The sequence below is a fragment of the Amycolatopsis stemonae genome (genome assembly GCF_054781455.1).
The window spans coordinates 332,272-447,614 of sequence record NZ_BAAGUJ010000007.1 but is presented as its reverse complement, the minus strand read 5'-3'; the positions used below and the strand labels follow the sequence as shown (position 1 = coordinate 447,614).

The 115,343-nt window shown below is 73.9% G+C and carries 61 protein-coding genes, 1 tRNA gene and 2 pseudogenes (1 of these 64 running past the window's edge); 34 read left to right on the top strand and 30 right to left on the bottom strand.

The annotated features are described in order from the left end of the window. The 7 genes and pseudogenes from ACYVLJ_RS27165 to ACYVLJ_RS27135 form a co-directional block, all read left to right on the top strand. Positions 1–128, top strand: partial view of a type I polyketide synthase gene (locus ACYVLJ_RS27165; RefSeq protein WP_460440811.1) — the final stretch only. Its footprint begins 14,161 nt before the window's first position; the window shows 128 of its 14,289 coding nt (coding positions 14,162–14,289); its start codon lies beyond the left edge, outside the window; the stop codon is at positions 126–128. Between the two features lie 125 nt (positions 129–253). Continuing rightward, positions 254–13,564: pseudogene (locus tag ACYVLJ_RS27160) on the top strand (type I polyketide synthase); the annotation flags it as partial. A gap of 39 nt (positions 13,565–13,603) precedes the next feature. After that, positions 13,604–37,780: a type I polyketide synthase gene (locus ACYVLJ_RS27155; RefSeq protein ID WP_460440810.1), complete on the top strand. Its 24,177-nt coding sequence runs from the start codon at positions 13,604–13,606 to the stop codon at positions 37,778–37,780. After that, on the top strand, positions 37,777–46,578 hold the full coding sequence (locus tag ACYVLJ_RS27150; protein ID WP_460440809.1) for a type I polyketide synthase: 8,802 nt from the start codon (positions 37,777–37,779) through the stop codon (positions 46,576–46,578). The genes ACYVLJ_RS27155 and ACYVLJ_RS27150 overlap by 4 nt, the downstream gene beginning before the upstream one ends. A gap of 25 nt (positions 46,579–46,603) precedes the next feature. Beyond that, a pseudogene (locus tag ACYVLJ_RS27145) lies at positions 46,604–56,890 on the top strand (type I polyketide synthase); the annotation flags it as partial. Further along, on the top strand, positions 56,883–57,641 hold the full coding sequence (locus ACYVLJ_RS27140) for a thioesterase II family protein (protein ID WP_460440808.1): 759 nt from the start codon (positions 56,883–56,885) through the stop codon (positions 57,639–57,641). The pseudogene ACYVLJ_RS27145 and the gene ACYVLJ_RS27140, both read left to right, overlap by 8 nt. Before the next feature lie 11 nt (positions 57,642–57,652). Continuing rightward, positions 57,653–58,909: an activator-dependent family glycosyltransferase gene (locus tag ACYVLJ_RS27135; protein ID WP_451984130.1), complete on the top strand. Its 1,257-nt coding sequence runs from the start codon at positions 57,653–57,655 to the stop codon at positions 58,907–58,909. 27 nt (positions 58,910–58,936) lie between these two features. Here ACYVLJ_RS27135 and ACYVLJ_RS27130 read toward each other — a convergent pair whose 3' ends face one another. Next, a complete protein-coding gene (locus ACYVLJ_RS27130) occupies positions 58,937–60,121 on the bottom strand; it encodes a PLP-dependent aminotransferase family protein (RefSeq protein WP_460440807.1) in 1,185 nt (394 codons plus the stop codon). 272 nt (positions 60,122–60,393) lie between these two features. On the opposite strand from ACYVLJ_RS27130, the gene ACYVLJ_RS27125 reads away from it, so the two are divergent. After that, positions 60,394–61,617 carry a glycosyltransferase gene (locus tag ACYVLJ_RS27125; protein ID WP_460440806.1) on the top strand — a complete coding sequence of 408 codons (1,224 nt, stop codon included), beginning with the start codon at positions 60,394–60,396 and terminating at the stop codon, positions 61,615–61,617. Beyond that, the gene (locus tag ACYVLJ_RS27120; RefSeq protein ID WP_451984124.1) at positions 61,614–62,672 is read left to right on the top strand and encodes a ketoacyl-ACP synthase III family protein; all 1,059 of its coding nucleotides are present in this window, start codon (positions 61,614–61,616) and stop codon (positions 62,670–62,672) included. The genes ACYVLJ_RS27125 and ACYVLJ_RS27120 overlap by 4 nt, the downstream gene beginning before the upstream one ends. 193 nt (positions 62,673–62,865) lie before the next feature. Here ACYVLJ_RS27120 and ACYVLJ_RS27115 read toward each other — a convergent pair whose 3' ends face one another. The 4 genes from ACYVLJ_RS27115 to ACYVLJ_RS27100 form a co-directional block, all read right to left on the bottom strand. Beyond that, positions 62,866–63,012 (bottom strand): hypothetical protein, encoded by a 147-nt coding sequence (locus ACYVLJ_RS27115; protein ID WP_451984122.1) that lies wholly within the window; start codon positions 63,010–63,012, stop codon positions 62,866–62,868. 262 nt (positions 63,013–63,274) lie between these two features. After that, entirely contained in the window at positions 63,275–63,967 is a 693-nt protein-coding gene (locus tag ACYVLJ_RS27110; RefSeq protein WP_451984120.1) for a helix-turn-helix transcriptional regulator, read from the bottom strand. Positions 63,968–64,342: 375 nt separating this feature from the next. Continuing rightward, entirely contained in the window at positions 64,343–65,449 is a 1,107-nt protein-coding gene (locus ACYVLJ_RS27105) for a cytochrome P450 (RefSeq protein ID WP_460440862.1), read from the bottom strand. Between the two features lie 96 nt (positions 65,450–65,545). After that, complete coding sequence (locus ACYVLJ_RS27100) at positions 65,546–66,757, bottom strand: glycosyltransferase (protein ID WP_460440805.1); 1,212 nt, start codon at positions 66,755–66,757, stop codon at positions 65,546–65,548. Between the two features lie 182 nt (positions 66,758–66,939). Between ACYVLJ_RS27100 and ACYVLJ_RS27095 the strand changes: the two genes are divergently transcribed. The 3 genes from ACYVLJ_RS27095 (at position 66,940) to ACYVLJ_RS27085 (ending at position 69,217) form a co-directional block, all read left to right on the top strand. Further along, entirely contained in the window at positions 66,940–67,965 is a 1,026-nt protein-coding gene (locus ACYVLJ_RS27095; protein ID WP_451984116.1) for an ATP-binding cassette domain-containing protein, read from the top strand. A 3-nt stretch (positions 67,966–67,968) separates the two neighbouring features. Next, on the top strand, positions 67,969–68,820 hold the full coding sequence (locus ACYVLJ_RS27090; protein ID WP_460440804.1) for an ABC transporter permease: 852 nt from the start codon (positions 67,969–67,971) through the stop codon (positions 68,818–68,820). Positions 68,821–68,956: 136 nt separating this feature from the next. Next, entirely contained in the window at positions 68,957–69,217 is a 261-nt protein-coding gene (locus ACYVLJ_RS27085; protein WP_460440861.1) for a helix-turn-helix domain-containing protein, read from the top strand. A gap of 33 nt (positions 69,218–69,250) precedes the next feature. Here ACYVLJ_RS27085 and ACYVLJ_RS27080 read toward each other — a convergent pair whose 3' ends face one another. After that, positions 69,251–70,477: a glycosyltransferase gene (locus ACYVLJ_RS27080; RefSeq protein ID WP_460440803.1), complete on the bottom strand. Its 1,227-nt coding sequence runs from the start codon at positions 70,475–70,477 to the stop codon at positions 69,251–69,253. 206 nt (positions 70,478–70,683) lie between these two features. On the opposite strand from ACYVLJ_RS27080, the gene ACYVLJ_RS27075 reads away from it, so the two are divergent. Further along, complete coding sequence (locus ACYVLJ_RS27075) at positions 70,684–72,165, top strand: ArnT family glycosyltransferase (RefSeq protein WP_460440802.1); 1,482 nt, start codon at positions 70,684–70,686, stop codon at positions 72,163–72,165. Positions 72,166–72,168: 3 nt separating this feature from the next. Here ACYVLJ_RS27075 and rfbB read toward each other — a convergent pair whose 3' ends face one another. The 4 genes from rfbB to ACYVLJ_RS27055 form a co-directional block, all read right to left on the bottom strand. Next, a complete protein-coding gene (rfbB, locus tag ACYVLJ_RS27070; RefSeq protein ID WP_451984108.1) occupies positions 72,169–73,140 on the bottom strand; it encodes a dTDP-glucose 4,6-dehydratase in 972 nt (323 codons plus the stop codon). Positions 73,141–73,157: 17 nt separating this feature from the next. Beyond that, positions 73,158–74,045, bottom strand: coding sequence for a glucose-1-phosphate thymidylyltransferase RfbA (gene rfbA / locus ACYVLJ_RS27065; protein WP_451984106.1), 888 nt, complete (start codon positions 74,043–74,045; stop codon positions 73,158–73,160). Positions 74,046–74,140: 95 nt separating this feature from the next. Then, on the bottom strand, positions 74,141–75,427 hold the full coding sequence (locus tag ACYVLJ_RS27060) for a sensor histidine kinase (RefSeq protein WP_451984104.1): 1,287 nt from the start codon (positions 75,425–75,427) through the stop codon (positions 74,141–74,143). 639 nt (positions 75,428–76,066) lie between these two features. Next, positions 76,067–76,393 (bottom strand): hypothetical protein, encoded by a 327-nt coding sequence (locus ACYVLJ_RS27055; RefSeq protein ID WP_460440801.1) that lies wholly within the window; start codon positions 76,391–76,393, stop codon positions 76,067–76,069. Positions 76,394–76,402: 9 nt separating this feature from the next. Here ACYVLJ_RS27055 and ACYVLJ_RS27050 point away from each other — a divergent pair, with 9 nt between their 5' ends. Genes ACYVLJ_RS27050 through ACYVLJ_RS27040 form a run of 3 tightly spaced genes read left to right on the top strand, consistent with a single transcriptional unit; the run spans position 76,403 to position 84,046 of the window. Further along, the gene (locus ACYVLJ_RS27050) at positions 76,403–78,634 is read left to right on the top strand and encodes a helix-turn-helix transcriptional regulator (RefSeq protein WP_460440800.1); all 2,232 of its coding nucleotides are present in this window, start codon (positions 76,403–76,405) and stop codon (positions 78,632–78,634) included. Further along, positions 78,618–81,284 (top strand): ATP-binding protein, encoded by a 2,667-nt coding sequence (locus ACYVLJ_RS27045; RefSeq protein ID WP_460440799.1) that lies wholly within the window; start codon positions 78,618–78,620, stop codon positions 81,282–81,284. Before ACYVLJ_RS27050 ends, ACYVLJ_RS27045 begins: the two co-directional genes overlap by 17 nt. Positions 81,285–81,286: 2 nt before the next feature. After that, on the top strand, positions 81,287–84,046 hold the full coding sequence (locus tag ACYVLJ_RS27040; RefSeq protein ID WP_460440798.1) for an ATP-binding protein: 2,760 nt from the start codon (positions 81,287–81,289) through the stop codon (positions 84,044–84,046). A 51-nt stretch (positions 84,047–84,097) separates the two neighbouring features. Here ACYVLJ_RS27040 and ACYVLJ_RS27035 read toward each other — a convergent pair whose 3' ends face one another. Continuing rightward, complete coding sequence (locus ACYVLJ_RS27035) at positions 84,098–84,772, bottom strand: response regulator (protein WP_451984095.1); 675 nt, start codon at positions 84,770–84,772, stop codon at positions 84,098–84,100. A 99-nt stretch (positions 84,773–84,871) separates the two neighbouring features. Between ACYVLJ_RS27035 and ACYVLJ_RS27030 the strand changes: the two genes are divergently transcribed. From ACYVLJ_RS27030 to ACYVLJ_RS27010, 5 genes are all read left to right on the top strand, one after another. Continuing rightward, positions 84,872–85,240 carry a DoxX family protein gene (locus ACYVLJ_RS27030; RefSeq protein WP_451984093.1) on the top strand — a complete coding sequence of 123 codons (369 nt, stop codon included), beginning with the start codon at positions 84,872–84,874 and terminating at the stop codon, positions 85,238–85,240. A 14-nt stretch (positions 85,241–85,254) separates the two neighbouring features. Then, on the top strand, positions 85,255–86,139 hold the full coding sequence (locus ACYVLJ_RS27025; RefSeq protein ID WP_451984091.1) for an RNA polymerase sigma-70 factor: 885 nt from the start codon (positions 85,255–85,257) through the stop codon (positions 86,137–86,139). Between the two features lie 116 nt (positions 86,140–86,255). Continuing rightward, a complete protein-coding gene (locus ACYVLJ_RS27020) occupies positions 86,256–86,723 on the top strand; it encodes a hypothetical protein (RefSeq protein ID WP_451984089.1) in 468 nt (155 codons plus the stop codon). A gap of 68 nt (positions 86,724–86,791) precedes the next feature. Beyond that, positions 86,792–89,086, top strand: a complete 2,295-nt coding sequence (locus tag ACYVLJ_RS27015) for an ATP-binding protein (RefSeq protein WP_460440797.1) — start codon at positions 86,792–86,794, stop codon at positions 89,084–89,086. 148 nt (positions 89,087–89,234) lie between these two features. Continuing rightward, a complete protein-coding gene (locus ACYVLJ_RS27010; protein WP_460440796.1) occupies positions 89,235–90,182 on the top strand; it encodes a cold-shock protein in 948 nt (315 codons plus the stop codon). 110 nt (positions 90,183–90,292) lie between these two features. On the opposite strand, the gene ACYVLJ_RS27005 is transcribed toward ACYVLJ_RS27010, so the two are convergent. The 7 genes from ACYVLJ_RS27005 to ACYVLJ_RS26975 all read right to left on the bottom strand — a co-directional run bounded on the left by ACYVLJ_RS27005 (position 90,293) and on the right by ACYVLJ_RS26975 (position 96,813). After that, positions 90,293–91,096 (bottom strand): hypothetical protein, encoded by an 804-nt coding sequence (locus ACYVLJ_RS27005; protein ID WP_451984083.1) that lies wholly within the window; start codon positions 91,094–91,096, stop codon positions 90,293–90,295. After that, on the bottom strand, positions 91,093–91,722 hold the full coding sequence (locus tag ACYVLJ_RS27000) for a hypothetical protein (protein WP_460440795.1): 630 nt from the start codon (positions 91,720–91,722) through the stop codon (positions 91,093–91,095). The genes ACYVLJ_RS27005 and ACYVLJ_RS27000 overlap by 4 nt, the downstream gene beginning before the upstream one ends. A gap of 48 nt (positions 91,723–91,770) precedes the next feature. Continuing rightward, on the bottom strand, positions 91,771–92,715 hold the full coding sequence (locus tag ACYVLJ_RS26995) for a hypothetical protein (protein ID WP_460440794.1): 945 nt from the start codon (positions 92,713–92,715) through the stop codon (positions 91,771–91,773). Positions 92,716–93,000: 285 nt separating this feature from the next. Beyond that, positions 93,001–93,579 carry a GTP-binding protein gene (locus ACYVLJ_RS26990; RefSeq protein WP_451984077.1) on the bottom strand — a complete coding sequence of 193 codons (579 nt, stop codon included), beginning with the start codon at positions 93,577–93,579 and terminating at the stop codon, positions 93,001–93,003. Further along, a complete protein-coding gene (locus ACYVLJ_RS26985; RefSeq protein ID WP_451984075.1) occupies positions 93,560–93,931 on the bottom strand; it encodes a DUF742 domain-containing protein in 372 nt (123 codons plus the stop codon). Before ACYVLJ_RS26985 ends, ACYVLJ_RS26990 begins: the two co-directional genes overlap by 20 nt. Beyond that, positions 93,928–94,353: a roadblock/LC7 domain-containing protein gene (locus ACYVLJ_RS26980; protein ID WP_451984073.1), complete on the bottom strand. Its 426-nt coding sequence runs from the start codon at positions 94,351–94,353 to the stop codon at positions 93,928–93,930. Before ACYVLJ_RS26980 ends, ACYVLJ_RS26985 begins: the two co-directional genes overlap by 4 nt. Positions 94,354–94,398: 45 nt before the next feature. After that, positions 94,399–96,813, bottom strand: coding sequence for a sensor histidine kinase (locus ACYVLJ_RS26975; RefSeq protein ID WP_451984071.1), 2,415 nt, complete (start codon positions 96,811–96,813; stop codon positions 94,399–94,401). A gap of 556 nt (positions 96,814–97,369) precedes the next feature. Between ACYVLJ_RS26975 and ACYVLJ_RS26970 the strand changes: the two genes are divergently transcribed. Genes ACYVLJ_RS26970 through ACYVLJ_RS26955 form a run of 4 tightly spaced genes read left to right on the top strand, consistent with a single transcriptional unit; the run spans position 97,370 to position 100,739 of the window. Beyond that, positions 97,370–98,764, top strand: a complete 1,395-nt coding sequence (locus tag ACYVLJ_RS26970) for a fatty acid desaturase (protein ID WP_460440793.1) — start codon at positions 97,370–97,372, stop codon at positions 98,762–98,764. After that, complete coding sequence (locus ACYVLJ_RS26965) at positions 98,764–98,955, top strand: ferredoxin (RefSeq protein ID WP_451984067.1); 192 nt, start codon at positions 98,764–98,766, stop codon at positions 98,953–98,955. The genes ACYVLJ_RS26970 and ACYVLJ_RS26965 overlap by 1 nt, the downstream gene beginning before the upstream one ends. A 1-nt stretch (position 98,956) precedes the next feature. Next, a complete protein-coding gene (locus ACYVLJ_RS26960) occupies positions 98,957–100,111 on the top strand; it encodes an NAD(P)/FAD-dependent oxidoreductase (RefSeq protein ID WP_460440792.1) in 1,155 nt (384 codons plus the stop codon). A 1-nt stretch (position 100,112) separates the two neighbouring features. Then, positions 100,113–100,739, top strand: coding sequence for a TetR/AcrR family transcriptional regulator (locus ACYVLJ_RS26955; protein WP_451984063.1), 627 nt, complete (start codon positions 100,113–100,115; stop codon positions 100,737–100,739). A gap of 3 nt (positions 100,740–100,742) precedes the next feature. Here ACYVLJ_RS26955 and ACYVLJ_RS26950 read toward each other — a convergent pair whose 3' ends face one another. From ACYVLJ_RS26950 to ACYVLJ_RS26935, 4 genes are read right to left on the bottom strand one after another with little or no spacing between them, the layout of a single operon-like run. Continuing rightward, positions 100,743–101,570: a haloalkane dehalogenase gene (locus ACYVLJ_RS26950; RefSeq protein WP_460440791.1), complete on the bottom strand. Its 828-nt coding sequence runs from the start codon at positions 101,568–101,570 to the stop codon at positions 100,743–100,745. After that, a complete protein-coding gene (locus ACYVLJ_RS26945) occupies positions 101,567–102,010 on the bottom strand; it encodes a MarR family winged helix-turn-helix transcriptional regulator (RefSeq protein ID WP_451984059.1) in 444 nt (147 codons plus the stop codon). The genes ACYVLJ_RS26950 and ACYVLJ_RS26945 overlap by 4 nt, the downstream gene beginning before the upstream one ends. A gap of 36 nt (positions 102,011–102,046) precedes the next feature. After that, complete coding sequence (locus tag ACYVLJ_RS26940) at positions 102,047–103,252, bottom strand: kynureninase (protein ID WP_460440860.1); 1,206 nt, start codon at positions 103,250–103,252, stop codon at positions 102,047–102,049. After that, entirely contained in the window at positions 103,249–103,620 is a 372-nt protein-coding gene (locus tag ACYVLJ_RS26935) for a DUF5997 family protein (RefSeq protein WP_451984057.1), read from the bottom strand. Before ACYVLJ_RS26935 ends, ACYVLJ_RS26940 begins: the two co-directional genes overlap by 4 nt. A 42-nt stretch (positions 103,621–103,662) precedes the next feature. On the opposite strand from ACYVLJ_RS26935, the gene ACYVLJ_RS26930 reads away from it, so the two are divergent. Continuing rightward, positions 103,663–104,370, top strand: a complete 708-nt coding sequence (locus tag ACYVLJ_RS26930; RefSeq protein WP_460440790.1) for a type 2 periplasmic-binding domain-containing protein — start codon at positions 103,663–103,665, stop codon at positions 104,368–104,370. A 1-nt stretch (position 104,371) separates the two neighbouring features. Here ACYVLJ_RS26930 and ACYVLJ_RS26925 read toward each other — a convergent pair whose 3' ends face one another. Next, a complete protein-coding gene (locus tag ACYVLJ_RS26925) occupies positions 104,372–104,653 on the bottom strand; it encodes an early set domain-containing protein (protein WP_460440789.1) in 282 nt (93 codons plus the stop codon). Between the two features lie 204 nt (positions 104,654–104,857). On the opposite strand from ACYVLJ_RS26925, the gene ACYVLJ_RS26920 reads away from it, so the two are divergent. After that, complete coding sequence (locus tag ACYVLJ_RS26920; RefSeq protein ID WP_451984051.1) at positions 104,858–105,373, top strand: hypothetical protein; 516 nt, start codon at positions 104,858–104,860, stop codon at positions 105,371–105,373. Positions 105,374–105,594: 221 nt separating this feature from the next. After that, complete coding sequence (locus tag ACYVLJ_RS26915; protein WP_451984049.1) at positions 105,595–105,828, top strand: hypothetical protein; 234 nt, start codon at positions 105,595–105,597, stop codon at positions 105,826–105,828. Here ACYVLJ_RS26915 and ACYVLJ_RS26910 read toward each other — a convergent pair. Continuing rightward, positions 105,754–106,749 (bottom strand): hypothetical protein, encoded by a 996-nt coding sequence (locus ACYVLJ_RS26910; RefSeq protein WP_460440788.1) that lies wholly within the window; start codon positions 106,747–106,749, stop codon positions 105,754–105,756. The genes ACYVLJ_RS26915 and ACYVLJ_RS26910 overlap by 75 nt on opposite strands. Positions 106,750–106,927: 178 nt before the next feature. On the opposite strand from ACYVLJ_RS26910, the gene ACYVLJ_RS26905 reads away from it, so the two are divergent. Together ACYVLJ_RS26905 and ACYVLJ_RS26900 are read left to right on the top strand one after the other, a co-directional pair. Next, complete coding sequence (locus ACYVLJ_RS26905; RefSeq protein WP_451984045.1) at positions 106,928–107,896, top strand: hypothetical protein; 969 nt, start codon at positions 106,928–106,930, stop codon at positions 107,894–107,896. Further along, positions 107,893–108,483, top strand: coding sequence for a dihydrofolate reductase family protein (locus tag ACYVLJ_RS26900; protein ID WP_460440787.1), 591 nt, complete (start codon positions 107,893–107,895; stop codon positions 108,481–108,483). Before ACYVLJ_RS26905 ends, ACYVLJ_RS26900 begins: the two co-directional genes overlap by 4 nt. A gap of 130 nt (positions 108,484–108,613) precedes the next feature. On the opposite strand, the gene ACYVLJ_RS26895 is transcribed toward ACYVLJ_RS26900, so the two are convergent. Then, positions 108,614–108,687: transfer RNA gene (locus tag ACYVLJ_RS26895), tRNA-Ile, on the bottom strand. Between the two features lie 185 nt (positions 108,688–108,872). Between ACYVLJ_RS26895 and ACYVLJ_RS26890 the strand changes: the two genes are divergently transcribed. Then, positions 108,873–109,151, top strand: a complete 279-nt coding sequence (locus ACYVLJ_RS26890; protein WP_460440786.1) for a hypothetical protein — start codon at positions 108,873–108,875, stop codon at positions 109,149–109,151. 42 nt (positions 109,152–109,193) lie between these two features. Here the strand turns inward: ACYVLJ_RS26890 and ACYVLJ_RS26885 are convergent, their stop codons facing one another. Beyond that, positions 109,194–109,715, bottom strand: a complete 522-nt coding sequence (locus ACYVLJ_RS26885; RefSeq protein WP_460440785.1) for a dihydrofolate reductase family protein — start codon at positions 109,713–109,715, stop codon at positions 109,194–109,196. Positions 109,716–109,776: 61 nt separating this feature from the next. After that, on the bottom strand, positions 109,777–110,754 hold the full coding sequence (locus tag ACYVLJ_RS26880) for a bile acid:sodium symporter family protein (RefSeq protein WP_451984037.1): 978 nt from the start codon (positions 110,752–110,754) through the stop codon (positions 109,777–109,779). A 96-nt stretch (positions 110,755–110,850) separates the two neighbouring features. Here ACYVLJ_RS26880 and ACYVLJ_RS26875 point away from each other — a divergent pair, with 96 nt between their 5' ends. Continuing rightward, positions 110,851–111,684 carry a LysR family transcriptional regulator gene (locus ACYVLJ_RS26875; protein WP_451984035.1) on the top strand — a complete coding sequence of 278 codons (834 nt, stop codon included), beginning with the start codon at positions 110,851–110,853 and terminating at the stop codon, positions 111,682–111,684. Here the strand turns inward: ACYVLJ_RS26875 and shbA are convergent, their stop codons facing one another. Further along, positions 111,685–112,281: an RNA polymerase sigma factor ShbA gene (gene shbA / locus ACYVLJ_RS26870; protein ID WP_451984166.1), complete on the bottom strand. Its 597-nt coding sequence runs from the start codon at positions 112,279–112,281 to the stop codon at positions 111,685–111,687. Between the two features lie 146 nt (positions 112,282–112,427). Beyond that, on the bottom strand, positions 112,428–112,913 hold the full coding sequence (locus ACYVLJ_RS26865; protein ID WP_460440784.1) for an RNA polymerase sigma factor: 486 nt from the start codon (positions 112,911–112,913) through the stop codon (positions 112,428–112,430). Positions 112,914–113,072: 159 nt separating this feature from the next. Between ACYVLJ_RS26865 and ACYVLJ_RS26860 the strand changes: the two genes are divergently transcribed. Beyond that, positions 113,073–113,705, top strand: coding sequence for an endonuclease (locus ACYVLJ_RS26860; RefSeq protein WP_460440783.1), 633 nt, complete (start codon positions 113,073–113,075; stop codon positions 113,703–113,705). 193 nt (positions 113,706–113,898) lie between these two features. Next, the gene (locus ACYVLJ_RS26855; RefSeq protein WP_451984029.1) at positions 113,899–114,162 is read left to right on the top strand and encodes a WhiB family transcriptional regulator; all 264 of its coding nucleotides are present in this window, start codon (positions 113,899–113,901) and stop codon (positions 114,160–114,162) included. A 202-nt stretch (positions 114,163–114,364) separates the two neighbouring features. Here the strand turns inward: ACYVLJ_RS26855 and ACYVLJ_RS26850 are convergent, their stop codons facing one another. Further along, positions 114,365–115,342, bottom strand: a complete 978-nt coding sequence (locus ACYVLJ_RS26850; protein WP_460440782.1) for a sigma-70 family RNA polymerase sigma factor family protein — start codon at positions 115,340–115,342, stop codon at positions 114,365–114,367. Between the last annotated feature and the right edge of the window lies 1 nt (position 115,343).

The following is a 115,343-nucleotide window of genomic DNA, read 5'->3' as shown; positions in this document are numbered from 1 at the left end:
TGCAGGACCTCCTGACGAGGGTGACGGGCGCGGCGGGCACCGGCGTGGCGACGGCGGTGGAGGAGAAGCTGGAGTCCGCCACGGACGACGAGATGTTCGCGCTGATCGACGACCTCGACCTCGACTGACCCGGCCGCGGAAGGAAGTCTAGGGGATTTGCGGCGCCGCTTGCGTTTCACTCGAGGCGACCACGCCGTGAACCTGGAGGTACCTGGTGGCAGTGTCTTCGGACAAGGACAAGGTCGTCGAAGCGCTCCGGGCGTCCTTGCGGGACAACAAGCGGCTACGGGAGCAGAACGACCGGCTCGCGGCGGCCTCCAGGGAACCGATCGCCATCGTCGCGATGGGCTGCCGCTTCCCCGGTGGCGTGCGGAACCCGGACGAGCTGTGGACCCTGCTGGCCGACGGCGTCGACGCCATCTCCGGCTTTCCCGCCGACCGGAACTGGGCCGCCGACGAGCTGGCCGGCAGCAACACCGCCGAGGGCGGGTTCCTGCGGCAGGCCGGCGACTTCGATCCCGGCTTCTTCGGCATCTCGCCCCGCGAAGCGCTCGCGATGGACCCGCAGCAGCGGATGCTGCTCGAGGTATCCTGGGAGACGTTCGAACGCGCCGGGCTCGACCCGCGGGGGCTGCGGGCCAGCGACACCGGCGTGTTCATCGGCTGCAGCAACCAGGCCTACGGTTCCAGCGACCTCGCCGGCCTGCCCGACGAGCTCCGCGGGCACCTGCTCACCGGCAACGCCGTGTCCGTCGCGTCCGGGCGGATCGCCTACACCTTCGGCCTCGAAGGCCCGACCGTCACCGTCGACACGGCCTGTTCGTCGTCGCTCGTCGCGCTGCACCTGGCCGTGCAGGCGCTGCGCGCGGGGGAGTGCTCGATGGCGCTCGCCGGCGGCGTCACCATCATGGCCACGCCCGCCGTGTTCCTCGAATTCACCAGTCAGGGCGGGGTTTCCGCGTCCGGGCGCTGCCAGTCGTTCGCCGACTCCGCCGACGGCACCGGCTGGGGCGAGGGCGCCGGCGTGCTGCTCGTCGAGCGGCTGTCCGACGCCCGCGAGAACGGCCACCCGGTGCTCGCCGTCCTGCGCGGCTCGGCGGTCAACTCCGACGGCGCGTCCAACGGTCTCACCGCGCCCAACGGCCTTTCGCAGCAACGGGTCATCCGCGCCGCACTGGCCAACGCCGGCCTCGAACCGTCCGAAGTGGACGCCGTCGAGGCGCACGGCACCGGCACCACGCTCGGCGACCCCATCGAAGCGCAGGCGCTGCTCGCGACGTACGGGCGCAACCGCGAGCGGCCGCTCCGGCTGGGCTCGATCAAGTCGAACATCGGGCACACCCAGGCCGCCGCCGGCGTGGCCGGGGTGATGAAGATGGTCCTGGCCCTGCGCGCCGGCGTGCTTCCCCGCACGCTGCACGTGACCGAGCCGTCGTCGCAGGTCGACTGGACGCGCGGCTCGGTCGAGCTGCTGACCGAGAACACGGCCTGGCCCGAGACCGGCGCACCCCGCCGCGCCGGGGTGTCGTCGTTCGGCGTCGGCGGCACGAACGCCCACGTCGTCCTCGAAGCCGCCGAGCCCGTGGCGGAGGAAACCGAGGCGCTCCACGGACCTTCGGTGTGGACGCTGTCCGCGCGGACGGCCGAGGCACTGCGTGAGCAGGCCGGCCGGCTGCGCGCGCACGTCGCGGGCGACGTCCGGCCGGGCGACGTCGGGCTCACGCTCGCCACCGCCCGCACCGACTGGGAACACCGCGCCGCGGTGGTCGGCGACCAGCTCCCGGACCTGGTCCGCGGGCTCGACGCGCTCGCCGGCGCGACGCCGTCCGCCGAGGTGGTCCGGGGCGTCGCCGCGGCGCCGGGCAAGACGGCGTTCGTCTTCCCCGGCCAAGGCGCGCAGTGGGCCGGCATGGCGACGGACCTCCTGGCGTCCTCGCCGGTGTTCGCGGCCCGGTTCGCCGAGTGCGAGGCAGCGCTCGAATCCTTTGTGGACTGGAGGCTGACCGACGTCCTGGCGGACGCGGAAGCCTTGGCGCGGGTCGACGTCGTGCAGCCGGCGTCCTGGGCGGTGATGGTCTCGCTCGCCGCGCTCTGGCAGTCGGCGGGTGTCCGGCCCGCCGCGGTCGTCGGGCACTCCCAGGGCGAGATCGCGGCCGCGGTCGTGGCGGGGGCGTTGTCCCTTGAGGACGGTGCGCGCGTCGTCGCGCTGCGGAGCCGTCTCATCGCGAAGGACCTGGCGGGCCAGGGCGGCATGGCCTCGGTCGCGCTGCCCCTCGCCGAAGCCACCGCCCGGCTGGACGACCGGATCAGCGTCGCGGCCGTCAACGGCCCGGCCTCGGTCGTGCTCTCCGGCGAACCCGGAGCCCTCGACGAGCTGATCGAAACCTGCGTGGCCGAAGGCATCCGCGCCCGCCGCATCCCGGTGGACTACGCCTCGCACTCCGCGCACGTCGAAGCCATCGAGGCCGAACTGCTGGCCGCGCTCGCGCCGATCACCGCGCGCGAGGCCGAGATCCCCGTCTACTCCTCGGTGACCGGCGACTGGGCCGGCGCCATGGACGCGGCCTACTGGTACCGGAACCTGCGCCGGACGGTGCTGTTCGACACCGCCGTGCGCGGCCTCGCCGACGCCGGGTACACCACGTTCGTCGAGGTGAGCGCCCACCCCGTGCTGGCCGCCGCCGTCCAGGAGACCCTGGAGGACACCGAGCCCGTGGTCGTCGGCTCGTTGCGGCGCGGCGAAGGCGGCCTGCCGCGCTTCCTGACGTCGCTGGCCGAGCTGTGGAGCCGCGGGGCCACCGTCGAATGGGCCGGGTTCTTCCCCGGCGCGCGGCTCGTCGACCTGCCGACCTACCCCTTCCAGCGCGAACGCTACTGGCTGACCGGTCCCGAAAAGTCCGGCTTCGCCGCCGATCCGGCCGACGACGCCTTCTGGTCCGCTGTGGACAGTGAAGACGCCGGCGCGCTCGCCGCATCCCTGGACCTGGACGCGACCGTGCTCGCCGGCGTCCTGCCCGCGCTCGCCCGGTGGCACCGGCGCCGCCGCGAGCAGTCCGTTGTGGACGGCTGGCGGTACCGGATCGCGTGGCGGCCCGCCACCCCGCCCGAGACGGACTTCGGCGGCCGCTGGCTGGTCGTCGCCCCCGCCGGGCACGTTCCGGCCGGGCTGGTCGACGGCCTCGCCGCCCACGGTGGCGAACCCGTGCTGCTGACCGTCGAGCCGGGTGCGGGCCGCGCGTGGCTCGCCGAGGTGCTGGCGGAGTCCGCCGAGGGTGTCGACGGTGTCCTCGCCGTCGCCGGCCTGCAGCTGAGCGTCGAACTGGTCCAGGCGCTCGGCGACGCCGGGGTGCCCGCGCCGCTGTGGCTGCTGACCCGCGGCGCGGTGTCCACCGGCCGGTCCGACCGGCTGACCGGCCCGGAACAGGCCCAGGTCTGGGGCCTGGGCCGCGTCGTGGGCCTGGAACACCCGGACCGCTGGGGCGGCCTGGTCGACCTGCCCGAAGACCTCGACGAGCGCGCCCTCACCCGCCTGTGCCGGGTGCTCGCCGGCGCGACGGACGAGGACCAGGTCGCGATCCGCGCGTCCGGTGTCCTGGTCCGCCGGCTGGTCCCGGCCCCGCTCGGCGCTCGTCCCGAGGCGGAGTGGCGGACCGGCGGGACCGCGCTGGTCACCGGCGGCACCGGCGCGCTCGGTGCGCACGTGGCCCGCTGGCTGGCCGGAGCCGGTGCCGGGCACCTGGTCCTGACCAGCCGGCGCGGGCCGGACGCGGAAGGTGCCGCGGAGCTGCGCGAAGAGCTGACGGCGCTCGGTGCCGAGGTGACCATCGCGGCCTGCGACGTCGCCGACCGCGACGCCTTGGCCGCGCTGCTGGCCGACGTCGGGCCGGTCCGCACGGTGGTGCACGCGGCCGGGGTGGGCCGGTCGGCGCCGCTCGCCGGGACCGACCTCGCCGAGGTCGCCGCGACCATGTGCGCGAAGGTCGCGGGGGCCGTGAACCTGGACGCGCTGCTCCCCGGCGACCTCGACGCGTTCGTGCTGTTCTCCTCCAACGCCGGTGTCTGGGGTGGCGGCGGCCAGGGCGCCTACGCCGCGGCCAACGCCTACCTGGACGCCCTCGCCCAGCACCGCCGCGACCGCGGCCTGACCGCGACGTCGGTGGCGTGGGGTGCCTGGGCCGGCGCGGGCATGACCGGCGACGACTCCGGGGAGCAACTGCGCCGCCGCGGTGTCCGGGCGATGGACCCCGCGCTCGCGCTCACCGTGCTCCGGCAGGCCTTGAGCGCGGACGAGACCTTCCTCGCCGTCGCGGACATGGACTGGGCGCGGTTCGCGCCCGCGTTCACCGCCGCCCGGCCGCGGCCCCTGCTCGACGAGCTGCCCGAGGTCCGCCAGGCCCTGGAAGAGACGCCTTCGGACGCCGAGTCTCCGTTCGTGCAAAGGCTTTCCGAGCTGGGCGAGGCCGCGCGGGCCGAAGCCCTGCTGGACCTGGTGCGCGCCGAGACGGCCGCCGTGCTCGGCTATCCCGGGCCGGGCTCGGTCGAGCCGGACCGGGCCTTCCGCGACCTGGGCGTCGACTCCCTGATCGCGCTGGAAGTGCGCAACCGGCTCGTCGCGGCGACCGGGCTCAAACTGCCCGCCGTCGTGCTGTTCGACCACCCGGACCCGCGGCGGCTCGCCGTGCTCCTCGGGCACCAGCTGCTCGACGCCGGCCCCGTGGCGGCCGATCGGCTGGTGTCCCGAGTGGACACCGGCGAGCCGATCGCCATCGTGTCGATGGCCTGCCGCCTGCCCGGCGACGTCCGGTCGCCGGAAGACCTGTGGGAACTCGTGTCGACGGGCGCCGAAGGCCTGTCCGCGTTCCCGGTGAACCGGGGCTGGGACCTCGACGGGGTGGGTGGCTTCGTCCACGACGCCGACGAGTTCGACGCGGGGTTCTTCGGGATCTCGCCGCGGGAAGCGGTGGCGATGGACCCGCAGCAACGGCTGCTGCTGGAGAGCGCGTGGGAGGTCTTCGAGCGCGCCGGCATCGACCCGCGTTCGCTGCGCGGCAGCGCGGCCGGGGTGTTCGTCGGCTGTGGCACGCAGGGGTACGCGACCGGCCACACCGAAGCGGCCGAAGAGGTCGAGGGGCACCTGCTGACCGGCAACGCCGGCGCCGTCGTGTCCGGCCGGGTGTCCTATGTGCTCGGTCTGGAAGGGCCCGCGGTCACCGTGGACACGGCCTGTTCGTCGTCCCTGGTCGCGTTGCACCTCGCCGCGCAGTCGGTCCGCTCCGGCGAGTCGTCGATGGCGCTGGCCGGCGGCGTGACCGTGATGGCGACGCCGGGCGCGTTCCAGGAGTTCGCCAAGCAGGGCGGGCTCGCATCGGACGGGCGCTGCAAGGCGTTCGCCGACGCCGCGGACGGCACCGGCTGGGGCGAGGGCGTCGCGCTGGTGCTGGTCGAGCGCCTGTCCGACGCCCAGCGGCTCGGGCACCCGGTGCTCGCGCTGCTGCGGGGATCGGCGATGAACCAGGACGGCGCGTCCAACGGCCTGAGTGCCCCGAACGGCCCGTCGCAGCAGCGCGTGATCCGCGCGGCGCTGGCGGACGCCGGGCTGACACCGTCCGATGTGGACGCCGTCGAAGCACACGGCACGGGCACCTCGCTCGGCGACCCGATCGAAGCCCAGGCCCTGCTGGAAACGTACGGCCGCGACCGTGCCGAGCCGCTGTGGCTGGGCTCGGTCAAGTCCAACGTGGGCCACACTCAGGCCGCGTCGGGGGCGGTGGGCGTGGTCAAGATGGTGCTGGCGATGCGCGGCGAGGTGTTGCCGAAGACGCTGCACGTCGACCGGCCGTCGGAGCGGGTCGACTGGACGGCGGGGGACGTCCGGCTGCTGACGGAGGCCCGGCCGTGGCCGCACGGCGACCGGCCGCGCCGCGCGGGGGTGTCGTCGTTCGGGGTCAGCGGCACGAACGCCCACGTCATCCTCGAAGAGCCACCGGCGGTTGCGGAAGTCCGCAATGCCCCCGAAACCGGGCTCGTGCCCCGGGTGCTGTCGGGCCGGACCGAGCAGGCCGTGCGCGACGCCGCACGCGGGCTGACCGGCATCGACGGTGAACCGCTGGACATCGCTTTCGCGCTCGCCGCGCGTTCGGCGTTCGAGTACCGGACCGTGCTGCTGGGTGACGACGTTCTCGGCCCCCGGCCGGCGGAGCCGGGCAAGACGGCGTTCCTGTTCTCCGGTCAGGGATCCCAGCGCGTCGGCATGGGTGCCGAGCTGTACGAACGGTTCCCGGTCTTCGCGGACGCGTTCGACGCGGTGTGCGCGCACCTGGACCTGGACCGCCCGCTGCGGGAGGTCGTGTTCGGCGACGCCGAGGCGCTCGACCGGACGGGGTACACGCAGCCCGCGCTGTTCGCGGTCGAGGTGGCCCTGTTCCGGCTGCTGGAGTCCTGGGGCGTCGAACCGGACCACGTCGCCGGGCACTCGATCGGCGAGCTGGCCGCCGCGCACGTCGCGGGCGTGCTGTCGCTCGAGGACGCCGGCCGGCTGGTGACGGCCCGCGCGGGCTTGATGCAGGCCCTGCCGGCGGGCGGCGCGATGCTGGCCGTGCAGGCCACCGAAGACGAGGTCGTCCCGCTCCTGGGTGCCGACGTGAGCCTGGCCGCGGTCAACGGGCCCGAGGCCGTGGTGGTGTCCGGCGCCGTCGACGCGGTCGAGCGGCACTTCGCCGGACTGGGCCGGAAGGTCCGGCGCCTGACGGTGTCGCACGCGTTCCACTCGGCGTCGATGGATCCGATGCTGGCCGAGTTCGCCCGCGTCGCCGGTTCGGTGTCCTTCACCGCGCCGACGATCCCGCTCGTGTCCACTGTGTCCGGTGCGGTGGCCGGGGCGGAGATCCTGACGCCGGAGTACTGGGTGCGTCAGGTCCGCGAGCCGGTCCGGTTCGCCGACGCGGCCACGACGTTGACCGGGCTCGGTGTCACCCGGGCGCTCGAACTCGGCCCGGACGGCGTGCTCTCGGCGCTGACCGGTTTCCCCGCGGTTCCGGTGCTGCGCAAGGAACGTCCGGAGTACGAGAGCCTGATCACCGCGCTGGCCGACGCGCACACGCGGGGTCACACCGTCGACTGGACCGCGGTCCTGCGCGCGGCCCACCCCCGGCACACCGCCCGGCCGGTCGCGCTGCCCACCTACCCGTTCCAGCGGACGCGGTACTGGCTGGAGACGCGGCCGGCGCCGGACGAGCGGTTCTGGACGGCCGTCGAGAACGGCGACCTCCCGGCGCTGAGGGCCTGGCGCGAGCGCCGGTCGTCGCCGGTGGACCAGTACGAGATCACCTGGCAGCCGGTCCCGGCACCCGCCGCCGTGCGCACCGGGCCGTGGCTCGCGGTGGTCCCGGCCGGCACCGGCTTCCCGGCGTTCGACGTGCTCGAAGTCGGCCCCGGCGACGATCGCGCGTCGCTCGCCGATCGCCTGCGCGGGCGTGAACTCGCCGGCGTCCTGTCCACTTTGGACGTCGAGGGTCAGTTAGCCCTGGTCCAGGCCCTCGGGGACGCCGGGATCGACGCACCGCTGTGGTGCGTCACCCGCGGCGCGGTCGCCGCGGCCGAGGGTGACGTGCCGGACCCGGCGCAGGCCATGGTCTGGGGCCTCGGGCGCACGGTCGCGCTGGAGCACCCGCACCGCTGGGGCGGTCTCGTCGACCTGCCCGCCGAACCGGACGAGACGGCGCTCGCGAGCCTCGGCGCGATCCTCGGCGGCGCGACCGGCGAGGACCAGCTGGCCGTGCGCGCGTCCGGCGTGCTGGCCCGGCGGCTGACCCGGTGCGCACCGGCCGTGGGCGAACCGTGGCAGCCGAGCGGCACCGTCCTGGTCACCGGCGGCACCGGCGCGCTGGGCCGGCACGTCGCCCGCTGGCTGGCCGGCGCCGGGGCCGAGCGCCTCGTCCTGCTCAGCCGCAGCGGCCCCGCCGCGCCGGGCGCCGACGAGCTCCGGGCCCTCGGGGTGCCGGTCGACGTCCTGGCCTGCGACGTCACCGACCGCGCCGCGCTCGCCGCGACCCTGGAGAGCGTCGGCGAGCTGACCGCCGTCGTGCACACCGCCGGGGTCCTGGCCGACGGTGTCCTCGAAGCCCTCACCCCGGAGAAGCTGGCGGAGGTCGTCGAGGCCAAGGCCGGCTCGGCGCGGCACCTCCACGAACTCACGGCCGGGCAACCGCTGGCGGCGTTCGTGCTGTTCTCCTCCTGCGCGGCCACTTTCGGCGCTGCCGGGCAGGGCAACTACGCGGCGGCCAACGCCTACCTCGACGCGCTCGCCGAACAACGCCGGGCACGGGGCCTGGTCGCGACGTCGGTCGCCTGGGGTCCGTGGGCCGAGGGCGGGATGGCCGCGGCGGCCGCCGCCGAGGAGCACGTCGGCCGCACCGGGCTCGTCCCGCTGCGCCCCGGCCGGGCGGTCGCCGCACTGCGGTCGGCCGTCGAGCGCGGCAGTGCCGCCGTCACGGTCGCCGACGTCGACTGGGCCCGGTTCGCCGCCGCGCTCACCGCGAGCCGCCCGAGCCCGTTCGTCGCCGACCTGCCGGAGGTGCGCCGGCTCGAGCCGGCCGCCACGGATTCGCTGCCGGCCCGGCTCGCCGGACTGTCCCCGACGGACGCCGACCGAGTGCTGCTCAAGGTCGTGCGCGAACAGGTCGCGTTCGCGCTCGGCCACCGGTCGGCCGACGACGTCGCGGCCGGGCGCACATTCAAGGAGCTCGGCTTCGACTCGCTGACCGCGGTCGAGCTGCGCAACCGCCTCGACACCGCGACCGGCCTGCGGCTCCCGGCCACCCTCGCGTTCGACTACCCGACCGCGACGGCGCTGGCGGCCCACCTGCGTGCCGAGTTGCTCGGCGACGCCGGGGCCGAACCGGCACCCGCCGCGCAGGAGAGCGACGAGCCGATCGCCATCGTCGGCATGAGCTGCCGGTTCCCCGGCGGGGTGCGGAACCCGGACGACCTGTGGGCGCTGCTCGCCGAGGGCCGTGACGCGGTCTCGGAGTTCCCCGCCGACCGCGGCTGGGACACCGAGGCGCTCTACGACCCGGACCCCGACCACGCCGGGACGACCTACGTCCGCGAAGGCGGGTTCCTGGCCGGTGCCGACAAGTTCGACGCCGAGTTCTTCGGGATCTCGCCGCGCGAGGCCCTGGCCATGGACCCGCAGCAGCGGCTGCTGCTCGAGGCGTCCTGGGAGGCCCTCGAGCGCGCGGGCATCGACCCGCGGTCGGTCCGCGGCACGCCGGTCGGCGTGTTCGCCGGCACCAACGGCCAGGACTACACCGCGGCGCTGCACTTCGGCGAGGAGAGCGTCGACGGCTACCTCGCCACCGGCAGTGCGGGCAGTGTCCTTTCCGGACGGATCTCCTACGAGCTCGGGCTGGAGGGCCCGGCCATGACGGTCGACACCGCGTGCTCGTCGTCGCTGGTCGCCCTGCACCTGGCCGCCCAGTCCCTGAGGGCCGGCGAGTGCTCGCTCGCGCTGGCCGGCGGCGTGACGGTCATGTCGACGCCGGGCCTGTTCGTCGAATTCAGCCGCCAGCGCGGCCTGGCCCCGGACGGCCGGTGCAAGGCCTTCTCCGACGACGCCGACGGCACCGGCTGGGGTGAGGGCGTGGGCGTCGTGCTCGTGGAGCGGCTCTCGGACGCGCGCCGCAACGGTCACCCGGTGCTGGCGGTCGTGCGGGGCAGCGCGGTGAACCAGGACGGCGCGTCCAACGGCCTGACCGCGCCGAACGGCCCGTCGCAGCAGCGGGTGATCCGGGCGGCGCTGGCCAACGCCGGGCTGGCACCGTCCGAGGTGGACGCCGTCGAGGCGCACGGCACCGGGACGACGCTCGGCGACCCGATCGAGGCGCAGGCCCTGCTGGCCACCTACGGCCGCGACCGCGAAGAACCGCTGTGGCTCGGCTCGATCAAGTCGAACCTCGGGCACACGCAGGCCGCGGCCGGGGTCGCCGGGGTGATCAAGATGGTGCTGGCGATCCGCACCGGCGTCCTGCCCGCCACCCTGCACGTCGGCGAGCCGTCGAAGCACGTCGACTGGAGCAGTGGCGCGGTGTCCCTGCTGACCGAGGCCCGCCCGTGGCCCGAGCGCGACGGTCCGCGCCGCGCCGGGATCTCGTCGTTCGGCGTCAGTGGCACGAACGCCCACATCATCGTCGAGCAGGTGCCCGAGCCGCCCGTCGAGTCCACTGTGGACGACACGATGGCGCCGTGGGTGCTCTCCGCCCGGTCGGAAGCGGCGCTCCGGGACAAGGTGGCCGCGCTCGCCGGCGCACCCGGCAGCGTCGCCGAGATCGCCTGGTCGCTGGTGACCACCCGGTCCACCTTCGAACACCGCGCGGTCGTCCTCGACGACCACCGCGAACCGGCCGGAGCGTCCCTGGTCACCGGCACCGCCGGGGCCGCGGGCGAGACGGTGTTCGTCTTCCCCGGTCAGGGCGCGCAGTGGGCGGGCATGGCCGTCGAACTCCTCGACGAGCCGGTCTTCGCGCAGCGGATCGCGGAATGCGCCGCGGCCCTCGAACCACACGTCGACTGGTCGCTGACCGACGTCCTGGCCGACGCGTCGGCCCTCGAACGCGTCGACGTCGTGCAGCCCGCGTCCTGGGCGGTCATGGTGTCGCTCGCGGCGCTCTGGCGGGCGCACGGAGTCGAGCCCGACGCCGTCGCCGGACACTCGCAGGGTGAGATCGCGGCCGCGGTCGTCGCGGGTGGACTGTCGCTTGAGGACGGTGCGAAGGTCGTCGCGCTGCGCAGCAAGGCGATCGCCGCCGGGCTCGCCGGGCGGGGCGGCATGGCCTCCATCGCCCTCGACGCCGGCCGCGTCGCGGACCTGCTGCCGGACGGGGTCGCGATCGCGGCCTACAACAGCCCGGCGTCGACGGTGGTCTGCGGCGACCCGGCCGCGCTCGACGAACTGATCGCCCGGTGCACCGGGCAGGACATCCGGGCCCGGCGCATCCCGGTCGACTACGCTTCGCATTCCGTCTACGTGGAGGGGATCCGCGACGAGCTGCTCGAGGCCCTGACCGGCTTGCGGCCCCGCACGGGCGAGGTCCCGTTCCACTCCGCGGTGACGGCCGAACCGGTCGACACCGCGACCCTCGACGCCGGGTACTGGTACCGCAACCTGCGCGAACCGGTCCGCTTCCTCGACACGACCCGGGCGCTCGTCGAGAGCGGGCACCGGTTCTTCGTCGAGGTCAGCGCGCACCCGGTGCTGCTCAGCGCGATCCAGGAGACCTTGGGCGACACGCCCGGCGTCGTCGTCGGGACGCTGCGACGCGGCGAAGGCGGCCCGCGCCGGTTCCTGACCTCGCTCGCCGAGCTGTGGACGCAGGGGCACGACGTCGACTGGGCGGCGGTCGTCCCGGAGCGGCGCACGATCGCCCTGCCGACCTACCCGTTCCAGCACCGGCGCCACTGGCCGAAGGCACCGGCCGCCGTGGCGACCACCGGCGACCCGGTCGACGACACCTTCTGGGCGGCGGTCGAGCGCGAAGACCTGGCGTCGATCGCCGACACCCTCGCCGTCGCGCCGGAACCCCTCGCGGACGTCCTGCCCGCGCTCGCCGGCTGGCGGCGCACCCGGCTCGAACGCTCCACAGTGGACGGCTGGCGGTACCGCATCACCTGGAAACCCCTGGACGCCGGGGCAAAGCCGCTGACCGGTACCTGGCTGGTCGTGACGCCGGAGGGTGGCGACCACCCGTGGCTCGACGCCGCCCGGCAGGCCGTCGGGACCGCGGTCCCGCTCGCCGTCGGCGACACCGACCGCGCCACGCTCGGCAAGCGGCTGGTCGACCTGGCCGCCCGGCCCGTCGACGGCGTGCTGTCCCTGCTCGCCCTGGACTCGACCGGCGACCCGGTGCTGCCCCGCGGCGTCGCGAACACCCTGCTGCTGACCCAGGCCCTCGGCGACGCCGGGATCACCGCCCCGCTCTGGCTCGCCACGGCGGGCGCGGTGACCACCGGCCGCGGCGACGCACTGGCCGACGCCGCGCAGGCCCAGATCTGGGGCCTCGGCCGGGTCATCGGCCTCGAGCACGCCGACCGCTGGGGCGGGCTCGTCGACCTGCCCGAGACGACGGACGAGCGCGACCGGCAACGGCTCGCCGGTGTCCTGGCCGCGGCGGGCGACGAGGACCAGGTCGCCGTCCGGGCGTCGGGCGTGCTCACCCGCCGCCTGGTGCCCGCGCCGCTCGGCGACGGCGCCCCGGCTCGCGACTGGCGGCCGTCCGGGACCGTGCTGATCACCGGCGGCACCGGGGCCCTCGGCGCCCACGTCGCCCGCTGGCTCGCCGGCCGCGGGGCGCAGCGCCTGGTGCTCACCAGCCGTCGAGGCGAAGCGGCGCCCGGCGCGGCCGAACTCCGCGCGGAGCTGGCCGCCCTCGGCGCCGAGGTGACGATCGCCGCCTGCGACGTCGCCGACCGTGCGGCACTGGCACGGTTGCTCGACGAACTGGCCGAAACGCCCGTCCGGGCCGTCTTCCACGCGGCCGGGATCGTCCGGGGCACGGCGGTGGACGACACCGAGCTGAGCGAGTTCGCCGAGGTCGTGTCCGCGAAGGTCGCGGGCGCCACGCACCTCGACGAGCTCCTCGGCGACCTCGACGCGTTCGTCCTGTTCTCCTCCAACGCCGGCGTCTGGGGCAGTGGCGGGCAAGGCGCGTACGCGGCGGGCAACGCGTTCCTCGACGCGCTCGCCCAGCGCCGTCGCGACCGCGGGCTCACCGCGACGTCGGTGGCCTGGGGTGCCTGGCGGGGCGCGGGCATGGCCGGCGACAACGACGCCGAGGAGCACCTGCGCCGCCGGGGCGTCGGCGCGATGCCCCCGGAGCGGGCGTTGCTCGCGCTGGGCCAGGCGATCGACCGCGACGAGACCGCGCTGACGGTCGCCGACGTCGACTGGGAGCGGTTCGTGCGGGGCTTCACCGCCGCGCGGCCGCGCCCGCTGCTCGACGACCTGCCCGCGGTCCGCCGGGCCCTGGCGGCCCAGGCGGCCGAGCCCGAGCCGGCCGCCGAGTCGTTCGCCGGCCGGCTGACCGGCCTGCCGCCCGTCGAGCAGGAGCGGGTGGTCCTCGACCACGTCCGCGACGCGATCGCCCGCGTGCTGGGGCACGCGGGCGCGGACGAGGTCGACGCGAACCGGCCGTTCAAGGAGATCGGCTTCGACTCCCTGACGGCGGTGGAGCTGCGCAACCGCCTGCGCGCGGCGACCGGGCTCAAGCTGCCCGCCACCCTCGTCTTCGACCACCCGACGCCGTCGGCACTGGCCGCGTTCCTGCTGTCCGCGCTGGTCGGCGAGGAGGTCTCGGTGCTGGGCGAGCTCGACCGGATCGAGGCGCTGGTTTCAGGGGTTTCCCCAGAGGATGACGCCTTCGGCCTGATCACCGGCCGACTTCGGACCATGCTGGACAAGCTGGGAGAAGCGCGGGCGTCCGACGGCCGGCCGCGGGCCGCCCGGCAGCTGGAAGGCGCGACGGACGACGAAATTTTCGACTTCATCCACCGGGAGCTCGGCAGGTCGTGACGGCCCGGCGCCGGTGGAGGACCGCAGGCGAGGGCGCTGGTGAACGAAGAGAAGCTCCGGGACTACCTGAAGTGGGTCACGACCGACCTCGCCGAGACCCGGCAACGCCTCCAGGACCTGGAGGCGGGGGAGCGGGAGCCGATCGCGATCGTCGCGATGGGCTGCCGGTTCCCGGGCGGCGTCACGTCCCCGGAAGAGCTTTGGGACCTGGTCACCGCGGGGACCGACGCGATGTCGGCGTTCCCCGGCGACCGCGGCTGGGACGTCACGGGCGGCGACTACGCGCGCACGGGCGGGTTCGTCGACACCGCCACGACGTTCGATCCGGCCTTCTTCGGGATCAGCCCGCGCGAGGCGCTGGCCACCGACCCCCAGCAGCGGCTCCTGCTCGAAGTGTCGTGGGAGGTCTTCGAACGCGCGGGCATCGACCCCGGCTCGCTGACCGGCACGTCCGCCGGCGTCTTCGTCGGCTCGACGCCGTCCGGGTACGGCGTCGGCAGCGAATCCGGCGAGGTCGCCGGGCACCTGCTCACCGGCAACGCGGGCAGCGTGCTTTCCGGGCGGCTCGCCTACAGCTACGGCCTGGAAGGCCCCGCGGTCACCGTCGACACGGCGTGCTCGTCCGCGCTGGTCGCCCTGCACCTCGCCGGCCAGGCCCTGCGCAGGCGGGAGTGCTCGCTCGCGCTGGCCGGCGGCGCGACGATCATGTCGACCCCGGCCGTCTTCCTCGAGTTCGCCCGCCAGGGCGGCCTGGCCGGCGACGGCCGCTGCAAGCCGTTCGCCGAGGCCGCCGACGGCACCGGCTGGGGCGAGGGTGTCGGCCTGCTGCTGCTCGAGCGCCTGTCCGACGCGCAGCGCCGCGGCCACCCGGTGCTCGCGGTGATCGAGGGCTCGGCGGTCAACTCCGACGGCGCGTCCAACGGCCTGACGGCGCCGAACGGCCCGTCCCAGCAACGGGTGATCCGCGCGGCTCTCGCCGCGGCCGGACTTTCATCGTCCGATGTGGACGTCGTCGAGGCGCACGGCACCGGCACCACGCTGGGCGACCCGATCGAGGCGCAGGCCCTGCTGGCCACCTACGGGCAGAACCGCCCGGCCGGGCGGCCGCTGCGCGTGGGCGCGCTGAAGTCCAACATCGGGCACACCCAGGCCGCGTCCGGCGCGGCCGGCGTCATCAAGATGGTGCTGGCCCTGCGCCACGGGCACCTGCCGCAGACCCTGCACCTCGACGCCCCGACGTCCCATGTGGACTGGTCGGCCGGCTCGGTCGAGCTGCTGGGCGAGGCGATGCCGTGGCCGGAGCGCGAAGCGCCCCGCCGCGCCGGGGTGTCGGCGTTCGGCGTCAGCGGCACCAACGCGCACGTCCTGCTGTCCGAGCCGCCCGTGGCCGAAGTGGCCGAAGTGGTCCCGGCGCCCGGCCCGTACCCGTTCCTGGTTTCCGCCCGAGGTGCGGCTGCCTTGCGCGCGCAGTCCGAGAGCGTCCGGACCGTCGCGGAGGAAGAAAACCTGGCGGACCTGGCCTGGTCGCTCGCCACCGGCCGGGCGGCGCTGGACGACCGCGCGGTCGTCCTCGCCGCCGACCGCGCCGAACTGCTGCGCGGTCTCGACGCCCTCGCGGCGGACGGCGTCGCGCCCGGCCTGGTGCGCGGGACGATCCAGCCGGGCAAGCTCGCGTTCCTGTTCACCGGCCAGGGTGCGCAGCGCCGCGGCATGGGTGCCGAACTGGCCGGGCGCTTCCCGGTCTTCGCCGCCGCCTTCGACGAGGTGTGCGCGGAGTTCGACCGGCACCTGGACCGTCCACTGCGGACGGTCATCGCCTCGGGCAAGCACCTCGACGAGACCGCGTACACCCAGCCCGCGCTGTTCGCGCTCGAGGTGGCGCTGTTCCGGCTGGCCGAGTCGTGGGGCTACCGGCCGGACTACCTGCTGGGCCACTCCATCGGCGAGCTCGTCGCCGCCCACCTGGCCGGGGTCCTGTCGCTGGCCGACGCGTGCACGCTGGTCGCCGCGCGGGGCCGGCTCATGCAGGCGCTGCCCGCCGGTGGTGCGATGGTGGCCGTCCAGGCGACCGAAGACGAGGTCGACGGGGTCTCGGTCGCGGCCGTCAACGGGCCGTCGTCGATCGTGCTCTCCGGTGACGAGGACGAAGTGCTGGCCGCCGCCGCGCGCTTCGCCGAGCTGGGCCGCAAGACCAAGCGCCTCGACGTCTCGCACGCGTTCCACTCCGCCCGCATGGACGGCATGCTCGCCGAGTTCCGCCAGGTCCTCGACGGCCTCACGTTCCACCCGCCGAAGATCGCGGTCGTCTCCAACGTCACCGGGGCGCTCGCCGACCGGCTCACCTCGCCGGACTACTGGGTCTCGCACGTCCGCGAGGCCGTGCGGTTCGCCGACGGGGTCGGCTGGCTGCGCGAGGCGGGCGTGACCGGCTTCCTCGAGCTGGGCCCCGACGGCGCGCTGGCCGCGCTCGCCCAGGACTGCCTGCCCGACGGCGCCGCCGTGGCCGCCCTCCTGCGCCGCGACCGGCCGGAAGGGCCGGCCGCGCTGACCGGCCTGGCCCGGATGCACGTCTCCGGCCACGGGCCCGACTGGGCGAAGGTGCTGACCGGCGGCCGCCGCGTCGACCTGCCGACGTACCGCTTCCAGCGGCAGCGCTACTGGCTGGAGCCCACGCTCCCCACCGGCACCGGGGACGACGCGTTCTGGTCCGCGGTGGACTCCGGCACTGTCGCCGAGGTGCTCGACCTGCCGGAGGACGCGGTCGGCGAACTGCTGCCCGCGCTCTCGGCCTACCGCGCCCGGCGCCAGGAGCAGTCCACTGTGGACTCCTGGCGGTACGGGATCGACTGGACGCCCGTCTCCCTGCCAGGCCCGGTCTCGGGAACCTGGCTGGCCGTCGTCCCGGCCGCGGACTTCGCGTCGCCGGTGCTGGACGGCCTGACGAGCCGCGGATTCGTGCCCGTCACCCCGGCCGAGCTGGCCGCGCACTCCGCTGTGGACGGTGTGCTTTCGCTGCTGGCCCTGGACGAAACCGCGTCCGTCACGACGACGCTGCTGCGCACGGTCGAGCTGGTGCGGGCCGCGACCGCCCCGGTCTGGGTCGCCACCCGTGGCGCCGTCTCCACCGGGTCGTCCGACCCGCTGCGAACCGTCGATCAAGCACCGCTGTGGGGGCTCGGCCGGGTGGCCGCGCTCGAGTACCCGCAGCGCTGGGGCGGTCTCGTCGACCTGCCCGAAGACCTTGGCGAACGCGCCCTCGACCGGCTGACGGCGGTACTGAACTCGGCCGAGGACCAGGTGGCTCTTCGGGCGTCGGGCGTGTTCGGCCGCCGGGTGAAGCGGACCACCGGACCGGCCGCCGAACCGTGGTCGCCGGCCGGGACCGTGCTGATCACCGGCGGCACCGGCGCGCTCGGCGCGGTCGTCGCGCGCAGCCTCGCCGAAGCCGGCGCCGAACACCTCGTGCTGACCAGCCGTCGCGGCCTCGACGCGCCCGGCGCCACGGCGCTGCGGGACGAACTGGCCGCGCTCGGCACCCGCGTCACCGTCACCGCCTGCGACGTCGGCGACCGCGACGCCGTGGCCGGGCTCCTCGAGTCGCTGCCCGGCCTCGACGCCGTGCTGCACACCGCCGGCGTCCTCGACGACGCCGTACTGGACGGGGTCACCGCCGGGCAGCTGGACACCGTGTTCCGGCCCAAGTTCGAGGCCGCCCGGCACCTCGACGAGCTGACCCGCGACCGCGACCTGTCCGCGTTCGTCCTGTTCTCCTCCTTCGCGGGCAGCCTCGGCGCGATCGGCCAGGCGGCCTACGCGGCCGCCAACGCCGGGCTCGACGCGCTCGCCGAACAGCGCCGCGCCGCCGGGCTGCCCGCCACGTCCGTGGCCTGGGGCCCGTGGGGCGGCAGCGGCATGGCGGCCGACGACCTGGTCGCCGACCGGATGCGCCGGGGTGGCGTGCCGCCGATGGCCCCGCGGCCGGCCGTCGCCGCACTGCGCCGCGCGATCGCCGGCGGCGAAGCCAACCCCCTCATCGCCGACGTCGACTGGGCGAAGTTCGTCCCCGGCTTCACGACCACGCGGACGAGCCCGCTGCTCGGCGAGCTGCCCGAGGCGCGCGACGCGATGCCGGCCACCGAGGAGCGGCCGCTGGCCGGGCGGCTGCCCGGACTGTCCACCGAGGACCAGCACGCGTTGCTGCTCGACGTCGTCCGCGCGCAGGCCGCGGCCGTGCTCGGCTACCCCGGGCCGGAGTCGGTCGACCCGGAGCGGGCGTTCAAGGACCTCGGCGTCGACTCGCTGACCGCCGTCGAACTGCGCAACGGCCTCGGCGCCGCGACCGGGCGCGCGCTGCCCGCGACGCTGGTGTTCGACTACCCGACGCCGGCCGCGGTCGCCACGTTCCTGCGGGAGGAGCTGGCCGGGTCCGTCGCGGCCCCGGTCGTCCCGCGCGCCGCTTCAGCCGTCGAAGACGAGCCGCTCGCCATCGTCTCGATGGCCTGCCGCCTGCCCGGCGGCGTGCGGTCGCCCGAGGACCTGTGGGAGCTGCTGGCCGGCGGCCGGGACGCGATCACGACGTTCCCCGAGGACCGCGGCTGGCCGCTGGCCGAGCTGTACCACCCGGATCGCGACCACGAGGGCACCAGCTACACGCGCCACGGCGGTTTCCTCGACGGCGTCACGGATTTCGACCCCGGCTTCTTCGGGATCTCACCGCGCGAAGCCCTGGCGATGGACCCGCAGCAGCGGCTGCTGCTGGAGACGGCGTGGGAGACGTTCGAGCGGGCGGGCATCGACCCGCAGTCGGTGCGCGGCGCGCAGGTCGGTGTCTACATCGGAACGAACGGGCAGGACTACGCGGCGCTGCTGCGCGAGGTCGGCGAGACCGGGGCCGACGGGCACACCGGCACCGGGAACGCCGGGTCGGTCGTCTCCGGCCGGATCTCGTACGTGCTCGGCCTGGAAGGGCCGGCCGTCACGGTCGACACCGCGTGCTCGTCGTCCCTGGTCGCGCTGCACTGGGCGGCGCAGTCGCTGCGCTCGGGCGAGTCGTCGATGGCGCTGGTCGGCGGCGTGACGGTGATGACGACGCCCGGCGCGTTCCTGGAGTTCAGCAAGCAGGGCGGGCTCGCCGAAGACGGCCGCTGCAAGGCGTTCGCGGACGGCGCCGACGGCACGGGCTGGGGTGAAGGCGTCGGCCTGATCCTCGTGGAGCGGCTGTCGGACGCGCGGCGCCACGGGCACCCGGTGCTCGCGGTGGTGCGCGGCTCGGCCGTGAACCAGGACGGCGCTTCGAACGGCCTGACCGCTCCGAACGGGCCGTCGCAGCAGCGGGTGATCCGGGCGGCGCTGGCGAACGCGGGTCTGGAACCGTCCGATGTGGACGCCGTCGAGGCGCACGGGACCGGCACGACGCTGGGCGATCCGATCGAGGCGCAGGCCTTGGCGGCGACCTACGGCCGGGACCGGGAAACGCCGTTGTGGCTCGGCTCGCTGAAGTCGAACATCGGGCACACGCAGGCCGCGGCGGGCGTCGCCGGGATCATCAAGATGGTGCTGTCCCTCCAAAACGGACTGCTGCCGAAGACCCTGCACGTCGACACGCCTTCGCGGCACGTCGACTGGGCGGGCGTCGCGGTGCTGACCGAGCCCCGGGACTGGCCGGAGGGGGAGCGGCCGCGGCGCGCGGGCGTGTCGTCGTTCGGCGTGAGCGGCACGAACGCCCACGTCATCCTCGAGGGCGTGCCTGCGGTCGACGCGCCGGCCACCGAGCGCGGCCTCGTGCCGTGGGTCCTGTCCGGCCGGTCCGAAGCCGCACTGCGGGACGCGGCGAGGAACCTGCTGGAGCTGGGCGAGACCGACGTCGCGGACGTGGCGGCCGGCCTGGCCGCGCGGACCGCGTTCGAGCACCGGGCCGTCGTGCTCGGCGACGGCTTCGCCGAGCTGGCGAGCGGCCTGAGCGCGCTGGCGTCCGGCGGCTCGGCCGCGAACCTGGTCCAGGGGACGCAGCTCGCCGGGAAGCCGGCGTTCCTGTTCTCGGGTCAGGGATCGCAGCGGGTCGGCATGGGGGCGGAGCTGTACGAGCGGTTCCCGGTGTTCGCGGACGCGTTCGACGCGGTGTGCGCGCACCTCGACGTGGACCGGGCGGTCTTCGCGGACGCCGTGGCGCTGGACCGGACGGGCACCACGCAGCCCGCGCTGTTCGCGCTCGAAGTCGCGCTGTTCCGCCTGCTGGAGGCGTGGGGTGTCAAGCCGGACTACGTTGCCGGGCATTCGATCGGTGAGCTGGCCGCCGCGCACGTCGCGGGGGTGTTTTCGCTCGAAGACGCGTGCACGCTGGTGGCCGCTCGCGCGAGCCTGATGCAGGCGCTGCCGGGCGGCGGTGCGATGCTGGCCGTGGAGGCGACCGAAGGCGAGGTCGCCGCCGTGCTGGGTGATGGCGTCGGCTTCGCGGCGATCAACGGTCCTCAAGCGACAGTCGTGTCGGGTGAAGCCGACGCGGTGGAAGCGGTCGAGCGGCACTTCGCCGGGCTGGGCCGGAAGGTCCGGCGCCTGACCGTGTCGCACGCGTTCCACTCGGCCCTGATGGACCCGATGCTGGACGCCTTCGCGGCGGTCGCCGACGGCCTGACCCTGAACCCGCCGAAGATCCCTCTGGTGTCCACTGTGTCCGGACGGCTCGCCGGGGACGAGATCCTGAACCCGGTGTACTGGGTGCGTCAGGTCCGCGAACCCGTGCGGTTCGCCGACGCCGTCGGCGCGCTGGCCGCGCTGGGCGTCACCGGGTGCGTCGAGCTCGGTCCGGACGGCGTGCTCGCCGCGCTGGCGCAGGAGACCCTGCCCGCGACGGCCACCCTGCGGAAGGGCCGGCCCGAGGAGTGGACACTGCTGGCGGCGCTGGCCCACCTGCACGTCGGCGGGCACACGCCGGACTGGAAGGCGGTGCTGCGGCCGGGGCGGTTCGTCGTGCTGCCCACCTACCCGTTCCAGCGCGAGCGGTACTGGCCGCGCGTCCCCGAGAGGACCACCGTGGCGCCCACGGTCGACGGCGAGTTCTGGTCGGCCGTCGAGAACGCGGACCTGCCCGCGCTCGCCGCGACCCTGGACGTCGCCGAGTCCGCGTTGGACGGCCTCGACCGCGCCCTTCCGCTGCTCGCGCGGTGGCACGGCGACCGCACCAACTTGTCTACTGTGGACAACTGGCGGTACGCGGTGAACTGGCGCCCGCTGACCGGCAAGACCGAGGCGAAGCCGGGCACCTGGCTGCTGGTGCTGCCGGAGGAGGGCGTCGAGCCGGGTCTCGTGGAGACGCTGACCGCGGGGCTCGACTGCGTGCCGGTCCGCTTGGCCGAGCTGGCCGAACAGCACGGTGACTTCGCGGGGGTGCTGTCGCTGCTCGCCTTCGACGAACGGCCCGCGCCGGACGACCCGGCGATTTCGATCGGGCTCGCCGAGACCCTGCGTCTCGCGCAGACGCCCACCGCGCCGCTGTGGTGCGTGACCTCGGGCGCGGTCTCGGCCGGCCGGGCCGACCCGGTCCGCAGCGCGACGCAGGCGGCGTTCTGGGGCTTCGGCCGCACCGCCGCCCTCGAACACGCGGAGCGCTGGGGCGGTCTCGTCGACCTGCCCGCCGTCCTCGACGACCGCGCGGTCGCCCGGCTGGCGGGCGTCCTGGCCGGGACCGAGGACCAGGTCGCCGTCCGCGACTCCGCCGTCTTCGCCGCGCGCCTCGAACGCGCTCCCGCGACCACGTCCGGCCCGTCGTGGCGGCCGCGCGGGACCGTGCTGGTCACCGGCGGCACCGGGGCCCTGGGCGCCGAGGTCGCCCGCTGGCTCGCCCGCACCGGCGCCGAGCACCTCGTCCTGGCCGGCCGCCGGGGCCTCGACGCCGCCGGGGCGCCGGACCTGCGTGACGAGCTGGCCGCGTTCGGCGTCACCGTGACCGTCGCCGCCTGCGACGTCACCGGCCGGGACGCCGTCGCGGAGCTGCTCGCGGGCCTCGACGGGCTGCTCGCCGTCGTGCACACCGCCGGGGTCGCGCAGGCCGCGCCGCTCGCCGGGCTCGGCGTGGCCGAGTTCGCCGGGTTCACCGCGGCCAAGCTCGCGGGGGCGGCGAACCTGCACGCCGTCCTCGGGGACCGCGAACTCGACGCGTTCGTGCTGTTCTCCTCCATCGCGGGTGTCTGGGGCAGCGGCGGCCAGAGCGCTTACGCCGCCGCGAACGCCTTCCTCGACGGGCTCGCTCACCAGCGCCGCGCGGCGGGGCTCGCCGCGACGTCGGTCGCCTGGGGTCCCTGGGCGGGCGGCGGCATGCTGGCCGACGAGGGCGCCGAGGACCACCTGCGCCGCCGCGGCCTCCGGCCGGTGCCGCCGGACCTGGCGATCACCGCGTTGCGCCGGGCCCTGGACGCGGGCGACACCGCGGTCACCGTGGCCGACGTCGACTGGGCCCGGTTCGCACCGGGCTTCACCGCCGTCCGGGCCAGCGCGCTGCTCGGCGACCTGCCGGAGGTCCGGGACGCCCTCGACGTCCCGGTCGACGCGGTCCGGCCCGAACTGTCCGCCGGTGACCTGCTCGACCTCGTCCAGCGGGAAGCCGCGGTGGCGCTCGGGCACCCCGGCCCGGGGTCCGTCGCGGTCGACCGGCCGTTCCGCGACCTGGGCTTCGACTCGCTGACGGCGGTCGAACTGCGCAACCGCCTGAGCGCGGCGACGGGTCTGAAGCTGCCGTCGACGCTCGTCTTCGACCACCCGTCGGTCACCGTCCTCGCCGGCTTCCTGGCCGGTGAGCTGTTCGGCACCGACTCCGCTCTCGTCGCTCCGAAACGCGCCGCGGAGGCCGACGAGCCGATCGCGATCGTCGGCATGAGCTGCCGCCTGCCCGGCGGGATCACCTCGCCGGAGGAGCTGTGGCAGCTGCTGGCCGACGGCGGTGACGCCATCTCGGCCTGGCCCGAGGACCGCGGCTGGGACGTCGAGGGCCTCTACGACCCGGACCCGGACGCCGAAGGCAAGAGCTACTCCCGAGACGGCGGCTTCCTGACCGGCGCCGGCGAGTTCGACGCCGCCTTCTTCGAGATGAGCCCGCGCGAGGCGCTGGCCACCGACCCGCAGCAGCGGCTGCTGCTCGAGGGCGCGTGGGAAGCCCTGGAACGCGCGGGGATCGACCCGCGGTCCCTGGCGGGCAGCCCCTCGGGGGTGTTCATCGGCGCGGGCGTCTCGGGCTACGCCGCAGGCCTGCGCGAAGCTCCCGAAGGGCTCGGCGGGCACCTGCTCACCGGCAACGCGGGCAGTGTCCTTTCCGGACGGATCGCCTACCACCTCGGCGTCGAGGGCCCGGCCGTCACGCTGGACACGGCGTGCTCGTCCTCGCTGGTCGCGCTGCACCTGGCCACCCGGTCCCTGCGCTCGGGGGAGTGCTCGCTGGCGCTGGCCGGCGGCGTCGCGGTGATGGCCAACCCCGGCGCGTTCGTCGAGTTCAGCCGCCAGCGCGGCCTCGCGCCGGACGGCCGCTGCAAGGCCTTCTCCGACGGCGCCGACGGCACCGGCTGGTCCGAAGGCGTCGGCATGCTCGTGCTGGAGCGGCTTTCCGACGCGCAACGCCTGGGGCACACCGTGCTCGCGGTGGTCCGCGGCTCCGCCGTGAACTCCGACGGCGCGTCCAACGGCCTCACCGCGCCCAACGGCCCGTCGCAGCAGCGGGTGATCCAGGCCGCGCTCGCCGACTCGGGTCTGACTCCGTCCGATGTGGACGCCGTCGAAGGGCACGGCACGGGCACGAAGCTGGGCGACCCGATCGAGGCGCAGGCCCTCCTGGCCACCTACGGCCGGGACCGCGAACGCCCGCTGTGGCTCGGCTCCCTGAAGTCCAACCTCGGGCACACCCAGGCCGCGGCCGGGGTCGCCGGGGTGATCAAGATGGTCCTGGCCGTCCGGAACGGACTGCTCCCGAAGACCCTGCACGCCGCGCGGCCCTCGTCCGAAGTGGACTGGACGACGGGCCGGGTCGCCCTGCTCACCGAGGCGACGCCGTGGGAGGCGAACGGGCACCCGCGCCGCGCCGGGGTGTCCGCGTTCGGGGTCAGCGGCACGAACGCGCACGTCATCCTCGAAGAGGCCCCGGCCGCCGAGCCGGAGCTGCCCCGGCCGCGGCACACCGGGCTCGTCCCGCTGGCGCTGTCCGGCCGGTCGGAGGCGGCGCTGCGGGCGCAGGCCGCGGGCCTGCTCGGCCACGTCGGCACCGACCCGGCCGACCTGGCCTGGTCGCTGGCCACCACCCGCTCGGCGTTCGAGCACCGCGCGGTCGTGCTGGCCGAGGACGACGCCGAGCTGCGGGCCGGGCTCACGGCGCTCGCCGAGGGCGTCAAGTCCGCCGGGGTGGTGCGCGGGACGGCCGCGCCCGGCCGCACGGCGTTCCTCTTCACCGGCCAGGGCGCGCAGCGGCCCGGCATGGGCCGGGAGCTCTACCGCGAGTTCCCGGTGTTCGCCGACGCCTTCGACGCGGTGTGCGCGCACCTCGACCTGCCGCTCCGCGACGTCGTGTTCGGCGACGGAGACCTTTTGGACCGGACCGAATACACCCAGCCCGCGCTGTTCGCGGTCGAAGTGGCCCTGTTCCGGTTGGTCGAAGACTGGGGCGTGCGCCCGGACTTCGTCGGCGGCCACTCCATCGGCGAGCTGGCGGCCGCGCACGTCGCGGGCGTGCTGTCCCTCGAGGACGCGTGCACGCTCGTCGCCGCCCGCGCGCGTCTGATGCAGGCCCTGCCCGAAGGCGGGGCGATGGTCACCGTCGCGGCCACCGAAGCCGAGGTCACGCCGCTGCTGACCGACGGCGTGTCGCTGGCCGCGGTCAACGGGCCGGCGTCGGTCGTGGTGTCGGGCGACGAGGAGGCCGTGCTGGCCGTCGCCGCGCGGTTCGAGAAGACCAGGCGCCTGCGGGTGAGCCACGCCTTCCACTCGGCGCGGATGGACGGCATGCTCGCCGGGTTCCGCGAAGTCGCGGCCGGGCTGACCTACCACGAACCGGCCGTGCCGGTGGTCTCCACCGTCACCGGCGAAGTGGCGACCGGCCTGGGCGACCCGGAGTACTGGGTCCGCCAGGTCCGCGCGACGGTCCGGTTCGCCGACGGCGTCCGCACGCTCGCCGGCCGCGGGGTGACCCGGTTCCTGGAGCTGGGCCCGGCCGGGGTGCTCTCGGCGATGGTCGCCGAGACCGCCGACGGCGAGCCGGTGGCCGTGCCGGCGTTGCGGGCCGGCCGTCCCGAAGCTCGCACGCTCCTGGCCGCGCTCGCCGCGCTGCAGGTCGACGGCGGGGGCGTGGAGTGGGCGCGGGTCCTGCGCGAAGGGGCGCGGGTCGACCTGCCCACCTACGCCTTCCAGCGCGAGCGGTTCTGGCTGGAGGTGCCGGACGTCGACGGCGATCCGGCGTCGCTCGGCCAGAGCGGCGCGGGACACGGCCTGCTGTCGGCGGCCGTCGACCTGGCCGGCGGAGACGGTGTCGTGCTCACCGGGCTGCTCTCGGCGGACGCGGTGCCGTGGCTGGCCGAACACCGCGTCGACGGCGAGATCCTGTTCCCCGGCGCGGGTTTCGTGGAGCTGGCGCTGCGCGCGGCCGACGAGGCCGGCTGCGACCAGGTCGAGGAGCTGGTCCTGGAAGCGCCGCTGGTGCTGCCCGAGCGCGGCGGGGTGCCGGTGCAGGTCCGCGTCGAGGCGCCGGACGGCGCCGGGCGCCGCGCCTTCGGCATCTACACCCGCGGCGACGGCTGGACCCGGCACGCGGGCGGCACCCTCGCCCTCGGACTGTCCAAAGCGGAAGCTCTGACGCAGTGGCCGCCCCCGGGCGCGCTGCCGGTCGACGACTTCTACGCGCGTCGCGCGGCAGCCGGGTTCGCCTACGGCCCGACGTTCCAGGGCCTGTGCGCCGCGTACCGCGCGGGCGACGACGTGTACGCCGAGGTCGCCCTGCCGACCGGGACGACGACCGGCGAGTGGGGCCTGCACCCGGCCCTGCTGGACGCGGCGCTGCACGCGCTGACCTTCGCCGACCTGCCGGACCTGCTGCCGTTCTCGTGGGCGGGCGTCAGCCTGCACGCGACGGGCGCGACCGAGCTGCGAGTCCGCCTGCACGTGACGGGCACCGCGGTTCAGCTGACGCTGGCCGACGCGACGGGCCAGGTCGTGGCCACGGCGGACGCCGTCGTCCTGCGGCCCGCCACCCGGCGCGCGGCCACCACGCACCACCGCGTCGAGTGGGTCGTGACTGGCAGCGCCGCCCCGGTCGCCCGGCAGGCCGCGGTGCTGGGGAGTCTGCCCGGCCTCGAAGAGCTGCCCGCCTACCGGGAGCCGGCCGAGCTGATCGCCGCCGGTGCGGTGCCCGAGGTCGTGTTCGCGTCCTGCCGGCCCGAGGACACCGACGACGTCACGTGGGCCGTCTGGGCTTCCGCGCAGCGGGCGCTGGCGCTGGTCACGGCCTGGCTGGCCGACCCGCGGTGCGCCGGCTCGCGGCTGGTGTTCGCGACCCGCGGCGCGGTCGCGGTGACCCCCGGCGAGGTGCCGGACGTCGTGGAGGCCGCCGTCTGGGGTGCCGTGGAACCGCTGCTGGCGCGGTACCCCGGCCGGTTCGCGCTCGTCGACGGGGCCGCCGTCGAGCCGGGCGTGGACCGTCTCGCGATCCGCGGTGACGTCGCCTACGAGCCGCGGACCACGGTGGTCACGCCGGACGCCTGGAAGCCCGGGGGGACCGTGCTGCTCACCGGCGCGTCCGGCGAGCTGGGGGCCGCCGTCGCGCGGCACCTTGCCGAAGAGCGGGGCGTCCGGCGGCTCGTCGTGCTCGGCGCGGCACCCGTGCCGGGAGCCGACGTCGTCGTCTGCGACCCCGCCGACCGGTACGAACTCGCCCGGGCGCTCCGGGACGTCCCGGACGTGACCGCGGCGGTCCACATCGGACTCGCCGAGGGCGCGGCGGATCTGCGCGACCGCGCCGACATCGCGTTCAACCTCGCCGAGCTGGGCATCGAGCTCGTCGTCCTGACTTCGGCGGGCGGCGAAGGCCTGGTCGCGGCGCAGACCGCCGTGCTCGAAGCCGTCGCGCACAGCGCGCTCGCTTGCCGCCCCGGCGAGACGTTCGCCCTGCTGGGGACCCGCGGAGCGCTGCGCGTCGCGGAAACCGCCCCGGCGAAGGAGCCGGTCAAGACCCGCCGGGTGGTCGCCCGGGTGGCCGACGCGGGCAACGCGCTGCACCAGAAGCTCGCCCGCCTGCCCGAGGCCGACCGGCACCGGGCCCTCCTCGAGATCGTCCGCACCGAGGCCGCGCTCGTGCTCGGCCACGCCGGGCCGGACGCGGTCGGCGCCGACCGCGCGTTCAAGGAACTGGGCGTCGACTCGCTGACCGCCGTCCAGCTGCGCAACGCGCTGAACACCGCGACCGGCCTGCGGCTGCCCGCGACCTCGGTCTTCGACCACCCGAACCCGGGCGCGCTGGCGAAAGCCCTGCACGCGGAGCTGTTCGGCGAGGAAGAAGAGAACACCGAGGTCGTCACGCGGGTCGACGAGCCGATCGCGATCGTCGGCATGGCGTGCCGCTACCCGGGCGGCATCGCCGACCCCGAAGACCTCTGGCGCCTGGTCGCCGCGGGTGGCGACGCGATCTCGCCGTTCCCCACCGACCGCGGCTGGGACCTCGAAGCGCTCTACGACACCGACCCGGACGCGCCCGGCACCTGCTACGCCCGCGAGGGCGGGTTCCTGCACGACGCAGGCGCGTTCGACCCCGGCTTCTTCGGGATCAGCCCGCGTGAGGCCGTCGCGATGGACCCGCAGCACCGCCTGCTGCTGGAAGTGTCGTGGGAGTCGATGGAACGCGCCGGGATGGACCCGGCGACGCTGCGCGGCAGCCGCACCGGCGTCTTCGCCGGCATCACCTACCAGGACTACGGCGGCCTGCTCGGCGCCGCGACCGACAGCTTCGAGGGCTTCCTCGGCACCGGCAACTCGCCGAGCGTGCTCTCCGGCCGGGTCGCCTACACCTTCGGCCTGGAAGGCCCCGCGGTTTCGATCGACACCGCCTGCTCGTCGTCACTGGTCGCGATCCACTGGGCGTGCCAGTCCCTGCGGGACGGCGACTGCACGCTCGCCCTCGCCGGCGGCGTGACGGTCATGTCGACGCCGGTCTCGCTGGTCGAGTTCAGCCGTCAGCGGGCGCTGGCCGCGGACGGGCGCAGCAAGCCGTTCTCGGCCGACGCCGACGGTGCCAGCTGGGCCGAGGGTGCCGGGATGCTGATGCTGGAACGGCTGTCCGACGCCGAACGCAACGGCCACCGCGTGCTCGCGGTGATCAAGGGCTCGGCGATCAACTCCGACGGCGCGTCGAACGGCCTCACCGCGCCGAACGGCCCGTCGCAGCAGCGGGTGATCCGGCGGGCACTGGCCAACGCGCACCTGGAACCGTCCGATGTGGACGTCGTCGAGGCGCACGGCACCGGCACGAAGCTCGGCGACCCGATCGAAGCGCAGGCCATCATCGCCACCTACGGGCGCGAGCGGCCCGCGGACCGGCCGGTGTACCTGGGGTCGTTCAAGTCGAACGTCGGGCACGCGCAGGCGGCCTCCGGCGTCGGCGGCGTGATCAAGATGGTCCAGGCGATCCGGCACGGCCTGCTGCCGAAGACCCTGCACGCCGAAGTCCCGTCGCCGCACGTCGACTGGGACGCGGGCGACGTCAGCCTGCTCACCGAGACCCGGCCGTGGCTCTCCGAAGGGCCGCGCCGCGCGGGCGTGTCGTCGTTCGGGATGAGCGGCACCAACGCACACCTGATCCTGGAGGAGTTCGCTTCGGACGCGGCGGAACGGCCGGAGCGCCCGGAGTCCGTCGTGCCGCTGCTGCTGTCCGCCCGGACCGCCGATGCCCTGCAGGGGCAGGCCGAACGGCTCGCCGAGGTCCTGTCCACCGAGGACGTGCACGATGTCGCGGCGTCGCTGGCCACCACGCGGTCCGCGTTCGAACACCGGGCCGTCGTCGTCGGCGCCGGCCGGGACGCGCTCCTGACCGGCCTGACCGAGCCCGCCGTGCGCGGGGTCGCCGGGACGCCCGGCAAGACCGTGTTCGTCTTCCCCGGCCAGGGCTCGCAGTGGGCCGGGATGGCCCTGGACCTCGCCGAAACCACGCCGGTGTTCGCCGAGCGGCTCGCCGAGTGCGGCGCCGCCCTCGCACCGTTCGTGGACTGGCGGCTGGCCGACGTCCTGGGTGACGCCGAGATGCTGCAGCGGGTCGACGTCGTGCAGCCGGCCTGCTGGGCCGTCATGGTGTCGCTGGCCGCGCTGTGGGAGTCCTACGGCGTCCGGCCGGACGCTGTCGTCGGGCACTCACAAGGGGAGATCGCCGCGGCCTGTGTCTCCGGTGGACTGTCCCTCGAGGACGGTGCTCGCGTCGTGGCGTTGCGGAGCAAAGTGATCCGGGCGTCGCTGGCGGGCCGGGGCGCGATGGCTTCCGTGGCTCTCCCGGCCGAGGACATCGAGCTGCCGCCGGGCGTTTCCGTGGCCGCGCTGAACGGCACCGCCGCGGTCACCGTCTCCGGCGACCCGGACCAGGTCGACGCGCTGGTGGCCCGCTACACGGCCGACGGCGTCCGGGCCCGCAAGGTCGCCGTGGACTACGCGTCGCACTCCGAGCACGTCGAGGCGATCGAAGCCGAACTCCTGGACGTACTGGCCCCGGTCGCCCCCCGTGAAGCGACGATCCCGTTCTACTCGACCGTCACCGGCGACTGGCTCGACACCACCGAGCTGACCGCCGCCTACTGGTACCGCAACCTGCGGCAGCGCGTGCTGTTCGCGCCCGCGACGGTGGCGCTCGGCGAGCAGGGGTACGGCGTGTTCGTCGAGTCCAGCGCGCACCCCGTGCTGGGCACCGCGATCGCCGGAACCCTCGAAGACACGGTCGTCACCGGATCGCTGCGCCGGGACGAGGGCGGGCTCGCCCGCTTCCTGACGTCGGCCGGCGAGCTGTGGGCGCGCGGGGTCGACGTGGACTTCGCGTTGACCGGATCCCCGGTGGACTTGCCGACTTATCCGTTCCAGCGGGCGCGGTACTGGCCGACGCTGCCCGGCCCGGGCGACGTCGCCGCGGCGTCGGACGCCGCCGACGCCGGGTTCTGGTCGGCCGTCGAACGCGACGACGCCGGTGAGCTGGCCCGCACCCTGGGGCTCGACGCACCCGCCGTCGAAGACCTGCTGCCCGCGCTGGCCGCCTACCGCAGGCAGCGCCGGGAAGAGTCCACGGTGGACAACTGGCGCTACCGCGTCGGCTGGCAGCCGGTCCCCGCCGGCGCCTCGCCGCGGCTCGGCGGCACCTGGCTCGTGGTCCGCCGTCCGGGCGACGAGACCCCCTTGCCGCTGGACCGCTTCGGCGCCGAGGTCGTCACCGTCGAGGCCGAGGCCGGCGTCGACCGGGACGTGCTGGCCGGGCGGATCGGCGATGTCGAACCGGCGGGGATCGTGTCCCTGCTGGGCACGGACGAGTCCTACCGCGGTCTCGTCGACACGCTCACCCTGATCCAGGCCCTCGGCGACCTCGAAGCTCCCTTGTGGACGTTCACCCGCGGCGCCGTCTCGACCGGCAAGGCCGACGCGCTCCGCAACCCGGCGCAGGCCCCCGTGTGGGGCCTCGGCCGCGTCGCCGCGCTCGAGCTCCCCGGTCGCTGGGGTGGCCTGCTCGACCTGCCGGCCGACCTCGACGACCGCGCGTTCGCCCGCGTCGTCGCCGCGATCACCGGAGCGGAAGACCAGGTCGCGGTCCGCGCGTCCGGTGTCTTCGCCCGCCGGCTCACGCGGTCGCCGCTCGGCTCGGCGACCCCGGACCACGCGTGGACGCCCGAAGGAACCGTGCTGGTCACCGGCGGTACCGGTGGCCTGGGCGCGAAGGTCGCCCGCTGGCTGGCCGGCCGCGGCGCCGAGCGGCTGGTGCTCACCAGCCGCCGCGGCGCGGACGCCCCGGGCGCGGCGGAACTGCGCGAAGAACTCGCCGGGCTCGGTGCCGAGGCGACCGTCGTGGCCTGCGACGTCGCCGACCGCGACGCCCTGGCCGCGGTCATCGCCGAGTACCCGCCGACCGCGGTCGTCCACGCCGCCGGGGTGCTCGACGACGGCGTCCTGTCCTCGCTCACCCCCGAGCGCCTGGCGAACGTGCTGAAGCCCAAGGCCCTGGCGGCGTTCCACCTGCACGAGCTGACCCGGGACCTGGACCTGTCGGCGTTCGTCTCCTTCGCCTCGACGGCCGGCGTCTGGGGCGGGCCCGGCCAGGGCAACTACGCCGCCGCCAACGCCTACCTCGACGCGCTCGCCGAGCACCGGCGCTCGCTCGGGCTGGCCGCGACGTCGATCTCCTGGGGCCCGTGGGCCGACACCGGGATGGCCGACGCGGCCGCCGTCGCCGAGCGGCAACGTCTCGGCGGCATCCACGCACTCGACCCGGAACTGGCGATCGCGGCACTGCAGCAGGCCCTCGACCACGGCGAGACCACGCTGACCGTGGCGGGCGTCGACTGGGCGCGGTACGTGCCGTCGTTCACCGCGGTCCGGCCGAGCCCGCTGCTGCGCGGCATCCCCGAGGCGCGGGCGGCGATGGAGTCGGCGCCGGAGGGGCCCGCGCTGAGCGAGCGCGACGTGCTCGAGTTCGTCCGCACCCAGGTCGCCGGGGTGCTCGGGTACGCCGGGCCGGGCGACGTCGAGCCGAACCGGGCGTTCACCGACCTCGGGTTCGACTCGCTGACCGCGGTCGACCTGCGCAACCGGCTCAGCGTCGCCACCGGGCTCAAGCTGCCCGCGACGCTGATCTTCGACTACCCGACGACGACGGCCCTGGTGGCGCACCTCAAGGGCGAGCTGGGCGAACCGGCCGACGCGCCGTCCACAGTGGACGTCACGCCGAAGGCCGTCGAGGACGACCCGATCGCCATCGTCTCGATGGCGTGCCGGTTCCCCGGCGGCGTGCGCTCGCCGGAGGACCTGTGGGCACTGCTGTCCGGTGGCGCGGACGCGATCACCGACTTCCCCGACGACCGCGGCTGGGACCTCGACGCGCTCTACGACCCGGACCCCGACCACCAGGGCACGTCCTACACCCGCCGCGGCGGGTTCCTCGACGGCGCCAGCCGGTTCGACGCCGCGTTCTTCGGCATCAACCCGCGCGAGGCCCTGGCCATGGATCCGCAGCAGCGCCTGCTGCTCGAAACCGCCTGGGAGGCCGTCGAACGCGCCGGGATCGATGCCGCGTCGCTGCGCGGCGGCCCGGTCGGCGTCTTCGCCGGTTCGAACGGCCAGGACTACACCCCGCTGCTCGCGCTCGGCGACGACGAGGGCGTCGAGGGCTACACCATGACCGGCAACGCGGGATCCGTGGTGTCCGGCCGGATCTCCTACGCGCTGGGCCTCGAAGGCCCGGCGGTCACGGTCGACACGGCCTGCTCGTCGTCGCTGGTCGCGGTGCACCTCGCGACGCGGGCACTGCGGGCGGGGGAGTGCTCGCTGGCACTGGCCGGCGGCGTGACGATCATGTCGACGCCGTCCGGGTTCATCCAGTTCAGCCGCCAGCGCGGCCTCGCGCTCGACGGCCGCTGCAAGGCGTTCTCCGACGACGCCGACGGCACCGGCTGGGGCGAGGGCGCCGGGATGGTGCTCCTCGAACGGCTGTCCGACGCGCGCCGCAACGGCCACCCCGTGCTCGCGCTGGTGCGCGGCAGTGCGGTCAACCAGGACGGCGCGTCGAACGGCCTGACCGCGCCGAACGGGCCGTCGCAGCAACGGGTCATCCGTGCCGCGCTGGCCGACGCGGGCCTGCGGCCGTCCGAAGTGGACGCCGTGGAAGCGCACGGCACCGGCACGGTGCTGGGCGACCCGATCGAGGCGCAAGCCGTCCTGGCCACCTACGGGCAGGGCCGCGAGCGGCCGCTGTGGCTCGGTTCGGTGAAGTCCAACATCGGGCACACGCAGGCCGCGGCCGGTGCCGCCGGGATCATGAAGATGGTCCTGTCGCTGCGCCACGGCCTGCTGCCGAAGACGTTGCACGCCGACGTGCCGTCGTCCCACGTGGACTGGAGCGCCGGCGACGTGCGGCTGCTGTCCGACGCCGTCGAGTGGGCGCCGAACGGGCACCCGCGCCGGGCCGGGATCTCGTCGTTCGGCGTGAGCGGCACCAATGCGCACGTGATCGTCGAGCAGGCTCCCGAAGCGGCCCCGGTGCCGGAACCGGCGTGGTCCGGGCCGGTGCCGTGGGTCCTTTCGGGACGGTCCGAAGCCGCGCTGCGGGCCCAGGCCGCGCAACTCGCCGACCACGTCGAGAGCGAGCGCCCGGCCGACGTCGGCTGGTCCCTCGCCACCGGCCGCTCGGCCTTCGAGCACCGCGCCGTGGTGATCGGCACCGAAACCGGCGAGCTGGTGCGGGGTCTGCGTGCCCTGGTCGACGGACCTCTCCCCGGCCCGGCCGGCGAGGGCCGGACCGGGTTCCTGTTCACCGGGCAGGGCGCGCAACGGCTCGGCATGGGCCGAGAGCTGTACGCCGAATACCCGGTGTACGCCGAGGCGTTCGACGCGGTGTGCGCGCACTTCGACACCGAGCTGGACCGGCCGCTGCGGGACGTCGTCTTCGGGGACGAAGACCTCCTGAACGAGACCGGCTACACCCAGCCCGCCCTGTTCGCGGTCGAGGTGGCGCTGGTCCGGCTGCTGGAGTCGTGGGGCGTGCGGCCGGACTACCTGGCCGGGCACTCCATCGGCGAACTGGCGGCCGCGCACGTCGCCGGCGTGTTCAACCTGGCGGACGCGTGCCGCCTGGTCGCCGCGCGCGGCCGGCTGATGCAGGAACTCCCGCGGGGTGGCGGCATGCTGGCCGTGTCGGCCACGGAGGACGAGGTCACCCCGCTGCTGACCGGCACCGTGAGCATCGCCGCGATCAACGGGCCGACGTCGATCGTGGTCTCCGGCGACGACCTCGACGCGATCGAGCAGCACTTCACGGCCCTGGGCCGCAAGACCAAGCGGCTCACGGTGTCCCACGCGTTCCACTCGCCGCTGATGGACCCGATGCTGGCCGCGTTCGCGAAGGTGGCCGAGCGGATCACCTACGCCGAGCCGAGCCTGCCGGTCGTGTCCACGGTGACCGGTGCGGTCACGCCGGTGACCACGCCGGAGTACTGGGCCGGCCAGGTGCGTGCAGCCGTGCGGTTCGCCGACGCCGTCACGACGCTGCACGGCCTGGGCGTCACCAGGTTCGTCGAGATCGGGCCGGACGCCGTCCTGGCGCCGATGGTCGAAACGGCGATCCCGGCGCTGCGCAAGGGCCGGGACGAGCGGACCACCCTCCTGGCCGCCGTCGGGGAGCTGCACGTCCACGGGCAGAGTCCTGATTGGACGGCCGTGTTCGCCGGGACGGGCGCGCGCCGGGTCGACCTGCCGACGTACGCGTTCCAGTACCAGCGGTTCTGGCCGCACCTGACCGGGCTGCCGGTCGGCGACGTCACCGCGGCCGGTCTCACGGCCGTCGACCACCCGCTCCTGGGGGCGGCGGTGTCCGTCGCCGGGGCCGGCGAACTGCTGTTCACCAGCCGGCTCGCGCTGTCGACGCACCCGTGGCTCGCTGGGCACGAGGTCATGGGTCAGGTGCTGCTGCCGGGCACGGCGTTCCTCGAGCTGGCCGTCCGGGCCGCGGACCAGGCCGGCTGCGCTCGCGTCGAGGAGCTGACGCTGGCCGCGCCGCTGGTGCTGCCCGCGCGCGGCGGCGTCCAGCTGCAGTGCTCAGTGGCCACGCCCGGCGAAGACGGGACGCGGGCCTTCACCGCGCACTCGCGGGTCGAAGGCGCCGACGACTGGGTCCTGCACGCGACCGGCGTGCTCGCCGTCGAAGCCGGAAGCCCCGGCGAACCGCTGACCGAGTGGCCGCCCGCGAAGGCGGAACCCCTTTCCGTGGAAGACTTCTACGACACCTACGCGGCCGGCGGCTTCGCCTACGGGGACGCCTTCCGCGGCCTCACCGCGGCCTGGCGTTCGGGCGACGACGTGTTCGCCGAGATCGCGCTGCCCGACTCGGCCCGGGACGACGCCCGCCGCTTCGGCCTGCACCCGGCGCTGCTCGACGCGGCCCTGCAGGCCCTGCTCTACCTGCCGTTGGAAGGGTCCGGGCAGAGCCGGCTCCCGTTCTCCTGGTCGGGTGTCACACTGCACGCGTCCGGCGCCGACGCCCTGCGCGTCAAGCTGAGCCAGGCCGGACCGGACGCCCTCGCGTTGACCATCGCCGACACCGCGGGCCACCCGGTCGCCACCGTGGGCTCGCTCGCGATGCGCCAGGTCTCGGCCGAGATGCTGACCGATGCCGGCCGGCTGCGCGACTCGCTGTTCCAGGTGGACTGGACGCCGCTGGGCGCCGGGTCCGAACCGGACACGAGTTCGTGGGCCGTGCTCGGCCCGGACCAGCACAAGCTCGGCGTCCAGCTCGGCACGTCGGGCCCGTTGAGGTCCTATGTGGACATGGACGCGCTCCTCGCCGAGGGCGGCACGCCACCCGAGGTGGTGTTCGCGCCGCTCGTGCCCGGGCGGACGGCGGACCTGCCGGGCTCGGTGCGGGCCGCGACCGGGCTGGTCCTGGCCACTGTGCAGCGCTGGCTCGCCGAGGACGCCCTGGAAGGCGCGAAACTCGTGTTCGTCACCTCCGGCGCCGTGGCCCACCGCGGCGAGGTGACGGACCTGGCCAACGCCGCGGTCTGGGGCCTGGTCCGCTCGGCCCAGGCCGAGAACCCGGACCGGTTCCTGCTGGTGGACGTCGACGGCACGGACGCTTCCTACGGCGCCGTTCCGGCCGCACTCGCCACCGGCGAGCCGCAACTGTCCCTTCGCGACGGTGAGCCGCACGCGGCCCGGCTGGTCCGCGCCGAAGCGGCCGGCGGCGTGCTCAGCGCGCCGGAGGACGGGCACTGGCGGCTCGGCATCGTGGACAAGGGCACGCTGGAAAACCTCACCCTGCTGCCGTGCCCGGAGGTCGCCGGCCCGCTGCCGGACGGGCACGTGCGGATCGCCGTGCGCGCGGCGGGCGTCAACTTCCGCGACGTCCTCACCGCGCTCGGCATGTACCCCGGCGAGGCCGGGCAGCTGGGCCTGGAAGGCGCGGGCGTCGTCACCGAAGTCGGCCCGGGCGTCACCGACCTGAAGGAAGGCGACCGGGTGCTCGGCATGTTCCCCGGCGCGTTCGGCCCGGTCGCGGTCGCCGACCAGCGGCTGGTCGCCCGGGTCCCGGACGGCTGGTCGTTCGCCGAGGCCGCGTCCGTGCCGATCGTCTTCCTCACCGCGTACTACGCGCTGGTCGACCTCGGCCGGGTGCAGCCGGGGGAGACCGTGCTGGTCCACGCGGCCGCCGGCGGCGTCGGCATGGCGGCGGTCCAACTGGCGAAGCACCTCGGCGCCGACGTGTTCGGCACCGCGGGCGCTGGCAAGTGGGCCGCGCTGCGCGAGCACGGCCTCGCCGACGACCGGATCGCCTCCTCGCGGACCTTGGACTTCGAGGACCGCTTCCGCGCGACCACCGGGGGCCGGGGTGTCGACGTCGTGCTCGACTCCCTGGCCGGGGAGTTCGTCGACGCCTCGCTGCGGCTGCTACCGCGTGGCGGGCGGTTCCTGGAGATGGGCAAGACCGACGTCCGGGTCCCCGCCGAGGTCGCGGAAAACCACCCGGGCGTCGCCTACCGGGCGTTCGACCTCATCGAAGCCGGGCCCGACCGGATCGCCGAACTGCTGCGCGAGGTCCTCGGCCTGCTCGGCCGGGGCGTGCTCCGGCCGATCCCGGTCACCGCGTGGGACGTCCACCGTGCCCCCGCGGCGTTCAAGCACCTCCAGCAGGCCAAGCACGTCGGCAAGGTCGTGCTGACCGTGCCCGCGCCGCTCGACCCCGAGGGCACGGTCCTGATCACCGGCGGCACCGGCGGCCTGGGCGGGTTGCTGGCCCGGCACCTGGTCACCGAGCACGGCGCTCGGCACCTGCTGCTCACCAGCCGGCGCGGCCTCGCCGCCGAGGGGGCGGCCGAACTGCGCGACGAGCTGACCGGGCTGGGCGCGACCGTCACCGTCGCGGCCTGCGACGCCGCCGACCGCGACGCCCTGGCCGCGTTGCTCGGCGGCATCCCCGCCGAGCACCCGCTGCGGGCGGTCATGCACACGGCCGGGGTGCTCGACGACGGCGTCGTCGGCTCGCTGGACGCGGCCCGCCTGGACAAGGTGCTGCGGCCGAAGGTCGACGCCGCGGTCCACCTCGACGAGCTGACCCGGCACGCCGACCTCACCGCGTTCGTGCTGTTCTCCGGTGCGGCCGGGCTGTTCGGCGGCGCGGGCCAGGCGAACTACGCGGCCGCAAACGCTTTCGTCGACGCCTTCGCCACCCACCGGCACGCCCTCGGGCTGCCCGCCGTGGCGCTGGCGTGGGGGCCGTGGTCGGCGTCGGCCGGCATGACCAGCGGCCTGACCGAGACGGATCTGAGCCGGATGGCCCGCGCCGGGCTGCTGCCGCTGTCGGCGGAGCTCGGCCTCGCCCTGCTCGACGCGGGCGTCGCGGCCGGCGAGGCGGCCGTGGTGCCGATGCGGGTCGACACGGCCGCGCTCGCGTCGTCGGGTGCGGTGGCCCCGCTGTTCCGGGGGCTCGTCACCGCCCCGGCGCGGCGCGCGGTCACGGCCGCCGCGAAGGCCGGGCCCGCGGGCCTGGCCGAGCGGCTCGCCGCGACGCCGGCCGCCGACCGCGCGGACCTGGTCGTCGAGGTGGTCACCAGGCAGGTCGCCGCCGTGCTCGGGCACGCGTCCACAGTGGACATCGACCCGGCGAAGGCGTTCACCGAACTGGGCTTCGACTCGCTCACCGCGGTCGAGCTGCGCAACCGGCTCGGCGCGGTCGCCGGGAAGCGGCTGCCCGCGACGCTCGTCTTCGACTACCCGACGGTGCTCGAGCTGGCGGGCTACCTGCTCGACGACATCGCCCCGGCGGCGCCGTCCGCCACCGGCCTGGTCGACGACCTGCGTGGTTCGCTCGCCTCCCTGCCCGAGGGCTACGAGGGCCGCGAGGAGATCACCGAACGGCTGCAGAGCCTGCTCGCCTGGTGGACCGGCACCGCGGAACCGCAGTGGGACGACGAAGTCGCGGCGGCCTCCGCCGACGAGCTGTTCGACCTGATCGACAAGGAGTTCGGGGCGTGACCGCCGACAACGAGAAGAAGCTGCTCGACTACCTCAAGAAGGTCACCAGCGACCTGCGGGCGGCGAACCAGCGGCTGCGCGAGGTCGAGGACCGGGACGCCGAACCGGTCGCGGTGATCGGCATGGGCTGCCGGTTCCCCGGCGGTGTCCGGACGCCCGAGCAGCTGTGGCAGCTCCTGGTCGACGGCGGCGACGGGATGGCCGGCTTCCCGGCCGACCGCGGCTGGCCCGCGGCGCTGTACTCCGGCGACGCCGGCCGGACGGGCACCAGCTACGTCCGGGAGGGCGGTTTCGTCTACGACGCGGCCGAGTTCGACCCGGGCTTCTTCGGGATGAGCCCCCGCGAGGCCCTCGCCATGGACCCGCAGCAGCGGCTGCTGCTCGAAACGGCGTGGGAGACGTTCGAGCGCGCCGGGATCGACCCGCTGTCCCTGCGCGGCACGCGCGGCGGCGTGTTCGTCGGCGGCACGTCGACCGGCTACGGCTCCGGCCTGACCGCGCTGCCCGAAGGCGTCGAAGGCCACCTGCTCACGGGCAACTCGACGGCGGTCATCTCCGGCCGCGTCGCCTACCAGCTCGGCCTCCGCGGCCCCGCGGTCACCGTGGACACCGCGTGCTCGTCTTCGCTGGTCGCGCTGCACTGGGCCGCCCAGGCCCTGCGCCGCGGCGAGTGTTCGCTGGCGCTGGTCGGCGGCGTCACCGTGATGTCGACCCCCGGCATGTTCCTCGAGTTCAGCCGCCAGCGCGGCCTCGCGCCGGACGGGCGGTGCAAGCCGTTCGCGGCCGCGGCCGACGGCACCGGCTGGTCCGAAGGCGTCGGCCTGGTCCTGGTCGAGAAGCTGTCCGACGCGCTGGCCAACGGCCACCCGGTGCTGGCCGTGGTCCGCGGCTCCGCGGTCAACTCCGACGGCGCGTCCAACGGTCTCACCGCGCCCAACGGACCGGCGCAGCAGCAGGTCATCCGGGCCGCGCTGGCCAGTGGCGGGCTCACCCCGTCCGAGGTGGACGCCGTGGAAGCGCACGGCACCGGCACCACGCTCGGCGACCCGATCGAGGCGCACGCGCTGCTGGCGACCTACGGCCAGGACCGCGAGCGGCCGCTGCGGCTCGGCTCGGTGAAGTCGAACATCGGCCACACCCAGGCCGCCGCGGGCGTCGCCGGGGTGATCAAGATGGTTCTCGCCCTGCGCAACGGGTTGCTGCCGCGCACGGTGCACGTCGACGCGCCGTCGCCGCACATCGACTGGGCGGCCGGGTCCGTCGAGCTGCTCACCGAGAACGTCGAGTGGCCCGCGGGCGGGACTCCCCGCCGGGCGGGCGTGTCGTCCTTCGGCATCAGCGGCACCAACGCGCACGTGATCCTGGAGAGCTACGACGAGCCCCCCGCCCCGGCGACCACCGTCGACGGTCCGGTCCCGCTGGCGCTCTCGGCGCGTTCACGCGAGGCCCTGCGGGAGCAGGCCGTCCGGCTGCGGGACCACCTGGCGACGGGCGCGTCGCTCGCGGACACGGCGTGGTCGCTCGTCACCGGGCGGTCCGCGTTCGAGCACCGCGCCGTCGTGCTGGCCGCCGACGCGGCCGGGGCGGCGACCGCGCTGGAAGCCCTCGCCGGCGGCGAGCCGTCACCGTCCCTTGTGGAGGGTGTGGCGGGCAAGTCCGGCAAGACGGCGTTCCTGTTCTCCGGCCAGGGTTCCCAGCGGATCGGCATGGGCGCGGGGCTGCGGGCGGCGTTCCCGGTGTTCGCCGAGGCCTTCGACGCGGTGTGCGCGGAATTCGACCTCCCCGTGGCCGAAGCGATCTCGGGAGACTCCCTGCACGACACGGGTTTCACGCAGCCCGCGCTGTTCGCCGTCGAGGTGGCGTTGTTCCGGCTGCTGGAGTCCTGGGGCGTGAAGCCGGACTTCCTCGCCGGGCATTCGATCGGCGAGCTGGCGGCCGCGCACGTCGCCGGGGTCCTCTCGCTGGCCGACGCCTGCACGCTGGTCGCCGCGCGGGCGCGGCTGATGGCGGCCCTCCCGGCCGGCGGCGCGATGGTCGCCGTCCAGGCCGGCGAAGCCGAAGTCAAGCCCCTGCTCGGCGAGCGCGTCGACCTGGCCGCCGTCAACGCGCCCGACTCGGTCGTGCTCTCCGGCGACGAAGACGCGGTGCTCGCGGCCGCGGCCGAACTGGGGTCCCGGGGGCGCAAGACCAAACGGCTCGCCGTGTCGCACGCCTTCCACTCGGTGCGGATGGAACCGATGCTGGCCGAGTTCCGCGAGGTCGTGTCCGGGCTGACGTTCTCGGCGCCGAAGATCCCGGTCGTGACCGGCGGGCCCGCCGACCTGACCGACCCGGAGTACTGGGTGCGGCACGTGCGTGAACCGGTCCGGTTCGCCGACCGGATGACGGCCCTGGAAGACCGGGGTGCCGCCCGGTTCGTCGAGGTGGGCCCGGACCGGACCCTGGCCGGGATGGCGGACGTGCCCGTCGTGGCGATGCTGCACGCGTCGCGCGACGAGCGGGAGTCGGTGCTGGCCGCGCTCGCCGAATTGCACGTCCGCGGCGGCGCGCCCGGCTGGACCGCGCTGCTCGACGGCGCCCACCGCGTCGACTTGCCGACGTACGCCTTCCAGCGGGAGCGGTTCTGGCTCACCGCACCGGAGTCGGCCGCCGTCGGCGACGTCGGCGCGGACGACTTCTGGTCGGCGGTCGACCGGCAGGACCTCGAGGCGCTGACCAGCACCCTGGACGTCCCGTCGGAGACACCGCTGAGCGACGTCCTGCCCGCGCTGGCGTCCTGGCGCCGCCGTCACCACGAAGAGTCCACTGTGGACAACTGGCGCTACCGGATCGGCTGGCGCCCGGTCACCGGCACGACCACCGCGCGGCTGTCCGGCCGCTGGCTCGTGGTCACCCGCGAAGCCGCTGACGACCTGGTGGCGGGACTGCGCGCCCGGGGCGCCGACGTGGAGGTGGCCGGCGCCGAGCTTCCCCCGGGGCTGACCGAGCCCGACGGGATCCTTTCCCTGCTGGCCGTGGACGAGACGCTCGCGCTCGTGCAGGCCCTCGGCAGGCACGGCTGGTCCGCGCCGCTGTGGTGCGCCACCCGGGGTGCGGTCTCCACCGGCCGGTCCGATCCCCTCGCGCACCCGGACCAGGCGCAGGTGTGGGGCCTGGGCCGGGCCGCCGCGGTGGAACACCCGCGCCGGTGGGGCGGTCTGATCGACTTGCCCGGGCACCTCGACGAACGGGCCCTCGACCGGCTGTGCGGCGTGCTCGCCGACGGCACCGAGGACGAGGTCGCCCTCCGGCCGTCCGGCGTCTTCGCCCGGCGGCTCGTGCGAGCGCCGCTGACCACCGAATGTCCCGGGTGGACAGTCCGCGGCACGGTGCTGATCACCGGCGGGACCGGGGCACTCGGCGGCCACCTGGCCCGCTGGGCCGTCGAGCGCGGCGCGTCGCGCGTGGTGCTGGCGAGCCGGCGCGGCCCGGGTGCGGCCGAGCCGGCCGCGCCCGAGATCACCGTCGTGGCCTGCGACTGCACCGACCGGGACGCGGTCACCGCGCTCGTGGACTCCCTGCCGGACCTGAGCGTCGTCATCCACGCCGCCGGGGTTCTCGACGACGGCGTCCTCGACGGCCTCACCCCCGAAAAGCTCGACCGCGTGCTGCGCGCCAAGGCGACCACCGCCCGGCACCTGCACGAGGCCACCGCCGGCCGTGAACTCTCGGCGTTCGTGCTGTTCTCGTCCTTGGCGGGCACGGTCGGCTCGGCCGGGCAGGGCAACTACGCGGCGGCGAACGCCTACCTCGACGCCCTGGCCGCGTACCGGCGGGCGCGCGGGCTCCCGGCGACGTCGCTCGCCTGGGGACCGTGGGCCGACGCCGGCATGGCCGCGGACGAAGCCGTCCGCGACCGGCTCCGCCGCGGCGGGCTCACGCCCCTCGACCCCGCCCTCGCCCTGGCCGCGCTCGACCGGGCCCTGGGCGCCGGCGACGTCGCGCTCGCGCTCGCCGACGTCGACTGGCCGGTCTACGGCCCGGCGCTCACCGCCGTCCGGCCGAGCCGGTTGCTCGACGAACTTCCCGAAGCGGCAGGCGAAGCGCCGCGGGTCGAGCTGTCCGGACTGTCCGAAGAGGACCTGCTGACGCTCGTGCGCCGTCAGGTCTCGGCCGTCCTCGGGTACGCCGAGGAGGTCGCCGCGGACAGGTCGTTCGCCGATCTCGGCTTCGATTCGCTGACCGCGGTCGAACTGCGCAACCGGCTCGGTCTGGCCACCGGCACCGAACTGCCCGCGACGCTGGTTTACGACTACCCGACCGCCGCCCACCTGGCCAAGCACCTCGCGGGCACGGCGAGCGAAGAGCCGGCCGTCGAGCGGGCCGCGATGTCCCCCGAGGACCCGATCGTCGTCGTGGGGATGGGCTGCCGGTTCCCCGGCGGCGTCCGGACCCCGGACGACCTGTGGGACCTGCTGATCTCGGGCGGGGACGCGGTTTCCGGCTTCCCCGCCGACCGGCACTGGGACCTCGCGGGCCTGGCGGCGGCCGGGGTCGTCGCGAGCGGCGGCGCGTTCGTCGAGGGGGTCACGGAGTTCGATCCGGGCTTCTTCGGCATCTCGCCGCGGGAAGCCCTGGCGATGGATCCGCAGCAGCGGCTCGTCCTCGAGACGGCGTGGGAGACGCTCGAACGCGCCGGCGTCGACCCGGGCCGGGGCGCGGACGTCGGCGTGTTCCTCGGCACCAACGGCCAGGACTACCCGGCGGTGCTCGCCGGTTCGGGCGAGGACTTCGGCGGGTTCGTCGGCACCGGGAACGCGGCTTCGGTCGTGTCGGGCCGGGTTTCGTACGTGCTGGGCCTCGGTGGCCCGGCGGTCACCGTGGACACGGCGTGCTCGGCTTCGCTGGTCGCCTTGCACCTGGCCGCCCAGTCGGTGCGCGCGGGCGAGTGCGCGATGGCGCTGGCCGGCGGCGTGACGGTGATGGCGACACCCGGCGCGTTCGTCGAGTTCTCACGCCAGGGCGGGCTCGCGGCGGACGGCCGCTGCAAGGCCTTCGCCGACGGCGCGGACGGCACGGGCTGGGGCGAAGGCGCCGGTGTCGTGCTGGTCGAGCGGCTCTCGGACGCGCGCCGGCTCGGGCACCCGGTGCTCGCGGTCCTGCGTGGCTCGGCGGTGAACCAGGACGGCGCGTCGAACGGCCTCACCGCTCCGAACGGACCGTCGCAGCAGCGCGTCATCCGGGCGGCACTGGCGAACGCCGGGCTGACACCGTCCGATGTGGACGCCGTCGAGGCGCACGGCACCGGGACCGCGCTGGGCGACCCGATCGAAGCGCAGGCTCTGCTGGCGACCTATGGCCGCGACCGCGAGCACCCGCTGTGGCTCGGCTCGCTGAAGTCCAACATCGGGCACACGCAGGCGGCCGCGGGCATCGCGGGCGTCATCAAGATGGTGCTGGCCCTCCAAAAGGGACTGCTGCCGAAGACATTGCACGTCGACACGCCGTCGCGGCACGTCAAGTGGGACGGCGTCGCGTTGCTGACCGAGACGACACCGTGGCCGGCGGGGGAGCGGCCGCGCCGCGCGGGTGTGTCGTCGTTCGGCTTCAGCGGCACCAATGCCCACGTCATCCTCGAACAGCCGCCCGTTGTCGAGGCCTCGGACGCTCCCGCCACGGACGTCGTCTGGCCGTTGTCGGGCCGGTCGGAAGCGGTGCTGCGCGAGCAGGCCCGGCGGCTCGCGGAGTTCGCCGGGACCTCGGACGTCACCCCGGCCGAGGTCGCCCGTTCGCTGGCCGCGCGGGCGGTGTTCGACCACCGCGCGGTCGTGACCGGTACCGACCTGGTCGCCGGACTGAACGCGGTCGCCGCGGGCACCAAACACGCGGGTGTGGTCGCCGGACAGGCGAACGACGGCAAGACCGCGCTGCTGTTCGCGGGGCAGGGCTCGCAGCGGGTCGGCATGGGGGCCGAACTGTACGAGCGGTTCCCGGTGTTCGCGGACGCGTTCGACGCGGTGTGCGCGCACCTCGACGTGGACCGGGCGGTCTTCGCGGACGCCGTGGCGCTGGACCGGACGGGGACCACGCAGCCCGCGCTGTTCGCGCTCGAAGTCGCGCTGTTCCGCTTGCTGGAGTCGTGGGGTGTCAAGCCGGACTACCTCGTCGGGCATTCGATCGGTGAGCTGGCCGCCGCGCACGTCGCCGGGGTGTTTTCGCTCGAAGACGCGTGCACGCTGGTGGCCGCCCGCGCGAGCCTGATGCAGGCGCTGCCGGGCGGCGGCGCGATGCTCGCCGTGCAGGCCGCCGAGCAGGACGTTCTCGAGGTCGCCGCGGGCCGGGCCGACCTGGCCGCGGTCAACGGACCCCTGGCCACCGTGCTCTCCGGCGACGCCGCCGCGCTCGCCGGGATCGCCGCGGAGCTGACCGAGCGCGGCGTGAAGTCTAGGGATTTGCGGGTCTCGCATGCGTTTCACTCGGCTCATATGGACGCGATGCTGGCGGAGTTCGCCGAGGTGGCGCGCGGGATCGGCTACGCCGGGCCGCGCATCCCCGTCGTGTCCACGGTGACCGGCGACGCCGACCTGACGGACCCGGAGTACTGGGTGCGGCAGGTGCGTGAGCCGGTGCGGTTCGCGCAGGCCGTCGAGACGCTGCGCGAGGCCGGGGTGACCCGGGCCGTCGAACTGGGGCCGGACGGGACGCTGACCGCGCTGGCCCCCGGACTGCGGGCGGTTCCGGCGTTGCGCAAGGACCGGCCGGAGACCACGACCGCGCTCTTGGCCTTGGCGAACCTGCACGTCAGCGGGCACCCGATCGACTGGGCACCGTGGTCGCCGGGCACCCGGCACGTCGCGCTGCCCACCTACCCCTTCGACCGCCAGGCCTTCTGGCCCGAACCCCTGGTCCCGGTGCCGCCGGCCGCCGACGCCTGGCAGTACCGCGTCTCGTGGCGACCGGTCGCGGACCGGCCCCGCGCGAGCCTGGCCGGCCGCTGGGCCGTGGTCGTACCCGCCGGGTACGACGACGCCCCGCTGGTCAAGGCCGTCCTCCCGGCCCTCGCCGACGCGGGTGCCGAGCCGGTGCGGGTCACCCTGGGGGAGACCAGCCGCGACGCGCTCGCCGCCGAACTGCTCGGCCTCGGCCCGGTCGACGGCGTCGTCTCGCTGCTGGGGCTGGCCGTCGAGGTCCGGGCGTCCGTGCCGCTCGGGCTGGCGCTGACCACCGTGCTGCTCCAGGCCCTCGGCGACGCCGGGGTCGGCGCGCCGCTGTGGTCGGTCACCACCGGAGCCGTCGCCGTCGGTGCCGAGACGCTCGAGCAGCCCTTCGCGGCCGGGATCTGGGGCCTCGGCCGCGTCGCGGCACTGGAGCACCCGGACCGCTGGGGCGGCCTGGCCGACCTGCCCGCCGAGCCCGGCGAAGCGGAGCTGACCCGGCTCGTCGCCGCGTTCACCGCCGGCGAGGACCAGCTCGCGATCCGGCCGGAGGGGGTCTTCGCGCGGCGGCTCGTCCACGCGCCGGGCGACGACGCCGAACCCTGGACGCCGACCGGGCCGGTGCTCGTCACCGGCGGCACGGGTGCGCTGGGCGCCGAGGTCGCCCGGTGGCTGGCCCGCACCGGCGCGCCGCACGTCGTGCTGGCCGGCCGGCGCGGACCCGCCGCGCCGGGAGCCGCCGAGCTGGAAGCCGAGCTCAGCGCGCTGGGCGCCAAGGTGACGCTGGTCGCCTGCGACCTCGCCGACCGCACGGCCGTCGCCGAGCTCCTGGACTCGGTGCCCGACCTCGACGCCGTCGTCCACGCCGCCGGGGTGCTGGACGACGGGGTGTTGGACGCCTTGACGCCGGGCCGCCTCACCACCGTCCTGCGGGCCAAAGTGGACTCCGCGTGGCACCTGCACGAACTGACGGCCGGCCGCGAGCTGTCCGCGTTCGTCCTGTTCTCGTCGCTGGCGGCCACGCTCGGCGCGGCCGGGCAGGGCAACTACGTCGCGGCCAACGCCGTGCTGGACGCGCTCGCCGAGCACCGGGCCGGGCTCGGCCTGCCCGCGACCTCGATCGCCTGGGGCCCGTGGGCCGGCGCGGGCATGGCCGCCGGTGCCTCGCGCGCCGGGCGCGGCGGGATCCGCCCGATGGCCCCGGAACGGGCCACCGCCGCCCTGCACCGCGCGCTCGGCGGCGGCGAGACCGTCGTCGCGGTCGCCGACATCGACTGGGAGCTGTTCGCGCCCGCGTTCACGGCGCTCCGGCCGGCACCGTTGCTCGACGACCTGCCCGAGGCGCGCCGGGTGCGCGCCGCCGCGGCGAAGCCGGAGCAGGACTTCCGGGCGAAGCTCGACACCCTGACCGGGCCCGAGCGGGACCGCGCGCTGCTCGATCTGGTGCGCGCCGAGGTCGCCGCCGTGCTCGAGTACGCCGGGCCGTCCACAGTGGACCCCGCGCTGGCGTTCAAGGAACTGGGCCTCGACTCGCTCACCGCGGTCGAGCTGCGCAACGGGCTCGCCGCCGTCACCGGGCTGGCCCTGCCCGCGACGCTCGGCTTCGACTACGCGAACCCGGCCGCGCTCGCCCAGTACCTCGGCCGGGAGCTCGGCCCGGCCGATCCGGCCGGGGCGGCCGAGGCCGAGCTGGACCGCATCGAGGCGGCCTTCGCGGTGCTGACGGCCGAGCAGCTCGCCGGCACTCGGATCACCGCCCGGCTGCAGGCGCTCCTGAGCCGGCTCGAGGCGCCCGCGTCCGGCACGGGCGCGCGGCAGAAGCTCGAGACGGCCAGTTCCAGCGAGATCTTCGACTTCATCGACAACGAGCTGGGCCTCGCGTGACGCGCGGAGGGGGTGCGAAGTGAACGAAGAGAAGCTGCTCGGCTACCTGCGCAAGGTCACCGCCGACCTGCACGAGACCCGCGAACGGCTGCGCGTGGCCGAATCGGCCGCGCCCGAGCCGGTCGCGATCGTGGCGATGGCTTGCCGGTTCCCGGGCGGCGTCGAGACGCCCGAAGACCTGTGGCGGGTCCTCGAAACGGGCACCGACACGATGACCGACTTCCCCGAAGACCGCGGCTGGGACGTCGACGCCGTCTACCACCCCGACCCGGCACACCCGGGCACGAGCTACGTCCGCCAGGGCGGGTTCGTCCGCGACGCCGGTGCGTTCGACGCGGCCTTCTTCGGCATCTCGCCGCGTGAGGCCCTGGCGATGGACCCGCAGCAGCGGCTGCTGCTGGAAACGTCGTGGGAAGCCCTCGAACGGGCCGGGATCGACCCGCTTTCCCTGCGCGGCGAGCCGGTCGGCGTGTTCGCCGGGACCAACGGCCAGGACTACCCCGGGTTGCTCAGCCTCGCGCCCGGCGTCGGCGACGGCTACGAAAGCACGGGCAACGCGGCGAGTGTCCTTTCCGGACGGATCTCCTACGCGCTCGGGCTGGAGGGCCCGGCCGTCACCGTCGACACCGCCTGCTCGTCCTCGCTGGTCGCCCTGCACTGGGCGGCGCACGCCCTGCGCGAGGGGGAGTGCGACCTCGCGCTCGCCGGCGGCGTCACGGTCATGACGACGCCCGGCGCGTTCATCGGCTTCAGCCGCCAGCAGGGGCTGGCCGCGGACGGCCGGTGCAAGGCGTTCGCCGACGGCGCCGACGGCACCGGCTGGGGCGAAGGCGCCGGTGTCGTGCTGCTGGAACGGCTGGCCGACGCCCGGCGCCACGGGCACCCGGTGCTCGCGATCGTCGCGGGCTCGGCGATCAACTCCGACGGCGCGTCGAACGGCCTCACCGCCCCGAACGGCCCTTCGCAGCAACGGGTCATCCGGGCCGCGCTCGCCGACGCCGGACTTTCTCCGTCCGATGTGGACGCCGTCGAGGCGCACGGCACCGGCACCTCGCTCGGCGACCCGATCGAAGCCCAGGCGCTCCTGGCCACCTACGGCGAGCACCGGCCGGCCGGACGGCCGCTGTGGCTCGGCTCGGTCAAGTCCAACCTCGGGCACACCCAGGCCGCCGCCGGGGTGGCCGGGGTGATCAAGATGGCCCTCGCGCTGCGCAACGGCGTCCTGCCCAAGACCCTGCACGTCGACCGGCCGTCGGCCAAGGTGGACTGGTCGGCCGGCGACGTCCGCGTGCTGACCGAGCCCGTCCCGTGGCCGGACGAAGGGCGCGTGCGCCACGCGGGGGTCTCGGCGTTCGGGGTCAGCGGCACCAACGCGCACGTGCTCCTGGCGGCACCTCCCGCCGAAGAGGCCGCGCCGGAACCGGCTTCGCCGGCCGTCGTGCCGTGGGTCCTTTCCGGACGGTCGGAGGCGGCTCTGCGCGCGCAGGCCGCGCGGCTGGTTCACGGTGATCCGGCCGCGATCGGGCTGGCGCTCGCGACGACCCGCTCGGCGTTCGAGCACCGCGCCGTCGTGGTCGGCGACGCGGCCGAGCTGGCCGACGGCGTCCGCGCACTCGCGAACGGCGGCGAAGCGCCCGGCCTCGTCCGCGGCGTGGTCACCGAGGGGCTGACCGCGTTCCTGTTCACCGGCCAGGGCGCGCAGCGGGCCGGCATGGGCCTCGGGCTGTACGAGCGTTTCCCGGCGTACGCCCAGGCTTTCGACGAGATCTGCGCGGAGTTCGACCGGCACCTCGACCGTCCACTGGCGACGGTCATCCGGTCCGGCGAGGACCTCGACGAGACGGCGTACACGCAGCCCGCGTTGTTCGCGGTCGAGGTCGCCCTGTTCCGGCTGCTGGAGTCCTGGGGCGTGACGCCCGACCACCTCGCCGGGCACTCGATCGGCGAACTGGCCGCCGCGCACGTCGCGGGCGTCTTCTCCCTCGCCGACGCCGCCGAGCTGGTCGCCGCTCGCGGGCGGTTGATGCAGGACCTCCCGCGCGGCGGGGCGATGGTCGCGATCCAGGCCACCGAGGACGAGGTGACGCCGCTGCTCTCCGACGCCGTCTCCCTGGCCGCGGTCAACGGCCCGGACTCGGTCGTCGTGTCCGGCGACGAAAAGGACGCGCGGGAGATCGAGCGGCACTTCGCCGCACTCGGCCGCCGGACCCGGCAGCTCACCGTGTCCCACGCCTTCCACTCCCCGCTGATGGACCCGATGCTCGACGCGTTCGCGCAGGTCGCGGCGCGGATCACCTACGCCCGGCCGCGGCTGCCGATCGTGTCGACGGTGACCGGGAAGCCCGGCACCGACGAACTGGCCACGCCGGGCCACTGGGTGCGCCAGGTCCGGGAGCCGGTCCGGTTCGCCACCGCCGTCGCCGCGCTCGCCGACCTCGGGACCGGCCGGTTCCTGGAGCTGGGCCCGCACGGCGTGCTCGCCGCGATGACCGAGGAGTGCCTGCCCGGCGCGGTGGTCTCCGCACTGCTGCGCAAGGACCGCGACGACGTCCGGACCGCACTGACCGCCGTCGCGAGCGGGTACGTCCACGGTGCCCGGGCCGACTGGGGCGGGGTGTTCGCCGGCACCGGCGTGCGGGCGTGCGAGCTGCCGACCTACGCCTTCCAGCGCGAGACGTACTGGCCCGAGCTGCCCCAGCCGGTGGGCGGTGCGACCCGGGACGCGCTGCTCAAGCTCGACTGGGTGCCGGTCCCGGCCGGGGAACCCGGGCCGGCGTCCTGGGCCGTGCTCGGCTCCGGGCACCGCGAGTTCGCCTCGGCCCTGCTCGGCGAGCTGGGCGCGCTCGCCTGCCACCCCGACCTCGACGCCCTCGCCGAAGCGGGCGCGCTGCCGGACGTCCTGGTCGCCCCGTTCGTCTCCCGCTCCGAGGCCGACACCCCGGGCGAAGCGGCGCGCCGCGCGCTGCGGCTCGTCCGCTTCTGGCTCGCCGACGAGCGGTTCGCCGGCCGCACCCTGGTGGTGCTGACCCGCGGTGCCGCGGTCGCCGAGGGCGTTTCGGACCTCGCGCAGGCCCCGGTGTGGGGGCTGCTGCGCTCGGCCGCGGCGGAGAACCCCGGCCGGTTCGTGCTCGCCGACGTCGACGACCCGGCCGCGGCGCGGCTGCTGCCCGCCGCCCTCGCCACCGGCGAACCCCAGTTCCTGCTGCGTGACGGCGAGATCCGCGCGGCGCGCCTGGCGAAACCCGCTCCGGCGCCGGGCCCTTCGGCGACCTTCGGCCCGGCCGGGACCGTGCTGGTCACCGGCGGCACCGGGACCCTCGGCGCGCAGGTCGCCCGCCACCTCGTGGCCCGGCACGGCGTGCGCCACCTGCTCCTGGCCGGCCGTCGCGGCCCGGACGCCGACGGTGCCGCCGAGCTGTGCGCGGAGCTGGCCGAGCTCGGCGCGGAACCGGTCGTCGCGGCCTGCGACGCCGCCGACCGCGACGCGCTGGCCGCACTGCTGGCGAGCATCCCCGCCGACCGGCCGCTGACCGGCGTCGTCCACGCGGCCGGCGTCCTCGACGACGGTGTCGTCTCCGCGCTGACCCCCGAGCGCCTGGACGTCGTGCTGCGGCCGAAGGTCGACGCCGTCACGAACCTGCACGAGCTGACCGCCGGGGCCGACCTGACCGCGTTCGTCGTGTTCTCCTCGATCTCCGGCACGCTCGGCCCGGCCGGGCAGGCGAACTACGCCGCGGCCAACGTCTGGCTCGACGCGCTCGCCCGCCACCGCCGCGACCACGGCCGGCCGGCGCTCGCGCTCGGCTGGGGACTGTGGGAACAGGCCAGCGGGATGACCGGGGCCCTCGCCGACCGCGATCGCCGCCGGATGGGCGCCACGGGCATGATCCCGCTGTCCACTGCGGAGGCTCTGCGGCTGTTCGACGCGGCCTGCCGCGCGGGAGAGCCCGCGGTGCTGCCGATCCGGTTCGACTTCGACGTGCTCCGCGCGGCCCCGGCCCTGCCGCCCGTGTTCGCCGGGCTCGTCCCACCGCGGCCCGCCGCCGCGCCGGTCGCCGAGCGGCCGGCCGACCCGCTCGACGTCGTCCGCACCGCCGTGGCCCTGGTCCTCGGTTACGCGAACGCGGCCGCCGTCGACCCGGACCGGGCGTTCAAGGACCTCGGCTTCGATTCGCTGACCGCCGTGGAACTGCGCAACCGGGTGGCCGCGGCGACCGGGCAGCGGTTGCCCGCCACGCTCATCTACGACTACGCGACACCGAAGGCCCTGGCCGCGCACCTGACCGGCGACGCGGGCCCGGCGTCGGTGCGCGTCGCGGCCCGGACCGACGACGAGCCGATCGCGATCGTCTCGATGGCCTGCCGGTTCCCCGGCGGCGTCCACAGCCCGGACGAACTGTGGGCGCTGCTCGCCGAAGGCCGCGACGCGATCGGTGGCTTCCCGGCTGATCGTGGCTGGGACCTCGACGCGCTCTACGACCCGGACCCGGACAGCGAAGGCACGTCCTACGCCCGCGAAGGCGGTTTCCTCGACGACGCCGCGCTGTTCGACCCCGCCTTCTTCGGGATCTCACCCCGCGAGGCCCTCGCCATGGACCCGCAGCAGCGGCTGCTGCTCGAGACGTCCTGGGAGGCGTTGGAACGCGCCGGGATCGACCCGGAGACGCTGCGCGGCGAGCCGGTCGGCGTGTTCGCCGGGACCAACGGCCAGGACTACTCCGCGCTGCTCGCGCTGTCGCCGAAGAGCGCGGAAGGCTATCTCGGCACCGGCAACGCCGCTTCCGTGCTCTCGGGCCGGATCTCCTACGCGCTCGGGTTCGAGGGCCCGGCGGTCACCGTGGACACCGCGTGTTCGTCCTCTTTGGTCGCGATGCACTGGGCGATCCAGTCCCTGCGCGCGGGGGAGTGCTCGCTCGTCCTCGCCGGCGGCGTCACGGTGCTTTCGACGCCTGGCTCGTTCGTCGAGTTCAGCCGGCAGCGCGGGCTGTCCCCCGACGGCCGCTGCCGCGCCTTCTCCGACGACGCCGACGGCACCGGCTGGGGCGAAGGCTCCGGGATGCTCGTCCTGGAACGGCTGTCCGACGCGCGCCGCCTCGGGCACCCGGTGCTCGCGATCGTGCGGGGTTCCGCGGTCAACCAGGACGGCGCGTCGAACGGCCTCACCGCCCCGAACGGCCCGTCCCAGCAGCGGGTGATCCGGGCGGCCCTGGCGAACGCGGGCCTCGAACCGTCCGATGTGGACGCCGTCGAGGCGCACGGGACCGGCACGACGCTGGGCGACCCGATCGAGGCCCAGGCGCTGATCGCCACCTACGGCCAGGACCGCGAGCGGCCCCTGTGGCTGGGCTCGATCAAGTCGAACGTGGGCCACACCCAGGCCGCGGCGGGCGTCGCCGGGGTCATGAAGATGGTGCTGGCCCTCCGGAACGGCCTGCTGCCCCGGACGCTCCACGCCGGTACTCCTTCGTCCCATGTGGACTGGTCCGAGGGGGCCGTGCGGCTGCTGTCCGAACCCGTGCCGTGGCCGGACGACCGGGTGCGCCGCGCCGGGGTCTCGTCGTTCGGCGTGAGCGGCACCAACGCCCACGTCATCATCGAGGCCGCCCCCGAAGCGCCGCTTTCCCGTGAAAGTGGCGGCGCGCTGACGGCTTGGACCGTGTCGGGGCACACGCCGGAAGCGTTGCGGGCGCAGGCGGAACGGCTGCTGAGCCACGCCGCGGACCGCGAGCCCGCCGAGATCGGCACGGCGCTGGCCGCCCGCACGGCGTTCGCCCACCGCGCGGTCGTGGTCGGCGAGGACCGCGAGGAACTGGTGCGCGGACTCGCCGCCGTGGCCGCCGATCAGCCCGCGCCCGGCGTCACCACCGGCTTGCGTGCCGAGGGCGCGACCGCATTCCTGTTCACCGGCCAGGGCGCGCAGCGGCTCGCCATGGGCGCCGGGCTGCGCCGCGAGTTCCCGGTGTTCGCCGACGCCTTCGCCGAGGTGTGCGCGGAGTTCGACAGTCACCTCGGCCGGCCGCTCCTCGAGGTCGTCGACACCGAACCCGGGCTGCTCGACCGGACCGAGTACACCCAGCCCGCGCTGTTCGCGGTCGAAGTGGCGCTGGCCCGGCTCCTGGACACCTGGGGCGTCCGCCCCGACCGGCTGGCCGGGCACTCCATCGGCGAACTGGCCGCCGCGCACGTCGCGGGCGTCTGGTCGCTGCCCGACGCCTGCACGGTCGTCGCCGCGCGGGGCCGGTTGATGCAGGCCCTGCCCGCCGGTGGTGCCATGCTCGCCGTCGAAGCCACCGAGGCCGAGGTCCTCCCGACCCTGCCGGCCGGGGTCGAGCTGGCCGCGGTCAACGGGCCCGCGTCCGTCGTGGTCTCCGGTCCCGAGGACGGCGTCCTCGAAGTCGAGCGGCACTGGACGGCCCGCAGGACCCGGCGGCTGCGCGTCTCGCACGCCTTCCACTCGCCGGGGATGGACGGAATGCTCGCGGAGTTCGGCCGCGTCCTGCACGGCGTCACCTTCGCCCCGCCGACGATCCCGGTCGTCTCGACGCTCACCGGCGAGCTCGCGACCGACCTGACCTCGCCGGAGTACTGGCTGCGCCAGGCCCGCGGCACGGTCCGGTTCGCCGACGCCGTCACCACCCTCGCCGGGATGGGCGTGACCCGGTTCGCCGAGCTGGGCCCGGACGGCGTGCTCACCGCGATGGCCGCGACCTGCCTCGACGGCGACGCGCTCGTCACCGCCCTGATGCGGAAGGACCGCGACGAGCCACGAGAGCTGCTGACCGCACTCGCGAACCTGCACGTGCGTGGATCCACAGTGGACTGGCGCGCGGTCCTCGGCGGCACCGGCGACCCGGCAGCCCTGCCGACCTACGCTTTCCAGCACGAGCGGTTCTGGCCCGAGTACTCCCTGGCGGCCGCGGGTGACGTCACGATGGCGGGCCTCGACCGCCCGGACCACCCGCTGCTGGGCGCGTCGGTGACGGTGGCCGGGACCGGCGCCGTCGTGTGCACCGGCCGGATCTCGCCGCGCACCCACCCCTGGCTCGCCGACCACGTCGTGGCGGGCCGCACGCTGTTCCCCGGCACGGGGTTCGTCGAGCTGGTCCTGCGCGCGGGGGAGCACGTCGGCGCGGGCGGCATCGAGGAGCTGGTCATCGAGACCCCGCTGCCGCTGCCCCGCGAAGGCGTCCACCTGCAGGTCGCCGTCGGTGCGCCGGACGAGCGGGGCACGTACCCGGTGACTGTCCACTCGCGACTCGATGCGGACGAACTCTGGACGCGGCACGCCAGCGGCCGCCTGACCGCCGGTGCCGCGGTCCCCGAAGACGTGCCGGAATGGCCGCCCGCCGGCGCCGAACCCCTGGCCCTCGACGGCCTCTACGACGGCGGCCCGGAGACCGGGTTCGGCTACGGCCCGGCGTTCCAGGGCCTGCGTGCCGCCTGGCGGCTCGGCGACGAAGTGCACGCCGAGGTGGCGCTGCGCCCCGGGGAGCACGCCGACGCGGCCCGGTTCGGCCTGCACCCGGCGCTGCTGGACGCGTCGCTGCACGTGCTCGGCACCGCCGCCGAATGGGCGGGCCGGAACTACCTGCCGTTCTCCTGGAGCGGGGTGACGCTGCACGCGAGCGGCGCCACCGCGGTCCGGGTCACGGTGACCCCGAACGGCCACGACACGGTGCGGGTGCGCCTCGCCGACCCGGCCGGACGCCCGGTGGCGTCGGTCGACGCGCTGGTACTGCGCCCCCTCACCGCGGAGGCGGCGCGGCCCGTCCGCAAGGCGCACGACTCGCTGTTCCGGCTCGACTGGCAGCCGGTCACGCCGTGGCCGGTCGAGGCCGGACCCCGGCGGTGGGCCGTCGTCGGGGAAGACGAGCTCAAGGTCGGGCCGGTGCTCGACGCGGCGGGCGTCACCCTGGAGTCCTATGTGGACCTCGACGCGCTCGGCGGCGCGGTCGGCCTCGGCATGGCCGTGCCCGAAGCGGTACTGGCCGTGTGCACGGCGGGTTCCGGTCCGGACGCCGCCCGGGCGGCCGCCCACGACGCGCTGGCCCTGCTGCACGCCTGGCTCGCCGACGAGCGGTTCGCCGCGACGCACCTGGTCGTGCTGACCCGTGGCGCGGTGGCCGCCGCACCCGGCGACGAGGTCACCGACCTGGCCTGCGCGCCGGTCTGGGGCCTGGTCCGCTCGGCCCAGTCGGAGAACCCCGGCCGGGTCGTCCTGGTCGACGTCGACGACCACGAAGAGTCCGCCGCCGCGCTGCTCGCCGCCGCCGGGACCGACGAGCCGCAGCTCGCCGTCCGGGAAGGTGCCCTGCTCGCCGCCCGGCTGACCCGTGCCACGACGGCGTCCGCCACGGGGAAGCGGCCGTTCGGGCCCGACGGCACCGTGCTGATCACCGGCGGCACCGGCGGCCTGGGCGGGTTGCTGGCCCGGCACCTGGTCACCGAGCACGGCGTGCGGCGGCTCGTCCTGGCCAGCCGGTCCGCGGCCGGGGCGACCGGGCTGCGGGACGAGCTGACCGCCCTCGGCGCCGACGTCCGGCTCGCCGCGTGCGACACCGCGGACCGGGCCGCGCTCGCCGAGCTGCTGGCCGGCGTCCCCGACCTCGCCGCCGTCGTGCACGCGGCGGGCGTCCTCGACGACGGCGTCCTCTCTTCGCTCACCCCGGACCGGCTCGACACCGTGCTGCGGCCCAAGGTCGACGCCGCCTGGCACCTGCACGAGCTGACCGCCGGCCGGAACCTCTCGGCGTTCGTGCTCTTCTCCTCGGTGTCGGCCACCTTCGGCGCGCCGGGGCAGGGCAACTACGCCGCGGCGAACGCCTTCCTCGACGCGCTCGCCGCCCACCGGGCCGCCCGCGGCCTGCCCGCCCAGGCGCTGGCCTGGGGGCTGTGGGACACCGGGATGAGCGCGTCGCTGGACTCCGCCGACCGGAAGCGGATGTCGCGCGGCGGCGTCCGGGCGCTGCCGGTCGAGCAGGGGCTGGCCCTGTTCGACGCCGCCACCGCCCTCGCCGAGCCCGCGCTGGTCCCGGCGAAGCTGGACCTCACCGGCGTCGGCGACCAGGTTGCGTCCGTCCTCAAGGGACTGGTCCGGGTACCGGCCAGGCGGGCTTCGACGGCCGCCGAAGCCGGGTCCGGTGTGGACGCCGTGCGCCGGGCGCTGGCCGGGAAGTCCGGGCCGGAGCAGGAATCGGTGCTGCTGGAGCTCGTCCGGTCGACCGCGGCGGCGGTGCTGGGCCACACCGGTCCCGACGCCGTGCGCCCGGACGTCGGCTTCCTCGTCGCCGGGTTCGACTCGCTGACCGCGGTCGAGCTGCGCAACGCCCTCGGCGCGAGCACCGGCCTGCGGCTGCCGCCGACGCTCGTCTTCGACTTCCCGGCACCGGTCGATCTCGCCGCGCACCTGCGGGCGGAGCTGGCCGTCACCGAGGCGGTGCCGCAGAAGTCCACTGTGGACTCCGGCGAGACGCTGGGTGCGTTGTTCCGGACGGCTTGCGAACTGGGCAAGATGAAGGAGGGCTTCGAGCTGCTGCAGAACGCGGCCCTGCTGCGGCCCACCTTCGACTCGGCCGCCGACCTGGCCGAGCGGCCGGGTTCGGTGAAGCTGGCGGCGGGGGAGCACACGCCGAAGCTGATCTGCTTCAGCTCGTACGTCGCGCTGGCCGGGGTGCACCAGTACGCGCGGTTCGCTTCGCCGTTCCGCGGCGAGCGGGACGTGTACGCCCTGCCGACGCCCGGGTTCGTCAAGGGCGAGGCGCTGCCGACGTCCGTCCGCGCGGTCGCCGAAGTGCAGGCGGCCTCGGTGCTGGACGCCGCCGGCGGCGAGCCGTTCGTGCTGCTCGGGTCGTCCTCGGGCGGCATGCTCGCGCACGCCGCCGCCGAACTCCTCGAAGAGCAGGGCACGCCGCCGCTGGCCGTCGTGCTGCTCGACAGCTACCTGCCGCGCGAGGACTCGCCGCTGGAGCGGTTCCGCGACGAACTGCTGGGCGGCATGTTCGACCGCGAGGAGCTGTTCGCGCCGATGGACGTCGCCCGGCTGTCCGCGATGAGCTGGTACTTCCGGCTGATGGGCGGCTGGTCGCCCGCGAAGCTCTCCGCGCCCGTGCTGCTGGTCCGCTCGTCCGAGCCGCCGGTCGCCGACGGGTCGCTGGCCCCCGAGGAATGGCAGACGCACTGGGACACGGCCGACACCGTCGTCGACGTGCCCGGCAACCACTTCACCATGGTCGAGGACCACGCCGCCACCACCGCGGAGACGGTGTGCGGCTGGCTCGGCACCACGCTGAGGACGGAGCTCACGCATGACTGACGACCCGGAGCTGTGGCTGCGCCGCTACCACGAGGCGGAGAGCGGCGCCGTGCAGCTGTTCTGCCTGCCGCACGCGGGCGGCTCGGCCAGCTTCTACTTCCCGGTGTCCGCGGGGCTCGGCCGGTCGGTCGAGGTCTTCGCCGTGCAGTACCCCGGTCGGCAGGACCGGCGGCTGGAACCGGGGATCGACAGCCTGCCGGTGCTCGCGGACCGGCTCGCCGAGGTGCTGGCCGACCGGGCCCGGCGGCCGTTCGCGCTGTTCGGCCACAGCATGGGCGCGACGCTGTCGTTCGAGGTCGCCACCCGGCTGGAGCGGGCCGGGCTGGTGCCGCTGCACCTGTTCGCCTCCGGGCGGCGGGCGCCGTCCTGCCGCCGCGACGAGTCCGTGCACCTGCTCGACGACGACGGCGTCATCGCCGAGGTCCGCAAGCTCGGCGGCACGAACGCGGCCGTCCTCGGCGACGAGGAGATCCTGCGGATGGCGCTGCCGGCCATCCGCAACGACTACAAGGCCGCCGAGACCTACGTCCGGCAGCCCGGTCCGAAGCTGAGCACGCCGATCACCGTGCTCACCGGGGACGCTGACCCGAAGACCACGCTCGAGGAGGCGCGGGCCTGGCAGGAGCTCACCGACGGCGAGTTCGAGCTGCAGGTCTACCGCGGCGGGCACTTCTTCCTCGCCGACCACCAGCCCGAGGTCCTGCAGCTGATCTCCTCGCGGCTCGCGGGCCGGCTTTCCCCCCGGCACTGAAAGGCACCCCCGTGCGCGTGTTGTTCGTGACGCTGGACGAGAAGTCGCACCTGTACTGCATGGTCCCCACGGCCTGGGCGCTGGTCGCGGCCGGGCACGAGGTCCGCGTGGCGAGCTCGCCCGCGTTCACCGACGTCATCACCGGCACCGGGCTGACCGCCGTCCCGGTCGGCGTGGACAACACGATGCACGAGGGGATGAAGCAGAACCGCGACGCCCAGGAAGCCGAGATCGCGAACTGGAACGACACCGACCCGGCGTCGCACACCTGGGAGGCCCTCCACCAGCGCTACACCTTCACGGTGTGGGCGGGGTTCGCCATCTACAACGACGAGATGGTCGGCGACCTGGTCGCGCACGCGGTGTCGTGGCAGCCGGACCTGGTCGTCTGGGACGCGCTGACCTACGCCGGCGCGATCGCGGCGAAGGCCTGCGGCGCCGCGCACGTCCGGCAGCTGTGCTGGGCCGACGTCTGGTGCGCGATGCGGCGGACGTTCCTGGACGTGATGGCGCGGCAGCCCGTCGAGGAGCAGGAAGACCCGTTGTACGACTGGCTGGAGCTGACGGCCCGGCCGTACGGCGTCGAGTTCGACGAGGAGCTCGTCACGGGCCAGGCGACGATCGACCCGCTGCCGGAGTCCCTGGGCGCGCGGTCCGGCGTCCGGCGGCTACCGGTGCGGCACATACCGTACAACGGCCGGGCGGTGGTCTGGGACTGGCTGCGCGAGCCGCCGTCGCGGCCCCGGGTGTGCCTGACGCTCGGTTCGTCCAACACGGACGCGTTCGGCGGCGACTACGTCTCGATCCCGGAGATCCTGGCCGCACTGTCCTCTTTGGACATCGAAGTGGTGGCGGCCCTCGTGCCCGCGCAACGGAAGGCATTGGACGAGGTCCCGGAGAACGTCCGGGTCGTCGAGTCGGTGGCCCTGCACACGGTGCTCCCGAGCTGCGCGGCGATCGTCCACCACGGCGGCTTCGGCAGCTACGGCGCGGCCCTGGTGGCGGGCGTACCCCAGCTGACCGTGACCACCCCGATCGCCGACCACCTCCTGCGCGCCCGGCGCCTGGTCGAGGAGGGTGCGGGACTGTTGTTCACCCACGACGGCTTCACGGCCGAAGAGCTGCGGACCGCGGTGGCGCGGCTGGTCGGCGAGCCGGGGTTCCGGGCCGGCGCCGAACGCCTGCGCGAGCTGGCCACCGCCCTGCCGGCCCCGCACGAGCTGGTGGCGGACCTGGAAAAGCTCGTCGTGGGTGAGAAACAGGGTTAGCACGCTGTTTCTCGCCCACGACGGCGTTCAGGCCAGGCGGCGGCGGATCTCCGGAGCGTGCTCGACGGCGAACTTCACCAGGGCCGCGACCTCGCCCACCTGCTCGCTGGTCACCGACGGGCCCGTCGGCAGCGTCAGCACCCGCCGGGAGAAGGCGTCGGTGGCCGGCAGCGAGACCGGGCGCTCGGTCCGGTACGGCTCGCACTCGTGCACGCACGGCGAGAAGTAGCGCTGCGCCAGCACGTTGTCCGCGCGCAGCAGCTCGAGGATCGTGTCGCGCGCGAGGCCGCACTCCTCCTCGTCGACCTTGACGACGTTGTACTGGTAGCTGTTGCGGTTCTCTTCGTCGTAGCGGTGCATCTCCAGGCCCGGGATCCCGGCCAGCTCCGCGGCGTACTGCTCGTAGTGGGCGCGGTTGGCGGCGACCGTGGCCGGGAGCGCGTCGAGCGACGTCAGGCCCATGGCCGCGGACGCCTCGCTCATCTTGGCGTTGGTGCCGGCGAACTCCGTGACGTGCTCTTCGCCCCAGCCGAAGTTGTGGGTGTAGCGGGCGCGCTGGGCGAACTCGTCGTCGTTGGTGACGATGGCGCCGCCTTCGAAGGTGGTGACGACCTTGGCCGCGTGGAAGCTGAACATCTCGGCCTGGCCGAAGCCGCCGAGGGGCTGGGTGCCCGAGGTGCAGCCGATGCCGTGCGCGGCGTCGAAGAAGAGGGTGAGGTCGTGCAGCTCGGCGATCTTCTCCAGCTCCTGGACGGCCGCCGGCTGCCCCCACAGGTGCACGCCGATCAGCCCGGTCGTGCGGTCGGTGATCAACGACTCGACCTGCTCCGGGTCGATGCAGCCGGTGGCCGGGTCCAGGTCGCAGAAGACCGGCGTCAGACCGAGGTAGCGCATCGCGTGCGCGGTCGCGACGTAGGTCATCGACGGCATGATGACCTCGCCGCTGAGCCCGGCCGCCTGGGCCATCACCTCGAGGGCGAGCGTGCCGTTGCAGGTCGCGACGCAGTGCCGGGCACCGGTGTGCTCGGCGATCCGGGCCTCGAACTCCTTGACCAGCGGGCCGCCGCTGGTGAGCCGGCCGCTGTCGAGGGCCACCTCGAGCCGCTCGTAGAACCTGGCCCGGTCGCCGGTGCTCGGCTTGCCCACCACCAGGGTCTTCTCGAAGGCCATCGGGCCACCGAACAGGGCGAGGTCGTCAACGCTGGTCTTCATGAAGGTCCTTCCCCAGAGGTCGCACGTCGACCGGAACTATTTCCTTCGGCAACGCCGTTTTCGTTGCTTTCCAACGACTGTTGAGATCCCCTCGTTGCGGTCGTCTGCAGGATAGGGAGCACGTGCGCCGCGGGCCGGTCGCGCCGGAGAAATCTGTGGAAGCCCCTAGTCGTCGCCGCGGCGAAACGTTCCAACCCGGCTTTGGGGGAAATGGCCAGAACTTGCGTGGTAGCCGGTTCACCCGGCCCTCGCCGGTACCGGACGATGCCGTCGTGAGCAGGCACATCGCGGTCTTCAGCTTCCCCGCTTACGCACACGTCGCGCCGGTCCTCCCGATCGTCGCCGAGCTGGTGCGCCGCGGCCACCGGGTCACCTTCGCCGTGGTCGGCGAGTTCGCCGGGAAGGTCGCCGCGACCGGCGCCGAAGTGCTGCCCTACACCTCGACGTTCCCGTGGTCCACCGGACTGGGCGACCCCGCTTCCGACGGTTACGCGCTGCGCGCCATGCTGGCGTTCATGGGGGAGGGCCTGGCCCCGCTCGCGGCGGCCGCGCGCCGGTTCGCCGACGACCCGCCGGACCTGGTCGTGCACGACCTCGCGGCGTCCGAGACGGCGCGGCTGCTGGCGCGCAAGTGGGGCGTGCCCACGGTGCAGAGCTGCCCGGAGTTCGCCTCCAACGAGCACTTCCGGATGAACGCCGCCCAAGACGCCGCCGCGGCCCCCGGCGCGCCGCCGGACCTCACGGACCCCGACCTGCTGGCGTTCGTGGAACAGGCCAAGAACCTGCTCGCCGAACACGGCCTGTCCGATGTGGACATCGACGGCTTCGGCGGCGAATTCGGCTACAACCTCGTGTACATGCCGAAGGCGTTCCAGGTCCGCGGTGAAACCTTCGACGACCGCTTCGCGTTCATCGGACCCTGCTTCGACCGGACGGTCGCGCCGGGTGAGTGGACGCGGCCCGCGGACGGCCTGCCGGTCGTGCTGATCTCGCTGGGCACTTCGCGCAGCAAGGAACAGGTCGGCTTCTTCCGCAAGTGCGTGCGCGCCTTCACCGGGCAGCCGTGGCACGTCGTGCTGACGCTCGGCCGCTGGGTCGACCCGGCCGAGCTGGGGCCGCTGCCGGACAACGTCGAGGCGCACCCGTTCGTCGCGCACGCGGCGCTGCTGCCGCACGCGAAGGTCTTCGTCACCCACGGCGGGATGGGCAGCGCGATGGAAGGGCTGCACTACGGCGTCCCGATGGTGGTGACACCGTCGCAGACCGACCAGGTCGTGACCGCCGAGCGGATCGAAGAGCTGCGGCTGGGCCGCGTCGTGTCCCGGACCGGGGTCACCGAAGAGGAACTGCTGGACGCCGTCACGGAGACCGCGTCCGATCCCGTCGTGGCCGAGCGGGTCCGGTGGATGAGCGAGCAGGTCGCGCAGGCCGGCGGCGAACGCCGTGCGGCCGACGCCGTCGAGGCGTGGCTCGGAGCGAAAGTGGAGGCGCAGTGAAGCTCGAGGACGTCTACCTCAGCGGGATCGGGACCTACGTGCCGGAGACGACCGGCATCGGGTTCGCGGTCGAGCAGGGGTGGCTGACCGCCGAGGACGCCGAGACGACCGGGCTGACCGGCGCGGCCTGCGCGGGGGAGACCCCGGCCCCGGACATGGCGCTCTGGGCCGGGCAGCAGGCGGTGGCCCGCGCGGGCGTCGACCCGGAGTCGCTGGACGTGCTGCTCTACGCCGACAACTACCACTCGGGCCCGGACGGCTGGTTCCCGCAGTTCTGGGTCCAGCGCCACCTCGTAGGCGGGGACCTGCTCGCCGCGCAGTTGCGCCAGGGCTGCAACGGCATGTTCGGCGCCCTGGAACTGGCCTCGACGTACCTGATGGCGCGGGGCGGCGGGACCGCGATGACGGTCGCGTCGGACAACTCGACGTCCCCGCTGGTCAACCGCTGGCGCTGCCTGCGCCCGGACTTCGTCATCGGCGACGGCGCGACCGCGGTGGTGCTGAGCAGCACGCCGTCGTTCGCGCGGCTCAAGTCGGCCAGCTCGATCACCGTGCCCGAGCTGGAGGGCATGCACCGCGGCGACGAGCCGATGTTCCCGCCGGGCGCCACGATCGGCCGGTTCATGGACTTCGCCGAGCGCATCGACTTCTTCGGCTTCGAGAACCGCGACACGATGCTGCACAGCGGCCTCAACCTGCTCAAGACGCGCTCCGAGCTGATCGACCGCGTGCTGGCCGAGGCCGGGATCGGGCTCGACGGCGTCAGCCGCATCGCCTACAACCACGGCTCGCGCAAGTACGTCGAAGAGGGCCTGCTGGCGATGCTGGGCATCCCGCTGGAGAAGTCGAACTGGGACTTCGGCCGCGGCCTGGGTCACCTCGGCGCCAGCGACCAGGTGGCGTCGCTGGCGAACATGCTGGGCACCGGCCAGCTGGCCCCCGGCGACCACGTCCTGATGGTGGGCATCGCGCCGGGGGTGAGCGTCGCGGGTGCCGTGGTGGAGATCCTCGATGTCCCCGCCTGGGCCGGACCGGTGCTGCCCGGCTCCCGCTGACAAGCCGGGCCACCGAACCCCTGACCGACTACTCCGGGTGGGGTACGGGTCGGCGCAGAGTAGCTGCTCGACCGAGTAGGCGGAAACTTACCAACCGGTTGTGAGGCTGCCGTCAAAAGCCGGAAAACGCGAATCGGGTGGCCCGGGATCCTCTCCCGGGCCACCCGATCCGTTCGTTCGGCGGTGTTGCCGCTCAGCCGCCGCTGCCGCCGCCGTAGGCGCCGCCCAAAAGGCGGCTGCGGCGCTTGCGGTTCTTTTCGTCGTCGGCCTTGGCGTTGTCCGCCTTCGAGTCCGCCGGCTTCTTCTTGGAATCGTCTTCCTTTTTACCGAAAATGCCCACGTCCCTCATCCCTTCTTGATGCCGAACGGTGCCGGTTGCGGCATCGTGAAAATCGATCCCTGGCCCTCGCAGGATAGCGCAGAGTGCCTTCGGGTGCACCCGCCGCGACCGCGTATTCGACGGGTTTCCCCAGTCTTCCCGGCCGGGATTCCCGGTGCACGGGAAAGGGCTGGCGGGGCTCGTCCGGGTTGGGGCCGATGTCCGGTTCGCACCGGTGCCGGCCCCCGCTCGACGAGCCCAGCCGGCCCTCGGGGGAGTGCGGTCAGCGGATGTACTGCGGGGTCACCTTCGGCGGCCACTGGCCGATGCAGAGGATGCCCTGCGAGTACGCCTTGGAGACCAGCGCCGAGCGGTTCGGCGACTTGAACTGCCGCAGCATCGCGCCGACGTGGTACTCGATCCCCTGCCTGCTCAGGTACAGCTTCGAAGCGAGCTGCACGGTGGAGATGCCGGCGGCGACGCCTTCGAGCACCTTGGCGTCGAGCTCGCTGAGGAGCTTGTTCTTCTCGATCGCCGGCCGCGGGGTCTCCGCGGCGCGGTCCGGCTTGATCAGCACGACGATCGTGGTGACCTGGCCGGACTGGCTGCGGACGGCGATGCCGGTCAGGCCGCCCGAGAGCACCGGCTGGGCCGGCCGCACGCCCACCAGGCGCGCGCTGAAGCGGTCGCGCCGGCCTTCGTTCAGCCGCGCCAGCTGCTGGAGCGTGAACTGTTTGGCGCTCGGGTGCACGAAGTCCACAAAGCTCTGTCCAAAAACATCGGACGCGGTGCGGCCCAGCTGACGGAGAAAGTCGCCATTGGCTTCGGTCACCCGGAGATCGGGACCCAGGTTCGCGATGCAGACGTCGGACATGTCGAAGGAGGGGAGGTTCTGGTTCGGTCTTTCGGCGACGGCGGGCAGGCCTTGCTGCACCGGCATCGGCCGATCGACCACGGAATCGACACGCGTGTTCATCGAGATCTAACCCCCAGATTAGTTCTACGTGTTTGACGCAGCGTTGAACGTCGGCAACCCTTTTGCTCACCCACAAAAGGGCCCGCGGTACCCGGCCGGATGATCCTTCACACCACCCCAGCGGAAAACCCTCGAGCTCTTCCCCAGAACAGTCCTCGAGTCCATCCGTCCGGTCCCGCTTCGGCTCGTTTCGTTGGAAACAAACCAAATGACGTCTCGTACGCTAGCCAACGGGGTATGACCCGTCAATGCCGGCCGGGGGGTTGGGGGCTAACACTGTGGTCCGCCCGACCGCAGGTACGGCACCCCCGGCCCGACCTTCGGTAGGGCACCCCCACCGCGTCGGCGGGCGTTCACCCTCAGCTCAGGCGGGGGTCATCGAGCGGTGGTCGTCACGGGCAGCTGCTGGACCCCGAAGACGCCGCCGGCGTGGAACGGGACGTCCGCACCCGGAGCGACCCGCAGGTGCTCGAACCGCTCGAACAGCAGGTCCAGCGCGATTCGCCCCTCGAGGCGCGCCAGCGGCGCGCCCAGGCAGAAGTGGATGCCGTGCCCGAAGGCGGCGTGCGCGTTCGGCGTGCGGTCGAGGTCGAACCGGTCCGGGTCCCCGAACTCGCGCTCGTCGTAGTTCGCCGACACCACCCACGCCCAGACGATCGAGTCGGCCGGGATCACGGTCCCGGCCACCTCGACGTCGGCGGTGGTCACCCGGACCACCCGGGGGAACGGCGGCCGCAGCCGCAGCACCTCCTCCAGCAGCGGCTCCACCAGGGACCGGTCGGCCCGCACCCGCTCGTACACGCCGGGGGTGTCCTCGAGGCAGAGCAGCACGTTGCCGAGCAGCATGGTGGTGGTGACGTGCCCGGCGAGCAGCAGCAGCGCGGTGAAGTTCCCGACCTCCTCGTCGGTCAGCCGCTCACCGTCGATCGTGGCCTCGACGAGCCGGGTCAGCAGGTCGTCGCGGGGCCGGGCACGCCGGTCGAGGATCTGGGCGTTGAGGTACGCCTCCATCTCCTCGATCGCGACGGCCAGCTTTTCGCCCGTGCTGGGGTCGTCGACCTGCAGGGCCATCAGCGCCTCGGCCCAGCGCCGGAACAGCGCGCGGTCCCCGGCCGGGACGCCGAGCAGCTCGGCGATGACGATCACCGGCAGCGGGTAGGCCAGCACGTCGACCAGGTCGAACGCCTCGGCGTCCGGTTCGACTCCGGCCAGCAGCTCCCGGGTGACCTCGGTGATCCGCGGGGCGAGGTCGGCGACGACCTTCGGCGTGAACGCCTGGCTGACCAGCCGCCGCAGCTTGCGGTGCTCGGGCGGGTCGATGACCAGCAGGGTGCCCGGCGGCGCCTGGTCGCCCGGCGACGTCAGGCGCGTCGTGTCCGAAGAGAACAGCTGCGCGTCGGTGCTGACGCGGCGGACGTCGGCGGCGCGGAACACGTGCCACGCGCCGGCCTCGTCCTGCCAAACCGGCGTGTCCGTCCGCATCTTTTCCAGCCAGGCGAGGAGCGCCTCGCCGCCGTCCGGCGCGATTTCGGGGGCAGCGGTCGGCTCGGTGGTGTCCACGTCGGATTCACTCCCAGGTCAGGCGGTCAGTCGGGCCTCGACGCGGTCCGCGGCCGCCGCGGCGCCCCCGGCGTCGGTGATGTGCTCGCGCATCCGGGTCACGCGCTCGCGGGCGGCGGAGTCGGCGGCCAGGCCGGTGACGGCGGCGCGCAGCGACTCCGCGGTCACCGCCGCCGGGTCCACCCGGACGCCGAGGCCGAGCTCGGTCAGCCGGCCGGCGACGATTTCCTGCTCCAGCGTGCGGGGCACGACCACCGGCGGCACGCCCATGGCGAGCGCTTCCATGGTGCTGCCCATCCCCGCGTGCGAGACGAACCCGCTCGCCCGGCGCAGGACGTCGAGCTGCGGGACCCACGGGTGCAGCTCGAAGTTCGACGGCACCGGGCCGAGCTCCGACGGCCGCACGAGCCGCCCGATGGTCATGACGACGTGCCACGGCGAGCCGGCGAACGCTGCCAGGCACGACGCGAAGAACTCGCGCTGCCGGTGGTAGCCGAAGCTGCCCATGGCGATCAGCAGCACCGGCCGGTCGTCCGGCGGCGTCCAGCCACCGGCCCGGTTTCCGAGGCACGGCCCCACGAACGCGAAGCCGTCGTCGAAGGTGTCGCCGCCCGGCTGGAACTCCCGGGGCAGGAACACGAGCTTGGTGTCCTCCCGCGCTTCCGCGAACTCCGCGGCGGACGTGCCGGGCAGGTGCTCGGCGAGCGCGTCGCCGACCACCGACGCGGCCTTGGCCAGCGCGGGGTGGTCCGGGTCGGGCGCGGGGACCTTGCCCGCCATCGAGGCGTAGGGCGAAAAGTGTTCGTTCGCGACGAACGTCGAGCAGAGCAGGACGGCCGGGCGGTCCCACTTGCGCGCCAGCAGACGTCCCGTCGGATAGCCGAAAGCGTCGTACAGGAAGAGATCGGGCCGGTCGTTGTCGAAGGCGCCGAGCGCGGCCGTCAGCGGCGCGAAGCCCTCCAAGGCCTGGGCGAGCCCCGCCTCCGCGACGACGTCGCCGGTGATCTCCTCCGGGATCGCCACGGTGTCCCAGGACTTCGGCACGTGCGAGGCGTAGGGCAGCACGGTGGCACCGGTGCCGCGCACGGTTTCGGCGAACTGGTCGGCGACCACGTAGCTGACCCGGTGACCGCGGCGCACGAGCTCGGCCGCCACGGGCAGCGTCGGGTTGACGTGCCCGTGGGCCGGGTAGTTGAGGAAGGCGATGTGCCTTCCCGCCTGGGGAGACATGCTTCGAAAGCTAGTCACGCGCGGCGGCCAGTCAACCATGTCTAGGCGAACCCCTCGGGTCGCGCTTCGGTGCGGGAAAAGGGGAATCCCCGTGTGCTACCTGTAGCTGTGCCCGATTCGGCGAAGTGGAAGGACCCGGCCGTGACCCTCTTCGTGCGCCCGCTCCCCGGCGGGGCCGGATCGTGACCGGCACGCTGCCCGTGGTGCCGCCGGCCGCCACCCGCCCCGCGACCGCCGACGTGATGGTCGAGGCCGAGGGGATCACCAAGAACTTCGGCAAGGTCCGCGCGCTGGACGACGTCAGCCTCCAGGTGCCGCGCGGCACCGTGTGCGGGCTGCTGGGCCACAACGGTGCCGGCAAGACCACTTTGGTCAACGTGCTCACCACGCTGGTGACGCCGACCTCCGGCCGGGCGCGCGTCGCCGGGCTGGACGTCCAGCGCGACGCCGTCGAGCTGCGCAGCCGCATCGGGCTCACCGGCCAGTTCGCGTCGGTGGACGAGCAGCTTTCCGGCTTCCGCAACCTGATCCTCATCGCGCGCCTGCTCGGCGCGTCGAGCAAGGCGGCGAAGGAGCGCGCGGACGAGCTGCTGACCGCGTTCGGCCTGCGCGACGCGGCCGCCCGCCCGGCCAAGACGTACTCCGGCGGCATGCGGCGGCGCCTCGACCTGGCCGCCAGCCTCGTCGGCTACCCCGACGTGATCTTCCTCGACGAGCCGACGACGGGCCTCGACCCGGCCGCCCGGATCGCCATGTGGGAGATCGTCGAGCAGCTCGTGCGCGACGGCTCGACCGTGCTGCTCACCACCCAGATGCTCGACGAAGCCGACCGGCTCGCCGACAAGATCGTCGTGCTGGCGCACGGGAAGGTGATCGCCGCCGGCACCGCCGCGTCGCTCAAGGCGCAGGTCGGCAAGCGCACGGTCACCGTGACGCTGGCCGGCCAGGGCGACGCCGACCGGGCCGCGGAGGCGGTGCGCCGCGCCGGGCTGCTGCCGCGGGTGTCCGGAGTGGACGACCTGGCCGGGCTCGTGCTGACGGTGCCGGTCGAGAAGTCCACCGACCTCGCCCGCGTGGTCCGGGTGCTCGACGAGGCCGCGGTCGAGCCGGTCGAGCTCGCCCTGGTCGACCCGCGGCTCGACGACGTCTACCTCGCGCTGTCCGGCGGCTCCGGCCCCGACGGCCCCACCGGCACCGAGAGGCCCTGACCCATGAGCGCACCGACCGCACTGTCCTCTTCGGACCGGTCCACTGTGTCCCGTCCGCCCGGCGGCGGTGGCCCCTGGCGCGGCACCAGCGTGCCGATGCAGATCCTCATCCTGACCGGCCGCTCGCTGCGCGCGGTCGTGTCGTCGCGGGCGCTCGTGCTGCTGGGCCTGCTGCAGCCGCTCATCGTGCTGATCCTGTTCAGCCAGGTGTTCGCGAGCCTGGCGAGCACCAGCTCGTTCCCCGCCGGCGTGTCCTACATCGACTACCTGATGCCCGCGGTGCTGGTGATGGGCTCGCTGTCGGTGGCACTGCAGTCGGGCGTCGGCCTGCTCGACGACATGCGCAACGGCGTCGTGGCCCGGTTCCGCACCCTGCCGATCGCGTCGGCGTCGGTGCTGGTGGCCCGCAGCCTCGCCGACGTCGTCCGGCACGCGCTGCAGCTGGCGATCATGCTCGTGCTGGCCGCGACGCTGTTCGGCTTCTCGCCGGGCGGCGGGTTCGGCGGCGTGCTGCTGGCCTGGCTGATGTGCATCGCGGTGGGCTGGTCGCTGTCGTGGATGTTCATGGCGATCGGCGTCTGGATCACCAACGTCGAGGTCATGCAGGGCGTCACGTCCATGGTGATGTTCCCGCTGATGTTCGCGTCCTCGGCGTACGTCCCGCTGTCGTCGCTGCCCGCGTGGCTGCGCGCGGTGGCGACGGTCAACCCGCTGACCTACTCGGTGGACGCGTCCCGCAACCTGGCGCTGGGCAACCCGGTCGGCGTCGGGGGACTGGCGGCGATCGGCGCGGCCGGGCTGATCGGCCTGACGGGCGCGATCGTCGCCACGCGAGGCTTCCGCCGCTCCGCCTGAGCTGCGCCTGTCGTGAGTGGTCAGGGTGGTGGGAACCGCCTGTTGAGTCTCAGGACATCGCCGACAGTTGGTGTCTCAGGACCTCACGGACACTGACCGGCCTGTCGACAGGGTGACTCGTGCGCCAGTGGTGACCATGCCGTCGATGGGCAGAGCAGGGTTTTCGATGGATCCTGAGTTCGTCGCCGCGGTCGCCCCGGTCGCTCACGGCGAGAAGGTCAACGTGGCACGGTTCTGCCGCGAGCACGGCCTGTCCCGGGACACCTTCTACAAATACCTGACCCGGTTCCGGGCCGAGGGAGCGGACGGGTTCACCCGCCGCAGCACCGCCCCGCGCCACCACCCCAGCGCCCTGGGTCCGGGAAGTCCTGAGACAGATCTGCCCGTGAGGTCCTGAGACAGCACAGGCTGTGGGAACCGCCCCGGCCGCTCACGACAGCAAGGCTTCCAGGGTGTCGGCCGCGGCTTCGGCGCCGCCGGCCTGCTCGATCTCCTTGGCCATCACCGCGAGCCGGGCGGCCAGCGAGTCGTCCGCCGCCATCGACCGCACCGCTTCGAGGATCGCCTGGCCCGTCGCCTCGGTCACCGGGACGTGGCGGCCCAGGCCCAGCTCCGCGACGCGGTGGGCGTTGGCCAGGGTCTCGCCGCTGTGGGAGACGGCCACGATCGGGACCTCGTAGCGCAGCGCCTCCATCAGGCTGCCGATCCCGGCCTGGCAGACCAGCGCCGACGCGTGCCGCAGCACCGACGGGTGCGGCATCCAGTTGTGCGCCTCGACGTTGGGCGGCAGCTCGCCGAGCGCGGCCAGGTCGGCGCCGCGGCCCAGGGTCAGCACGACGTGCCACGGCTTGCCGCGGAAGGCGTCGATGCACCCGGTGAAGAACCCGAGGTCCTTGCTCATCGACGTGCCGAGCGAGATCAGCACCACCGGCAGGTCGTCGCCGGGCGGTGTCCAGTGGCCTTCGAGCGCCCGGCAGTCCACGGTCGGGCCGACGAAGTGGTACCGCTCGCCGAACGTCTCGCTCCCGTAGTGGAACGCCTTGGGGATGTACACCAGGCGCGGCTCGTCACCGGCGGGTGCCAGGCTCGTCATCGCCAGCTCCGGGTCCAGCCCGTGCCGCGTGAGCAACGCCGAGACACCGCCGCCGAACTCTTCGCCGAACCGGGCCAGGCGCGGGTCCTGCTGGTCGAAGCCGGTGGCGGCCGGGTGGTCGGCGGGCGGCTTGGGTGCGCCCGGCAGCTCGTCGTCGTCGTTCTCGACGAAGACCGGGCAGCTCTCCACCAGCGGGACGGCCCAGGCACGGCCGAGCACGCGGGCCGCGTTGCCGCTGATCGTGTCGTGGACGATGAGGTCCGGCCGGTCGCCGGCGAGCCTCTCCAGGGCCGGCTCGAGCGGGGCGAACCCCTCGCGCATGAGGTCGATGATCATCGTGACGGCGTCGTCGGCACTGTCGACCTTCGCGACCGCCGCGGGGAAGTCGGAGTGGTAGGGCGCGACGTCGGCGGGACTGTCGCGCAGGAGTCCGGCGAACCGCTCGGCGACGACGAACGTGACCCGGTGGCCCCGCCCGGCGAGCGCCTCGACCGGTCCGAGCATCGGGGTGATGTGCCCGAAGCCGGGAAAGCTGAAAAACACGACGTGCCGACCCTGCACCATGCCACGAGTATCGCGGGAAAGCCCAGCTCAGCGGTGGTTTTGCGGCGAAGTCTGGGGGTTCCCCTACCCTCACTTTCCGTACCGCAAACCTCACTTCAGAGTGACCTAGAAGGTTGCGGATTCCTCCGCGGAGATCGACTTTCGTTGCTCCGAATGGGGACTCCTGGCCGCTTCGCGCCCGGGGCCGGGCTCGGTCTACTGAAGGTATGACCCTTACCAGTGAGACCACCGACACCCGGCCGGGCCGCGGGACGCGCCCGGCGTTCGCGCGGACCCCGGTTCTCCTGATCGCGGGAGTCACGGGCGTCCTGCTGTTCGTCGCCAGCCGCAACTACGGGTTCTCGTTCGACGAGGCCTACTTCGTCGTGGCCGGCCGTGACCACCCGGCGTGGGGGTACTTCGACCAGCCGCCGCTGCTGCCGTTCCTCGCCGCGGGGCTGGACCACCTGTTCCCTGGTTCCCTGGTGGCGTTGCGGCTGCCCGCGACGCTCGCGGCGGTCGGCGGCATCGTGCTGACCGGGCTGATCACGCGGGAACTGGGCGGCCGCCGGGTCGCGCAAGCCGTGGCCGCGGCGGCGTACGCGATGTCGGGTGCCACCCTGATCGCGCACTACCTCGCCACCTACTCGATCGACCCGTTCTTCTGGTCGCTGATCGTGTGGCTGGTCGTGCGCTGGACCCGGGTCCGCGACGACCGGCTGCTGCTCGCCGCCGGGCTCGTCACGGCCGTTTCGCTGCAGACGAAGTTCCTGGTCCCGGCTTTGTGGGCGGCGATCGCCGCCGGCGCGCTGGTCTTCGGCCCGCGCGACCTCCTGCGCCGCCCGCTGCTGTGGCTGGGTGCGGTGATCGCGGTGCTGACCACCGTGCCGACGCTGCTGTGGCAGGCCGCCAACGGCTGGCCGTACACGAAGATGTCCGAGGTCGTCGCGGCCGAGTTCCCCGGCGTCGGCGCGTTCCTGCTCGAACTGCTTTCCGGGCCCGGCCTGGTGATCGGCGTGCCGCTCGCGCTGTTCGGCTTCGGCCGGCTGCTCTTCGCCCGCGACGTGCGGCTGTACCGCTTCCTCGGCGTCGCGTTCCTGCTGCTGATCGTGGCCTACCTGCTGACCTCCGGCCGGTCCTACTACGTCTACAGCCTCTTCGCGCTGCTGTTCGCGGCCGGTGCGGTGGGCCTGCAGGACGTCAAGTGGCCCACGCTCGCCAAGGCGTTCGGCTGGTTGCTGGTCGCCGCGTCGGTCGTTCAGGCGCTCGTCGCGCTGCCGATCTACCCGCGCTCGTGGGCCGAGCGCATCCCGGACGTGCCGCTGCTTCCCTTGACCGCGAAGGTCTTCGTGCAGTCCGACGGTCAGCTCGGCCGGCTGTCCGACGCCGTCGTCGAGGTCTACCGGTCGCTGCCGCCCGAGCAGCGCGCGCGGACGGCGATCCTGACCGACAGCTACGCGTTCGCCGCCGACCTCCAGCTCTTCGGCCGCGACCGCGGACTGTCCGAGGTGTACAGCGCGCACCGCGGGTACTACTACTTCGGGCACCCGGACGAGCGCTACGACAGCGTTCTGTTCGTCGGCGACCCGAGTCCGGCCGTGGCCGGGGCGTTCGCCCACCGGCAGGACGTGGTGCCGCAGCTGATGACCGTCTTCACCGGGCGGAACACGGCGTGGGACGCCCTGTGGCCGAAGCTGCGCACCCAGTAGCCCTCACCCCCGCAGCGGCTCCCACCAGTCGCGGTTGTTCTTGTACCAGTCGACGGTGTCGCGCAGGCCGGAGTCGATGTCGACCTGCGGGACGTAGCCGAGCTCGGTGGAGATCTTCGTGATGTCCACCGAGTAGCGGCGGTCGTGGCCCTTGCGGTCTTCGACCGGCCGGATCGCGGTGCGGTCGCGGCCGGTGATCTCGAGCAGCCGCTCGGTGAGCTCGAGGTTGGTGAGCTCGGTGCCGCCGCCGATGTTGTAGACCTCGCCCGCGCGGCCGCGCTCGGCGACGAGCTGGATGCCGCGGCAGTGGTCGTCGACGTGGAGCCAGTCGCGGACGTTGAGGCCGTCGCCGTAGAGCGGCACCTGGAGGCCGTCGGCCAGGTTGGTGACGAAGAGCGGGATGACCTTCTCGGGGTACTGGTAGGGCCCGTAGTTGTTGGAGCACCGCGTGATCGACGCGTTGAGCCCGTGGGTGATGAAGAACGCGCGGACCAGCAGGTCCGAAGCCGCCTTGGAGGCCGAGTACGGCGAATTGGGCGCGACCGGGTGGTCTTCGGGCCAGGAGCCCTCGTCGATGGAGCCGTAAACCTCGTCGGTGGACACGTGCACGAACTTGCCCACGCCGCCGTCGAGCGCGCCCTGCAGCAGGGTCTGGGTGCCGAGCACGTTGGTGCGCACGAACTCCGCCGCACCGGCGATCGAACGGTCCACATGGGACTCGGCCGCGAAGTGGACGACGAGGTCCTTGCCCGGCAGCTCCCGTTTGACGACGTCCGGGTCACAGATGTCTCCGGTGACCACGCGCAGGCGTTCGTCGCGGGCGACCGGCGCCAGGTTCGCGCGGTTGCCGGCGTAGGTGAACTTGTCGAGCACGACGAGCTCTTCGGGCTCGAAGCCGGGGTACCGGCCGGAAAGCACGTGGCGGACGTAGGCCGAGCCGATGAAGCCGGCACCGCCGGTGACCAGCATGCGCATGGGAACGTTCCTCCGGTTCAGACGGTCGCGAGCGGCCGCGCGCGGCGCGCGAAGTCCATGACGTACTTGCCATAGCCGGAGCTGCCGATCCGCTCGCCCAGCGCGTAGCACCGGTCGGCGTCGATGAAGCCCATGCGCAGCGCGATCTCTTCGAGGCAGGCGATCTGCACGCCCTGGCGCGCCTCCATCGTCTGCACGTACTGGCCGGCGTCGAGCAGCGACTTGTGCGTGCCGGTGTCCAGCCAGGCGAAGCCTCGGCCGAGGTCGACGCAGGTGGCGCGGCCGCGGTCGAGGTAGACGTTGTTGAGGTCGGAGATCTCCAGCTCGCCGCGCGCCGACGGCTTGAGTCCCTTGGCGATCTCGACGACGTCGTTGTCGTAGAAGTACAGGCCGGTCAGCGCCCGGTTCGACTTCGGGTGGGCCGGCTTCTCCTCGATGGAGATCAGGTTGCCGTCGGCGTCGACCTCGCCGATGCCGTGGCGGTGCGGGTCGGAGACCTCGTAGCCGAACAGGACGCAGCCCTTGAGGTCGTGGGTCGCGGCGCGCAGGACGTCCGAGAACCCCTGCCCGTGGAAGATGTTGTCGCCGAGGATGAGCGCCGAGTTGTCGTCGCCGACGTGCTCCTCGCCGATGATGAAGGCCTCCGCCAGGCCGTTCGGGTGGGCCTGTTCGGCGTAGTCCAGCCGCAGGCCGAGCTCGGACCCGTCGCCGAGGAGCCGCTTGAACGCGGGCAGGTCGTGCGGGGTCGAGATGAGCAGGATCTCGGTGATGCCGGCGAGCATCAGCACCGAGAGCGGGTAGTAGATCATCGGCTTGTTGTAGACCGGGACGAGCTGCTTGGAGACGCCGAGCGTGACCGGGTGCAGCCGGGAGCCGCTGCCGCCGGCCAGGATGATGCCTTTCATGGGGCCCCACGTTCTCGGTCGGGAAGGATGGCGTGGGCCCGACCCTAAGCGCGGGAGTAGTAGGAGAATCTCCAGTCCTGGTCCGGGGTTCCGGATCAGCGTGGTGCCTTCTGCCGGGTCTCGGTCGTCGGCACGTACGCGGGCAGGTCCGCGGCGATCCGGAACCCGCCGTCCGGCGTCGGCCCCGCCTGCAGGGTGCCGCCGACCAGCTCGACGCGGTGGTGCAGGCTCGACAGGCCGAGCCCGGACCCGCTGCCGGCCAGCACCGCGTCCGGTTTGCGCCGCGGCGGGGTGTTGACGACGTGGACGCCGACGCCGTCGGGCCGGTACCGCAGCGCGACGCGGATCTCCGCGCCCGCCGCGTGCTTGCGCGCGTTGGTCAGTGCTTCCTGGACGATCCGGTGGACCGTGCGCGCGATCGTCGGCGACATCTGGGAGCGTTCGCCCTCGACGTCCAGCTCCACCGGGATCCCGGCCGCGACCGATTCGGCGACGAGCGTGGCCGGGTCCGGCGGCGGTGGCGGCTCCTTCGAGCCGCCGGCCGAGCCGTGCCGCGGGCTCGGGCCCGCCATCCGCTCGGACAGGTCCGCCGTGCTCGTGTTCAGCACGCCGACCAGGTCGCGCAGTTCGTCGAGCGCCATCGCGCCGCGGGCGCGGATCTCCTCGGCGGCCTTGCGGACCTCGGGCTCGGTCGAGCTGATCCCGAGCGCGCCGGCGTGCAGGACCATCAGGCTGAGCCCGTGGGTGAGCACGTCGTGCATCTCCGCGGCGAGGCGGCGGCGTTCCTCGGCTCTGGCCTGCTCGGCCATCAGGTGCTGCTCGCGTTCGGCCCGCTCGGCGCGGTCGCGCAGCTCCTGCAGCAGTTGCTTGCGCGCGTCCAGGTACAGCACGACCGCCGCGGGGCCGATCGTGCTGAGCAGGCCGACCGGGGTGATGGTCCAGCTCGGCGCCCACGGCTCGCTGCCGACGATCGCGAGCGCACCGATGAGCGGGAACGCGACCCGCGGGCTCTCGAGGCGGACCAGGAAGATCACGATGACCGACGTGACGCGCGGCAGGATCAGCGGGCTGGCCGGGTCCACCGGCGAGAGCAGGCCGGGGGCGAGCCCGTCGGCCAGCACCGTCGCGAACGCCACGGCCAGCGCGATCCCGGCGACCGTCTTGGGGAACCGCCGCACCCCGAGCACCGAGACGTCGACCAGCAGCTGCAGGACGAGGTCGGCGCGCGGGCCCGCCCAGCCGGTCGTCGGCTGGCTGTTCACGCAGATCACCACGTCGAGCAGGCCGAAGATCACCGCCAGGCTGACCAGGGTGGCCAGTTCGTGCTTGGTCCCGAAGCGGGCCCTCAACGCGGCCCGAGTACCTGGAGTGACGTCCGACACGGGCTCCACGGTAGCTCCCGGGCCTGGTTCCCGGTGGCCGGTCGGGGGTTCCCGGCCAGGACTAGCGACGAAAGTTGCCCGCCGGTCTCCGCGCCGACAACTTTCGTTGGTCCGCCTTCACCCCGACGGGCTACCCGCAACAAGGCGCACCTCAAGTCTTGGTTAAATGTCCAGATTTCCGCCCGGGGGAATGCTACAAGTGTGTCACCCGTCCGGGTGGTGGGCGTCGCTGACAACTCCCGTCGTGCCTGGTACGGTCACCTGTTAGTGGAGGAAGTGACGCACATCGGGCACCGGCGGTAGTTGCCACGCCGGCGGTGCCGAAAGTGTTCGGACGGTCAGATCCTTCGGCGGCTCTGGGGGCTGCGCGAAAGGCTCGGTTTCGCCGGGCTTGCAGGAAAGGTCGATGGCGGCATGTCGGATTCCACTCCGCATCCGGTTCGCACCGGATATTCGGACGCGCTGTCCCGGTGGGCGGCGCTGGCCTGGACCGAGTCCGCGCAGGCCGTGCTGGTCGACGGGCCTCCCGGCGGCGGTGCGCAGGCCCTGCCCGCGGGCTTCGAGACGTCCCCGGTGGGGCGGACTGCGAATTTTCTTCGCCTTTCTGGCGGTACCGGCCCCGAACCTTCGGAGTTCGGCTCACTCGGCGCGCTCTTCGCGGGCCAGGCCGATCCGGCGGGCGCCATTCGGCGCACGCTGGAACTGCCGGCCGGCGACGGTTCCGCGTTGTACCGGAAATTCCGCACGCTGCGTTCTCTGGTGCTTTCCGGGCCATTCCGGAAAAAGAATCTCGTAATCGTCGTCGAAGAGGCGCAATGGTGCGATGAATCGTCGCTGCGGTTCTTCGACTTCCTGCTGCGGTGCGGGCGCGGAGAACGTTTTCTCCTCGTGCTGTGCCGCCGCCCCGGCGAGCCCGGCGGCGGTACCTGGGCGCTCGGGCAGATCGGCGCGCAGGACCGGTGCCACCGCTGGGAAGTGGCCGCGCCCAACCCGGTCGGTGCGCTCGCCGGCCTGTCCGCGCAAGCACGGACGGTGGCCACCGCGGTCGCGGTCCTCGACGGGGCGGACGTGACGCGGGTGGCGGCTTTGTGCGGGCTGCCCGCGCGGCCCGTCCGCGTCGCGCTCGACGGAATGCACCGGGCGAATCTGTTCGCCGGAAGCGTGCTCGATCGTGCGGTCCGATCCCGCCTGCTCGCGGAAACGCCGGCCGAAGAACTGGCTCACCTGCATTTGCGCGCGGCCCGCGTCCTCAACGACGACGCGCGGCCCGCCGCCGAAGTGGCCCCGCACCTCGGCGCCCTGCCGCGCCTGGACGAGCGCTGGATGCTCGACCTGGCACTGGAAGCGGCGGCGGCCGCGGAAAGCCGCGGCGACCCGGAGACCGCGGTGGCCCACCTGTCCCGGGCGGCGGCCGCCGAGCCGGAGCGCTTGGACGTCCGGCTGGCGCTGGCGGCGGCCCGCCTCACCCTGGACCCGGCCGCGGCCATGGCCGAACTGCGCACGGCCGCGGTCCACGCCCAGGACCCACGCGACCACTGCGCGGTGGCGGCGCTCTTCGCCCTCGCGGCCACCGCGGCCGACGGGCCTGCCGCGGGTGCCGAGCCTGCCGGGGCTTCTGTGGTCGCCGGGACCGCCGGGGCCACCTCGGGCACTCGGGCAACCGTGGGCACTCGGGCAACCGTGGGCACTCGGGCCGCCGGGGCTGCTGCGGGCGCCGAGCCTGCCGCACGCACTCGGGCCACCGCGGCCACCGCGGCCACCGCGACCACCGCGGCCACTCTGGCCACCGGGGCGACCTCGGCCGCCGGGGGCCGGGCCTCGCTCGGGGATCTCGTCGAGCAGCTGGCCGAGCGGCTCGGTGCCGGTTCGCCCGCCGTGCCGGTTGCTGCTCTTGCCGCCGCGGCCACCACCCGTGAGGCGGCTCGTGGGCTGCTGCGGGAACGGGCCGTCACCGCCACTCGGACCGCGACCGCCCGGCAGGCCGACGCGCGGGACCTCGCCGACCGGGCCGTCGGCCTCGCGCTGGCCGGCCGCGGGGCCGAAGTCGCCGCGGCCTGCGCGCGGGCCGTCGTGCGGCTGCCCTCCGCGGTCGCCTCCTGCGACGACCTGCTCGCCACCGCGCGGACTCTCCGGCTGGTCGACGACCAGCCCAACGCGCTGCGGGCGTTCGACCGCGCGGTCGCCGAAGCCGTGGTGCGCGGGGACCGGGCTGCGCTGGGCCGGGCGCTCGCCGCCCGCTACGGCGCGCTGCGTGAGAGCGGCGATCGCGACGGTGCACTCGCCGACGTGCGGGTCGCGGTGCTGGCGGGCACGGGACAGCGCCCGGGGCTGATGGTGCGGACCGCGCTGTCGACCGCGCTGCGGGACGACGGGCAACAGGCGGCCGCCGAAGAGACCTTGCGCGCGGTGCGCCCGGGCGAGCTGGCGGACGCCCCCGAGGACCGTCACCTCTGGCTCCTCTCGCTGGCGCGCCTGCGGGCCGCGCGGTCCGATGTGGACGGTGCGCTCGAGCTGCTGCTCGAATCCGGTCGCCGTCAGGAGGAAACCGGCATCGGCAACCCGGTGTTCGCGCCGTGGTGGTTCGTCGCCACCCTGCTGTGCGCCGGCTCCGGCCGTCCCGCGGACGCCGCCGGGTACGCCGCGCGCGGGCAGGAGCTCGCCGGGTGCTGGCCGACCGGGACCGCCCGCGGGCTGGCGCTCGTCGCCCGGGGCGTCGCGGCGTCGGGAACGCGGGCGGTGGAGCTGCTGGCCGAGGCGGGCCGGGTGCTGGCGACCTCGCCGTGGCGGGTCGAGTACGCCCGGGCGGAGTACCTGCTGGGCAAGGCGTTGACCCGCGTCGGCGACCGCAAGGCCGCGCGGCCGCACCTGCGCCAGGCCGCGATGCTCTCGGCCTGCTCGGGGTGGCGCTCGATCGGCGGGCTGGCCCGGGAACTGCTGGAAGAGTCCGGTGGCCGGTTGCGCAAGCCGCGGGCCGACGTGCTGACCCTGCGCGAGCGCGAGGTGGCCGAGCTGGTCGCCGGCGGCGCGAGCAACCGCGACGTCGCGGGCAGCCTGTTCGTCTCGCCGCGGACCGTCGAGCTGCACCTGACCAACGTCTACCGGAAACTGGCCGTGGAGAGCCGGACCGAGCTTGCCGCGGCGCTGCGGGGGAGCGCGCCGTCCTCGGGAACCGGGGCACCTAAGAGGACGCATGGGCTCGCGGGGTAATGACCAGGGACTGACCACGACGGCGCCGGGACGGCGGCTGGCCGAACGGGACGCGGAGACCGCGTTGCTCGCCGGGCTGCTCGACGGCGTCGCCACCGGACGGCCGGCGGTCGCCACCGTCACCGGCGCGCCCGGCTCGGGCCGCAGCGCCCTGCTGGCGTCCGTCGCGGCCGAAGCCCGGCGGGCGGGGCTGTGCGTGGCCCACGTGCCGTGCTGCCCGTCCGACGCGTCCCGGCCCTTCGCCGTGCTGCAGCAGATCTTCACCAGCCTCGGCGTCGCGCTCCCGCCGGCCGCGACCGGGCAGCGGGAGCCGGACGACCGCGCGTTCGGCGAGCTGACCCGTGACCTCTTCGCCGCGCTCGGCGGGCGGCCGGCGGTCCTCGTCGTCGACGACCTCCACTGGGCCGACCTCGTTTCGCGGGCCTGGCTGCGCACGCTTTCCGGGCCGCGGCCCGGAGTTCCGGTGCTGCTGGTGGTCAGCCAGGCGAGCGGGCTGGACACGTGGCGTCCACTGAGGACCGCGCACGGCATCCGGCTGCGCCCGCTCGGCGACGCGGCGGTGGCCGACGTCGTCCGCGAGCGGCTCGGCGCGGGCGCCGACGAACGGCTGATCGAGCACGCCGTGCGGGGCAGCGGCGGGAACCCGGCCGTGCTCGCCCAGGCCGTGCAACGGCTGCGCCTCGAGCCCGCCGCCGCGGCGGACCGGGCGGTACTGTTCACCCGGATCGCCGGCGAACGCCTGCTGCGCCTGATCGACGGCCTGCCCGCCGACCTCACCGTCGTGCTGCGCGCCGTTTCGGTGTGCCAGGACGACTTCGGCCCGGCGCTGCTGGCCGAGCTGGCCGGCTGCGGCCCGCAGCGGCTGGCCGGGGAGCTCGCCCGGCTGCGGGAGCTCGGCCTGGTCGCCGAAACCGGCCGGCTGTCCGAACAGGACATCGGACAGCGGGTGCTCGGCCGGATGGGCGAGGCCGAGCGCGACGCGTTCTTCGCGCGGGCGGCCAAGCTGGGCTACGACCACGGCGTCGCGAACGCGGCCGTCGCGGCGATCCTGCGCCGGACCCGCGCGGTCGGCGAGGCCTGGGTCGTGGAAGTGCTGCGCGCGGCCGCCCGGCTGGCCCAGGCCGCCGGGGACGACGAGCAGGGGACGGCGTTGCTCAAGCGGGCGCTGCAGGAGCCGCTCGCCCCGGCGCGCCGCGCGGCCGTGCTGATCGACCTCGGCGCGGGCGAGCTGCTGGTCGACTCCGACGCCGGGGACCGCCACCTCGCCCAGGTGCTGTCCGAACTGGACGGTCCGGACCTGGCCGGTCACCGCCTGCTGGCCGCGGACCTGCTCGTCGCGCGGGGCGGGCTGCCCGCGCGGACGCTGGTGGCCGCGTTCCGCCGCCCCGACGTCTCCCCGGCCGAGCGCGACGCCCTGCTCGGGCTGTACTGGCTGGCCGACGGCGACCCGCACGACCGGTCCGAGGTCGGCGGCTACGGCATGCCGCCGCTGCCCGAGCGGCCGACGGACCCGGCGCAGGCGGCCGTGGCCGCGCTCCTGCTCGCCCGGCGCGGCCGGCGGCCCGCCCGGGTGCGCGGGCTCGCGCGCGCCGCGCTGGCGCTGCCGGTGGCCGAGGTGAGCTCGCTGACCGTGCGGGCCGCGGCCGTGCGCGCGCTGTCCCTCACCGGGGACCTCGCGGAAGCCGACGCGCACGGCGCCGATGTGCTCGCGCACGCGCGTCGCCGGGGAACCCGCACCCTGGTCGCCCGCGCGCTGGCCGAGCGCGCCGAACGGCACCTCGCGGCGGGCCGGCTCGACGAGGCCGCGGCCGACCTGGCCGGTGCGCGCGAGCTGGTGCCGCCGCGGCACTGGCACTCGATGCTGTGCGCCCGGGTGGTCGCGACCGAGGCGCTGGTGCACCTCGAAGACGGGCGCGCCGACCTCGCCCGGGCGACGCTCGAGCGGGACCACGCCGAACCGGGGCCCGGGCTCGGCGGCGCGTTCCTGGTGTACGCCAAGGGAGCCGTGCTGCTCGCCGAGGGCCGGCCCGACGAGGCGCTGGCGCACCTGCGCGAGTGCGGCCGGCGGCTTTCCGCGCGGGGCTGGGAAAACCCGGAGCTGCTGCCGTGGCGGTCCGCCGTGGCGAAGTGCCTGGTCGCCCGCGGTGACCGGGAAGACGCCCGTCGCGCGCTGTCCGAAGAGCTCGCCGCGGCGAACGCGTGGGGGACGCGGGCCGCGGTCGGCGGCGCGCACCTGGCGGCCGCGCTGGCCCTCGGCCCGGCCGACCCCGACACCGTCACGCACCGGGAACAGGCGGTCTTGGTGTTGCGGGACAGCGAAAGCACCTTGCGCTACGCGACGGCCTTGGTGGAGGCCGGCGCCCTCGAGGAAGCGAACGCGCTGGCGGTCGAGCACCACTGGCGGTCCGTCCTCGGGCGGCTGCACGAGCTGACCGGCCGGCCCGTCGAAGGGGCGCACGGGCTTTCCGAGGCCCAGCGCCGGGTCGCGAAGCTGGCGGCCGGGGGCACGTCCAACGCCGGGATCGCGGAGACGCTCGCGGTGACCCGGCGGACGGTCGAGCTGCACCTGACCAACGTCTACCGCAAGCTGGGCATCGAAGGCCGCCGGCAGCTCGCCGAGGCCCTGGCTTCCGCCGAGCCGGAGGTCTAGCCGTGGCGCTGCCGGAACGCACGACCGAACTGGGCCAGCTCCGCGGCGCGATCGCGGCGGCCGGCGGCGGAACGGGCTCGGTGACGGTGGTCACCGGGCCGCTCGGCGTGGGGAAAACCGCACTGCTCAAGGAAGTCCTGCGGTTCGGCGAGACCGACCTGGCCGGGACCAGGCTGCTCACGGCGGCGGCGAGCCGGACCGAACAGGACTTCGACTTCGGCGTGGCCTGCCAGCTGCTCGAGCCGCTGGTCGCCGGGGCGGGCGAACGGGACGCGGAGCAGTGGTTCGCCGGGTCCGCGGCGGCGGCGCGGTGGCTGTTCCCGGGCGCGCCGGGCTGGCCGGGCTGGCCGTCGGGCGACCACGCCGAAGTGCTCACCGAACACGGCCTGCTCGGGCTGCTCACCCGGATCAGCGCCGACCGGCCGCTCGCCGTGCTGGTCGACGACCTGCAGGTCAGCGACCCGCAGTCGCTGGCGTGGCTGCGGCGGTGCGCACGCCAGATCCACGACCTGCCGTGCGCGCTCGTCGTCGCGGTCCGCGAGGGCGACACGGGATCCGACCGGCCCGCGATCCGCGAGCTGTGGGAGCTGGCGAAGACCCGGATCCGGCCGGGGAGGCTGACCGAAGCGGGGGTCGGGGCCGTGCTGCGCGCGGGCTACCATGGCCTCGCCGACCCGCGGTTCATCGCCGCCTGCTTCGCGGCCAGTGCCGGAAACCCGTTGTACCTCACCGAAGCCGTCCGGGACGACCACGCGCACCGCACCGGGCCGTCGGTGCTGAAGGAACGGCTCTCCGCCCAGCTCGCCGTGCTGCCGCCGCAGGTGAGCGACTGCGCCAAGGCGATCGCGGTGCTCGGCGAGCACGCCGAGCCGTGGCTCGTCGAGCACCTCACCGGCGCCGACTCGGTGGCCGTCGCGGAAGCCCTGCGGGTCCTGGGCCGGCTCGGCGTCCTCGCCGCGCCGGCCCCGCCGCGGTTCGCCGCGCCCGTGGTGCGGACCGCGATCGAGGCGTCGATGACTGCGCAGGAGGAGCAGCGGCTGCGGGTGCGCGCGGCGAACGTCTTCCACGAGGCCGGGTTCGCCGCCGAGACGGTCGCGGCCCAGCTGCTCGAGGTGCCCGCGCCGTCGCCGTCGCCGTGGATGGCCGAGGAACTGCGCGTGGCCGCCGACGCGGCGACGCGGCGCGGCGAGCCCGAGACGGCCGCCCGCTACCTGCGGCGCGCGTTGCTCGACCTGCCGCCCGACGGCCCGGAGCGGGGCTGGCGGCTGGTGGACCTGGCGCTCACCGAGGCCGCGTTCGACCTCCCCGCCGCGATCCGGCACCTGACGCAGGCGATCGGGCTGCTGCCGACGCCCCGCGAGCGGGCCGAGGCGGTCACGCTGCTGCCGCTCTCGGCGTTCGTCAGCCCGGAAGCCGCCGTCCTCGTCGGCCGGATCAGCCAGGCGGACGCCTGCGCGCAGGCCGGGCTCCGCCTGGAGGCCCGGATCCGGCTGACCCGCTGCGAAGACCCCGTGCTGCTCGCGAACGCCGTCGACCGCCTGCGCGAGCTGGGCCCGGAGCCGCCCGTCGGCACCCTCGCCGAACGCGAACTGCTGGCGGTGCTGCTCTACGCGGCCACGCTGAGCGCCGGTGTGCCCGCGACGACCGTGGCGGAGCTGACCGACCGGCTGCTGCGCTGCGCCCCCGCGTCGTCCTCGGAAATGGCGGGCACCGCGCCGCTGCTGATCCTCTGCGCGCTCGCCGCGGGCGCCGTCGGCCAGACGTCGTCCTGGCTGGAGAGCGCGGCCGGCGAGGCGAACCGGGGCGGACCGGTGCGGTCGGCGTCGCTGATCGGGGCGCGTGCGGCCGTGCTGGCCCAGACCGGCCAGCTCACCCGCGCCCGGTCGACGGCCTGGGAAGCCTGCGAGCTCCTCGGCGGGGACCTGGGGCAGGCGTCCGAGCCGCTGGTGATGAGCCTGACGTCGGTCGCGATGATCACCCGGGACGAGCGGCTGGCGACGAAGCTGGTCGAGCACCACGACGAACCGGCGCTGGCGCGGTCCGGCCTGCGCGTCCGGGCGGCGCTGCTGATGCTGCGCGGAGTGGTGGCGGCGGTCGAGGACCCCCGCGGCGCGCTGGCCCGGTTCCTCGACTGCGGCGCGGCCCTGCACCGCGCGGGCTGGCGGAACCCGGTGCTGTTCCCGTGGCGCACGTGGAGCGCGTGGCTGCAGGAGCGGCTCGGCGACCGCGTCTCGGCCCGCGAGCTGATCGACGACGAAGTCCGGTACGCGCGCCAGTGGGGCGCGTCGGTCGCTCTCGGCCGGGCGTTGCGGATCAAGGCGTCCCTGTGCACGGGCGCCGAAGCCGACCGCGTGGTGGCGGAGTCGATCGGGCTCTCGCAGGCGTCGGAGGACCGCCTGGAGCGGGTGCGCGCGCTGCTGGCGGAGGGCGCCCTGCTGCAGCGCGGCGGCGGCGAACCCGAGGCGGGGGACCGGTTCCGCGAGGCCTACCGCCTCGCCGAGGGCTGCGGCGCACCCTGGCTCACCGGCCGCACGTCGGACGAGACGACCGGACCGGCCGCCGGGCCATCGGTCGCCCTCAGCGAGGCGGAGGGCCGGGTGGTCGGCCTGGCCCTCAACGGCCTGACGAACGGCGAGATCGCGGCGGAGATCGGCGTGACCCGCCGGGCGGTCGAGAAGCACCTGACGAACTGCTACCGGAAGCTGGGCATTTCGGGCCGGGCGGAGCTGGCCGAGGTGTTCGGCGCCTGGGGCTTCGGGTAGGGGGTTCCGGGCAGACGAGCCCCGGCCGGGCTTCGGCGCCTGGGGCTTCGGTTAACCCGACAACCCGGCTTCGTGGGCCAGCAGGCCGGCCTGGGTGCGGTTGGCGCAGCCCAGCTTGGTCAGCATCCGCGAGACGTAGCTCTTCACCGTGGCCTCCGACAGGTGCAGCTTGGCCGCGATCGCCGCGTTCGACATGCCCTCGCCGAGGCAGACCAGCATGTCCAGCTCGCGGTCGGTGAGGTCGGCCGTGCGCTCGCGGGCCTCCTGGGAGCGCTCGTGCTCCCCGGCGGACGCGCTGACCATGCGCCGCGCGGCTTCCTTCGACAGCACCGTGTGCCCGTCCGCGGCGACCCGGACCAGCCCGATCAGGTCCTCCGGCGGTGTCGACTTCAGCAGGAACCCGGACGCTCCGGCACGCAGTGCCTTGAGGACGTAACTGTCCGTGTCGAACGTGGTGAGCGCGACCAAGGCGGGCGGGCTGGGCAGCTTCACGATCCGCTCGATCGCGGTGAGCCCGTCGACGCCGGGCATCCGCAGGTCCATCAGCATGACGTCGGGCCGGAAGCGCCCGGCCGCCTCGACCGCCTCGGCGCCGTCCTGCGCCTGCCCGACGATGTCGATGTCCGCCGCGGAGTTCATCACGGTCCGCAGGTGCGCGAGCACCATCGGCTCGTCGTCGACGATCACCAGGCGGATCGTCTTCTCGGCGTTCGCTTCGGGAGCCACCCCCGAAGTATCGCATCACCGCGCGGGGTGATCCCGGTCATGCCCTGTCACAGGCGGCCGGCACCCGGTGTCTTGAGGCCGACCCACGAAGGAGACCCCATGAACACCGCACTTTGGATCGCCGCCGGGCTGCTCGCCGCCGTCGCCCTGGCCGGGGGTGTCAGCAAGGCGTTCGTACCGCGGGCGAAGCTCGCCACCACGCACGGCGGCGCCTGGACCGGGGATCGCGGCGACGGCTTCGTCAAGACGCTCGGGGTGCTCGAGCTGCTGGCCGCCGCCGGCCTGGTCCTGCCCGCGCTCGTCGGCGTCGCGCCGGTGCTCGTGCCGGTGACGGCCGGCTGCTGGGTGCTGCTCATGATCGGCGCCGCGCGCACCCACCTCCGGTACGGCGAGGCGAAGCTCGTGGTGCTGAACTTGACCTACCTCGCCCTCGCGGTCTTCCTCGCGTGGGGCCGGCTCGCGGCGTGACCACGGAGGAGACCTTGAGCGACCACGCGACCGACGCCTTCGTCGCGCACCGCAACCTGCTCTTCACCGTCGCCTACGAGATGCTCGGCTCGGCCGCCGACGCCGAGGACGTCCTGCAGGAGACCTGGCTGCGCTGGGCGGACGTCGACCTCGCCCAGGTGCGGGACACGCGCGCGTACCTGGTCCGGATCACGACGCGGCAGGCCCTCAACCGGCTGCGGACGATGAAGCGCCGCAAGGAGGCCTACGTCGGCCCGTGGCTGCCCGAGCCGCTGCTCACCGCGCCGGACGTCGCCGAGAACGTCGAACTCGCCGAGAGCGTGTCGATGGCGCTGATGCTCGTCCTCGAAACGCTCTCGCCGACCGAACGCGCCGTGTTCGTCCTGCGCGAGGTGTTCGAGTTCGGCTACGACGAGATCGCCGCCGCCGTCGGCAAGACGCCGGCGGCCGTCCGGCAGATCGCGCACCGCGCCAAGAAGCACGTCGACGCCCGGCGCCCGCGCGAGACGGTCTCCGCCCGCGACGCCCGGGCCGCGCTGGAGTCGTTCCAGCGCGCCCTGGACACCCGGGACTTCCAGGGCCTGCTCGACGTCCTCGCGCCGGACGTCGTCCTGCTCAGCGACGGCGGCGGCGTCAAGCAGGCCGCCCTGCGGCCGATCGCGAGCGCGGCGAAGGTGGTCCGGTTCATGACCGGCGGCATCGGCCGCACCGAAGCGAAGCTCACCAGCGCCCTCACGGTGGTCAACGGCAACCCGGGCCTCGCCCTGCACCTGGACGGCGAGCTCGACGGCGTGATGGCCGTCCGGATCGAGGACGGCCGCATCACCGGCCTCTACTACGTGCGCAACCCCGAGAAGCTGACCCGCGTCGCGGCCGAAACCCCGCTCACCCTGCGGTGACTCCCCGCGCGTGATCGCGGACAGGTATGGACTCAGGTACTTGTACGGGTGCGGCGCGGCACTTCGCGGCGCAAGCTGGGACGACCCCCGAAAGACCGCAGGAGGTCGGAACCCCCATGGTGCAAGGCCGGTCGCGCCCCCTCCTCCGGGCCGTCGCCCCAGCGGACACCCCGGAGCCGCGACCGGCCCCCTCGCCGGCGCCTTCGCGGCCGCGCGACCGCTACGCCGACCTCGAAGACCGGCGGCTGGCCGCCATCCTCGCGGCCGAGGACACCGCGGAAGAGCACGGCCTCAGCCCGCACACCCGCAGCACCTGCCACGTCCACCGCTGCTGGGCGCACCAGTGCGTCGGCGACCCGCTGCACGTCCTCGTCGTCACCGGGCACCGGTGGTGCCGCCGCTGCGAGCTGCCGGTCGACGTCGCCGTCGACGAGACGCCGCCCGGCGCGGTGCACCTGTTCTGCCCGCGCTGCGGCCAGGCCGGCTCGGCGGCGAACCGCCAGGTCCACCAGGCCTGCCGCACGAGCCTGGCCGCGATGCACGGCGGCGACGCCCCCACGCTGTACGGCGTCCCCGACGCCTGACCCGCGGGGTTGCTTCCTCCGAGGGGTCCGCATTGACCGTTCGGCGCGGACGTCCTTACGGTTCACGGGTGGGGAAGTCCGGCGCGACGTGCGCGAAGGGGAACCTGCCCGCGGACACCACGAGCTTCGTGGGTCGCAAGGCCGAGGTGGCCGAGGTCAAGCACCTGCTGACGCGGGCGCGGCTGGTCACCTTGACCGGGGTGGGCGGGGTCGGCAAGACCCGGCTGGCGGTCCAGACGGCGGCGGGCCTGGCGCGCGCGTTCCCCGACGGCGTCTGGCTGGTCGAGCTCGACGGGCTCCGTGATCCCGCGCTCGTCGCCCACACCGTGCTCGAAGCACTCGGCGTGCACGACGAAACCGGGCGGAAGCCGGCGGCCGTCCTCGCCGAGCACCTGCGCGAGCGGCGGCTGCTGGTCGTCCTGGACAACTGCGAGCACGTGCTGGACGCCTGCGCGACGCTGGCGCACGACCTGCTGCGCGCCGCGCCGGGCCTGCGGCTGCTCGCGACCAGCCGGGAGCGGCTGGCCCTGGCCGGCGAGCACCTCTGGCCGGTGTCGCCGCTGCCGCTGCCGGAAGCGGGCCGTCCGCTGCCCGGCGGCGCGTGGCTGCGCTACCCGGCCCTGACGTTGTTCGCCGAACGCGCGGCCGCGGTCGACCCCGGCTTCGCCGTCACCGCGGAGAACCAGGAGCAGGTGGCGCAGGTGTGCCGCCTGCTGGCCGGCATCCCGCTGGCGATCGAGCTCGCGGCCGTCCGGCTGCGGGTGCTGACGCTGGCGGAGCTGGAATCCGGGCTGGGCGACTGCTTCCGGCTGCCCGGGACGGTGAAGCGCGGCGGCGAACCGCGGCACCAGACGCTGCTGGCGGCCGTCGACTGGAGCTTCGCGCTCTGCAGCCCCGCCGAACGGCGCGTCTGGGCGCGGGTGTCGGTGTTCGCCGGCGGCTTCGACCTGGCGGCGGCCGAACGCGTCTGCGCGGGGGAGGACGTCCGGGACGTGCTCGCCGGGCTGGTGGAGAAGTCGGTGCTGATCCGGGAGGCCGGGCGGTTCCGGTTGCTGGAGCCGCTGCGGCAGTTCGGCCGGGACAAGCTGGCGGAATCCGGCGAAGCGGCGGCGGTCCTGAGGTCCATGCGCGACCACTACCTCGCCCTGGCCGTGCGCAGCGAACGGGCGTGGTTCGGGCCGGAGCAGGCGGAGATCTTCCGGCGCACCCGCGTCGAACACGCGAACCTGCGGGCCGCGATGGACTACAGCCTGACGGAGCCGGGCGAGCTCGAGACGGGCCTCCGGCTCGCGGCGACGCTCGGGTACTACTGGGCGGGCTGCGGCGTGTTCGGCGAGGGCAGGCACTGGCTCGACCGGGCGCTCGCGCTCGCCCGCGAACCGGGCACGGCGCGCGCGAAAGCGTTGTGGGTCAACGGGTACGTCGCGACGCTGCAGGGCGACAACGCGGCCGCCGTCACGATGCTGGAGGAGTGCCGGGAGTACGCGCTGCGGGCCGGCGACGAGGTGGCGATGGCGTACGCGACGCACCGGCTCGGCTGCAACCTGCTGGTGGGCGACGACGTCGGCGACGCGAAAGCGCTCTTCGAAGAGGCGCAGAAGCGCTACCGGCGGCTCGGCGAGCTGAACAGCAACGTGATGCTGGCCGGCATCGAGCTGGCGATCGCGTCGATCTTCCTCGGCGACCTCGACCGGGCCGGGCAACTGTGCGAAGAAGCGTGCGGGATCGGCGTCGCGTACGGCGAGCAGTGGGCGCACGCGTACGCGATCTACGTCCAGGCCCTGGTGGCGCTGGGCCGCGGCGACTTCGCCCGGGCGGCCGAGCACGGGCGGACGTGCCTGCGCGTCAAGCGGGAGTTCCACGACCTGCTGGGAATCGTGCTGGCGATCGAGGTCCTGGCGTGGAACGAAGCGGCCCGCGGCCGGTGGGAGCCGGCGGCGACGATGCTCGGCTCGGCGCAGCAGATCTGGCAGGCGGTCGGCTTCCCGATGTTCGGCTCCCGCTACTTCGGCGCCCCGCACGGGGAGTGCGAGGCGCGGACCCGCCGGGCACTCGGCGACGGCCCGTTCGACGCGGCCTTCCGCCGCGGCCGCGAGTTCGGGCTGGAGGAAGCGATTTCCTACGCCCTGGGCGACGTGGCCCCCTCCCCGGAGCCCGGCCCGGCGCGGGCGACGCCGTTGACGGACCGGGAGCGCGAAGTGGCCCTGCTGATCGCCGACGGCCGGTCCAACCAGGAGATCGCGGACAAGCTGGTCATCTCCCGCCGCACCGCGGAAGGCCACGTGAACCGCATCCTGCGCAAGCTGGACTTCGACTCGCGCAGCCAGATCGCCGCCTGGGCGGCGCAGGTCTCACGCCTTTAGACCTGGTCTCAAAACTCGGCGGGTCGCCGGGTGACCCAACGGCCCGCCCCTGGCTTCGCACCGCCCGCCTGTGGGCCCGGCCTGACGGACCGGAGGTCCGTCAGGAAGACTGGGGGCCAGTGCCCGCCCTCTCGACCTGGAGCTTTTGATGCCGCAAGGAACCGTCCGTTGGTTCGACGCCGAACGTGGTTTCGGCTTCCTCGCGCCCGAGGACGGCTCGCCGGACGTGTTCGTGCACGCCTCCGAGATCGTCGGGGACGGCGGCTCGAAACTGCTCCGCGAGGGTCAGGCCGTCGTGTTCGAGGTCGGCGAGAACGACCGCGGGCCCCAGGCGCTGCGCGTTCGCGTCACCGCCGATGCGGCCACCGGCAGCGCCGTGGGCCTGCTCGGCACCATCAACTGGTACGAGCCGGGCAAGGGGTACGGCTTCGCGTCGCCGGACGGCGGCGGCGCCGACATCTTCGTGCACAGTTCCGCCATCGTGACCGGCGGCGTGGTCACCGAGGGGCAGCGGGTGGCCTTCCTGATCGTCGAAGGCGAGCGCGGCCCGCAGGCCGGGCACGTGATCCCGCTGGGAGCAGGGGCCGGCTCGCCCGCTGCGGCCGGTATCGCGGACGGTGCCGACGGCACGGTGGCCTGGTACGACGAGGACAAGGGCTTCGGCTTCATCAACCCCGACTCCGGCGCCGGGGACGTCTTCGTGCACGCCCGGGCCCTGGCCGAGGGGCTGACGTGGCTCGCGGAGGGCGACCGCGTCGCCTACGAGGTGGCCAGTGGGGACAAGGGCCCGCAGGCCCGCGACGTGCACCTGGTCCGGGGCGCCGAGCCCCAGGCGGCGCCGCAGCGGCCGGCACCTGCCGCGGCCGCAGGGCCGGCGGCGCGGGACGTGCCCGTACGAGGCGGCGAGGGCGTCGTCGCGCGCTACGACGCCGACCGCGGCTTCGGCTTCATCACCCCGGACGCAGGCGGCGACGATCTCTTCGCCCACGCGTCCGTGATCATGGGGTCGGAGCCGCTGCAGAAGGGTGACCGGGTCCGGTACGCGGTGCGTCAGAGCGACCGGGGCCCGCAGGCCGACCGCGTCGAACGCCTCTGAAGAGGCGGCCCCACCGATGGCTGATCACTTCCCGACGGGAGTGCTCGATCGTCCCCGTCGGTCCGGGGCCGCCCACGCAGTGACACACCCCTGACTTTTGAGGCCAGGTCTCAGCCGAGCCGGTCGTTCCAGTCCGTGAACGCCGCCACGAGGTCGGCCGGGGCGTCGATCTCCTTCAGCCGGCGCTCCTGGTCCTCGATGTAGTACCGGTACAACGGGACCAGCCCGGCGACGAGCTCCGGCCGCACCTCGTCCGCGTCCAGCGGGTGGCCTTCGCGGACCCGCGACGCCAGCCGCACCAACGACGCCGAAGGCGCGTCCGGCCGGGCCAGGTACCACTCGATCGCCTCGTCGTTGTTCGCCGCGCGGCCCGTGGCCGTCGTTCCCGAGTACAGGAACCGCACCGGGAACAGCACCGCCTTCGTGAACCACACCGGGTCCGCGAGCAACCGGCGCGGCTCGTGGAACTCCGCGGTCACCTCCGGCGTCGCCAGGACCGCGATCGCGAACCGCGCGCTCTCCAGCAGCAGCTCCGCGGCTTCCGGGCGGGCGATCTCCGCCAGGACGTCCGAGCCCGCCAGGAGCTTCCCGTGGTCGGCCAGCTGCAGGCGGTCCAGCGCCGGGAACCGGCCGTCTTCCCGGCCTTCGCGAAGGGCCGGCAGCGAGGACCAGAACACGGACAGCTTGCGGTGCAGCGGACTCCGCTCCTGCAGCGCCGCCGTCGTGTCCGCGATCGCCGAGCCGTCCGCGTCGGTCAGCACCAGCGCCAGGTCGATGTCGCTGGCCGCCGGGGCGTAGCCGCCGTAGGACAGGCTGCCCAGCACGTATGCGCCGATCAGCCGCTCTCCCAACGCTTCCCGGTACGCCCCGGCCGCTTCGGCGGCGACCGCCAGGGCGTCGTCCACAGTCGTCACGCGGCCACCGTATCGCGTCGCGCGCACTCCGCGATGCGGTCCGAGACCACGCCGATCACCTGCCACGCCCGGTCCAGCACCGCGACGACGTCGTCGGCCGCCCAGTCAGTGCGCCGCCGCAGCAGCTCGTACCCCATCTCGAGGTGCTCGACGTCGGCTTCGTCGTGCAGTTCGAAGTACTCGTCGTCCGGGAACGCGCGGGTGCCCGCCTGGCTGAACACCAGGCTCCCGGCTTCCAGGGCCAGGTGCGCCAGCACCGCGCGCTGCACGCCCGGCAGGATCGCGAACTGGTCGACGAACCACGACGCGCCCGCTTCGATCACCGGGTCCCACACCAGCTGCCGGTCGTTCGCGCGGCTGCGGGCCAGGATCTTGTCGTGCCCGATCTCCTCTTCCTGGTGCTCCAGGGCGAGGGCGCGCAGCTCCGGGTCGCTCTCGAACGTGACGCGGGCGCTGATCATCCGCTGGAAGGCGTTCGACCACGGCTGCAGGTAGGTGAGCACCGCCTTCTTCGTCTCGTCGGACGTGCTCTCGTCGGTCAGCAGCCGGATCAGCTCCGACGACTCGTACTCCCGTTGCCGCTGCTCGTTGTGGCGGGCGACGCGTTCGACGTCCTGCTGGCTCACGATCGGCTCCTTACCGTGGTGCTGCTGGTGATCATCTTTCCGGGGAAGTCAGGCAAGATCAACAGGGTCGAAGACGGGGAACCGGTAGTAGGTGGTGACGTCGCCGCGGCGGCCCGCGGTGCGGTAGCTGACGAGCTCGAGGATGTGCGTCTCGGCGAGCGGGGCGGGGGCGAGCGCGGCGGTGAGGAGCCGGAACCGCCCCGGGTCGACGCCTTCGCGGTGCAGCAGCGCGGCGGTGCGCTCGACGGCTTCTTCGTCACTGGCAGCGAGATCGGGGAGCCGGAGGTACGTCGTGGACTCGGCGGCGGTGTCCTGCCCGGACCGGAAGGCCAAGCAGCTCAGGGCCGCTTCACCGGCGTCTTCGCGGTCACCGGCGAGGATTTCGTAAGCGGCGTGGGCATCTTCGGCGTCGTGGCGCAGAGCCACCGAGGCGACGCTGTTCACCTCTTCGAGGTCCGCGCCGTGGTTGCGGTAGTAGACCTTCACCCGGGCGTGCGCCTCGTCGGCCAGGTCGACGGCGAAGAATTCGATTTCCCGTTGCCCGTCGACGGTTTCGACTCTTCGGCGCACGTCGTCCCACGCCCCGGCCATGCCGAGCCGGTCCATGGCTTCGGCCACCGCGACCTCGCGTTGGGTGTGCGGCCAGGTGTACAGCCCGAAGTACGTCTTGTGGACGACTCTCGACGGGGGGCGCCAGGCGATCGAGTGCCACAGCGGCGCCGGCGACGGCCGGCCCCCGCGCGGGGTGAACGTCTCGTGCAGCCGTTCCAGTCTGCGGGAACCGCTCTCACCGGGGAAAACCACGTCGTGGCCCAGACTGTCGAACAGGACCCGCAGTTCCGGCTGCCCGCCGGACCAGTTCACCGACATCTCGGCCGGGAACCCGTCGTCCGCCACATAGGACGGCTGCGCCGGTGCGGCCCCGATCCGCTCGCGCGACCACGGTGGCAGGAGCGCGCGCAGCATCCGCGTCGTCCGGACCGACTGGGCCACCGGGATCTCGAGCGCTTCACTCGCGGTAGCCCAAAGCCCGCACAGAAAGTCACCGAAGAGACGACCCTGTGCCGGGTAGTTTTCCCTTGTATATTCAGGAAACTTCGGCACGTGAATCGTCACGTGCGGATGCTATCAGTTGGATGCTTGCTCAACTAAAAAGCAGTACCCGGGTGGTCCAACCAATTAGGCCATGTGGGTTCGCCACTGTCCGGTCCGGACACGGAGGGGCACACCGGGCCGCGCCCCGTCCGATCCGGACACGGAGTGGACAAACCGCAGGTCTCAGACGTGCGCGGGAACGATCGTCATCGCGTGCTTGACCAACCGGATCAGCGCGAGCTTGCTCGAGTCCCTGTCACGCGCGTCACACATGACGATCGGCACGCGATCCGGCACCACGAGGGCCTCGCGGATCTCGTCGGGGGTGTAGCGCGGCGCGTTGTCGAAGCAGTTCACCGCGACGACGAACGGGATCTTGCGGCGCTCGAAGAAGTCGATCGCGGCGAAGCTGGTCTCCAGGCGCCGGGTGTCGACGAGCACGATCGTCCCGATCGCCCCGCGCGCGAGGTCGTCCCACATGAACCAGAAGCGCGCCTGGCCCGGCGTCCCGAACAGGTAGAGCACGTGCCGCGGGGAGATCGTGATGCGGCCGAAGTCGAGCGCGACGGTCGTCGTGGTCTTCCGCTCGACGCCGGAGAGGTCGTCGATCCCGGCGCTCGCTTCGGTGAGCACCTCTTCGGTGGTCAGCGGCGGGATCTCGCTGACCGAACCGACCATGGTGGTCTTCCCGGCGCCGAAGCCGCCCGCGACGATGATCTTGACCGGCGTGGGGACCAGTTCGTCAGTACTTGATGAGGCCATCGAGAACCGCCTGGAGTGTTTCGAGGTCCGGCGACTGCGCCGGGTGGTGGGCAGGGGAGCGCGTGATGACGAGGCCGCGTTCGATCAGGTCGCCGACGAGCACGCGCACGACCCCGAGCGGGATCTTCACGTACACCGCGATCTCCGCGATCGACACGGGGTGCCGGCACAGCTTCACGATCGCCTGGTGCTCCGGGCCCAGCCCGGTCGGCTCTTGCTCCGAGCGCAGCGTCATGACCTGCGTCGACAGGTCGAGCCGCGCCGAGTCGGCCGGCGTGCGGCCGCTGGTGATCGTGTACGGCCGGACCAGGGGCCCGGCGGCCTCGTCGTACCAGCCTTCGTCGCCGCTCACGTGGCCTCCCGCAGGATCTGCGCCGCCTCGCGCGGCGCCGACACCATGTAGTCGCCGACCCGCTTGACCAGGCGGCTCATCTCGTAGGCGATCATCTCGACGTCGACGTTGTCGGCGGCCAGCACCGCGAGGCACGCGCCCTGACCGGCGGCCGAGACGAACAGGTAGCCGCGTTCCATCTCGATCATGTTCTGCAGCACCGGGCCGCGGTTGAACTGCTTGCTCACCCCCTTGGCCAGGCTCTGCAGGCTGGAGGCGATGGCCGACAGCTGGTCGGAGTCGTCCTTGCCCATCCCGGCCGACTTGCCGATCAGCAGCCCGTCGGCGGACAGCACGATGGCGTTCTGCGCGCCGACCACGCGGTTCACCACGTCGTCGAGCAGCCAGTTGAGATCGGGTTTGGGGTTCCCGTACTCGTTCATGCTTCGGAGACCTTGACTTTCCTCTGTGGACTTTCCTGTGTGCTGTCAGAGCTGGGCATCGTCCGACCCGTCCCGGCCCCGGCGGGTGCCCTTGTGGAACGCGGCGAGCGTGCGCGCGGTCCCTTCGCCGGGCGCGACGACGTCGTCGCTGTCGTCGGGTTCGTGCTCGAGCTGGGCGACGAGGTTCTGCTGCGGCTCGCGGCGGGGCAGCCGGGGCCGGTCGTCGGCCGCCGGGGCCTGGGGTTCCGCCGGGGCTTCGGGGGCCGGCGGCTCCGCGGGCGACGGCGCGGCCGGCACGGCGGGCAGCGGGTCGGGCGGGGTGAGCGCGCGGGCCGGGTACGGCCGGGGCTTGACGTCCCGCTTCATCGGGATCTGACCGCTGAACGAGCTGGGCGTGTCCAGCGAACCGAACGAGCTTTCCGCGGCCTGCGGCGCGGGCGCGCCGACCGGGGCGAGGACCGCGGTGGTCTCCGCGGGCGAGGTTTCGGGTTCTCCGGCCGGGGTGCCCTGCTGGCCGGCCAGGTGCTGGGTGGGGATGAGCACGGTGGCGCGGAGGCCGCCGTAGCGGGACGGGTCGAAGGTGACCGTCATGCCGAGCTTCGCCGCCAGGCGCGCGACCACGAACAGGCCCAGGCTGGAGTCCGCGCGCAGCGCCATCGCGTCGAACTCGGGGGCCTCGGCCATCATCGCGTTGGCCCACTCGCGGACGCCGTCCTTCATGCCCAGGCCCTGGTCCGAAACGTCGACGACGACCCCGCGCGCGACGGCGCGGCTGGTCACCTCGACCGGCGACCCGGGCGGCGAGAACGACGTCGCGTTGTCGACCAGCTCGGCGACGAGGTGGATCGTGTCGGCCACCGCGGCGCCGACGATCGCGACGTCCGGCACCTGCTCGACCTGGACCCGGGCGTACTGCTCGGTTTCCGAGACGGCCGCGCGCAGCACCTCCATCAGCGCCACCGGCTTGCGCCAGCGGCGGCCCGGCTGCTTGCCGCCGAGGATGATCAGGTTCTCCGTGGTGCGGCGGGCGCGGGCGGCGAGGTGGTCCAGCTGGAACAGCGAGGCCAGCTGGGTCGAGTTCTCCTCGCGGGCCTCCATCTCGTCGAGGATCTGCAGCTGCTGGTGGACGAGCACCTGGTTGCGGTGCGCGATGCCGAGGAACACGTTGTGCACGCCGCTGCGGGCCTTCGCCTCGCTCGCGGCCGCGTTGACGGCGGTCAGCTGGGCGGTGTTGAAGGCCTCGGCCACCTGGCCGATCTCGTCGCGGCCGTGGTCGAGCTGCGGGAGCTCTTCCTTCAGGTCGACGGGTTCGCCGTTCTTGAGCCGGTCCACGATGTCCGGCAGGCGGTTGCGGGCGAGGTCGAGCGAGTCGTTGCGCAACCGCGCGAGGCGGGTCATCAGGGCGCGGTCGACGAGCGAGCGGGACACCCGCACCGCGACGATGATCGCGGCCAGCGACGCGAGCAGCGCCAGGATGCTGCCGATGATCACGTTGCGCAGCTGGGCGTCGCCGGAGTCGATCGCCGCGGCCGACACTTTGTCTGCCTGGTCGATCGCCATGTCGTTGAGCCGCTGCGCCACCTGGGTCGTCGCGTTCTGCCAGTCCGCTTCGGACACCGGCACGCCGTTCTGCTCGCCCGGGGTCCACGGGCCGTGCTTCACGAGGCCGGTCTCTTCGGCTGCAAGCTGCTTCCAGGCGGCGCTGCCGGTCAGCGCCTCGTACTTGGCGCGCACGCTCGCGTCGAGGAACGGCGCGATCTGCGCGAGCTGGGTCCGGTAGATCCCGGACAGCTGCGCGAACTGCGCGAAGTCGTCGGGCGCGAACGTGCCGGCGGAGAAGGCCGTCGACACCAGCGACGTCTCGCGCGACATCGCGTCACCGGCGCGGAAGACCGACGTCGCGGTGATGCCGCCGGTCGCGGCTTCGGCGTCGGGCACGATGCGGGCCTGGGTGTCGAACAGGTTCGACGCCGTGTCCATCACGCCGTTGTAGTAGCTGTTGACCTGGGCGCGGTCGATGCTGCGGAAGCTGATCTGCGAGCGCAGCACGGGCAGCTGGTCGAACTGGGACTTCAGCGCGTTGACCTTGGCCGCGATCTCGTCCGGGGCGTTGGAGATCGTCGCGGCGAACGCGTCCTTCAGCGCGGAGAGCTTTTCGTCGGTGGCCTTCTGCTGTTGCTGCAGCCGGCCCGGGCCGAGCGCCGGGTCGTCCAGGTACTGCAGGGCGGACTGGCGTTCCTTCTGGAACTCGGCCAGCGCCGTGGCGGCGGGGATCGACACCTCGCGCACGGACGCGGCGACCAGCCGGACGTAAACGCCGTTGAAGAGGAAGTAGGAGGAGACCGCGATCCACAGCACGAGCAGCGTCACGCTGGGAATGAGAACGGTCCTGGTCAGCCTTTTGCGGATCGACTTGTCGTACGGCTTGTCCGACTCGTCCTGGACGTGTTTGTTCTGCACGGCGGTTCACGAACTCCTGAGTGACGGTCGGCGAAAAACGGGGACCCGGACGAGCGAGCGGACACGACGATGGGACACAGCGGCCGCCGTCACCCGTCGTCGCCTCACCCTCCGTGTTGCCGCGGAATCGATCAGGGTCCGTTTTTTACCACGAACCACCCAGGCGCGGTGGTGCTGACCCGGCTCCCGGACGGCTGTCCGGCGAGGTGCGAACGGTGTTTACCCAGTGCGGTGGGATGACTACTCGCATTTCCTCTGGTAACGGGCTCGCGGCGGATTTTCCGGCATTGCACGCTGGGCCGAACGGGTGAAAGTCATTTCGGCCGCGGGGTAGCGGGCGGTGTTCGCGGTGCGGGAATGAAGGGGCAGTCGCACTGCCCTCCCGCTCCGTCTGTTCGTAAGGCTGGGCACGACTCTGCGTCATCTCCGGCGGAAGATGATCTTCGTCACGAACCGCGGCCTCTGCTTGTGGCCGCTCTTTACATGAAACTGTCTATTGTCAATCGTGCTGTACATCATCTATCGTCATGTAAACCAGCCAACGGAGGAGGGTGTGATGAGCGGAGCGACGATCCCCGCCGGGTCGACCGAGCTGTGGCGGGACCGCAAGCGCTACCTGTGGCTGATCGGCCTGGTGGTGCCGTCACTGGCGTTCGTCGCCATCGGGCTGCACGCGGCCACCGGGTGGGGCGTCTGGTTCTGGATCGGGCCCATCGTGATCCTCGTGATCGTGCCGATGGTCGACCTGCTCGCCGGGCTCGACCGCAGCAACCCGCCGGACGACGTGATCGAACGGCTGGAGAACGACCGCTACTACCGCTGGATCACCTTCGCCTTCCTGCCCGTGCAGTACCTCGGCTTCGCCGCGGCGTTCTGGCTGATCGCCCGGGGCGACCTGTCCGTCGTGGACAAGATCGGGCTGGCCGTGTCGATCGGGTGCATCGGCGGGATCGGCATCAACACCGCGCACGAGCTGGGGCACAAGAAGGAAAGCCACGAGCGCTGGCTGTCGAAGATCGCGCTGGCGCAGAGCTTCTACGGCCACTTCTACATCGAGCACAACCGCGGCCACCACGTCCGCGTGGCGACGCCGGAGGACCCGGCGAGCAGCCGCGTCGGCGAAAGCTTCTACCGCTTCTGGCCGCGCACGGTCTTCGGTTCGCTGAAGTCCGCGTGGCGCCTGGAACGCAAGCGCTACGCCCGCCGCGGCAAGCACCCGTTCCGGATCGGCAACGACGTCCTCAACGCCTGGCTGATGTCGGCGGTCCTGTGGGCCGCGATGATCGCGTGGCTCGGCGTCGGGATCCTGCCCTACCTGGTGATCCAGGCCGTCATCGGGTTCTCGCTGCTGGAAATCGTCAACTACATGGAGCACTACGGCATGCTGCGCCGGCGCGTCGGCGCCGAGGGGAAGCGCCGTTACGAGCGCGTGGATCCCAGCCACAGCTGGAACTCCAACAACATCGCCACGAACGTCCTGCTCTACCACCTGCAGCGGCACAGCGACCACCACGCCAACCCGACGCGCCGCTACCAGACGCTGCGCGACTTCGCCGAGTCGCCGGTGCTGCCCACCGGGTACGCGGGGATGATCGTGCTCGCCCTGATCCCGCCGGTGTGGCGCCGCGTGATGGACCCGCGGGTGCTCGCCCACTTCGAAGGCGACATCTCGCGAGCCAACATCCAGCCGTCGAAGCGCGGGAAGGTCCTCGCGCGGTACGGAACCCGCGTCACGCCGGTCCCCGTGGACCGAGCCGACACCCAGGGCGACGCCTCCGAGGGCGGCATGTGCCCGGGCTGCGGGTACGTCTACGACGAGAAGCTCGGCGACCCGCGCGAAGGCTTCCCGGCCGGCACGCCGTGGTCGGCGATCCCGGACTCCTGGTGCTGCCCGGACTGCGGCGTGCGCGAAAAGGTCGACTTCGTCGCGCCCGGACGGGTGGGTGCGTGATGCGGATCGAAGCGGACCACGCCAAGTGCGACGGTCTCGGCATGTGCGAGGCGATGGCGCCGGACTTCTTCGAGGTGGGCGAGGAAGGCACGGTCGTCGTGCTCGACGAGCGCCCGGGCGAAGAACACCGCCAGGACCTCGCCGCCGCGGTCGACTCCTGTCCCGTGCTGGCCCTGAAACTCAAGGACTGACATGGCTTTCGTCGTCGTCGGCGCCTCGCTCGCCGGGCTGCGCGCGGTGGAGTCCGCGCGCCGCACCGGCTACCGCGGCCGGATCGTCCTCGTCGGTGCCGAGGAGCACCTGCCCTACGACCGGCCGCCGCTGTCGAAGGCGTTCCTGGACCCGGACCACCCCGGCCGCGTCGAACCCTTCCACCCCGAAGCCGTGCTCCGGGACGAGCTCGGCGTCGAGCTGATGCTGGGTGCCCCGGCCGAAAGCCTCGACACCGGCGCGCGCGAAGTGACCGTCGCGGGAACCGCCGTCCGCTACGACGCGCTGGTCATCGCCACCGGCGCGCGGGCCCGGACGGTGCCCGGCGCACGCACGCTGCGCACCGCCGAAGACGCCGTCGCGGTGCGCGAGGCGCTCGACGCGGGGGCGCGGACCGTCGTGATCGGCGCCGGGTTCATCGGCTCCGAAGTCGCGTCGGCGGCGCGCAACCGCGGTCTGCCGGTGACGATCGTCGAAGCCGCGGCCGTCCCGCTCGTCCGGGCGGTCGGCGAGGATGCCGGGGCACAACTGGCCGGACTGCACCGGGAGGCGGGTACGGACCTGCGGCTCGCCACCGAGGTCACCGGCGTCGGCGACGACGGCGTGCACCTGGCCGGCGGCGAAGTGCTGCCCGCCGACCTCGTGGTCGCCGGCATCGGCCCGGGCCCGGCCACCGGCTGGCTCGAAGGCAGCGGGGTGCCGCTGCACGAGCGCGACCGCGGCGTGGTCTGCGACGCGACCCTGGCCGCCGGGCCGCCCGGCGTCTACGCCGCGGGCGACGTCGCGCACGTCGCGAACCCGCTCTTCGACGGCGAGCCGATGCGCCTCGAGCACTGGACGAGCGCGGCCGAGCAGGGTGCGGCCGCCGCCCGGCACGCGCTCGACCCGGCGGGCGCGCACCCCCTCGAAACCGTGCCGTACTTCTGGTCCGACTGGTACGGCCGGCGGATCCAGTTCGTCGGCACCCCGCGCGCCGACGAGGTGGTGTCCGCGGGCGGGGTGACGCTGTACCGCCGCGGCGACCGCCTCGCCGGCGCGCTCACCGTCGACCGCCCGCGCGAGATCATGAAGTACCGCAGGCGGATCGCCGCGCGAGGGCCGTGGTCCGACGCACTGGCCTTCGCGGGAGCTGCCTAGAATGACGGTCATGAGCGCCGCAGTTCCGGCCCCGTCCGTGGGCGGCCAGCACCGGCGGCCGATCATCACCGCGGCGATCGAGCTGACCGCGCGGTCCGGCTGGCCGGCGGTCACCATGGCCCGGCTGGCCGAGGTCGTCGGCGTCAGCCGCCAGACCGTCTACAACGAGATCGGCTCGAAGGCCGCGCTGGCCGAGGCGATGGTCGCGCACGAGCTCGACCGGTTCCTCTCCGTCGTCGGCGCCGCCTTCGACCGGCACGAAACCGACCTCGTCGAAGCGATCTACGACGCCGTCCGCGCGGTCCTCGAGCTGGCCGACGACAACATCCTGCTGCGCGCGATCGCGTCCGCCACGCACGGCACGGCCCCCGAGCTCCTGCCGCTGCTGACCACCGAGGCGGGCTCGCTGCTCACGCAGGCGAAGGCGATGCTGACCGCGCGCGTGGCGGCCTACCGCCCGGCGCTCACGGACGAGCAGATCGACGTCGTGATCGACCTGGTCGTCCGCACCGTCCTGAGCCACGTCATGCAGCCGTCGGACACCCCGGCGCGCACCGCGGACGCCCTGGCCTGGGTCGCGGCCCGGGTCCTCGGCGTGGACGCGGCCCCGGCGCTGCGGCACACCTGAGGTTCAGCGAAGGCCGTGCCGGTCCAGCCACGCGCCGATCTCGGTGCCGATCTCCTTCGGCCGGTCCTCCTGGGCGTGGTGCCCGGCTTCGCCGCACGCCACGACGTCCAGCGCGGCGATGTTTTCTTCGCACCACTGAGCGGTTTTCTCGCCGATGAGCAGCGTGGGGGAGCCTTCGAAGGTCATCAGCAGCTTCGGCGTTCCGGTGCTGGTCTTCAGCCACTCGTCGTAGGCCTCGATGCGCGGGATCAGTTCGGCCGGCTCACCGCCGAGGGGCAGCTGCCGCGCCCAGGCGAGCACCGGACGGCGGCTCTCGGGCGTCGGGAACGGCGCGAGGTACGGCTCGAGGTCCGCCACCGGCGTTCGCACGCCGCCGGTGAAGGCCTGCCGGACGAACAAGTCCTGCGCCAGCACCAGTTCCTCGCCGACGCCGGGCGTGCGGATCTTCCGCGTCCGCTCGGCGGCCTGCGGCGAAACCTCGTCCCAGCCGATCGGCTTCACGATGGTCTCGAAGAACGCCACGCCGCGGACGCGCTCCGGGTGGCGGGCGGCGTGGTCGAAGGCGAGCGCGCCGCCCCAGTCGTGCCCGACGAGCACGACGTCGTCGAGGCCCAGGGCGTCGAACCAGTCGTCGAGGTAGCGGGCGTGGTCGGCGAAGGAGTACTCGATGTCGGGCTTGGGCGAGCGGCCCATGCCGATGAGGTCGGGCGCGAGCAGGCGGCCGGCGCCGACGTGGGGGCGGACGTTGCGCCACCCGTACGACGAGCCGGGGTTGCCGTGCAGGAGGACGATCGGGGTGCCGGAGCCGGTTTCTTCGTGGTGCAGGGTCATTTTTCGTCCTTCAGGGGAGTGTCGAGGAGGAGGGTGAGTTCGCGGCTCAGGGCCGCGGTGCGCTCGCCGTCCCGCCCGCCGAGCGGCGCGAGGAGCCGGTCGAGCAGCTCGGCCACCGTGGCGATCGCCGGCTCGACGACCTCCCGGCCGCGGGCGGTGAGGGCCAGCCGGACCGTGCGGGTGTCCGCCGGGTCGCGGGTGCGCTCGATCAGGCCGTCGGCGTCGAGGGAGCGCGCGAGCTTGGAGACGTAAAGGGCTTCAAGCCCGGTGTGGTCGGCCAGTTCCCGTTGGCTCGGTGCCGCACCGGAGCGTTCCAGCCCGAACAGCGAGGCCAGGAAGACGTACTGCGCGTGCGTGAGGCCCGCGGGCGCCAGCGCGCGGTCGACCGCCACGCGCCACTTCGTGGAGAGTCGCCAGATGAGGTGCCCGGGAGTGCTCATGCCAAATACTGTACATGGCTATTAAGTACATGGCTACTATCCGGCGAGTTCGCGGATCCGCTCCATCGCGGCGCGGACCTCGGTGAACCCGGTGGTCAGCGGGCTCAGCCCGACGCGGATGCCGTCGGGCCGGCGGAAGTCGATCAGCACGCCGTTCTCGATGAGGACCCGCGCCAGCCGTTCGGCGTCGGGGTGCCGCAGGGTGACGTGCCCGCCGCGGCGGGCGTCGTCGCGCGGCGAAGCCACTTCGAACCCCAGCGGGACGAGCCACGCGTCGGCGAGCTCGAGCACCCAGCGCCCGAGCGCGACGGCCTTGGCCCGCACCCGCTCGATCCCGGCTTCGGCCAGCAGCGCGACGCCCTCCTGGACACCGACCATGCCGAGCACCGGCGGCGTCCCGGACAGCGCGCGGCGGATGCCCGGGGCGGGCACGTAGTGCTCGGCCATGCCGAACGTGTCGGCCGCGCCCATCCAGCCGGTGATCGGCTGGCCGAACTCCGCGTGGTGGCGGGCGTTGACGTAGAGGAACGCGGGCGCGCCGGGGCCGGCGTTGAGGAACTTGTACGTGCAGCCGACGGCGAAGTCGGCGTCCGCGGCGTCCAGCTCGACCGGGATCGAGCCGGCGCTGTGGCAGAGGTCCCAGACGACGAGCCCGCCGCGCTCGTGCACCAGCTCCGTGATGCCGCCGAGGTCGGCGATCGCCGCGGACCGGTAGTCCACATGGGACAGCACGACGGCCGCGGTCCGCGGGCCGGTGACCGCCGCGACGTCCTCCGGGCGGACGTCGGCGGCTTCGATCCACCGGACCGTGTGGCCGAGCTCCGCGGCCACGGCCTCGGCGAGGAACCGGTCGGTGGGGAAGTTGCCGGTGTCGATGACGATCTCGTCGCGCCCGGGCCGCAGCGCGACGGCCGCCCGGAGCGTCTTGTACAGGCACACCGACGTCGAGTCGGCCACGATCGTCCGGCCCGGGGCGGCACCGAGCGCGACGCGGCCGAGCTCGTCCCCGATCCGCTCGGGCAGCTCGAGCCAGCGTTCTTCCCACGATCGGATGAGCCGCGCGCCCCACTGGTCGGCGACGACCTCCTGCAGGCGCTCGGCGGTCGCGCGCAGCGGGCGGCCGAGCGAGTTCCCGTCGAGGTAGGCCACGACGCCCGGGTCGGTGATCGGGACGAAGCGGTCCCGGAACGCGGCGAGCTCGTCTTCGGCGTCGAGGCGCGCGGCCTCCTCCGACGTGGTCAGCGGTTCTTCTCCTTGACCCGCACGGTTTCCTTGCGCACCTCGGCCTGCGTGGCGCGTTCCCGCACCAGCCAGTCGGGGTTCTCCGCCTTGAGCGCGTCGATCTGCTCGGTGGTCAGCGCTTCGGTGATACCGCCGCGGGTGAGGCCGCCGATGGAGACGCCCAGCTTCGCCGCGACGACCGGCCGCGGGTGCGGGCCGGTGCGGCGCAGCTCGCGCAGCCACTCCGGCGGGTCGGCCTGCAGCGCGTTCAGCTCGTCGCGCGAGACGACACCCTCCTGGAACTCGGCGGGCGTGGCTTCGAGGTAGACACCCAGCTTCTTGGCCGCCGTCGCGGGCTTCATCGTCTGGTCGGTCTTGTGCGACGTCATGCCGTCCAGGGTAGCCAGCGCCCCGCCCGGTAACCTGACCCGGTGACCTCGTTCCGCCTCGCGTACGTCCCGGGCGCGACGCCCGCCAAGTGGGTCCGGACCTGGGGCGAGCGCGTGCCGGAGGTACCGCTGACCCTGGTGCCGGTCGCCGCGGCGGAGGCCACGGCCGTGCTCCGCGCGCGCGAAGCGGAGGCGGCCCTGCTGCGCTCCCCGATCGACCGCGACGGCCTCCATGCGATCCCCCTGTACACCGAGACGACGGTGGTCGTGGTCGCCAAGGACCACCTCGTCGCGGCGGCGGAGGAAGTGTCCACTGCGGACCTGGCGGACGACGTCGTGCTGCACCCGCTGGATGACACGGTGGAGTGGTCTTCCCTCCCCGGCCGGCCCGCCCGGGCGCGCCCGGAAACGACCGCGGACGCCATCGAGCTGGTGGCGGCGGGCGTCGGCGTGCTGGTGGTCCCGCAGTCCCTGGCGCGGCTGCACCACCGCCGCGACCTGACCTACCGCCCGGTGACGGACGCCCCGCAGTCGAGCGTCGCGCTCTCGTGGCTCGAGGACGAGACGACGGACCTGATGGAGACGTTCATCGGCATCGTCCGGGGCCGCACGGTCAACAGCACGCGCGGACGCCAGCAGCAGCCGGCGGCTCCGGAGAAGAAGCGCCCGGAGCGCAAGCCGGCGGCCAAGCCGGCCCGGCGCACCGGCGGCGGTGCCCCGAAGCGCGGGAAGCCGCGCCGCCGGTCCTGAGTCAGTTCGTCGAGCAGACGCAGTTGCCGTCGACCCGGTCGGCCAGGTCGGGGTCGTCGAACCAGAAACCGTTTTCGCCGAGGTAGCGGAACTGGATCACCGTGCCGGGGGCGACGTCGACCGAGGCCGAGCGGCGGCCGTTGGAGCGCGGGGTCAGGTGGTGGCGGCCGGGCGTCCAGTCGTTGAACGAGCCGACGACGCTGACCCGTCCGGGCGGGGCACCGGCCGGCAGGCTGAACGTCACTCGCTGGGTGCCGGCCCGGCTCTTGCTGATCTTGATCACGCGGGGAGTGCCTTTCGGGGAGCGGACGAGGGGCGTGCTCGGCACTGAGCGCCGACATGATGACACAGCCGTGACCGATCGGTCACCCCGTGTGCCCGAAGGAATTACCCAGCCGCTCAACGGTTCGCCACCGACCGGGTGGTCCTGCCGTGAACCATGATCATCTTGCTGCCGGACGTGCTTGCCGGTGCGAAACTGACTGCCGTGACCGTCGCCGCTGATCGTCAAGTCAAGGACCCGTGTGCCTGGCTCAGCGCCGTCACCCACGAGCTCGCCGGCGCGCCTCCGGCCGACACGCGGGCAGTGCTCTTGACGGTGTGGGACGGGCTGGTCGCCGCCCGGCTCGCCGGGCTGCACGCCGCCGAAGCCTCGCCTCGCTGGCGGGCCCGGCAGCGCCACGCCGAAGCGGTCGAGTTCGACCTCGCCGTCCAGCTGGCCCGCAACTGCACCGTCGGCACCGGCCTGGCCATCCCCGCCGGGCTGACCGGAGCCGCGGTCGCCTGGCCGCCCGAGCGCGCCGACGCCGCGGTGGCCGCGATCATCGAGTTCTGCACGACGGCGGAAACGGTGCTGCGCAGGGCGGGCGAGCTGACCCCGGTCTGGGAGGACAGCCTCCTGGGCCCGGTGGCGCTGACCCGCTGGCTGGCGGACTGCTGGGCGGGCGGCCACACGGGCTGCGCGCTGAGGCTGCCGGTGCCGCCGCCGTCGTGGTGGCGCTGACCCCGGCCGCCGATGCCGCCGCCGTGGCGGGCGCGGCCCGTTGGTTCGCGGTTGCTGGGCTGGCACCCCGCCGGGCTGTGCGCTGAGGCTGCCGGTGCCGCCGCCGTCGTGGTGGCGCTGACCCCGGCTCGCGGTTTGCCCGGCGAGCCCGCTCCGGCTGCCCGCCGTCCGTCAGGGGATGGCTGGGCCGGCCGGACCGGCGCCGGGGAAAGGAGGCCGGGGTGGCCGGATCAGCTGTCCCGCCCGTGAGACTTCCGCGCGCGACCCGGGCGGCCGTGCGCGCCGTGCTGCTGGCCGAACTGACGTCCGCCGGGATGCGGGCGCGTGCTGCCGGCTGCCCGCCGGACGTGCTCTTCGACGTCCTCGGCGCGCGGCTGGGCCTAGCGGCCGAGGACGGCCAGGACGGTGGCCACGATCCCGGCCAGCCGGGCCTCGTCGGCGAGGGCGGTGGTTAACCAGTCGTCGCGCGTGGAACCGTTGCGCGGCAAGCGGTCGAGCGCGCTCGCGCCGGCGCCGAACACGCGCCGGACCACCGCGGTGACCGCCGCCGTCGCTTCCTCGCCGCGGTCCAGCCGGGCTTCGATCGCCCGCAGCGCCTGGTCGGCCAGGCCCGCGAGCCGCACGTCGTCGGCCTCGTCCGGCCCGACCAGCGGGAGCGGGGCGGGCTCGGCCGAGGCGTCCGCCGGCATCGGCGCGACCGGCGCCCGCTTGTGCCCGAGCGGGCGTTCGACGTGCTCGGCGTGCCACTTCGGCCGGGTGCGCATGGCGGCCAGGACCGTCCGCACCTCGCGGTCGAGCGTGTCGCGGTCGGCCGGCGGCTCGCCGGTGAGCCCGGCGCGGCGCGCGGCCCAGCCGTCCAGAGGCCACAGTTCGGCGCCCGCGGTCACCGGCACCCCGGCCCAGACCAGGATCTGCACGGCGAGGTCGCACAGCCACGGGTCGTCGTCGAGGGCGTCGCCCAGCCACGCCGGGAGCCGTGGGCGTTGCAGCGCCCCGATCTCCCCGCGCCGCCGCCGGTGCGCGTCGACCGTCGCCGGGCTCAGCCGGGTGGCCAGCCAGCCGTCGAAGTTGTCGATCGGGTCGGTCGCGCGCCGCAGCGCGTGCTCCACGACGGCCTCGACGTCGTCGTGGAAGCCGTCGAGGCAGTCCGGGCGCAGCCATTCGAGCCCGCGGGCGCAGTCCGGGTGCCGGCGCTGGCGCTCCAGCGGTTTGGTGATCCGGGCGAAGACCAGCGGCCACGCCACGGTGTACACGGCCCCGCGCAACCGGGCGAGGTCGCCCGGCGCGGCGGCCGAAGCCGTGTCGGCGAGCAGCCCGTCGCGAGCCAGCCGGCGGATCCCGGCCACGTCGATGGGCGCGTGCATGGTGTCGAGCAACCCGTCCTCCCCGATGCCGTCGACCGGGCAATGGTCGGTCAGCCGGGGAACGGGCAAAGGCCGCGCGCGGGCCGAATCACGGCGGAACTGGCCAGGGACTGGCCATCGGCGAATCACCTGATCGGCGCAGCCGGTGCCGCCGATCGCGCGGAAGTCCGCGTGCCACAATCGAAATCCCATGGCAACCGAGAACGGGCTGGTCCGGGAGCTCACCACCTTGCGCCGCGGCTGGGGACTGGAAACCGAACGGCTGCGCGGCCGGCTCGGGCCGCTCCTGTCCGGCTGGTGCGAAATCCACCGGACGGCGAACGACCGCGAAGCGCGGCGAGTGCTGCGCGACGCCATTTCCGCCGCGATCGCGGAGTTCCCGGCCGACGACCGGTTGGCGGTCAACGTCGCGCTGGGCATCGCCCCGGGGTCGCAGCACGCGTTGCTCAGCGACCGGGTCGGGATCCTCGCCGACCAGCTGAAGGTTTCCGAACGCACGGCCCGGCGGCGGATAGACCGGTCCTTTGCCCGCTTGGCTGCGGAAATCGAGGCGGGCACGCGGCCCGGTGACGGCGAGCCCGATCCGGACCAGGGCTGGTTCGTCAAGCGGCTCAACGCCTTGGTGCGGCTGGACACCGCCGAGCCGGAGCTGATCGAGGAACGCCTGATCGTGGCGACGCGCGACGGGCTCGACCGGATCTCCGCGCAGTTCACGGTGCCCCGCGTCGAGGGCGGGGAAGACGGCGAGCGGCGGGTGGCGGCCGACGCCCAGCACGGGGTCCGGATCGCGGCGGAGGACCGGGTGGGGCAGCGGCACTTCCGCTGGCTGCTCGACCTCCCGCGGCCGCTGGCGCGCGGCGAAACCCACACGTATTCGCTGGTGCTGCGGATCCGGGACGGCCTGCCGATCCGGTCGTCGTACGTGTTCGTGCCGCTGGTGACGTGCGAGTCGTTCACGGTGCGGGTCCGCTTCGACCCGCGGTGCCCGCCGCGGGCGGTGTGGCGGCTGGACCGGGTGCCGCCGTCGGTGCTCGCCGATCCGCCCCAGCCGGGTGAGACGCTGTCCCTCGACGGCGCGGGCGAGGTCGCGGAGGAGTTCGCGGCCCCGCAGCTCGGCTACGCTTACGGCTTCAGGTGGCTGGCCGGAGGTTCCCGATGACCGGGCGCAGGGTGACCGCGAACGTGAGCTTGACCCTCGACGGGCGCTACCGCGGCCCCGGCGGGCCCGCCGACCTGGGCCCGATCGTCCGCTACGTGTCGACCGACGTCGCCCGGCGCCACCTGGCGCGGATCTGGGAGAGCGCGACGACGGCGGTGCTCGGCCGGCTGAACGCGGAGGACTTCTTCGGTTTCTGGCCGGCACTGGCCGCGGACGAGAACGCCGACCTACGCGAACGCGGTTACGCGAAGTGGCTGCTGGACGCGGAGAAGGTGGTGTTCTCGACGACGTTGACGAAGCCGCCGTGGGACCGCACGAAGATCGTGAACGCCCCAGCACCAGAAGTCATCGAAGGGCTGAAGGTCACGGGTTCGGGCGACATCCTGGTGAACAACAGCACGAGCATCATCAAACCGCTGCTGGCAGCAGACCTCCTCGACCGCCTGTACCTGACGATCTGCCCGGAGATCGCCGGGGACGGCCCCCGCCTGTTCGACGACGGACTACCACCGTCGAGGTGGCGGCTGACCCACCACGAAGCAGGAGAACTGGGAGAAACGTCCATGGTCTACGACCGCCAGCGTTGAGTCCTGTGTGGACAAAAGCCATCTCTGACCACCGGAAGCAACCACGGCGCACCCGGGGGTTGTCCCCGGGTAGGTACTGCGGGCACCGGGAGCAGTCCCGAAGGGATTGCGAACAGCAATCCCCGCCTCGTGGGGCGGGCGGGGCTCGAACCCGCGGCCAAGGGATTATGAGTCCCCTGCTCTAACCAACTGAGCTACCGCCCCCTGACCCCGGCGCGCAGGCGGCACGGGTTTGCATTTGCACAGAAGACCCAGTTCGCTTCAAGTTATCACAGCGGCCATCCGGGCAGATCGAGTAGGCCAAACAGGTTGAAGTGGCCACCGGCCGGGGCACGCTCGTCTAGGTTGCAAGGGCGTCTCCGCTGAACGGAACGGCGGGAGGGTGAGCGATGGGCGCGTCACCGCGAGCCACCCTGCCCGCCCCGGGCGCACTCCGGCTGGCGCTGCTCGACGCGGTCACCGCCGGGGCGGGCCTCGGTTACCTGGCGCACCAGTACCGGGAGGCGCTCGTGGCGAACCTCGCGGCCATCGGCATGGGCCTGCTGTTCGCCTTCGTGGCCGGTTACCTCGTGCGCGCCTCGGCTCGCGTCCTGCGCCGGGCGGGCCGGCGCGTGGACGCGATCTTCGCCGAGGAGCTGCGCGAAAAACCGTCGCCCCGGCCGCGGTGAACCCGGGACCATCCACAGTGGACATCAGTCCACAAGGGACGGTCAGGCCACGCGGTACCAGGCGTTGCCGATCGCCCCGGCGCGGCCGAGCTCCAGCGGTTCCAGCCGCACCCGGGTGCCGCCCGGGTGGTCGAACAGCCGCACGCCGTCGCCGAGCAGGACCGGGGCCACGTGGACCAGGACCTCGTCCAGCAGGCCGGCTTCCAGGCACCGCCGGGCCGTCGCGGCGCCCAGCACCGCGACGTATTCGTCCCCGGCCGCCGCGGACGCCGCCGCCACGGCCTCGCGCAGGTCGTCGACCAGCGTGAACTCGGGAACGGGGGCCGCCGAGCGGGTCACCACGAAGACCGGCCCGCGCCAGCGGCCGCCGTAGACCTCGCCCTCCGCCGTCGTCGCCGGGGCGTAGGTGCGGTGGCCCATGAGCACCGTCCCGATCCCGCCGAGCAGCCGTTCGACGACCGGGTTGGGGCCGGCGGGCAGCCCCGAAAGCCACGTCATGTCGTCGGCGGGCCCGGCGATGAAGCCGTCGAGGGACATCGTGACGTGGTAGAGGAGCTTGGCCATGGGTGCCGCCTTTCGGTGAGGGTCACTCGTACCGACGGGCGCCGCCGCGAAAACTCATCGGTCAGGCCGGGACGAGCTCCTCGGCCTCCGGTGCGGCCGCGTACCGGCGGGCGAGGGTCGCGCACACGATCAGCTGAATCTGGTGGAACAGCATCAGCGGCAGCACGATCAGCCCCACCTGCGCGTGCCCGAACAGCACCGTCGCCATCGGCAGGCCGCTGGCCAGGCTCTTCTTCGACCCGCAGAACACGATCGTGATCCGGTCGGCGCGGGCGAAGCCCAGCAGGCGCGCGCCCCACCCGGTCGCGCCCAGCACCGCCGCCAGCAGCACGCCGCAGAGGCCCACGAGCACCAGCAGGTGGCCGACGTCGAGCCGGTGCCAGATGCCCTCGGTCATGCCCGCGCTGAACGCCGTGTAGACGACCAGCAGGATCGAGCCGCGGTCGAACACCTTGAGCGGCGCCGAATGCCGGGTGATCCAGCCGCCGATCCAGCGCCGCGCCAGCTGGCCCGCGACGAACGGCGCGAGCAGCTGCAGCACGATCCCGAGCACGGCCGAGCCGTCGACCCCGGCGCCGTCGCCGGCCAGCAGCAGTGCCACCAGCAGCGGCGTCAGGACGATCCCGGCCAGGTTGGACAGCGACGCGCTGCAGATCGCCGCCGCGACGTTGCCGCGCGCGATCGAGGTGAACGCGATCGACGACTGCACCGTCGAGGGCAGCACGGTGAGGAACAGCACTCCCGCGGCGAGCTGATCGGGCAGCACCGACGACGGCAGCAGGAAGATCGCCAGGCCGAGCAGCGGGAACAGCACGAACGTCGCGGCGAGCACGACCGCGTGCAGCCGCCAGTGGCGCAGTCCTTCGAGCGCTTCCTGGGTGGACAACCGGGCGCCGTACAGGAAGAACAGCAGTCCGACGGCGATCGTGGTGGCGGTGCCGAAGCCATCGGCCACCGCGCCCGAGGCGGGCAGCAGCGTGGCGACCCCGACGGTGGCGAGGATGGCGAGGACGAACGGGTCAAGACGAAGCCGGGACATGGATCTCCTTCCACGGCAATTCTCGGCGTTCGCGCGCTCATTGTGAACCCCGATGACCGGACTGACTGTCATCGCGGATCGCGATAAGCTCAGCGCGTGCTGGACCCGCGCCTGTGCCGTTCGTTCCTCGCCGTCGCCGAGACGCGCAGCTTCACGGCGGCCGCGCGCCGGCTGGGGGTCGGCCAGCCGACCGTCAGCCAGCACGTGCGACGCCTCGAGCGCGACTCGGGCGGGCTGCTCTTCGCGCGCGACACCCACACCGTCGAGCTCACCGCGCGCGGGCAGGCGATGCTCGGGTTCGCGCAGACCGTCGTGGACACCGAAGAGCGGGCCGAGCGGCACTTCCGGGGCGCCGAGCTGCGCGGCCGCGTGCGGTTCGGCGTCTCGGAGGACTTCGCGCTCGGCGAGCTGCCGGAGATCCTGCACCGGCTGCGCCGCAGTCACCCGCTGGTGGACGTCGAGCTGACCGTCGAGCTCTCCGACGTCCTCGCGCAGCGCCTGCGCGCCGGGCAGCTGGACCTGGTGCTGGGCAAGCGCCGCCCGGGCGCGCACCACGGCCGGCTGCTGTGGCGCGAGCCGCTCGTCTGGATCGGCTCGGCCGCCACCGTGCTGGAGCCCGGGCAGCCGGTGCCGCTGGTGCAGTACCCGATGCCGTCGATCACCCGGCAGCTCGCCGTCGAGTGCCTCGAACGTGCGGGCCTCGAATGGCGGGCGGCGTGCCAGACGTCGAGCCTCACCGGCCTGCGGGCCGCCGCGGCCGCCGGGCTCGGGGTCACCCTGCACGCGCGCAGCCTGGTGCCGGCCGACCTCGTCGAGCTCGACGGCCTGCCCGAGCCCGGCGACATCGAGTTCATGCTGCTGGCCCGCGAGTCGATGGCGGGGCCGGCCGCGGCGCTCGCCGACTTCGTTCTCGACCGCGTGGGCCGGTGATCACTCCTCTTCGCCGGTCAGGAGTCTTCGCAGCCTCGCCAGCGCGCGGTGCTGGGCGACGCGGACCGCGCCGGGCGTGGAGCCCACCGCCGAGGCCGTCTCCTCGGCGGACAGGCCGACGACCACCCGCAGCACGACGATTTCCCGCTGCTTCGCGGGCAGCACGTCGAGCAGCCGGGCGAGCCGCTCGTTGAGCTCGAACCGCAGCGCGCGCTGCTCGGGACCGTCCGCTTCGGACACCCCGTCGGGGATCTCGGGCACCGGGTCGGCGCGGTTGCGGGCCGCGGCGCGGTGGGCGTCGGCGACCTTGTGCTGGGCGATCCCGTAGACGAACGCGAGGAACGGCCGGCCCTGGTCGCGATAGGACGGCAGCGCCGTCAGCACGGCCACGCACACGTCCTGGGCGACGTCGTCGGCCGAGGCGAACGAGCGCTCGTTGCGGCCGACGCGGGCCCGGCAGTAGCGCACCACCAGCGGCCGGATCGTGGCGAGCAGGCGGGCGGTCGCGGCGACGTCGCCGGCGATCGCGTCGGCGACCGGCTCGTCGTGCCGCCGCCAGTGCGCCGGGAACGCTTCGGCGGGTGGCGCCGCGGCGATCTCCCGGACGAGGGCGCGGCTGCGCACCCGGAGCAGGGTGCCCTCCACGTCGAGGCCGACGCGCAGCGAGTCCTGCAGCGCGGTGTTGGCGTCCCGCAGCAGCTCGGTGGTCGCCCGATCCCCGTACTCGGTTGCCGGCATGGTGCTCACCCTTCCCTGTCCCGCTGGCCGGGCCGCGCGGCCCGGTGGCGCCTGAGGCGTTCCCGCACGTGGCGGAGGTTGGAGCGGACGGTCGCGGGGGCGATGCGCAGCGCGTTCGCGATCTGCGTCGGCGTGAACCCGTCGAGGGACCACGCCAGCACCATCCGCTGCTGACCGGGGAGGGAGGCGAGCAGGTCGATGAGCCCCGCGTGCTGGTCGACCAGTGCGGCCAGCTTCTCGTCGTCCTGCGGGTCGCCCGCGGGGGTCCAGTCCGCGCGCGCGTCGCCGGCCGCGTCGAGCAGCCGGCCGGCGACGCGGCGCACCCAGGCCCGGGGGTCCTCGAGGGTCGGCCACGCCTCCAGCGCGTGCAGCATCGCCTCGGCGGCGACGTCACGGGCCGTCTCGACCTCGAACCCGGCCTTGCAGAGGAACGCCACCAGCGGGGGGAAGTCGGCGCGGAAGAACGCGTCGAACCCGTCGTCACCGCACACAGTCCCCTCACCACCCCTCGCCTCCACAGGAACAAGTGCGCCGAGGTGACCGCTACGTGTAACGATTCGATCAAGACTGCCCGGTAGGAGTAATGCGCTGCGCCGGATCGGTGACCAGCGGTGACGAATGAGCGGCGGATCGCCGGGTACCCGGGCCCGATGACCCACCGAGACACGATCCGGCGCCTGCTGGCGGAGGCCAGCCCGACGTACGCCGCCGAGGCCGGGATCAAGCTCGCCGACCAGCCGGCGCCGCTGTACCGGCTGCTGGTGCTGGCCGTGCTGCTCTCGACCCGGATCAAGGCGGGCATCGCGGTCGACGCGGCCAAACAGCTGCGGGCCGCGGGCCTGGGCACGGCCAAGGCGATGGTCGAGGCGACCTGGCAGCAGCGGGTCGACGCGCTCGGCCGGGCGCACTACAAGCGCTACGACGAACAGACGGCCACGGCGCTCGGCGAGGGGGCGCGGTACCTCCTCGACGAGTACCGCGGCGACCTGCGGCGGGTGCGCGAGGCCGCGAACGGCGAATTCCGGACCCTGGCGCGGCTGCTCGGGAGGGTGCCGCGGCTGGGGCCCGTCGGGGCCGAGATCTTCACCAGGGAGGTGCAGCTGGTGTGGCCGGAGTTCCGCCCGCACCTGGACCGGAAGGCCTTGCAGGGTGCGGAAAAGCTCGGCCTGCCGACCGAGCCGGGCCGGCTCGCGGAGCTCGTCCCCGGCGATGACCTCGCGCTGCTCGCGTCGGCCCTCGTGCGGGTCGCGCTGGAGCGTGGTCTCGCCGATCGAGTGACGTGATCGACATCGAGATCCGCGGAAGAAAGGCGTACTCTCATGTGTTGCAGTCTTGGTTGCCCGGAGGGTGAGCCGGGAACCGAAGCCAAAACCCCTTGACCGCGGCGGATGCGCTCGCGCCTCGCGCGCGGTCAAGTCGGTTGACGCGCCACAATAATGGGAATCAGGAAGATCCCGAGGGAGGTGAACCAAGGAAATGGAAGCCACGATGACGGGCTGGGCGGAACTCGCGGCCTGCAAGGACGAGGACCCGGAACTGTTCTTCCCGATCTCCGAGATGGGCCCCGGCGCCCGGCAGACCGCACAGGCGAAGGCCGTGTGCGCGCGCTGCCCGGTGCGTGCCGAATGCCTGAGCTACGCGCTCGACAACGGCCTCGACCACGGCGTCTTCGGCGGCACGACCGCCGACGACCGGCGCCGGCTGGTGCGCACCGCACCGCAGCGGCACCGAGCAGCCTGACCGCCGCCCGGTGACCACTCCCGGCGGCCTGAAGCAATAAACACCGAAACCGGAAGAATTTCTTTCCGGGAGTGTGTGCGCCCGGGCGGGTGATTCCCCGTGAATCACCCGCCCGGGCTTTTTCACGTCGTTCACCCGTGCCGGGCGCACGGAAGATTGCCGGCATCGGTCACGGCCGGATTCCCGTCCGTGGTCATCGTGCTCATTCGCCCGGCCACGTCTCCGGCAGACCCCACGCGGCCGCCGGGACCGACTCGAACGCGGCCATCGCCGTGACGAGCCCCTGCTCGACGGTCAGCAGCGACACCCCGAACCAGCGGTAGGCGGTCTCGCCGGGCCGAAGGAGGTAGGTCGCCACCGCGGGCTGGCGGTTCGCCCGCGCCGGCAGCATCCGGAACCGCCCGACGCACTGCGGTGACGCCGGGTCCAGCGACAGCGACAGGGCGCGCACGATCGCGTCCCGGCTGCCGAACCACAGGGCGTACGGCGGCATGACGGCCTGGGCGTCTTCGTGCAGCAGCCGGGCGACCGCGGCGGGGTCGCCCTGTTCGTAGGCCGCGATGAACCGCTTCAGCAGCGCGGTTTCCTCGGCCGTCGCCGCGCCGGCCGTCCACTCGGCACGGCGCGCGGGCAGCCGTTCACGCAGCGTCGCGCGGGCGCGCTGGAGCGCGCTGTTCGCCGACGCGACGCTCGTCTCCAGCAGCTGCGCCGTTTCCTTGGCCGACCAGCCGAGCACGTCCCGCAGCACCAGGGTCGCCCGCTGCCGCGGCGGCAGGTACTGGACGGCGGCGAGGTAGGCGAGTTCGATCGTCTCCCGCTCGACGACGACCGCGTCCGCCCCGGGCGCGTCGAGAAGGTGGTCCGGGTACGGCTCGAGCCACGGCAGGTCGACGGCGGCGATCGGCCCGTCGGGCTCGCCGGACGGGCCGAGCTGGTCGGGCAGCACCCGCCGCGGCCGGCGGGCGAGGACGTCGAGGCAGGCGTTCGTGGCGATCCGGTACAGCCAGGTCCGCGCGCTGGCCCGGCCCTCGAACTTGTCCCGGGCCTTCCACGCGCGCAGGAAGGTCTCCTGCGCGAGGTCTTCGGCGTCGCTCAGCGAGCCGAGCATCCGGTAGCAGTGCACCTGGATCTCGCGCCGGTGCCGTTCGACGAGCGTCTCGAAGTCCACGACGAGCCCCACC

Excerpts from the sequence above, each read along its gene's own strand:
- ACYVLJ_RS27140 (WP_460440808.1), top strand. The coding sequence starts at position 56,883 with ATGACTGACGACCCGGAGCTGTGGCTGCGCCGCTACCACGAGGCGGAG.
- ACYVLJ_RS27130 (WP_460440807.1), bottom strand. The coding sequence starts at position 60,121 with ATGAAGACCAGCGTTGACGACCTCGCCCTGTTCGGTGGCCCGATGGCC.
- ACYVLJ_RS27110 (WP_451984120.1), bottom strand. The coding sequence starts at position 63,967 with ATGAACACGCGTGTCGATTCCGTGGTCGATCGGCCGATGCCGGTGCAG.
- ACYVLJ_RS27105 (WP_460440862.1), bottom strand. The coding sequence starts at position 65,449 with ATGCGGACGGACACGCCGGTTTGGCAGGACGAGGCCGGCGCGTGGCAC.
- ACYVLJ_RS27100 (WP_460440805.1), bottom strand. The coding sequence starts at position 66,757 with ATGTCTCCCCAGGCGGGAAGGCACATCGCCTTCCTCAACTACCCGGCC.
- ACYVLJ_RS27090 (WP_460440804.1), top strand. The coding sequence starts at position 67,969 with ATGAGCGCACCGACCGCACTGTCCTCTTCGGACCGGTCCACTGTGTCC.
- ACYVLJ_RS27085 (WP_460440861.1), top strand. The coding sequence starts at position 68,957 with ATGCCGTCGATGGGCAGAGCAGGGTTTTCGATGGATCCTGAGTTCGTC.
- ACYVLJ_RS27080 (WP_460440803.1), bottom strand. The coding sequence starts at position 70,477 with ATGGTGCAGGGTCGGCACGTCGTGTTTTTCAGCTTTCCCGGCTTCGGG.
- ACYVLJ_RS27075 (WP_460440802.1), top strand. The coding sequence starts at position 70,684 with ATGACCCTTACCAGTGAGACCACCGACACCCGGCCGGGCCGCGGGACG.
- rfbB (WP_451984108.1), bottom strand. The coding sequence starts at position 73,140 with ATGCGCATGCTGGTCACCGGCGGTGCCGGCTTCATCGGCTCGGCCTAC.
- rfbA (WP_451984106.1), bottom strand. The coding sequence starts at position 74,045 with ATGAAAGGCATCATCCTGGCCGGCGGCAGCGGCTCCCGGCTGCACCCG.
- ACYVLJ_RS27045 (WP_460440799.1), top strand. The coding sequence starts at position 78,618 with ATGGGCTCGCGGGGTAATGACCAGGGACTGACCACGACGGCGCCGGGA.
- ACYVLJ_RS27030 (WP_451984093.1), top strand. The coding sequence starts at position 84,872 with ATGAACACCGCACTTTGGATCGCCGCCGGGCTGCTCGCCGCCGTCGCC.
- ACYVLJ_RS27020 (WP_451984089.1), top strand. The coding sequence starts at position 86,256 with ATGGTGCAAGGCCGGTCGCGCCCCCTCCTCCGGGCCGTCGCCCCAGCG.
- ACYVLJ_RS27010 (WP_460440796.1), top strand. The coding sequence starts at position 89,235 with ATGCCGCAAGGAACCGTCCGTTGGTTCGACGCCGAACGTGGTTTCGGC.
- ACYVLJ_RS26990 (WP_451984077.1), bottom strand. The coding sequence starts at position 93,579 with ATGGCCTCATCAAGTACTGACGAACTGGTCCCCACGCCGGTCAAGATC.
- ACYVLJ_RS26980 (WP_451984073.1), bottom strand. The coding sequence starts at position 94,353 with ATGAACGAGTACGGGAACCCCAAACCCGATCTCAACTGGCTGCTCGAC.
- ACYVLJ_RS26970 (WP_460440793.1), top strand. The coding sequence starts at position 97,370 with ATGAGCGGAGCGACGATCCCCGCCGGGTCGACCGAGCTGTGGCGGGAC.
- ACYVLJ_RS26965 (WP_451984067.1), top strand. The coding sequence starts at position 98,764 with ATGCGGATCGAAGCGGACCACGCCAAGTGCGACGGTCTCGGCATGTGC.
- ACYVLJ_RS26960 (WP_460440792.1), top strand. The coding sequence starts at position 98,957 with ATGGCTTTCGTCGTCGTCGGCGCCTCGCTCGCCGGGCTGCGCGCGGTG.
- ACYVLJ_RS26955 (WP_451984063.1), top strand. The coding sequence starts at position 100,113 with ATGACGGTCATGAGCGCCGCAGTTCCGGCCCCGTCCGTGGGCGGCCAG.
- ACYVLJ_RS26950 (WP_460440791.1), bottom strand. The coding sequence starts at position 101,570 with ATGACCCTGCACCACGAAGAAACCGGCTCCGGCACCCCGATCGTCCTC.
- ACYVLJ_RS26945 (WP_451984059.1), bottom strand. The coding sequence starts at position 102,010 with ATGAGCACTCCCGGGCACCTCATCTGGCGACTCTCCACGAAGTGGCGC.
- ACYVLJ_RS26935 (WP_451984057.1), bottom strand. The coding sequence starts at position 103,620 with ATGACGTCGCACAAGACCGACCAGACGATGAAGCCCGCGACGGCGGCC.
- ACYVLJ_RS26905 (WP_451984045.1), top strand. The coding sequence starts at position 106,928 with ATGGCAACCGAGAACGGGCTGGTCCGGGAGCTCACCACCTTGCGCCGC.
- ACYVLJ_RS26900 (WP_460440787.1), top strand. The coding sequence starts at position 107,893 with ATGACCGGGCGCAGGGTGACCGCGAACGTGAGCTTGACCCTCGACGGG.
- ACYVLJ_RS26890 (WP_460440786.1), top strand. The coding sequence starts at position 108,873 with ATGGGCGCGTCACCGCGAGCCACCCTGCCCGCCCCGGGCGCACTCCGG.
- ACYVLJ_RS26885 (WP_460440785.1), bottom strand. The coding sequence starts at position 109,715 with ATGGCCAAGCTCCTCTACCACGTCACGATGTCCCTCGACGGCTTCATC.
- ACYVLJ_RS26880 (WP_451984037.1), bottom strand. The coding sequence starts at position 110,754 with ATGTCCCGGCTTCGTCTTGACCCGTTCGTCCTCGCCATCCTCGCCACC.
- ACYVLJ_RS26860 (WP_460440783.1), top strand. The coding sequence starts at position 113,073 with ATGACCCACCGAGACACGATCCGGCGCCTGCTGGCGGAGGCCAGCCCG.
- ACYVLJ_RS26855 (WP_451984029.1), top strand. The coding sequence starts at position 113,899 with ATGGAAGCCACGATGACGGGCTGGGCGGAACTCGCGGCCTGCAAGGAC.